Origin of the sequence: Pseudoalteromonas atlantica, assembly GCA_007988745.1 — a bacterium.
GTDB lineage: Bacteria > Pseudomonadota > Gammaproteobacteria > Enterobacterales > Alteromonadaceae > Pseudoalteromonas > Pseudoalteromonas atlantica.
Genome location: BJUT01000005.1, coordinates 1 through 115,343, shown reverse-complemented (window position 1 = coordinate 115,343; position 115,343 = coordinate 1). Strand labels below are relative to the sequence as shown.

At 41.1% G+C, this 115,343-nt stretch carries 97 protein-coding genes and 1 pseudogene (1 of these 98 running past the window's edge); 53 read left to right on the top strand and 45 right to left on the bottom strand.

From position 1 onward, the window contains the following. From PAT01_RS04520 to PAT01_RS20205, 3 genes are all read right to left on the bottom strand, one after another. Window positions 1-254, bottom strand: the start of a protein-coding gene (locus tag PAT01_RS04520; protein ID WP_154944940.1) for a methyl-accepting chemotaxis protein. The gene continues 1,213 nt to the left of window position 1, outside the view; only the first 254 of its 1,467 coding nucleotides appear in the window; its start codon is at window positions 252-254; its stop codon lies beyond the left edge, outside the window. Between the two features lie 105 nt (window positions 255-359). Further along, window positions 360-635, bottom strand: coding sequence for an isochorismatase family protein (locus PAT01_RS20210; protein WP_318299737.1), 276 nt, complete (start codon window positions 633-635; stop codon window positions 360-362). Between the two features lie 59 nt (window positions 636-694). Then, window positions 695-913, bottom strand: a complete 219-nt coding sequence (locus PAT01_RS20205; protein WP_318299736.1) for a cysteine hydrolase family protein — start codon at window positions 911-913, stop codon at window positions 695-697. A gap of 133 nt (window positions 914-1,046) precedes the next feature. On the opposite strand from PAT01_RS20205, the gene PAT01_RS04510 reads away from it, so the two are divergent. Continuing rightward, window positions 1,047-5,582, top strand: a complete 4,536-nt coding sequence (locus tag PAT01_RS04510) for an EAL domain-containing protein (protein WP_404821008.1) — start codon at window positions 1,047-1,049, stop codon at window positions 5,580-5,582. On the opposite strand, the gene PAT01_RS04505 is transcribed toward PAT01_RS04510, so the two are convergent. Beyond that, the gene (locus tag PAT01_RS04505; RefSeq protein ID WP_154944936.1) at window positions 5,579-6,475 is read right to left on the bottom strand and encodes a cation diffusion facilitator family transporter; all 897 of its coding nucleotides are present in this window, start codon (window positions 6,473-6,475) and stop codon (window positions 5,579-5,581) included. The two genes, PAT01_RS04510 and PAT01_RS04505, sit on opposite strands and share 4 nt — an antisense overlap. A gap of 198 nt (window positions 6,476-6,673) precedes the next feature. Between PAT01_RS04505 and PAT01_RS04500 the strand changes: the two genes are divergently transcribed. The 3 genes from PAT01_RS04500 to PAT01_RS04490 all read left to right on the top strand — a co-directional run bounded on the left by PAT01_RS04500 (window position 6,674) and on the right by PAT01_RS04490 (window position 9,672). Beyond that, window positions 6,674-8,125, top strand: a complete 1,452-nt coding sequence (locus PAT01_RS04500; RefSeq protein WP_154944934.1) for a diguanylate cyclase domain-containing protein — start codon at window positions 6,674-6,676, stop codon at window positions 8,123-8,125. A 106-nt stretch (window positions 8,126-8,231) separates the two neighbouring features. Next, entirely contained in the window at window positions 8,232-9,188 is a 957-nt protein-coding gene (locus tag PAT01_RS04495; RefSeq protein ID WP_154944932.1) for an SPFH domain-containing protein, read from the top strand. 28 nt (window positions 9,189-9,216) lie between these two features. Then, the gene (locus PAT01_RS04490; protein ID WP_029774440.1) at window positions 9,217-9,672 is read left to right on the top strand and encodes an NfeD family protein; all 456 of its coding nucleotides are present in this window, start codon (window positions 9,217-9,219) and stop codon (window positions 9,670-9,672) included. 4 nt (window positions 9,673-9,676) lie between these two features. On the opposite strand, the gene PAT01_RS04485 is transcribed toward PAT01_RS04490, so the two are convergent. Then, window positions 9,677-10,549 (bottom strand): SMP-30/gluconolactonase/LRE family protein, encoded by an 873-nt coding sequence (locus tag PAT01_RS04485; protein ID WP_121638658.1) that lies wholly within the window; start codon window positions 10,547-10,549, stop codon window positions 9,677-9,679. Window positions 10,550-10,903: 354 nt separating this feature from the next. On the opposite strand from PAT01_RS04485, the gene PAT01_RS04480 reads away from it, so the two are divergent. Further along, window positions 10,904-11,740 carry a patatin-like phospholipase family protein gene (locus PAT01_RS04480; protein ID WP_055253856.1) on the top strand — a complete coding sequence of 279 codons (837 nt, stop codon included), beginning with the start codon at window positions 10,904-10,906 and terminating at the stop codon, window positions 11,738-11,740. On the opposite strand, the gene PAT01_RS04475 is transcribed toward PAT01_RS04480, so the two are convergent. From PAT01_RS04475 to PAT01_RS04465, 3 genes are read right to left on the bottom strand one after another with little or no spacing between them, the layout of a single operon-like run. Continuing rightward, window positions 11,737-11,973, bottom strand: a complete 237-nt coding sequence (locus PAT01_RS04475) for a hypothetical protein (protein WP_154944931.1) — start codon at window positions 11,971-11,973, stop codon at window positions 11,737-11,739. The two genes, PAT01_RS04480 and PAT01_RS04475, sit on opposite strands and share 4 nt — an antisense overlap. Beyond that, window positions 11,970-13,565 (bottom strand): PepSY-associated TM helix domain-containing protein, encoded by a 1,596-nt coding sequence (locus tag PAT01_RS04470; protein ID WP_154944929.1) that lies wholly within the window; start codon window positions 13,563-13,565, stop codon window positions 11,970-11,972. The genes PAT01_RS04475 and PAT01_RS04470 overlap by 4 nt, the downstream gene beginning before the upstream one ends. After that, complete coding sequence (locus PAT01_RS04465) at window positions 13,562-13,849, bottom strand: hypothetical protein (RefSeq protein WP_154944927.1); 288 nt, start codon at window positions 13,847-13,849, stop codon at window positions 13,562-13,564. The genes PAT01_RS04470 and PAT01_RS04465 overlap by 4 nt, the downstream gene beginning before the upstream one ends. Window positions 13,850-14,297: 448 nt before the next feature. Between PAT01_RS04465 and PAT01_RS04460 the strand changes: the two genes are divergently transcribed. The 3 genes from PAT01_RS04460 to PAT01_RS04450 all read left to right on the top strand — a co-directional run bounded on the left by PAT01_RS04460 (window position 14,298) and on the right by PAT01_RS04450 (window position 16,996). Further along, window positions 14,298-14,519, top strand: a complete 222-nt coding sequence (locus PAT01_RS04460) for a hypothetical protein (protein ID WP_024032720.1) — start codon at window positions 14,298-14,300, stop codon at window positions 14,517-14,519. A 180-nt stretch (window positions 14,520-14,699) separates the two neighbouring features. Further along, window positions 14,700-16,727, top strand: coding sequence for a hybrid sensor histidine kinase/response regulator (locus PAT01_RS04455; RefSeq protein ID WP_154944925.1), 2,028 nt, complete (start codon window positions 14,700-14,702; stop codon window positions 16,725-16,727). Window positions 16,728-16,744: 17 nt separating this feature from the next. Further along, window positions 16,745-16,996, top strand: coding sequence for a hypothetical protein (locus tag PAT01_RS04450; RefSeq protein WP_154944923.1), 252 nt, complete (start codon window positions 16,745-16,747; stop codon window positions 16,994-16,996). A 111-nt stretch (window positions 16,997-17,107) separates the two neighbouring features. Here the strand turns inward: PAT01_RS04450 and ahpF are convergent, their stop codons facing one another. Next, window positions 17,108-18,691 carry an alkyl hydroperoxide reductase subunit F gene (gene ahpF, locus PAT01_RS04445; RefSeq protein ID WP_154944921.1) on the bottom strand — a complete coding sequence of 528 codons (1,584 nt, stop codon included), beginning with the start codon at window positions 18,689-18,691 and terminating at the stop codon, window positions 17,108-17,110. Between the two features lie 156 nt (window positions 18,692-18,847). After that, window positions 18,848-19,417, bottom strand: a complete 570-nt coding sequence (gene ahpC / locus PAT01_RS04440; protein ID WP_004587118.1) for an alkyl hydroperoxide reductase subunit C — start codon at window positions 19,415-19,417, stop codon at window positions 18,848-18,850. 254 nt (window positions 19,418-19,671) lie between these two features. Here ahpC and PAT01_RS04435 point away from each other — a divergent pair, with 254 nt between their 5' ends. The 3 genes from PAT01_RS04435 (at window position 19,672) to PAT01_RS04425 (ending at window position 21,385) form a co-directional block, all read left to right on the top strand. Continuing rightward, window positions 19,672-20,091: a DUF3429 domain-containing protein gene (locus PAT01_RS04435; protein WP_054981772.1), complete on the top strand. Its 420-nt coding sequence runs from the start codon at window positions 19,672-19,674 to the stop codon at window positions 20,089-20,091. Window positions 20,092-20,158: 67 nt separating this feature from the next. Then, window positions 20,159-20,557 (top strand): hypothetical protein, encoded by a 399-nt coding sequence (locus PAT01_RS04430; protein WP_029774450.1) that lies wholly within the window; start codon window positions 20,159-20,161, stop codon window positions 20,555-20,557. Between the two features lie 3 nt (window positions 20,558-20,560). Next, entirely contained in the window at window positions 20,561-21,385 is an 825-nt protein-coding gene (locus PAT01_RS04425) for a class I SAM-dependent methyltransferase (protein WP_154944919.1), read from the top strand. Here PAT01_RS04425 and PAT01_RS04420 read toward each other — a convergent pair. Next, a complete protein-coding gene (locus PAT01_RS04420) occupies window positions 21,380-22,990 on the bottom strand; it encodes a GMC family oxidoreductase (protein WP_154944917.1) in 1,611 nt (536 codons plus the stop codon). The genes PAT01_RS04425 and PAT01_RS04420 overlap by 6 nt on opposite strands. A 176-nt stretch (window positions 22,991-23,166) precedes the next feature. Between PAT01_RS04420 and PAT01_RS04415 the strand changes: the two genes are divergently transcribed. From PAT01_RS04415 to PAT01_RS04400, 4 genes are all read left to right on the top strand, one after another. Further along, window positions 23,167-24,174 (top strand): AraC family transcriptional regulator, encoded by a 1,008-nt coding sequence (locus PAT01_RS04415; RefSeq protein ID WP_154944915.1) that lies wholly within the window; start codon window positions 23,167-23,169, stop codon window positions 24,172-24,174. A 31-nt stretch (window positions 24,175-24,205) separates the two neighbouring features. After that, entirely contained in the window at window positions 24,206-25,207 is a 1,002-nt protein-coding gene (locus PAT01_RS04410) for a Gfo/Idh/MocA family protein (protein ID WP_055253839.1), read from the top strand. A gap of 512 nt (window positions 25,208-25,719) precedes the next feature. After that, entirely contained in the window at window positions 25,720-26,469 is a 750-nt protein-coding gene (locus PAT01_RS04405; RefSeq protein ID WP_004587131.1) for a FadR/GntR family transcriptional regulator, read from the top strand. A 219-nt stretch (window positions 26,470-26,688) separates the two neighbouring features. Then, on the top strand, window positions 26,689-27,546 hold the full coding sequence (locus PAT01_RS04400) for an EamA family transporter (RefSeq protein ID WP_064387042.1): 858 nt from the start codon (window positions 26,689-26,691) through the stop codon (window positions 27,544-27,546). Window positions 27,547-27,621: 75 nt separating this feature from the next. Here the strand turns inward: PAT01_RS04400 and PAT01_RS04395 are convergent, their stop codons facing one another. Together PAT01_RS04395 and PAT01_RS04390 are read right to left on the bottom strand one after the other, a co-directional pair. Continuing rightward, the gene (locus PAT01_RS04395; protein ID WP_064387172.1) at window positions 27,622-28,800 is read right to left on the bottom strand and encodes an MFS transporter; all 1,179 of its coding nucleotides are present in this window, start codon (window positions 28,798-28,800) and stop codon (window positions 27,622-27,624) included. Between the two features lie 71 nt (window positions 28,801-28,871). After that, a complete protein-coding gene (locus tag PAT01_RS04390; protein ID WP_154944913.1) occupies window positions 28,872-29,966 on the bottom strand; it encodes an NADH:flavin oxidoreductase/NADH oxidase in 1,095 nt (364 codons plus the stop codon). 415 nt (window positions 29,967-30,381) lie between these two features. Between PAT01_RS04390 and PAT01_RS04385 the strand changes: the two genes are divergently transcribed. The 4 genes and pseudogenes from PAT01_RS04385 to PAT01_RS04370 all read left to right on the top strand — a co-directional run. Continuing rightward, a complete protein-coding gene (locus PAT01_RS04385; RefSeq protein ID WP_154944911.1) occupies window positions 30,382-32,799 on the top strand; it encodes a TonB-dependent receptor in 2,418 nt (805 codons plus the stop codon). Window positions 32,800-32,891: 92 nt separating this feature from the next. Next, on the top strand, window positions 32,892-34,475 hold the full coding sequence (locus PAT01_RS04380) for a tetratricopeptide repeat-containing sulfotransferase family protein (RefSeq protein WP_154944909.1): 1,584 nt from the start codon (window positions 32,892-32,894) through the stop codon (window positions 34,473-34,475). Then, window positions 34,468-35,100, top strand: coding sequence for a hypothetical protein (locus PAT01_RS04375; RefSeq protein WP_154944908.1), 633 nt, complete (start codon window positions 34,468-34,470; stop codon window positions 35,098-35,100). The genes PAT01_RS04380 and PAT01_RS04375 overlap by 8 nt, the downstream gene beginning before the upstream one ends. A gap of 74 nt (window positions 35,101-35,174) precedes the next feature. Next, window positions 35,175-35,479 (top strand): annotated as a pseudogene (locus PAT01_RS04370) (sulfotransferase); the annotation flags it as partial. Between the two features lie 434 nt (window positions 35,480-35,913). Here the strand turns inward: PAT01_RS04370 and PAT01_RS04365 are convergent. Both PAT01_RS04365 and PAT01_RS04360 read right to left on the bottom strand, forming a co-directional pair. Beyond that, window positions 35,914-36,351 carry a GNAT family N-acetyltransferase gene (locus tag PAT01_RS04365; RefSeq protein WP_154944905.1) on the bottom strand — a complete coding sequence of 146 codons (438 nt, stop codon included), beginning with the start codon at window positions 36,349-36,351 and terminating at the stop codon, window positions 35,914-35,916. A 15-nt stretch (window positions 36,352-36,366) separates the two neighbouring features. Next, the gene (locus PAT01_RS04360) at window positions 36,367-36,861 is read right to left on the bottom strand and encodes a GNAT family N-acetyltransferase (RefSeq protein WP_063529968.1); all 495 of its coding nucleotides are present in this window, start codon (window positions 36,859-36,861) and stop codon (window positions 36,367-36,369) included. Window positions 36,862-37,264: 403 nt separating this feature from the next. Here PAT01_RS04360 and PAT01_RS04355 point away from each other — a divergent pair, with 403 nt between their 5' ends. From PAT01_RS04355 to PAT01_RS04345, 3 genes are read left to right on the top strand one after another with little or no spacing between them, the layout of a single operon-like run. Continuing rightward, window positions 37,265-39,118, top strand: coding sequence for a CIA30 family protein (locus PAT01_RS04355; protein ID WP_154944903.1), 1,854 nt, complete (start codon window positions 37,265-37,267; stop codon window positions 39,116-39,118). A 27-nt stretch (window positions 39,119-39,145) separates the two neighbouring features. After that, complete coding sequence (locus tag PAT01_RS04350) at window positions 39,146-40,186, top strand: sensor histidine kinase (RefSeq protein WP_154944901.1); 1,041 nt, start codon at window positions 39,146-39,148, stop codon at window positions 40,184-40,186. Beyond that, entirely contained in the window at window positions 40,183-40,971 is a 789-nt protein-coding gene (locus tag PAT01_RS04345; protein WP_154944899.1) for a LytR/AlgR family response regulator transcription factor, read from the top strand. The genes PAT01_RS04350 and PAT01_RS04345 overlap by 4 nt, the downstream gene beginning before the upstream one ends. 16 nt (window positions 40,972-40,987) lie before the next feature. Here the strand turns inward: PAT01_RS04345 and PAT01_RS04340 are convergent, their stop codons facing one another. Continuing rightward, complete coding sequence (locus PAT01_RS04340) at window positions 40,988-41,398, bottom strand: hypothetical protein (protein ID WP_154944953.1); 411 nt, start codon at window positions 41,396-41,398, stop codon at window positions 40,988-40,990. Between the two features lie 192 nt (window positions 41,399-41,590). Here PAT01_RS04340 and uvrA point away from each other — a divergent pair, with 192 nt between their 5' ends. Next, window positions 41,591-44,152, top strand: a complete 2,562-nt coding sequence (gene uvrA, locus PAT01_RS04335; protein ID WP_154944897.1) for an excinuclease ABC subunit UvrA — start codon at window positions 41,591-41,593, stop codon at window positions 44,150-44,152. On the opposite strand, the gene PAT01_RS04330 is transcribed toward uvrA, so the two are convergent. From PAT01_RS04330 to PAT01_RS04320, 3 genes are all read right to left on the bottom strand, one after another. Beyond that, a complete protein-coding gene (locus PAT01_RS04330) occupies window positions 44,149-44,640 on the bottom strand; it encodes a DUF2798 domain-containing protein (RefSeq protein WP_138579874.1) in 492 nt (163 codons plus the stop codon). The two genes, uvrA and PAT01_RS04330, sit on opposite strands and share 4 nt — an antisense overlap. A 76-nt stretch (window positions 44,641-44,716) precedes the next feature. Further along, the gene (locus PAT01_RS04325; protein ID WP_064387054.1) at window positions 44,717-45,334 is read right to left on the bottom strand and encodes a LysE family translocator; all 618 of its coding nucleotides are present in this window, start codon (window positions 45,332-45,334) and stop codon (window positions 44,717-44,719) included. 68 nt (window positions 45,335-45,402) lie between these two features. Then, window positions 45,403-47,865 carry a S9 family peptidase gene (locus tag PAT01_RS04320; RefSeq protein ID WP_138579873.1) on the bottom strand — a complete coding sequence of 821 codons (2,463 nt, stop codon included), beginning with the start codon at window positions 47,863-47,865 and terminating at the stop codon, window positions 45,403-45,405. Between the two features lie 165 nt (window positions 47,866-48,030). Between PAT01_RS04320 and PAT01_RS04315 the strand changes: the two genes are divergently transcribed. The 3 genes from PAT01_RS04315 to PAT01_RS04305 all read left to right on the top strand — a co-directional run bounded on the left by PAT01_RS04315 (window position 48,031) and on the right by PAT01_RS04305 (window position 51,571). Further along, complete coding sequence (locus PAT01_RS04315; RefSeq protein WP_154944895.1) at window positions 48,031-49,008, top strand: LacI family DNA-binding transcriptional regulator; 978 nt, start codon at window positions 48,031-48,033, stop codon at window positions 49,006-49,008. Continuing rightward, window positions 49,008-50,237: a glycosyltransferase gene (locus tag PAT01_RS04310; RefSeq protein ID WP_138579871.1), complete on the top strand. Its 1,230-nt coding sequence runs from the start codon at window positions 49,008-49,010 to the stop codon at window positions 50,235-50,237. Before PAT01_RS04315 ends, PAT01_RS04310 begins: the two co-directional genes overlap by 1 nt. Before the next feature lie 107 nt (window positions 50,238-50,344). Next, the gene (locus PAT01_RS04305) at window positions 50,345-51,571 is read left to right on the top strand and encodes a threonine/serine exporter family protein (RefSeq protein WP_029773039.1); all 1,227 of its coding nucleotides are present in this window, start codon (window positions 50,345-50,347) and stop codon (window positions 51,569-51,571) included. A 56-nt stretch (window positions 51,572-51,627) separates the two neighbouring features. Here the strand turns inward: PAT01_RS04305 and PAT01_RS04300 are convergent, their stop codons facing one another. The 3 genes from PAT01_RS04300 to PAT01_RS04290 form a co-directional block, all read right to left on the bottom strand. Further along, on the bottom strand, window positions 51,628-52,686 hold the full coding sequence (locus tag PAT01_RS04300) for an alcohol dehydrogenase family protein (RefSeq protein WP_138579870.1): 1,059 nt from the start codon (window positions 52,684-52,686) through the stop codon (window positions 51,628-51,630). Window positions 52,687-52,697: 11 nt separating this feature from the next. After that, window positions 52,698-53,204 carry a TetR/AcrR family transcriptional regulator gene (locus tag PAT01_RS04295; RefSeq protein WP_039972541.1) on the bottom strand — a complete coding sequence of 169 codons (507 nt, stop codon included), beginning with the start codon at window positions 53,202-53,204 and terminating at the stop codon, window positions 52,698-52,700. Between the two features lie 568 nt (window positions 53,205-53,772). Further along, window positions 53,773-54,768, bottom strand: a complete 996-nt coding sequence (locus tag PAT01_RS04290; protein ID WP_138576750.1) for a transposase — start codon at window positions 54,766-54,768, stop codon at window positions 53,773-53,775. Between the two features lie 282 nt (window positions 54,769-55,050). Between PAT01_RS04290 and PAT01_RS04285 the strand changes: the two genes are divergently transcribed. After that, window positions 55,051-56,958, top strand: a complete 1,908-nt coding sequence (locus PAT01_RS04285; protein WP_138576748.1) for a tetratricopeptide repeat-containing diguanylate cyclase — start codon at window positions 55,051-55,053, stop codon at window positions 56,956-56,958. A gap of 10 nt (window positions 56,959-56,968) precedes the next feature. On the opposite strand, the gene PAT01_RS04280 is transcribed toward PAT01_RS04285, so the two are convergent. The 3 genes from PAT01_RS04280 to PAT01_RS20060 form a co-directional block, all read right to left on the bottom strand. Continuing rightward, window positions 56,969-57,187, bottom strand: coding sequence for a DUF6500 family protein (locus PAT01_RS04280; RefSeq protein WP_138576746.1), 219 nt, complete (start codon window positions 57,185-57,187; stop codon window positions 56,969-56,971). Between the two features lie 26 nt (window positions 57,188-57,213). After that, on the bottom strand, window positions 57,214-57,471 hold the full coding sequence (locus PAT01_RS04275) for a hypothetical protein (protein WP_138576744.1): 258 nt from the start codon (window positions 57,469-57,471) through the stop codon (window positions 57,214-57,216). Between the two features lie 140 nt (window positions 57,472-57,611). Further along, a complete protein-coding gene (locus PAT01_RS20060) occupies window positions 57,612-57,779 on the bottom strand; it encodes a hypothetical protein (protein ID WP_186807269.1) in 168 nt (55 codons plus the stop codon). 316 nt (window positions 57,780-58,095) lie between these two features. Between PAT01_RS20060 and PAT01_RS04270 the strand changes: the two genes are divergently transcribed. Beyond that, window positions 58,096-58,521, top strand: a complete 426-nt coding sequence (locus PAT01_RS04270; RefSeq protein ID WP_138576740.1) for a hemerythrin domain-containing protein — start codon at window positions 58,096-58,098, stop codon at window positions 58,519-58,521. Window positions 58,522-58,606: 85 nt separating this feature from the next. On the opposite strand, the gene PAT01_RS04265 is transcribed toward PAT01_RS04270, so the two are convergent. Continuing rightward, the gene (locus tag PAT01_RS04265; protein WP_138576738.1) at window positions 58,607-59,020 is read right to left on the bottom strand and encodes a hypothetical protein; all 414 of its coding nucleotides are present in this window, start codon (window positions 59,018-59,020) and stop codon (window positions 58,607-58,609) included. A 347-nt stretch (window positions 59,021-59,367) separates the two neighbouring features. On the opposite strand from PAT01_RS04265, the gene PAT01_RS04260 reads away from it, so the two are divergent. From PAT01_RS04260 to PAT01_RS04215, 10 genes are all read left to right on the top strand, one after another. After that, the gene (locus PAT01_RS04260; protein ID WP_154944893.1) at window positions 59,368-61,722 is read left to right on the top strand and encodes a TonB-dependent receptor; all 2,355 of its coding nucleotides are present in this window, start codon (window positions 59,368-59,370) and stop codon (window positions 61,720-61,722) included. Between the two features lie 16 nt (window positions 61,723-61,738). Further along, window positions 61,739-63,892, top strand: coding sequence for an FAD-dependent oxidoreductase (locus PAT01_RS04255; protein ID WP_154944891.1), 2,154 nt, complete (start codon window positions 61,739-61,741; stop codon window positions 63,890-63,892). A gap of 1 nt (window position 63,893) precedes the next feature. After that, window positions 63,894-64,712, top strand: a complete 819-nt coding sequence (locus tag PAT01_RS04250; RefSeq protein ID WP_154944889.1) for a DUF547 domain-containing protein — start codon at window positions 63,894-63,896, stop codon at window positions 64,710-64,712. Beyond that, window positions 64,699-65,976, top strand: a complete 1,278-nt coding sequence (locus tag PAT01_RS04245; RefSeq protein ID WP_154944887.1) for an ABC transporter substrate-binding protein — start codon at window positions 64,699-64,701, stop codon at window positions 65,974-65,976. Before PAT01_RS04250 ends, PAT01_RS04245 begins: the two co-directional genes overlap by 14 nt. Continuing rightward, window positions 65,973-67,727, top strand: a complete 1,755-nt coding sequence (locus PAT01_RS04240; RefSeq protein WP_154944885.1) for an ABC transporter permease — start codon at window positions 65,973-65,975, stop codon at window positions 67,725-67,727. The genes PAT01_RS04245 and PAT01_RS04240 overlap by 4 nt, the downstream gene beginning before the upstream one ends. Before the next feature lie 22 nt (window positions 67,728-67,749). Next, the gene (locus PAT01_RS04235) at window positions 67,750-68,388 is read left to right on the top strand and encodes an ATP-binding cassette domain-containing protein (RefSeq protein WP_154944883.1); all 639 of its coding nucleotides are present in this window, start codon (window positions 67,750-67,752) and stop codon (window positions 68,386-68,388) included. A 27-nt stretch (window positions 68,389-68,415) separates the two neighbouring features. Beyond that, window positions 68,416-69,060 carry a CDP-alcohol phosphatidyltransferase family protein gene (locus PAT01_RS04230; RefSeq protein WP_154944881.1) on the top strand — a complete coding sequence of 215 codons (645 nt, stop codon included), beginning with the start codon at window positions 68,416-68,418 and terminating at the stop codon, window positions 69,058-69,060. Continuing rightward, a complete protein-coding gene (locus PAT01_RS04225; RefSeq protein ID WP_154944879.1) occupies window positions 69,053-69,844 on the top strand; it encodes a sterol desaturase family protein in 792 nt (263 codons plus the stop codon). The genes PAT01_RS04230 and PAT01_RS04225 overlap by 8 nt, the downstream gene beginning before the upstream one ends. 596 nt (window positions 69,845-70,440) lie before the next feature. Next, window positions 70,441-73,101 (top strand): glycoside hydrolase family 16 protein, encoded by a 2,661-nt coding sequence (locus PAT01_RS04220; protein WP_154944877.1) that lies wholly within the window; start codon window positions 70,441-70,443, stop codon window positions 73,099-73,101. A gap of 66 nt (window positions 73,102-73,167) precedes the next feature. Beyond that, on the top strand, window positions 73,168-76,101 hold the full coding sequence (locus PAT01_RS04215) for a TonB-dependent receptor (protein WP_138576722.1): 2,934 nt from the start codon (window positions 73,168-73,170) through the stop codon (window positions 76,099-76,101). A 313-nt stretch (window positions 76,102-76,414) separates the two neighbouring features. On the opposite strand, the gene PAT01_RS04210 is transcribed toward PAT01_RS04215, so the two are convergent. From PAT01_RS04210 to exaC, 4 genes are all read right to left on the bottom strand, one after another. Beyond that, window positions 76,415-76,714: a hypothetical protein gene (locus PAT01_RS04210; RefSeq protein ID WP_024596978.1), complete on the bottom strand. Its 300-nt coding sequence runs from the start codon at window positions 76,712-76,714 to the stop codon at window positions 76,415-76,417. A 479-nt stretch (window positions 76,715-77,193) separates the two neighbouring features. After that, window positions 77,194-77,559, bottom strand: coding sequence for a DUF7674 family protein (locus PAT01_RS04205; protein WP_154944950.1), 366 nt, complete (start codon window positions 77,557-77,559; stop codon window positions 77,194-77,196). A 111-nt stretch (window positions 77,560-77,670) separates the two neighbouring features. Next, window positions 77,671-78,327: a DUF2971 domain-containing protein gene (locus tag PAT01_RS04200; RefSeq protein ID WP_138576720.1), complete on the bottom strand. Its 657-nt coding sequence runs from the start codon at window positions 78,325-78,327 to the stop codon at window positions 77,671-77,673. Window positions 78,328-78,746: 419 nt separating this feature from the next. Continuing rightward, window positions 78,747-80,267 carry an acetaldehyde dehydrogenase ExaC gene (exaC, locus tag PAT01_RS04195; protein WP_024032776.1) on the bottom strand — a complete coding sequence of 507 codons (1,521 nt, stop codon included), beginning with the start codon at window positions 80,265-80,267 and terminating at the stop codon, window positions 78,747-78,749. A gap of 163 nt (window positions 80,268-80,430) precedes the next feature. On the opposite strand from exaC, the gene PAT01_RS04190 reads away from it, so the two are divergent. Both PAT01_RS04190 and PAT01_RS04185 read left to right on the top strand, forming a co-directional pair. Then, window positions 80,431-81,327 carry an AraC family transcriptional regulator gene (locus tag PAT01_RS04190; RefSeq protein ID WP_154944875.1) on the top strand — a complete coding sequence of 299 codons (897 nt, stop codon included), beginning with the start codon at window positions 80,431-80,433 and terminating at the stop codon, window positions 81,325-81,327. A gap of 79 nt (window positions 81,328-81,406) precedes the next feature. Beyond that, window positions 81,407-82,438 carry a LacI family DNA-binding transcriptional regulator gene (locus PAT01_RS04185; protein ID WP_121638349.1) on the top strand — a complete coding sequence of 344 codons (1,032 nt, stop codon included), beginning with the start codon at window positions 81,407-81,409 and terminating at the stop codon, window positions 82,436-82,438. A 73-nt stretch (window positions 82,439-82,511) separates the two neighbouring features. On the opposite strand, the gene gtfA is transcribed toward PAT01_RS04185, so the two are convergent. Next, window positions 82,512-83,984, bottom strand: a complete 1,473-nt coding sequence (gene gtfA, locus PAT01_RS04180) for a sucrose phosphorylase (RefSeq protein ID WP_154944873.1) — start codon at window positions 83,982-83,984, stop codon at window positions 82,512-82,514. A gap of 173 nt (window positions 83,985-84,157) precedes the next feature. On the opposite strand from gtfA, the gene PAT01_RS04175 reads away from it, so the two are divergent. The 3 genes from PAT01_RS04175 (at window position 84,158) to PAT01_RS04165 (ending at window position 88,988) form a co-directional block, all read left to right on the top strand. Then, window positions 84,158-85,375: an MFS transporter gene (locus tag PAT01_RS04175; RefSeq protein ID WP_154944871.1), complete on the top strand. Its 1,218-nt coding sequence runs from the start codon at window positions 84,158-84,160 to the stop codon at window positions 85,373-85,375. Window positions 85,376-85,538: 163 nt separating this feature from the next. Then, window positions 85,539-87,929 (top strand): TonB-dependent receptor, encoded by a 2,391-nt coding sequence (locus tag PAT01_RS04170; RefSeq protein WP_024032781.1) that lies wholly within the window; start codon window positions 85,539-85,541, stop codon window positions 87,927-87,929. A gap of 111 nt (window positions 87,930-88,040) precedes the next feature. Continuing rightward, window positions 88,041-88,988: a carbohydrate kinase family protein gene (locus PAT01_RS04165; protein ID WP_154944870.1), complete on the top strand. Its 948-nt coding sequence runs from the start codon at window positions 88,041-88,043 to the stop codon at window positions 88,986-88,988. Between the two features lie 68 nt (window positions 88,989-89,056). Here the strand turns inward: PAT01_RS04165 and PAT01_RS04160 are convergent, their stop codons facing one another. The 7 genes from PAT01_RS04160 to PAT01_RS04130 form a co-directional block, all read right to left on the bottom strand. Continuing rightward, entirely contained in the window at window positions 89,057-89,437 is a 381-nt protein-coding gene (locus tag PAT01_RS04160) for a SpoIIAA family protein (protein WP_004589535.1), read from the bottom strand. A gap of 215 nt (window positions 89,438-89,652) precedes the next feature. Further along, window positions 89,653-90,345: a cupin domain-containing protein gene (locus tag PAT01_RS04155; protein WP_154944868.1), complete on the bottom strand. Its 693-nt coding sequence runs from the start codon at window positions 90,343-90,345 to the stop codon at window positions 89,653-89,655. A 91-nt stretch (window positions 90,346-90,436) separates the two neighbouring features. Continuing rightward, window positions 90,437-91,903 (bottom strand): carbon starvation CstA family protein, encoded by a 1,467-nt coding sequence (locus PAT01_RS04150; protein ID WP_004589533.1) that lies wholly within the window; start codon window positions 91,901-91,903, stop codon window positions 90,437-90,439. Between the two features lie 637 nt (window positions 91,904-92,540). Beyond that, a complete protein-coding gene (locus tag PAT01_RS04145) occupies window positions 92,541-93,458 on the bottom strand; it encodes a carbohydrate kinase family protein (protein WP_154944866.1) in 918 nt (305 codons plus the stop codon). A 2-nt stretch (window positions 93,459-93,460) separates the two neighbouring features. Beyond that, window positions 93,461-94,984 (bottom strand): mannitol dehydrogenase family protein, encoded by a 1,524-nt coding sequence (locus tag PAT01_RS04140; protein WP_154944864.1) that lies wholly within the window; start codon window positions 94,982-94,984, stop codon window positions 93,461-93,463. 36 nt (window positions 94,985-95,020) lie between these two features. Further along, window positions 95,021-96,742, bottom strand: coding sequence for a purine-cytosine permease family protein (locus PAT01_RS04135; RefSeq protein ID WP_126009271.1), 1,722 nt, complete (start codon window positions 96,740-96,742; stop codon window positions 95,021-95,023). 382 nt (window positions 96,743-97,124) lie between these two features. Further along, on the bottom strand, window positions 97,125-97,796 hold the full coding sequence (locus tag PAT01_RS04130) for an HAD family hydrolase (RefSeq protein WP_055255470.1): 672 nt from the start codon (window positions 97,794-97,796) through the stop codon (window positions 97,125-97,127). 373 nt (window positions 97,797-98,169) lie between these two features. On the opposite strand from PAT01_RS04130, the gene PAT01_RS04125 reads away from it, so the two are divergent. The 3 genes from PAT01_RS04125 (at window position 98,170) to PAT01_RS04115 (ending at window position 101,529) form a co-directional block, all read left to right on the top strand. After that, window positions 98,170-99,708, top strand: a complete 1,539-nt coding sequence (locus PAT01_RS04125; protein WP_004587093.1) for a catalase — start codon at window positions 98,170-98,172, stop codon at window positions 99,706-99,708. Between the two features lie 67 nt (window positions 99,709-99,775). Then, window positions 99,776-100,270 carry an ankyrin repeat domain-containing protein gene (locus PAT01_RS04120; RefSeq protein ID WP_154944862.1) on the top strand — a complete coding sequence of 165 codons (495 nt, stop codon included), beginning with the start codon at window positions 99,776-99,778 and terminating at the stop codon, window positions 100,268-100,270. Between the two features lie 392 nt (window positions 100,271-100,662). Then, complete coding sequence (locus tag PAT01_RS04115; protein WP_154944860.1) at window positions 100,663-101,529, top strand: alpha/beta hydrolase family protein; 867 nt, start codon at window positions 100,663-100,665, stop codon at window positions 101,527-101,529. Window positions 101,530-101,562: 33 nt separating this feature from the next. Here the strand turns inward: PAT01_RS04115 and yddG are convergent, their stop codons facing one another. Continuing rightward, window positions 101,563-102,483: an aromatic amino acid DMT transporter YddG gene (yddG, locus tag PAT01_RS04110; RefSeq protein ID WP_024032801.1), complete on the bottom strand. Its 921-nt coding sequence runs from the start codon at window positions 102,481-102,483 to the stop codon at window positions 101,563-101,565. Window positions 102,484-102,658: 175 nt separating this feature from the next. Here yddG and PAT01_RS04105 point away from each other — a divergent pair, with 175 nt between their 5' ends. The 7 genes from PAT01_RS04105 to PAT01_RS04075 all read left to right on the top strand — a co-directional run bounded on the left by PAT01_RS04105 (window position 102,659) and on the right by PAT01_RS04075 (window position 110,278). After that, window positions 102,659-103,312 (top strand): TetR/AcrR family transcriptional regulator, encoded by a 654-nt coding sequence (locus PAT01_RS04105; protein ID WP_024032802.1) that lies wholly within the window; start codon window positions 102,659-102,661, stop codon window positions 103,310-103,312. 3 nt (window positions 103,313-103,315) lie between these two features. Then, the gene (locus PAT01_RS04100) at window positions 103,316-103,798 is read left to right on the top strand and encodes a putative 4-hydroxy-4-methyl-2-oxoglutarate aldolase (protein ID WP_154944858.1); all 483 of its coding nucleotides are present in this window, start codon (window positions 103,316-103,318) and stop codon (window positions 103,796-103,798) included. 345 nt (window positions 103,799-104,143) lie between these two features. Further along, the gene (locus PAT01_RS04095; RefSeq protein ID WP_154944856.1) at window positions 104,144-105,352 is read left to right on the top strand and encodes an amidase family protein; all 1,209 of its coding nucleotides are present in this window, start codon (window positions 104,144-104,146) and stop codon (window positions 105,350-105,352) included. Continuing rightward, window positions 105,349-106,923: a gamma-glutamyltransferase family protein gene (locus tag PAT01_RS04090; protein WP_154944854.1), complete on the top strand. Its 1,575-nt coding sequence runs from the start codon at window positions 105,349-105,351 to the stop codon at window positions 106,921-106,923. The genes PAT01_RS04095 and PAT01_RS04090 overlap by 4 nt, the downstream gene beginning before the upstream one ends. Then, window positions 106,920-107,744 (top strand): sulfite exporter TauE/SafE family protein, encoded by an 825-nt coding sequence (locus PAT01_RS04085; RefSeq protein WP_004587085.1) that lies wholly within the window; start codon window positions 106,920-106,922, stop codon window positions 107,742-107,744. Before PAT01_RS04090 ends, PAT01_RS04085 begins: the two co-directional genes overlap by 4 nt. Window positions 107,745-107,747: 3 nt before the next feature. Next, window positions 107,748-108,977, top strand: coding sequence for a pyridoxal-phosphate-dependent aminotransferase family protein (locus PAT01_RS04080; protein WP_154944852.1), 1,230 nt, complete (start codon window positions 107,748-107,750; stop codon window positions 108,975-108,977). 14 nt (window positions 108,978-108,991) lie between these two features. Beyond that, a complete protein-coding gene (locus PAT01_RS04075) occupies window positions 108,992-110,278 on the top strand; it encodes an allantoate amidohydrolase (protein WP_154944850.1) in 1,287 nt (428 codons plus the stop codon). Window positions 110,279-110,388: 110 nt separating this feature from the next. Here the strand turns inward: PAT01_RS04075 and PAT01_RS04070 are convergent, their stop codons facing one another. The 6 genes from PAT01_RS04070 to PAT01_RS04045 all read right to left on the bottom strand — a co-directional run bounded on the left by PAT01_RS04070 (window position 110,389) and on the right by PAT01_RS04045 (window position 115,299). Continuing rightward, window positions 110,389-110,949 carry a YrbL family protein gene (locus PAT01_RS04070; RefSeq protein ID WP_186807268.1) on the bottom strand — a complete coding sequence of 187 codons (561 nt, stop codon included), beginning with the start codon at window positions 110,947-110,949 and terminating at the stop codon, window positions 110,389-110,391. A 417-nt stretch (window positions 110,950-111,366) separates the two neighbouring features. Continuing rightward, complete coding sequence (locus PAT01_RS04065; protein ID WP_318299735.1) at window positions 111,367-111,735, bottom strand: hypothetical protein; 369 nt, start codon at window positions 111,733-111,735, stop codon at window positions 111,367-111,369. Window positions 111,736-111,945: 210 nt separating this feature from the next. Continuing rightward, window positions 111,946-113,484, bottom strand: a complete 1,539-nt coding sequence (locus PAT01_RS04060; RefSeq protein ID WP_154944846.1) for an OpgD/OpgG family glucan biosynthesis protein — start codon at window positions 113,482-113,484, stop codon at window positions 111,946-111,948. 331 nt (window positions 113,485-113,815) lie between these two features. Next, window positions 113,816-114,184, bottom strand: a complete 369-nt coding sequence (locus PAT01_RS04055; RefSeq protein WP_121638329.1) for a DUF7079 family protein — start codon at window positions 114,182-114,184, stop codon at window positions 113,816-113,818. Between the two features lie 105 nt (window positions 114,185-114,289). Continuing rightward, a complete protein-coding gene (locus PAT01_RS04050; RefSeq protein ID WP_318299734.1) occupies window positions 114,290-114,808 on the bottom strand; it encodes a hypothetical protein in 519 nt (172 codons plus the stop codon). Further along, window positions 114,805-115,299 carry a hypothetical protein gene (locus PAT01_RS04045; RefSeq protein WP_318299733.1) on the bottom strand — a complete coding sequence of 165 codons (495 nt, stop codon included), beginning with the start codon at window positions 115,297-115,299 and terminating at the stop codon, window positions 114,805-114,807. Before PAT01_RS04045 ends, PAT01_RS04050 begins: the two co-directional genes overlap by 4 nt. Window positions 115,300-115,343: the final 44 nt, after the last annotated feature.

Genomic DNA, 115,343 nt, shown 5'->3' with positions numbered 1-115,343 from the left:
ATTTCGAAGTGTATTTCTATTAACCCAAAGGCTTGTTGTATGTGCAAAAAAGAAAACATCATAATTGCCGCAGCAACAACATGACCTGTGATTGGGCTATTTTGCTGAGTTTTAAGTAACCATATAGGCATTAAACTTAAAGGTAGGCCGACTATGAATGCTTGTGTAAGAGTCCCAAAGTACAAGCCTAGGGCGATAGACTCTACAAACAAAAAAATGAATATTATGGTGAATAAACGACTTACACTATTCATAAATACCTTTAATTATTAAAATTTTTTAAACAAAATCAGGGGTTGTACGTATTAGCTAATAATTACGACCACATTTAATTATCAATATAGCCTAGCTTGCCAACTTTACTTAATAATTGATAAAACCGCTTTAAATTCAGGTAATGCTGCGTTTTTTGTCCACTGAAAAATGATACTTTCTACGCTTGTAATTATTGCACCTGCCTGTTGTAACTGCTCTAGCGCTAGCGATTTATGCATCGTATTTCGTGAGCCCACAGCATCTGCAGCTACATGCACCTCAAATCCTTGGGCTATTAAATCTAAGCAGGTTTGTAACACACATACATGCGCCTCTGTGCCTATTACTATAATTTGTGAACGCGTAAGCTTTGTAAACACAGCATTAAATGCAGGCTCATTACAGGCACTAAAATGTGTTTTTTCAACAGTCTGTGCGTTTATAAGGGTGTTTTTAAAAGGCTGTTTGTACCACCAAGCCCTTGAGGATATTGCTCAGTCACTATGCTAGGAATTTTAAAAAGGGCGCTTACTTTGGCAATTTTTATTGCCCACCCTAGTAAATCAGAAAATTCGCTAATAGCGGGAGATAGCTTATCTTGAATATCTATCACTAATAACACGCTGTTATCTGCAGATAAATTTTTGTGACTAACCATAACACCCCGTTTTTAAGTAATTATAATTAGTAAGCGTAGCTTAAATGATTATAAATAACTAAGTTAGTGCTCTAATTTAGTTGTTATAAGTTGTAATCCACATTTTAAAAAATGTGCTATATTTAACTTTTATATGTATATCCCCTGCCCTAGAGCGAGTTTTTTAGTGCGATTGAGTATTTTGTTTTTTCTCTTCACCACTGTATGTTTTCTTTGTATTACTAGCGTATCGGCCTCCACAAATTATGCTCAACAACTACAACGAATATCTACCGATGAAGGTTTATCCCAAAATTACGTAACTAAAATTTTGCAAGATGATTTAGGTTATATTTGGATAGCTACAGCGCAAGGGCTTAATCGATTTGACGGCTACACGGTAACCCCTTTTGATGGCGGATTTACCCTTAACGAAAACTTCATCACTACACTATTTAAAACGCATGCAGGCAATATAATTGTTTCTACTGAGCTTGCCGGTGCCTATTTAGTTAACCCTAAAACGTTAACTACTCGTAATATATTTTCGGGCAATCTTGCAGGTAATACAGCTAGTTTCGCTTCTATTGAAGCGATAGCCCAGCACCAAGATACCTTTTACCTTGCCATTTTAAACAACGTGTATTCACTTAACTCTAAAACAAATTCACTTACTTTAGAGTTTACTATAGGCAATGAAAACAGCGTGGTGCGCGCATTAAAATATTACAAAAACACGCTATTTATAGGCACTCAAACGGGTTTATTTAGTTACGACCTAAAAACAGAGTCATTAACCCCTCTTAATTTACATACTCCCGATAAACAAACAGTCGATAACAGTAATGTTAAGTTTTTATCTGTAGACCCCGCGCTAGGATTATTAGTTGGCACCGTTGAGGGCATGTACGCGTTAAGTTTAAATAGCTCAGCAGGAGCAACTACAACTCAAAGCACTAAAAGCGTGATTGCTGATTACAATATTTGGGATTACAGCAATACACCCTATGGCGAATTTATTGCCACAGAGCATGGCTTGTTCGAATTTAACCGAGAAAAGGGCACCACTGAGTTAATTCTTAGCTTTGATCAAAGTAAATTTAATATTACCGAAAATACTATTAACGATTTAATGGTCGACTCAAGTGGCGTGTTTTGGCTGGCGTCGCGCACTCAAGGCGTGCTTACTTGGTCAATAAACACACGGCGTTTTAATAAAACCACCCTACCCGAAAACAACTATATAAACAGTATTTACCAAGACGATGATTTAACTATGTGGTACGGCACCGACAATGGCCTTGCTCATGTAAATGCTAAAAACAAAACAACCTACTACCTAACCTCGCAAGACCCTAAAGCGGTTTATGGTGAATACGCTATTTTTGCAATTAATAAAGCGCATTTAGATTCCACTTCGCGGTATTTATGGCTAACGGGGTACTACAATTTAATTTTATTTGACAAAGAAACAGGCACAGCCGTTGCTAAAAAAGATTTAAATAACGCACTGTCTGAAGGTGCGGTTATTTATGGTTTGTCTGAGGTAGCCCCCGACAAATTCGCTTTTTATAATGATCACAGTTTTTATGTGTACAATGGCAAAACAGGCTTAACGCGCGAAATTAACGGGTTAAAACAACATGTAAACCCTTTAGAGGCCTATACTTTTCATCGACCTTTTGATGATTACCCAAATGAATTTGTATTAAGTACAACTACCCACTTTTACCGGTTTAACGAGCAAACAAACACCCTTACCACTATTTATAAAACCAGCAAAAAAGACAGCCAAAATTACCACACAGTAGAAAACTGGTTAACCGATAAAAATAACATTTTATGGTTAGCAACAACCAGCGAAGGCCTAGTGGGTATTGATGCGCAGAGCTTTGAAAAAAAGCACCACTTTAACGTAAGTAACGCCTTAAAAACGCAGTCTATTTATTCACTTATTAGCGATGAGTATGGTTATTTATGGTTTAGCAGTAAAAATGGTTTGTACCGCTTAAATACCGATACGTTAAGGCTGCGAGTTTTTACGGTTAAAGATGGTTTATCGGTTAATTTATTTAGCACTTTAGGGGCAATTACGCTTAAAAATAACAATGTAATGTTTGGCAGCAGTTATGGTGCAATTTCGTTTAACCCCGCTGAGTTTTTACAGCAAAGCACGCAAACAACAACCTCAATAACCGATATAACTTTAATGTCGCGCGATTTAGACTATCAGCCAAATCAGTTTGCCACCTCTGCATTGCAATTAACACATGAAGATATGGGTTTGGAGGTCAGCTTTTCTAATTTTGATTTTCAAAATAGCGCGGAAACACGTTACAAAATTACGCTTCAAGGACCTACTTCGCTAGAATATGATGATTTAAAAGCAAACAAAATATTTTTTACAAAGCTCCCACCAGGTAATTATCAATTAAAGGCCAGCGCGTATAACTTTAATAGTGCGACCGAATCAAAGCCGGCGCTGTTAAATTTTAATGTGGCATACGCGCCGTGGAAGTCTCCTTATGCGTATGCGGCTTATATTTTAATTATTATAACTGTGCTGTGTTTACTGTTTTGGCAATACAGAAGCAGACAACTAGCCATAGCTAATGCGCAAAAAGCGACAATACACTCGCAAAAACAAACCGAGCTTGCGCTCAGTAACAATAAAAGTGGCATTTGGGATTACCATTACAGCGACGATTCGGTAAATACAAACCGGGGGAGTGAGCTTGGGTATACTAATTTGCCAAACCGTATTCCATTAAAACATTATTTAGCTTTAATTCACCCTGAAGACAAACCTCGGGTTATTTCGCACTGGTTAAATTTTACCAAACAAAAAAAGCATGAGCATTGGCAAGCAACTTACCGGTTAAAGCATAAGCTTGGCCATTGGTTGTGGTATCAAGATTTAGGGCAAATTATTTATGACGAACAAACAAATAAACCGATATCTGTATCTGGCATATATACCAACATAACTGAGCAACGTGCCAATGAGCAGCAAGCCAACATTTTAGGTGAGGCGTTTGGGCAAATAAACGACTGGCTGCTTATTTTAGATAATAATTTGGTGCCGGTTTCTGCAAATAACAGTTTTATAAAAACCTTTTCGCAAACTCATAAACATCCGCTTAGCTTAAAAGTGTTTGTTAATGCGATAGGTAAAGCGCAATGTAAAAGCTATGCCAACACATTAAAAAGCTTAACAGCAAAACAAAATTGGCGAACTGATGCCGTTATTAAAACTGCAACTAACCCGCACCACCCCATACATATAAGTGCCACTGCAATCGCTAAAGATACACATAGCATAAGTTACTATGTGATTGTTATTTCGGATTTAACCGAACAAAAAAAGGCAGAAGACGAGCTACGTTATTTAGCCAATTTCGATCCCCTAACACAATTGCCTAACCGCAGTTTAATGCATCAAAAAATTGGTAAATCGATTAAAAAAGCTCACCAGCAGCTCACTCAAAGCGCTTTACTATTTATAGATTTAGACAAATTTAAACCGGTAAACGACACATTTGGCCACGCAGTGGGAGATCAACTACTGTGTAATATTACCCAAAGAGTGAGCGCTATGTTGCCAAGTAATGCCACGCTTGGCCGCCAAAGCGGTGACGAATTTTTAGTGCTTATTGATAACGTAGAAGACATAGCCGCACTAAATAACATAGTCAAAAGTATCAGCTCAGAACTTGCCAATAAGGTCATTATCGAAGATTTTTCTATTAATATATCAGCCAGTATTGGCGTGGCTTTATACCCATTTGATGCCAGCTCGACCGATTTACTGATCAGAAACGCCGATGTAGCCATGATGCATGCAAAGCAAGCAGGCAGAAACGGGTTTAAGTTTTTTAACGACTCGATGAACGAGCAAATAAAGCAAAAGCTCATCCTCGAAAACGATTTAAAAGACGCCGCGAAAGATAATCTATTATTTAATCACTACCAACCCATAATAGACACGCACGCACAAACAATAAATGGAGTTGAGTTACTTATGCGCTGGGAAAATAACGGCCAATTTGTCTCGCCGGCTTTATTTATCCCTATTGCTGAAGAAACAGGCCTGATAGAAGCATTAACTGAGCAAGCTTTAGAGCGCGCGCTAACTGAGCTAGCCCCTACACTGGCCAACAACCCATTGTTTTATATTTCACTTAACTTGTCGCCAAAGCACATTTTAAGGACGAATATAGCAACCAAGCTGACTAATATATTAAAACAGCATCAAATGAGTCCAGTACAACTGCGCCTAGAAATAACAGAAAACATACTGCTAGAAGACAAGCAAAAAGCCGCAAAGCAACTACAAAAGTTAAAATCGGCTGGTTTTAAGCTGTTACTCGATGATTTTGGCACCGGCTACTCATCACTTACTTATTTGAGCCAGTTCCCTATAGATGTCATTAAAATAGATCAAAGCTTTGTGAATAGTATTGGGATTGATAAAAGTGATGAGTCGATCATCAAAACCATTTACACTTTGGCTCAAAACTTAGAGCTTTATTGCATAGCCGAAGGCGTTGAAACTAAGCAACAAAAAGCCTTTTTAGAAGGGTTAGGTTGTCATGTTTTACAAGGTTATTATTTTGCAAAACCAATGCGGGCAGAGCAATTACAAAACCCCGAAACGCATGAGCATATTCACACTTTAATAAAAAGTTAGCTATGAATATGCTGGCATTCGTGGCTTTCTATTTGTAGTACGCTGCTTTTAACATTAAAACGCGCAGCGAGGAGTTTTTCTATTTTTAAGCGGCAGGCTTCATCGTGCTTTTCAATTGTACAATGCTCTTTTAACACCACGTGAGCGCCGACAATAATATCGCTGTCTTTGCGCGACACCGTCACATTATGTACGTTATGCACATGCTCTAAATCGGTAATTGAATGCTCAATATCCTTCACTTTAGGCAACTTAGCGTTATTAAAGAACAGCCCTTTAATACAGCTCGTGATCACTTTACCGCCAGTAAATAACACAAACGAGGCAATTAGCATGCTCGATAAAATATCAATAATGCTCCAGCCCGTAAAATAAATAAGTACGCCAGCTATAAACGTAGAAATGGTCGATATAATGTCAAAAAACGAATGCAAAAATACAGCGTACACATTAATGCTTGCTTTGCGCCCTTTATAAAGTACCCACGCTGCAGCACCATGAAATAAAAACCCTACAGAGGCAATACTCGACATTAAAAAGCTGTTTATTGCTAAATCATGGCCATCGTTATGATGGGAAATTCTCTCTACACCTTCATATAAAATTACGGAGCTTATTGCCAAATACAGTAAACCATTAATTAAACCACCAATGAGCTCAGCGCGTTGATAGCCATCGTTATAGGTTTTAGCAAAATGAATTGCTAAGCTTGAGGCAATAAGGGCAATAAATAGCGAGCTATTATGCACAAATAAATGCCCTGCATCGGCAAGTACAGCAAGCGAATTAGCGTAATAAGCGCCAATTACCTGAATTATCATAAATGAACATGTTATCGCTAAAGCGATAAGTAACCGACGACGAGACGCCTGGTGTGTAGTGATTTCTGTCATGAAATGCTTGAAAAACCTATACTTAAAATGCAAATAAGCCGTCAGGTGGCTTAGAGTAGAAAAGGGTAATGATATACAGTAGCAATTGTAATACGAAGCCCTCTTAAACGCACTAAAAACTTAGCAAAATAGCTAAAGTTGTACTAAATAACATAGTAGGAACAATTAAATTGTATGTAAAATCAACGGGAGCAATGAGTGGGCTTAAAACCAATCGAAGATATGTGGAGTACTATAAAGCTTATTCCGTTTGCCGTTGTACTTTATGATGCTAAAACACAAGCCTATAAAGCAAACACTCAAGCGCAGAGTATATTTGATTTACCCTCACAGCCAACATTAAAAGATGCAGACTTTAAGCACCTCACGTTAAGTAGTCCAGAAAGTAAAAAACAATTTACTGTTGCGCAATTGTTTGAAAAATACTTAGTTATAAATACTAACTGCCACGTATTTTTACAAAAACAAACGCACGGCCTATTACTAAACGCCAAACTTGCCTCGCTAAATAGTCACTTATACATTGCTACGTTTGAGATAATTGAACACAACGAAGATGCGCAATATAACTTTGATAAAATTATTTCAAAAATTTCTACCGACTTAATAGATATTCAAATTGACGATATTGATACTCATATAGAGTTTGCGCTTAAAGCCATTGGCACTGTATGCCATGCCGATAGGAGCTACTTATTTAAATTTTCTGACGATGGTAAGTCAATGCGTAACACCCATGAGTGGGTTAACCAAGGGATTCAGCCATTTAAAGATCAACTACAGCACATACCAAAAAACTCACTCCCCTACTTTGCTAATTTAATGGGCACCACACACTTATTTAAAGTAAATGATGTTGCCAGCCTCCCAGCAAAAGCGGCTAAAGAAAAACAAGAACTTGAGCGTGAAGGTATTCAATCGGTACTGTGTATTGGCCTTCGCTACGATAAGGAGCTAGTAGGCTTTATTGGTTGTGATTGTGTAAAGCAAAAACGTGAGTGGACAGACTTAGACTTAATTAGGTTAAAACTAGTAGGTGAAATAATCGCTAATGCGTTTAAAAACTTAAACTACAAGCAAGAGCTTCAGCATATTCAACAACAGCTAATTACCGCAAATCAAAAACTTAACCACCTTGTTAATACCGACAGCCTAACCACAATTGCAAACAGGCGTTGTTTTGACAAAGCACTAGAGAGCGAAATTAAACGCTGCGCACGTGCAAAGCAACCCGTTAGCTTAATTATGTGCGATATAGATTTTTTTAAAAATTACAATGATAGCTACGGCCATCAACAAGGCGATGAAGCCTTAGTCAAGGTGGCAACTGCGCTTAAGTCGCAATGCCGACGCGAAGGCGATTTAGCCGCGCGCTATGGCGGTGAAGAATTTGCCGTCATTTTACCGGCAACTAGTGAGCAAGACTGCCAACAATTTACCCGCTTAATTCAACAAGCAATTAACACGGCAGGCATAAAACACAATAATTCTACCGTAAGTGAGTACTTAACATTAAGTATCGGTTTTTATTCAGCCACGCCTGATAAAAATAGCACGCCACAGTGCTTTATAAGCAAAGCCGATCAAGCACTCTATACCGCAAAAGAAACAGGCCGTAATAAGGTATGCCAATTTAAACCCACTCACTAAAAGCTTGTTTTTGTGGTGCATAAATTCAAGTAGTGATAATCTATACACGCTGAAATTATAAACAATACAACAACTCAGCAACTCCACTCTCATAAGGAATTTTTAAATGGATCCAATCAATCAAATACTAAATATGGTATTTACTATTGAAGCATTTTTACTTGTTTTTGTAATTGTACTTCTAAAAAGTAGTGTTAAGTTTGTACCTCAAAACCGAGCATGGTTAATAGAGCGCTTTGGAAAATACCAATCAACTAAAGAAGCCGGCCTCAATTTTATTGTGCCATTTATAGACCGCATTGCTGCAGACCGTAGTTTGAAAGAACAAGCTCAAGATGTTCCCTCACAGTCAGCCATCACAAAAGATAATATCTCTCTAATTGTTGACGGTGTATTGTACTTTCGAGTACTTGACCCTTACAAAGCAACATACGGCGTGGATGACTATGTATTTGCTGTTACTCAATTATCGCAAACAACCATGCGTTCAGAGTTAGGTAAAATGGAACTAGATAAAACATTTGAAGAACGTGACTTATTAAATACCAACATTGTGGCAGCTATTAACCAAGCAGCTGAGCCATGGGGTATACAGGTTTTACGCTATGAAATAAAAGATATTGTGCCGCCTCAATCAGTTATGGAAGCAATGGAAGCACAAATGAAAGCTGAGCGTGTAAAACGCGCGCAAATATTAGAATCCGAAGGTGACAGACAAGCAAATATTAATGTTGCAGAGGGTAAAAAGCAGGCGCAGGTACTTGCCGCAGAAGCAGAAAAAGCAGAACAAATACTCAGAGCAGAAGGTGAAGCAAAAGCCATTATTGCGGTAGCTGAAGCACAAGCAGATGCTCTGCGTGAAGTAGGTGCAGCAGCAGATACAGAACAAGGACAAAAAGCTATCCAATTAGACCTTGCAACTAAGGCTATCGCTGCAAAAGAGGCCATAGCTAAAGAGTCATCGGTCGTTTTACTTCCCGATAACGCCACCGATGCTAGCTCGCTCGTAGCGCAAGGTATGTCTATTATCAATACATTAAATAAAACGCAAAAGCTGCAATAAAGCCTATTAGCTTAATTTAGGAGAATATATGGACCTAATTTCGCAAAACTTACCACAAGCTTTAATGGTTATAGGTATTATTGCATTAATAATAGAAGTCACCGTTTTAGGGCTATCTACTATTATTCTGCTTTTCTTGGGGTTGTCTTTGCTAACTTCTGGGCTGTTAATGGTTGCAGGAGTACTACCCGAAACTATTACAGCGGCGCTTTGGAGCAATACCATCATTACCGCTGTTTTGGCACTACTTTTATGGAAACCCATGAAACGTATGCAAGAAAATGTAGACTCTAAGCAAATAAATAGCGATTTCGCCGATCTTACTTTTGTATTAGCAAAAGATGTTTCAGATAAAGAAATAACAACACATCAATATTCAGGCATAAGCTGGCAACTCAAAAGTACACAACCCATTAGTGCTGGCACCAAAGTAATAGTGGTTAAAAAAGAGGTAGGTGTTATGTGGGTTGCCCCTGCACCGTAACGTTTTATATTATTACGGGCGGCTCTAGCTGCCCGTTTTTTATGCCTGATATTTTAAATACATTACCTTGTAATGACTGGTTAGTTTTTACATTACTGTCATCTGCAGAAGTTACAAATAGCCACTGTGCGTTATTGCCACCAAACGCAACGCTTGTAGGTTTTGTTGCAGCAAGCGACAGTGTGTTTAAAACCTCCCCATCTGGCGATAAACACATAACGCAGCCCATATCCCATACCGCAAGCCATAAGTTGCCAAGGGCATCAATCACACAGCCATCTGGGTCTACTTGGGTATTTTTAAATTGATAAAAAACTTGGGCGGGTAATATAGGCTCGCCGCTGTCTGGGTTTACATTTAAAGTAAAAATACAGCTGGCTTTTGAGTCGCAGTAATAAGCACGTGAGCGCGCTTTATCAAAACATAACCCGTTGGGAATGGTTAAACCTTGCACCACGCAATTAAGCGAATTTTGATAAAAACGGTAAATCTTACCTTCGCCTGAGCGGGCGTTTGTATCCATAGTGCTTAGCCAAAACCCACCCCAAGGGTCTGCCCGACCATCGTTAGAGCGCCGTGTGGACTGGGTATTTTCTAAAAATGTGAGCGTTTGGCGCACCCCAGAAGCTATATGGTATTTATATATACCCGTACTGGTGCCAATAATAAGATGTGCTTTATCAAGCCACGCTAAAGCCGAAACCGTATCTTGCATTTCAACTTGTGTTAGTGAGTCAGGCTTTGTTAAACACTTACTTAGCAGGAGATTTTTTTCTATATCTACCCAAAATAGCGTTTCAAGCAAAGGGTGCCAAAGCGGGCTTTCACCTAACTTATTTTGCAAGTTACTAAATACGGTCACACTTGAGTCAGTCATAAATAACGATTCTTTAATATTAACAAAGCCTTGTATTAATAAATACTTTATCAGAAATACCCAACACTTACGATTAAACAAAACATATTAGCAACTAAATGCTTTTGCTAAGCCAAACAGTGCACTAATACCAAATAGCTTAATTAAGTGATTTAGTTTTAAATACTAAACCATGTTGATTACAGGATAAAAGCTTCGTTATTGCTCTGTTTATATCAAAATTTTTAGCGCCGTTAGCGCCAAGTTTAATCCCTTAAGTGAATTAAGTAATGTGGCAAATGGGTATAATTATTTCAGCATTTTATCGCGCTTTACCTGGTTAGTTGGTAATATCATCAAAAGGGAGGTAATAGTATGATTAATAATAACAATAAACATTCTTTAGTGGTTGAGGGAGGTGCAATGCGCGGTATTTTTGCCGCCGGCGTGTTGGATGAGTTTTTAGCGCAGCGCTATCAACCTTTTACTAATTACTTTGGGGTTTCTGCTGGCGCTACCAATATAGCCGCTTATTTATGCCAACAACCTAAACGAAACTACCATGTTATTACCGATTTTTCGTGTCGGCCTGAATTTATTAACTTAGCGCGCTTTATCAAAGGCGGCCACTTATTTGATTTAGATTGGCTGTGGCAAGCAACCATTAAAGAGATCCCCCTCAATACAGAAGCCTTTGCAAAGGCGGCTCACGAATTTTATATCGTCTCTACAGCTATCACCACAGGGCAACCCCACTACCTTAAAGCAAGTAGTGATGCGATGGTAGAGCAACTTAAGGCATCGTGCGCGATTCCAATTGCGTATCGTAACTACCCTATAATTAATGATATTGCGATGACCGATGGCGGCGTAGCAGACTCTATTCCCGTAATAAAAGCATACGAAATGGGCGCTCAAGAAATAACCGTGGTGCTTTCTCAGCCACTAGGCTATAGAAAAAAGCCAAGTAAATCGCAGTGGTTAACCAAAAAACTTTATAAAAACTACCCTGCTTTAATAAATAGCTCGATTAACAGAGCGCATGTTTATAACAGCAGCATAGATTTTATTAATAACCCGCCTGAAGATTGCAAAATCAATATTATTGCTCCACCGCCTCAATTTAGAGTGGGCCGTACAACAAAAAATGTTAAACGCCTTAACGACGGGTACAAAATGGGAATTGATACAGCCAAAGCCTTTTTAAGCTAAGTGTGTTGTTTCCCTTTAGATAGCGCAACCAGTATGCCCATTACAGTAAACGCTGCAATGGTGCATATAATGCCCGCTAGCACAGCGTAAACATTTATAAAAAACGCTAAGGCAATAGCTATTAAAGCACAACAATACAGCCACTTATAGGCTACATTGTAGTGCTTACTTCTCATTAATAATAAAGCGGCCAGTAAACACGCTAGTGCAATAACTATCATAACGGTGCTCATGCTGCTTTTACCTCTGCAAGTGCTATGGCATCAGGTTTTGTTTTTAAGTATCCCCATAAAAACGCCAGTCCCACAATTAAAAAGCTAATATCTGTAAATGCCACTAGGGTACTGTTTGCGTTAATAACATTATTAACGCCCAATACACTATTAAGTGGTAAGACACTTATTAAGAATAAGGCGCAAAGCAACAAGGTTGCTCTGAAGTAGTTTTTATAGTTTTGCCAAAATGCTGCAATTACTAGCCATACTAACCACGTGTAAAAAAATACCGGCCCAAAGTAAGCATTGTGTTCAACACCAGCCACGGCATAGTTTAAAAGTACTTGCACAGGGAATAACACACAACAAGCAAGCACTAAACCACCACAACTGCCTATAATAAAGCGGTTCCACCTTGCATACGCGCCAGCGCTAAGTGTTGGTGTGCTGCCTCTGGTACGCTTTGCTAACCACATCATTATGCCAGAAAGTGGCATTAAGGCACATGCTAAGCCAAGCATTACCCAAAGTAACTTGACAAATAAACCTGCAAAATTACCAAAATGGAGTGGGAAGAGTATTTCAATAATTTTAATTGATACCCCTGCAATATCGCCAAAGCTACTCATTGAAGTGATGTACTCCCCTTGCCCATTGTAATGCAATAACTGAGAAGCCACGGCTTCGCCTCCTAAAAGGCGTAAATACACTTGTGCGTTAGCATCGTTATGCGCCATTACCGTGGCATCTAAAATAACTGCATGTGGGTAGCGTTGTTGCGCATCACTTAAAATAGCGGTTATGTTAGTCGGCTGATTTACATGACTAATTATTGGCTCAGGAATAGCTGTAAAAGTTTCTATCAACTTATCTTGGTCTCCTCCAAAGCTAACAAAAGCTGCTGCAGGTAGTAAAATTACAGTTGCGAGCCCTAAAAATGCGCCACTAAAGCCAATTACAATATTAAAAATACTGCCCCAAATGCCCATTACTTTGTGGCCGTCACTTATGGTTACATCAAAGCCTTTGTGCCACCTAAAGGTGAACAGCTCTTTAATTAATTTACGATGTATAAATAAGCCAGTTACCGTACTTACTAATAATGTTAAACCTAAAAACCCAGTTAAAATAAGCCCTATAGGTCGCCCTAAATGTAAGTCAGCGTGAAACTCACCAATGTAGCTGGCTGCATCTGTTTTTTTATTGGCATAATATTGCTTACTGGGGCCATAGTAGGTATTTACCAACGCTAAGCTTGCTGGGTCAAATTCAAATGCCCGAAGTACTTCTTGCTGGTAATTTTCATCACCATGGTGCGATTCAAATACTAAAGCCAGTAAGTGAAAATTATGCCCTGTTGGCATAAACACATGAATGTTTTCACCAAACTCTTTGGGCACTTGAGCGTGGTATGTATTAACTAATGTGCTTATTTCGCTATTAGGAATATGTTGAGTTTGCTGCAGTGATTGGTTGGCCCAAATTTTTAGCTCAGGCCTTGCAAGTACTGCTAACGCGCCGGTAAATGCCACAACAAACAATAAAACGGCGGTTACTACGCCCACCCAACTATGTAATAAAAATAGCTTTTTTAAAGTAATTGATTTCATCCTTGCCCCTGCATTAATGCAAAATAACTTAAAATTCCATGCACTAAACACAAAGTGAGCATGAGTAAAAATGGCTGCCATGCTTTTTCGCTAATGTAGGCATATATAAAAAGCCCAACCCAAATAATTGGAAACAGTAAAATAGGCAGTAAAATTTGTTCACTCATTTGTAAGGGCAAATAGGTAGTCATCCCGGTGATCATCACCGTAGCGGTTACCAATGCCAATACGCACGCCATTAAATGGCGACGCTTTGTAGCGCTAAAGGTTTTTTTATTATTCATTTTTAGCTCATTTAATAAATAGCAGGCGCGCACATCTGGACATGCAAATAACAACTATTTGCATTATATTGCTCATTTGTAAATTTATGCAACATATTATCGTTACTTATTAAGCGAACAAGCTCCTTTTTATTCGCATAATCAATGCCTGTTTATTTATAAAATTATATTTTTTGAGCATACTTGGTATTTAGGTAGGCAAATATGATGAGCTAAAACTGTTTTTAAATAATCCCAAAAACAACTGCGTTATCATGCTGATCAGTGATTAACTGCTTAACCCAATAAAATAACGACTAAACAGGCAAATTTTTAACTTTAACAGTCAACAAACTCTATAATTATTGTTATTTTGTTAGGGCGTATGCAAAAAGCTAATTGTCCCTAGCCAGGCTCTTTTAGCAGCTGTAAAACTAATCACTATACATTGATAAAATGAGAGAAATTTATGAGCGATAAAATCAATCCAGACGCGTTACACGCACTAAAAATTGCATTTACTTACATGCCGCAAGCAATTGAAGTAACAAAATACGAATATGGCGAGCGCTATCAAACAGTGCTTGATCATATTGAAGCCGTGCGCGAAGTGTTGCTTATAAACGATGTAGACCCAGAAGAAGTAGGCGGCGACATAAACCCAGAATACACGCCTAATTCTACCTATTAATCGGAAAAGTTTGCTAATTGAGCAAAACAATTAAGTTCGCGTGTTGATAGCCTAACACCCATTACTCAATATATTGCTCAACGGTTTACGCCTGTTGGTATAAACTGTTAAAAACATATAAATAAATGTGCCTATCTGCCGATACGCATAACGATATAAAATACAATTAAGGTAATTGCGGTGAACTTTTTAAGGCGTTTTCACGATATAGTCTCAGACCAAACTCTGGATTTTAATTCTAAAATTAAAAACCTACTCGCGTTTGGCCTAGAAGTGTTCAGCCTTGATGTAGCAATAATTAGTAAAATTGATGCTAATACGTACACAGTATTACATGCTATAACACCCGATAACGCCTTATTACCCGGTACACAATTTGAGCTAGATGGCACCTATTGCGTCCATACGTTATCTGCGGGCTCGGCGCTTTCGTTTCATAAAGCCTCACAAAGTACGATTGCAACTCACCCTTGTTACATAAATTTTCAACTTGAGTCCTACATTGGCGCACCTATAAAAGTAGCCGATAAAACCTTTGGCACTGTTAACTTTTCATCACCTAACGAGTCAACTGCATTTAGCGACGAAGCCTACGATTACATTGAGCTATTTGCTCAGTGGTTAGGATCTGAATTTGCAAAAATAGACACTAAAGAGCAACTTTTAAAAAATAGCTACACCCTTTCAAAGCTCGAAAACATCGCGAATATCGGCACTTGGGAGGTCGATTTAATCGAGAACAAAGTTTATTGGAGTAAGCAAACTAAACGCATTCATCAGGTAGCCGATGACTATCAGCCAATAGTTGATAACGCAATTGAGTTTTACAAAGAGGGTCCCAGCAGAGAAGCCATAAATAAAGCGGTAGAAAACGCCATAAACAAAGGTGAAAAATGGGATTTAGAGCTTGAGGTTATCACTGCACAAAACCAAGAAATTTGGATTTCGACTTTTGGAGAAGCCGAGTTTCACGAAGGTAATTGCATAAGGCTATTTGGTACATTTCAAGACATTACCGAATCTATATTACTTAGAGAAGCGCTAAAAAAGAAAAAAGCCGAAGCAGAGCATATGTTAGAAGATAGAAGTATGCTATTTGCTAAAATTAGCCACGAGTTACGCACCCCCCTAAATGGCATAACCGGCATGCTCACCACCTTAATAGATGAAAAAGACACTGAAAAACGAGACGAAAAAATAAAAATAGCGCTACGCAGCGCTGATATTTTACTTAATATTATCAACGAAGTACTCGATTTTTCTAAAATTAATCATGGTGAATTAAAACTAGAGCCAACCGATGTACTGCTTAAAACCATATTTAGTGATTTAGCCTCTTTATATACCCCGTTATTTAAAGAAACCCATGTTGGATTAATCATAGAAAATACAATTGATGATAGCTGCTGGGCCTTTTGCGACAGCACACGCCTGAGCCAAATTACCTCTAACTTATTAAGTAACGCATTAAAATTTACCGAGCAAGGCCATGTAAAACTTAAAACACAGCTCATAAATAATAACGATGCGCTATCTCTTGGTATTACAGTTTCTGACACTGGTCGCGGAATGACCCCTGCCTTTTTAGAGTCTTTATTTTCGCCGTTTACACAAGAGGTTGACGCTAAAAATAATAAAGGGGGCACAGGGCTTGGCCTAGCAATTATAAAAGAGCTTGTAGAATACATGGGCGGCACAATAAAGGTGACAAGTGAGCTACAAAAAGGCTCAACGTTTAGCATTAATATTCCGCTAGAGCTTGGTAAAGAGCAAATAATAGACGACATTCAATCAAAAATTGAGTTAAACAGCCACTCGCTCAGTGTACTTATTGTTGATGACAACGATATAAACCGCCGTGTGCTTGATGCCTCTCTTGATAAGTTAAACGTAAAAGCCGACTGTGCCATTGATGGCCAAGACGCTATTTTTAAGTGTAAGCAAAAGCATTACGACCTTATTTTCATGGATTGCATTATGCCAATCCTGGATGGTTTTGAAGCCACTAAAACGCTGAGAGCGCAACGTATTTGCCCTAGCGAAAGCACCTACATTGTAGCGCTAACTGCTAATACATCGTCGCAAGATAAACTAGCTTGCCAGCAAGCAGGCATGGATATGTTTGTCTCTAAGCCGTTTAAGCTTCCGCACATAGAAAAAGCGCTTTCTAATGCCTTAGAACATACAGCTAAAGTAAATTCGCTTTAATTTAGTAAGGACATACTATGAGAAATATAATAAGAACATTACTTTTTACTGTACTGCTGTTAGCCATATTTAAAGGCATTTCTACAGGGCAATGGGGTTCATCAATAACCGTTGTTATTGTATCAAGCGTATTGCTATTAGTTACGTTTATCAGTGGTAAGGCATCACAAGGCCGTTCAGCTTATACAAGCACTGACTCTTCAATTTATGCTAGTAATAACTCCCACTCTAATAATGATTGCGGTGGGGATTCTGGTGGCTGTGATTAATAGAGATATTGTTATAAACATTAAAAAAGCCGCCTTTGGAGAGGGCGGCTTGGGTTAACAAACAGCTTTTGGGTGTACCTATCGCTGTTACATCAAGAGATGATTTGCCTATTAAGCTGCATTTTGGTCTTGGTTGCTTTGCTCGCTATGGCGAATTAAGTAATCAAACGCCCCTAAGCTTGCTGTTGCACCACTACCCATTGCAATAATGATTTGCTTAAATGGCGTATTTGTTGCGTCACCCGCACCGTAAACGCCCGGTAATGAGGTTGCGCCTTTAGCGTCAATTTCTATCTCGCCAAACTTGCTTAGTGTAAGGTCGCTCTCTTTTAACCATTCGGTATTAGGGATCAAACCTATTTGTACAAAAATACCTGCAAGTGCTAATGATTTTTCCTCGCCTGTTACACGGTCAGTGTAATTAAGTCCGGTTACTTTTTTACCATCGCCTACTACTTCAGTGGTTTGCGCATTTTTAATAATAGTGATGTTGCTTAAGCTATTCGCTTTGCGAATAAGTACTTCGTCAGCGCGCAGCGTATCAGCAAACTCAAGTACCGTTACATGCTCTACAATGTTAGCTAAGTCGATAGCCGCCTCTATACCCGAGTTACCACCACCAATAACGGCAACAGGCTTACCCTTAAATAGCGGACCATCACAGTGTGGGCAGTAAGCTACGCCATGACCGCGATATTCTTGCTCACCAGGGACGTTCATTTCACGCCAGCGTGCACCGGTTGCTAAAACAAGCGATTTAGCTTTTAAAGTAGCCCCGTTTTCAAGGGTAATTTCATAACCATTACTACCGCGACCAAGCCCTGCTGCGCGTTGGTTATGCATTACATCTACATCGTATTCTTTAACATGCTCTTCAAGCTGAGCAACAAGCTTTGGACCTTCAGTGGCTTTAATCGAAATAAAGTTTTCGATAGCCAACGTATCGGCAACTTGGCCACCAAATCTATCGGCGACTATACCGGTGTTTAACCCTTTACGAGCAGAGTAAATAGCGGCTGAGGCACCCGCAGGTCCGCCACCTACTACTAATACATCAAACTCGTCTTTTTCGCTTAATGCTGCAGCTTGTTTAGCCGCGCCTTTAGTGTCTACTTTATTTAAAATGTCGGTAAGGCTTAATGCACCTTGGCTAAATGGTTCGCCATTTAAGTACACAGCTGGTACTGCTAAAATATTGCGCTCTTCTACTTCGTCTTGAAAGAGTGCGCCGTCAATCATTGTTGCTTTAATTTTGCTGTTTGTTGCTGCCATTGTATTTAGCGCCTGCACTACTTGCGGGCATGTTTGGCAACTTAAGCTTATGTATACTTCAAAATTAAGTTCTTGATTGAGTGATTCTATTTGTTCAATGTCTTCGCTTTTTGCTTTGCTTGCGTGTCCGCCAGTGTGTAAAAGCGCTAACACTAAACTTGTAAATTCGTGACCCATAGGTACGCCAGCAAACGTAATGTGGGTGTTTTTTTCAGGTGAATGCACAACCATAGATGGGCGACGTGCGCTCGAATCAGGGTTGCTCACTACCGTAAACTTGTCGCTTAATGATGTTAAGTCGTTTGCTAAGCTTTCTACTTCTGCTGATTTTTTGCTGTCATCCAAGGCAATAAGCAGCTCAACAGGTTGAGTAAGCGATTCAAAATGGCTTTTTAATTGATTTTTAATGTTGTTATCTAACATGGCTTAACCCTTTTTAGGAAAATTTAAACAGCAAGCCTCCCACGCCAACCAATGCATGTGCTAATGAGTCCGAGTTGATATAGGAGGCACCAATAAACGAATATTTATTGGTTTAAGGGCAGTTACCTGCCCTCATAAAAGTGGGTAAACCTATATTTAGATTTTACCAACTAGGTCTAGTGAAGGAGCAAGTGTGTCTTCACCTGGCTGCCAAGATGCAGGGCAAACTTCACCGTCGTGAGTTGCAATGTATTGAGCAGCTTGTACTTTACGTACTAACTCTTTAGCGCTACGGCCAATACCTAAATCGTGAGTTTCGATTACTTTAATTTCGCCCTCTGGGTTCATTACAAAAGTACCGCGAAGTGCAAGGCCGTCATCTTCAATCATAACGCCAAAGCTGCGAGTAATACGGCCAGTTGGGTCGCCAATCATTGGAAATTTAATTTTACCAATAGTGTCTGACGTGTCATGCCATGCTTTATGCGTGAAGTGAGTATCAGTTGATACTGAGTAAACTTCTACACCCATTTCTTGTAGCTGCTCGTAGTAATCAGCAACATCGCCAAGCTCAGTAGGACATACAAACGTGAAATCTGCAGGGTAAAAGAAGAAGATTGACCACTTACCTAGTACGTCTTTTTCAGACACTTCTACAAAGTCACCATTGTGGTATGCAGTTGCGTTAAAAGGTTGAATTTTTGTGTTGATCAATGAAGTGCTCATAGTATTCCTCATTTATATTTAAAGTGTTTTAAAGTTACTCAACGCAGCCAAAATGTGTGGCCTTTCGCGTTGGCTTGATTAATACAATAAGCCCATTGGTAAACTAAATAAAATTGATTGTTTAGATTAAAACAATCGATTTTTAAGATTGAACTATCCAGCTCTTCTATTCGTAAACGATTTATTACCTGTAAGTGCTAAGAATACTGCTACAATAGCCGCGCTAAAAAACACACAACATAAGGCATGCTGTAATGGAAAAATTTGTTAATCATATTCAACTTGGCTATTTGGGGTTACTACCCTTTTTGGGCTGTGTAGCGTGGCCGCTTATGTTTGGCAGTAATAGCGTTAACTTGGAGTTTTTTACTTTTTATAGCATTGCTATACTGGCATTTATGGCGGGCAATTTATGGCGCGCTGGGATGCAAAGCTACAGCGATGCAATTAAAGCGGTTGTGCCTGTTATACCCGTACCATTTTTATCGTTTATTCCGCTGGAGTGGGCGCTTGCCTGGTTAGGGGCTAGTTTTTGGTTAGTTCTTATCTTTGAAAAAGCCACACCACAATGGCAAACCTACCATCGCGATTATCAAAAGATGCGCTTTATTCTTACCTCAGTGGTATTTGTGTGTCACATACTCACCATTGGTATGAGCCTTTACCCAAAATAACCTTGCGCTGCTTAACCTACTAGGCGTAATAGTGTAACATCCGCGCACTGCTATTTAAGGACGCACCATGATTGATACATTACGCCAGCAGCTTAACGAGCTTGGCGAAAACTACGTAGAAAAAAACGCCGCTTTTAAAATTAAAGTTATTCCGTTTTTTTGCGCTATTAGTATTAAAAAAGATCACAAAAATGAAGGCCGGCTCAGCTTTTACTCAAACCAATTAATAGAAATACTGTTAGTGGTGTTATTTATGTTGTTTGGGCTTACGCTTTATAACCCAGAGGCGGGTTTTACACATGGCCCTATTCATATTGTGTTTGCTATTTTAATTACCTTTAATTTAATTTTAAAACAAATAGCCATTGAAGGGCTTAAAACACGCCTTGCGTTTCATCGTTTGCATGGTGCTAATACAGCGCAAAATACTCAAAGTGCAGATCAAAACACTCACAAATCTAATTAAGTTATGTATTTAAATCCTAATTGGCGAATTCTCACCGTAGGCGATGGCGATCTATCGTTCTCTAATGCGGTGGTTAATCATATAAAACCGGCAAAGTTAGTCGCATCTACTTATGATAGCGCCAAAACCATAGAGCAAAAATACCAGCACAATGCGCTAAGTAGTTTAAAAAAGTGTCATGTTGAGGTTATAAATTGCTTTGATGTAACGGACCCTTTATGTTGGCAAAAATTAGCTTCGCACCAGCACAGCTTTGATGTGGTTATTTTTCAGTTTCCGCTTATTCCAGCCTTTGTAGGGCGCGAAGCATTTGAAAGCAACACTCAAAAAACCAGCATGAACGTGCTTAATCGCGCGTTACTACATCAATTTATTAAATACGCTAACAAATACGCACTCGACAAAAGCGGCCCTATGCTTTGCTACATAACCTCAAAAGATGTAAAACCCTATCGCGAGTGGAATATTGAAGGCAGCTTAAGTAATGCCCTTGAGACTAAATACGCGGGCCAAATGCCTTTTGATATTAACCAGTTTGATGGTTACAAAATAAGAAACGTAGACCGTGACAAACACGTAAAAGACACCAGTGGCATCACTTATGTGTTTACGCCTAAAGCAATCTCGGCGCAATCTGACGAACTAAGCACGCACCTTACAAAGCCTGCGTATTTAGGTGAAAATCATTGCTCGCTTTGTCGGGTAGGCCCTTTTATTGCTACCGAAGATGAAAACAAACACCTTAACGCTAAAAAGCACCAACAAATGCTTAAACTAGAAGATGACTGGCAGGCGTGGCTTACTGACTTTTACAACCACTCTTTATAACCCTGTTTTATAGCTCAATTTAATTAAATCAGCGGCCTTTTCAGCAATAGCAATAACAGGTGCGTTTGTGTTACCTGTTACTATGGTTGGCATAATTGAGGCGTCAATAACCCTTAAGCTGCGTATCCCGTGTACTTGTAGTTTGCTATTAACCACCGCCATATTGTCGGTGCCCATTTTACAGGTGCCCACAGGGTGATATTCGGTATCGGCAGTTTGGCGAATAAATTCAATAAGCTGGGAATCGTTATTTACATCAAGCGGGTAAACAAAGTTACCACGAATTTTATCAAAGGCGGGGCTTTGCATAATACGCAGCGCTTTTTTAAGCCCTGCAAGCATAAGCGATAAATCATCAGGGTGGCTTAAATAATTAGGGTCGATAAGCGGCGCACTGCGTGGATTGCTATTGGCAAGCCTTATTGTCCCTCGACTTTTGGGGCGCATAATACTACTGTGAATACTATAGCCATGGCCAAGGTGAACTTTGCGACTATGATCGTCCACCAACCCAATTACAAACTCAAGTTGAATATCCGGCGCAGGCGAATTATCCAATACATTAATAAACGCATGTGACTCAGCAAAATTACTGGTTAATATTCCGCTGCGTTTACTAAACCACTGCGCACACCCTTTAATAATACTTGCAGCGCCTTTTACACTTACCCCAAAGGTGCCTTTTGCTGTATTTGCTTTACACAAAGGCACCACGGTTAAGTGATCTTGTAAATTACCCCCTACTCCTTCCAGTGCATGTTCCAGTGGTATGTTATGCGCTGCTAAATGCGCTTTAGGGCCAATTCCTGAAAGCATTAACACGTGCGGAGAGTTAATTGCACCGGCGCTTAAAAGCACCTCCTTTTTAGCCATTAATGTAATAATTTTACCGCCGCGCTCAAGCTCTACGCCGTAGGCAACCTTATTTTTGATTATAATCTTATTAACGTGGCTGTGGGTAAACACACTAAGGTTAGGCCTGTTTAAGTGCGGTGTTAAATACGCTTTTGCAGCACTACAGCGCTCACCATTATGTTGCGTAACCTGCGAAAGCCGTGCTCCTTGTTGCTCAGCGCCATTTATATCGTCATTTAACTGTATTCCTTGCTCAACACACGCTTTTAAAAAGCAAGAGTTTACCGCACTTGGCTTAGTCAGCTCTTGCACATGCAATGGCCCTTTTGTGCCATGTAACGCGTTGTTAAACGTTTTATTGTTTTCGGCTTTTATAAAATAGGGTAATAAACTGTTGTAGTCCCACCCAAGGTTGCCATTTTGTGCCCAGTTATCGTAATCGTATTTATTACCGCGTATATACACCATGGCATTAGTAGAGCTAGACCCACCTAGCACTTTGCCCCGCGGTACAAAGCCACATCGGTTATTAAGCGCCTTTTGCGGTACCGTGTTGTAATGCCAACTATTTATTCCGTATGGCACACTGGCCGCAATACCCGCAGGCATTTGTATTAAAGCGCTCTTATCGCTACCGCCCGACTCTATTAGGCACACACTTATATGCTGATCTTCTGATAAACGCGCTGCCAGCACACAACCTGCACTGCCTGCGCCAATAATAATATAATCAAACGTGTGGTTACTCATAGGTGCCTTTGCATAATCACTATTTAGGTGTTATTGGTAGCTGCTTCTGCTTTGTGCATCCATGCAGTTGTAAATAAGCAGTTTTATTGCAGCAAGCTATTCGCTCTATAGTGCATAGATTAAATCCTAAAAACTTGATATTTTTAGACACCTTCTTTAATTTACAGCGCCAGTGTATGAGCAGCCCAATACGTGCCACCTCTTTATATTCAATAGACTCGTTAATTAAAGAACTTGGCGCAGACCCAGCAAGCGTAATGAAAACCTGTAAGGTCAATGTCGACTTTAATAACCTTGAAAACCAATATTTACCCTATTTGAGCTATGCAAATTTATTAGAGTACTGCAGCCACACGCTTAACTGCCCAAGCTTTGGGCTTAAATTAGCAAATAAACAAAACTTTGATATTTTAGGCCACATAGCCATAGCCGCTAAAAGTGGGACTAATTTAGAAGAAGCGCTTAGCTGGGTGGTTAAATATTTACACTTACACAGCCCCGCATTGTGCTTAACAACGCACTCATTAGATAATGACGAGAGCTTATTTTTATCGTTTGAATTTAACCTAAAGCCCCTGCCACAAATAAACCAAGCCATAGAGCTCACGCTTGGCTTAGCCATGAGCATAATTAAAAAATTAAGTAATAATCAGTGCAAGCCTCGCACTGTGTTTTTACCGCAAAAACTGACAACTAATACACATGCATACAAAACCTATTTTGGCTGTAAAGTAATAGAGCACCGCAACAGTGCGGGCATTGTAATAAACAAAGCCGACTTATCGATAAAGCTTAACCACAATAACCTTAATAAAACCGACGCGGCCTTTAATTTTTTAGCTAAACGCAACGAACACAGTCAGTCATTACCTGCCCAAGTAAGCGCACTAATAAGGCCAATGCTGCCTATTTATCAGTGTTCAAACCAAACTATTGCCGAGGCACTTAATATGCACCCGCGTACCTTGCACCGTGAATTGGCTAAACATAACACCAGCTTTGTAAAACTTAAAGACACCACACGCCGGGCCCTGGCAGCGCATTACTTGCTTCAAAAACAATACTCTATCAGTACTATTTCAATGCTTTTAGGCTATCACGAACAAGCAACCTTATGCGCAAGTGTTAAACGCTGGTTTGGGTATTCTCCACGCGCATACAGGGCAAAAAAAATGTTAAAGTAACGGCTCTTATTATTTAAGCTAAGGAGCAGGCATGAACTTTGTCATTGTCGGTACAAATTTTATTAGTGATACCCTATTAAGCGCAGCAAATACGTTACCTGCATTTAATTTATACGGTGTGTGCTCACGCAAGCAATCAAGCGGCGAAGCCTTTTTATCTAATCACCCCAATACCGATGTAAAAATTTTCACCTCAATTGAGCAGGTATGCCAAGACCCCAATGTTGATGCGGTGTATATTGCAGCGCCAAATAGCCTACACAAGCAATATGCAGTAATGTGCCTTGAAGCAGGCAAACATGTACTAGGCGAAAAACCTTCAGCCGCTAATAGCCAAGAGCTAAACGCTATTTTAACTGCGGCTAACGCCAATAAACGCCTTTACATGGAAGCAATGATGACCACGCATTTGCCAAACTTTGCGCGACTTAAAAATGCGCTGAGTAAAATTGGTAAACCCCGTAAGTTTATTGGCCAATACAGTCAGTACTCATCACGCTACGATAAATACAAAAACGGCGAACGCCCAAATACCTTTTTACCCGAATTTGCCAATGGCGCTTTGCTTGATTTAGGTGTGTATCCGCTTTACCTACTTATAGCACTTTGGGGCGCTCCACAGCGCGTGAGTGCCAGTGGGGTACTATTAGATACAGGCGTAGATGGCGCAGGCGACGTATTATTAAATTACGATGATAAACAAGCCGTTATTAGCTACTCTAAAATTTCTCAAGGCGATAACATCACCGAAATACAAGGTGAGCGCGGACGCTTACGAATACATGCCGTGTCGCAGTTAAAACACATAGAGTTTGTTGCCAATAACGGGGAGGTTGAGGTTATTTCTGATAAATTTGATGAGCACTTTATGAAATACGAAGTTGCGCACTTTATGCAAACCATAAACGCGCAAAAGCGAGAGTCAGATGTTAATACACATCAGCTTGCTCGCGACGTAATGAACGTACTTGATACCGCAAGAAAACAGCTTGGGGTAGTTTACCCTAATGATAAAAACGCAGCAGCGGACTAAAGTTGACCCCCATCCGTGGGCAATCAAGGCAAGAGCCTAGTTGTAATTATGTGCTTACTTATTTTTTATTAGGTACAGCTAAATTACACAGGCTCTTTATTAAAGCGTGTAGATTTTTAATGGTTTAATTTGCATAAATCTATTCACCATTCAACCAAGGCTGCGCCAGTTATTAGGCGAACTAGGTTACTCACCTCGCACCACCATTAACCCGCGCCTAGATTGCACACATTTCAATCCATTAAAGTTAGCTTGCTCTAAGCACGCTTATATAAATGAGCAAAGTTAACTTAGCACACAAAAACATGACCAATCAAGCTAGCCAATTATTAAAATTTATACTAAATTGGTAACATAAATAGGTTAACACTCATTTATAATATTATATGACCGTTACATCACTTTAGAATTTTGACATAATAGTGAATTTTGGGGTAACCTCTGCTAATAACAGTAGGTTTAGGCTATTTGAGCCTATTAGCCGCTATTCCTTAAGGTAATAAAGGTAGAATATGGGAAACCGTCGCTTATTTTGGCGCATTGTTGATAAAGTTGAAGCTTTGATAAACCAAGGAGAGTTTTCTGCTGGGAGTCGTTTACCACCAGAGCGAGAACTTGCCGACATGTTTGACGTAAGCCGCCCAACAATTCGTGAAGCTATTATTGCATTAGAAGTACGAGGCCGCGTAGAGGTCAAAACCGGCTCAGGCGTTTATGTAATAGAACAACAAGAAACATCTGTAAAAACTAAAGAGATCAGCGCTTTTGAGCTAACACAAGCTCGCGCACTCATTGAAGGTGAAATAGCCGCACTTGCCGCTCAATCAATCACCGATGAAGAACTAGCTCAATTAAAGCAAACGCTAATAGCCATGGAAAAAGGCTTATATGTAGAACAAGCAGACCGCGAGTTTCATGAAATTATAGCGCGTGCTACACGTAACAAAGCCCTTGAGTATGCGGTGGCTAATTTATGGGATTTACGTTTAAACAATTCACAAATTGTGGCTGATTACGGCAGTGTGTGTAAAAACAATAACGATTGCGTAATGGATGAGCACACCGCTATTTATAATGCGCTGCAAACACACGATGCAAGCGCCGCACGTACCGCAATGCATAAACACTTTAACCGTTTAATTAATGCATTATTTGACGCGGTAGAAGCGCGTGCGCTTGAAGAAATCAAACGTAAAAATGATGAAAAACGTGGCCTTTATTCTTTAGATGGCCTAGTTAAAAGTGCTAGCAAAACACACTAAAACGACCTAAACGTTTATAAGCCAACGATCTATTCGCTGGCTTTTTTATTTTAAGGCTCTCTGCTTTTACCTTTAGTTATGCATAATCAGTTACGCTAATTCATCGTATATATTAGTTACTCCCTCCCAAATTTAATGTGTATGCACTACAAGCTATTACTTAGCCAATAAAAAACAGATACACTGCGCAAAACTAGACGATTGTTACCAAGGAAAACAATGCAATCATCCACTAAAGACTTTTTGCTCGCGCTTGTGTGCGTTATTTTAGCAATGATCACAATTCAATCTGGCGCCTCATTTGCTAAGCAGTTATTTCCTGTTGTTGGCCCCGAAGGCACTACTGCACTTAGGCTTGGCTTTTCTGCACTTATTTTGTGTTTAATATTTAAACCGTGGAAACACCTACCAGCTAAAGGTAATCGGTTATCAATTGTGGTATACGGTTTAAGCCTAGGCGGAATGAACATTTTATTTTATTACGCCATTGAACGTATCCCTTTAGGAATTGGTGTGGCGCTTGAATTTACCGGCCCATTAGCGGTGGCGTTATTTAGCTCACGCGCTAAGCGCGACTTATTTTGGGTGGCGTGTGCAATTGCGGGTATTTTACTGTTACTGCCCGATATGAGCAGCCAAGAAAGCCTAGACCCAATAGGCGTAATACTCGCGCTAGGTGCCGGTGCTTGCTGGGCAGCCTATATTTTATTTGGCAAAAAAACCGGCACACAAAGCTCAGGCGGCGCAACGGTCGCACTCGGCATGACCGTAGCAGCCATTGTACTTGTACCTTATGGCGGCATATTACAAAGCAGTGCGTTTACATGGAGTGTTATACCGCTGGGCATTGGCATTGCCATTTTATCAAGTGCACTGCCCTATACACTTGAAATGGTTGCACTGCGTAATATGCCCGCTCAAGGGTTTAGCATTATGCTAAGTTTAGAGCCTGCATTTGCCGCCCTTGCTGGGTTTATTATACTTGGCGAGTTATTAACCTTGTGGCAATGGTTGGCTATTTTATTGGTGATTATAGCCTCGGTAGGTAGCTCATTTTCGAGTGTTAAAAAACAATAATCGCCTCTATAAAAAGGCCAGCACATAACTGCGCTGGCCTTTTAAATAACAAAATTCGCTATAACTTGTATCGCGCTACTTTTTACTTGTCATTAAATAGCCAACTAGTGATATTACTGGCATACCCGCTGCCACTAACGCCACGCTTTCCCAGCCACCAGCTTCGTATAGTGGGCTTGCCATTAACGAGCCAAGCGCTCCGCCAACAAAAATACTGGTCATGTATATGGCGTTTAAGCGAGCTCGGCTTTGCGGCTCTAGTGAATATACCACCCGCTGACCCAGCACCATATTTGCCTGCACAGCAAAATCAATAAACATGCCCGTAAGCGCTAAAATAATAATACCGTGCGGAAGCTCAAATATACTGGGTAAAAAGCAGGCAGCAGCAATCACTTTTGCAAGTAAGGATAACTGATGCGTGTAACCTTTGTCGGCTAAACGCCCAACAATAGGGGCAGCAATAGCACCAGCTGCGCCTACTAAAGCAAATAAGGCAATTTGCGATTGCGATAAGCCATATTCTCTGGCTAATACAACCGGTACGCTGGTCCAAAATAAGCTAAAAGAGGCAAACATAAGCGCCTGATACAATGCCCGCTGACGCAGCACTGGCTGCTGTATTATTAGCTGCTTAAGCGATTTTAATAACTTAAAGTATGTTGTATTGTGTGTCGGTTGTCTGCTCGGTATTGCAAAATATATAACACTGGCTATAAATGCCATACAGCCTGCGGCAAAGTAAAATACGGCTCGCCAACCAAAGTGATCGGCTATTAAGCTTGCAACTGGCCTGGCTAATAAAATACCCAGTAACAACCCCGCCATTATATTGCCCAGTACTTGCCCGCGTTTTTCATCTGAGGATAAATGCGCAGCAAGCGGTATTAATACTTGCACCGATACAGAGCTCGCCCCCACCAATAAGCATAATAGCAACATTACACTTGGGCTTTGCGCTAAGCCTGCGCCTATTAAACTTAAAAATGTTATGGCTAAGGTAATGAGCATTAAGCGTTTGTTTTCGACTAAATCAGCCAATGGCACTAAAAAAAACAGTCCCATTGCATAGCCTATTTGTGTAAGCGACACAATAAAACTGGCGCTGTGCGCACTTAAACCCACATCGGGCGCTAATAGCTCAATAATAGGTTGGGCATAATAAATATTTGCCACAATAAGGCCACAGCACAGAGCAATAATGCTCACTAAGGTATTACTTATTTGCACTGGCTGTGCACGTGATTGGTTCATAAATAACTCTAATTTATAAATAATAAAACCCACTGCATATAAATGCAGTGGGTAGCCATGGTAAATGTAAGTTACTTAATAGGTGAAGGCTGCCCATGTGGGCTAGATCGCAAGTACTGCTTAGGCGCATTAACGGTTGCGCCAAGTTGCGCTGCAGCATGCCAAGGCCAATGCGGGTTATACAAAATACCTCGCGCTAGTGCTACGCCATCGGCTTGCTGCTCGCTAATAATATCTTCGGCTTGTTGTGGCTCAGTGATTAAACCTACGGCTATTACCGGCATACTTACTACCTCTTTAATAGCAGTTGCAAATGGTACCTGAAAGTTAGGTTTAACCGGTATTTGTTGCTCTGGGCTTAGCCCTGCTGTACTTACGTGAATAAAATCGCAGCCAAGCTTATCTAACGCTTTAGCAAGCTCAATAGATTGTGCTAAATCCCAGCCACCTTCTACCCAATCAGTAGCAGAGATTCGAATGCCTACCGGTTTATGGCTTGCAAATTCAGCTCTTAGTGCTTTAAAAACCTCAAGCACAAGGCGCATACGGTTTTGCAAACTGCCCCCGTATTCATCATCACGCTTGTTTGAAAGAGGCGATAAAAACTGGTGTAACAAATAACCATGCGCACCATGTAGCTCAATTAAATCAAGCCCTAGCTCATCAGCGCGTTTTGCTGCACTGACGAAATCGTTTATTAGCTGAGTTATATCCGCTTTTGTCATAGCCTTTGGCTGGTAGGCATTGTCATCGTAGGCTATGGCAGAAGGCGCAAGTGTTTGCCATCCGTTTTCATCGCTAGGTGCAATTGCACCACCGCCATCCCACGGTTTTTCAGTAGATGCTTTTCGCCCTGCATGCGCAAGCTGAACGCCAATAGGCATCGGACTGTATTGCCTAAGCGCTTTTAAGCTTTTGCCCAGTGCTTGCTGGGTTTCGTTATTCCAAAGCCCTAAATCGGCGTAACTAATGCGCCCCTCAGGGCTTACCGCGGTGGCCTCTAAAATTAATAGCCCTGCACCACTTAAGCTCAATTGCCCTAAATGAATAGCGTGCCAATCACTGGCAGACCCCTGATTTGCTGAGTACTGGCACATAGGCGCAATAATAATGCGGTTGTCTAAAGTGAGTTCACCGAGCTTTAAAGGTGAGAATAATTGGCTCATAAATATTCCTTAAATACGCGTACTTTAGTACGAAATGCTATAGCTTACGGTATGAAGGGTTAATGGGGATCAAACTTCACTTTTATAGTGTCAAAACGAGAATAAATACCGTTGAGAAAAACATTCAAAAGGGTCTTATAGGTTTTTTAACCGTATTAATACATTCAGGTAATTAACCAATATGAATGGCTATTTACATTTACTCAACGAGTAAAATATGCTTCCTTGTACCTTAATTAGCCAATTACTTGGATGTTATACATATTTATATAATTTTTTGTTGTGCAACTAGCTATATTTATTCCAAAAAAGTGAATTAAAATTCAATTTTAATATTCCCACCACTTTAACTCCCTGATAAACTGGTTAACTTATATTAACTGGTGTTAAATTTTGAATCTGGGGATCACTTTTTATGTTTAAACCAAGCTTGCTAACCTTGGCTATTTCGAGCGCTGTATCTAGCGCATTTTTATTTTCTAACTCAGCTGTGGCACAACAAGAAACCACCGCTAAAAACAAATCACTCGAAGTAATCGAAGTTACAGCAACAAGACGCAGCGGATCTGTACAAAATGCACCGCTAAACATTACCGCACTTGATGCCGATGTAATGAAAGATCAAAACATTGGCGAATTAGCCGATGTAGCGCGTTGGGTACCTGGTTTAACAATTACCGATCAAGGTGGTCGCTCAGGCTCACCAATTATAGTACGTGGTTTAAACACTAACTCGTCGGGTCCATCATCAGATGGCGGCACCGTAGCCACATACGTTAACGAAATTCCAGTGTCAGTTGATATGCGTTTAGTAGACATAGAGCGTGTTGAAGTACTTATTGGGCCACAAGGTACCCTTTATGGTGCGGGTACATTAGGCGGCGCAATTCGTTACATGCTTAAAGAGCCAGAGCTTGATTTTACAACGGTAGAAATATTTGGCGATATGTTTCAAACTCAAGAAAGTGACTCGTTAGGCGGCGAAGGCGGCTTTATAGTAAACTTGCCACTTATTGAAGATGAACTTGCAGTACGTGCAAGCTTAAACGTATACGAAGACCCAGGCTTTATTGATTATGCTTACACAGTGCGTGAGCCAGGTGTATCGCTACCGGACCCTGATTGGAGCAACGTCGACGAAGTAAACAACAATATTAAAAATGTTGAAGATGCTAACGGCGAAACAACTACCACAGGCCGTATTTCTGTACGTTGGAAACCAAGCGAAACATTTGAAGGGACACTTAATTACTTCTACCAAAACCAAGACAGCGAAGGCCGTTCAATTGTTCATTACAACAGCCTAAACGATGATAACGGTTTAAGCGATATTGTAGGTAAATACGAGTCGGCTTATCGTTATGAAGAGCCGCGCGAAAAAGAAGATCAACTACTAAGCCTTGAGCTAAAAGCCGACCTAGGTTTTGCAGAGCTTGTATCGGCAACCGGTATTTCAAGCTTTGATGCCGACGGCCAACGTGACCAAACCGATTTACTTATCCGCCTAGATTACGGTTATGAAGAGTTCCCTGCGTTTTCATCATACACACGTGAAATTGACGAAGAAGATACCTTCACTCAAGAAATTCGCTTAGTGTCTCAAAGCGACAGCGACTTTAACTGGATTGTGGGTGGCTTTTACAACAAAACAGAAACCGAAGCATCAAGTAGAGAGTTTACGCCTGGGTTTGACCAATTCGCTATCGATAACTTTGGTGGCGCTCAGCTAAGACCTGACTCATTAGAATACTTAGAGCTTACAAAAAGTAAGGTCACTGAGTCTGCGCTATTCGGCGAAGTTGGCTACCAAGTTACCGAAAAATTAGATATTACCATTGGCGCACGTTTTTACGAATACGATGTAGAGGCGCAAGCAGCATTTGACTTCCCGCTTGCAAATACACTTTATGGCGATGCAGACCCTGATGCAATCACCGTTGCTTACGAAAAAGACGAAGCAGGCGATAACGGTAACTTATTCAAATTTAATGCTAAATACCAGTTTACTAATTCAGTAATGGGTTATGTAACAGTAAGTGAAGGCTTTAGAATTGGCGGTTCCAACCTTCTAGCTGTTTGCCCTGATCCTATCCCTGAAAACCAGCAAACAGGGTGTGGTAACGCTGACGAAAGGCTTTTTGATGCAGATACCACAACAAACTACGAGCTAGGCCTTAAAAGCACCTGGTTTAGAAGCCAATTACACTTTAACGCCGCTTTATTTAATGTAGATTGGGAAGATGCGCAAATTGCAGGCGCAACAGATGTAGGCCAATTACCGTACTTATCTAACGCAGGCTCTGCCAACGCAAAAGGTATTGAGCTATCTACCCGTGCTATTTTATCTGACTCGTTTACCGTGTACGCAACATACGCATACACTAAAGCAGAGCTAACCTCAGACGCCCCATTTTTATTTAATGCTGATGGCACCGATGGCGCAGAAGACGGCGACCGTTTACCGGGCTCGCCAGAGCATCAGTTCTCAATGGGTGTAAACTATCAAACAGATGTGTTTAACGACAAAACCCTTGATATTAACTACGGTTTAACCGCACAAAGTGATGTAATTTCAAAAGTAGGTTTGCATGACAATGGCGAAACCCTGCCAGGTTACAGCTTAAGTAATATTTCTGCTAAGCTAACGGCTGATGAGTGGTCTACTACTTTATACATTGATAACGTATTTAATAAATACGCCGTTACATCAGTACGTCGCTCAGATGCAGACATAACATCAGCAAATGGCGCCGACATACAACGTAACTACGGCCACTATATTAATCGCCCACTTACGGTAGGCGTTAAATTTAACTACAAATTTGAAATATAATTTATAGTCACTTTTAAACAATGTTTTAAGGCTCAAATTTATTTGAGCCTTTTTTCTTTATTAACGCGCAACTAAACAATAAAAATTAAACAATGCAGCCAAATTTAAAACATCTTCATCAAAGTGCTATTAAACATTTAAACCAAGGCAATATTGAGCTTGCTCATAAAGCGTTAGTTGAATTAGTAACGCAAAAAAATGACTTTGCTGATGGCTACTTTTTACTGGCCATGGTTAATTTACGCGTAGGGCAAATACACAAAGCCATAAAGCTAATAGAAAAAGCCCTTAGCCTTGGTAAAAGCATTGAATACAGCGCGCAGCTTGCAAAGTGTTACGCATTAACCGGTGAGCTTACCAAAGCCAAAAATACCGCTTTAGCGATACCCGTTGAGCAAATAAAAAAGAGTCTTGATGCAGATACCCTAGGTGTAGCGCTTACACAAGCAGGCATGCACAAAGAGGCACTAAACTATTTTAACTGCGCAATTGAACTGGCTAACCATGCAAATAAACCGCAACCTCAGTTTTATTATAATTTAGGGGTAAGCGCTAAATTTTTAGGCCAATTTGAACAAGCCAAAAATGCCTTTGAAAGCGCCATTGCGCTAAATTCACTGCACCACGCAAGCCATTTCGCATTAAGCGACTTAACCAAAGCGACGCTGCAAACTAACCATATTGAACGCTTAAAAAACGTCTTTAAGCAAGTAACACACCCCGATGCAAAATTACACATTGGCCACGCACTTGCAAAAGAGTACCAAGACATAGGCAAGTTTGATGATGCGTTTAACAGCCTAGAGCAAGGAAAAGCCACTAAACGCGCTATGCAGCCTTTTGATCATAAAAGCTCAGCCGCATTATTTGAACACATTAAACATTTAAGTGAGCAGAATAAACACGCGCTAACACACGGCAGCCCAACGGAAGAACCTATTTTTGTATTAGGTATGCCCCGCTCTGGCACAACATTGGTGGAGCGTATTTTATCGAGCCACAGCGACGTACAATCAGCCGGTGAATTACAAGACTTTGGCCTAAGCGTTAAAAAATTAAGCCAAACTCAAACACCGCATGTACTCGATACTCAAACACTCACTAAAGCGTATGAGCTTGATTTTAATCAGCTTGGGACAACGTATTTAAACGCCACTCGCGTAACCACCGGCAGCCATAAGCACTTTATAGATAAACTCCCGTTTAACTTTTTTTATATCGACTTAATAACTAAAGCCCTACCAAACGCGAAAATTATTTGTATGTTGCGCGACCCAATGGACACCTGCATTGGTAACTATCGCCAGTTATTTACCATTAATAACCCCTACTACGCGTACTCGCTCGATTTACTCGACACAGCCAAATTTTATAGCCGCTTTTACAAACTCATGCAGCACTTTAGCGCCCTGCATAGCAATATAAAATTAGTAAAATACGAAGAGCTAGTCGCCCAGCCCGAGCAGCAAATAAAAGAGCTAGTTAGCTTTTGTAATTTAGAGTGGCAAGCACAATGTATAAACTTTCACTTAAACACCGCGCCGGTATCTACAGCCAGTAAAGTACAGGTACGCCAACCACTTAACAACAAAGCAATTGGCCGTTGGAAGGCGTTTAAGCCCCATACTAATGCAGCTGTAGAGTACCTTTTAAAACAGGGTATAAATATTGAGTAAATATTTTTTGAAAAATATAAATATGTTCATCATTTTAATCTTTTTGTTCTGTACCCATGGTAGTGCAGCGACGACCACTGCAGATATTAAGAATAATAACCCCTCAAAAACTCAGATATCAACTGGTCTAAAGTTGCCTCTAAATTTTGAACTATTAACTCAAAAAAAGCTTCTTAACTTACTAAATAAACACAACAACTGCTCTATCAAAGACGAACATCATAACAAACGATTTGTCTCAGTTTTTAAGCTAAGTTCGGGCGATAAACTGCTTGCATTAGCTTGCAACACTGGAGCATATCAAGACAGTTACTTGACCTATTATGTCAAGACGTTAACTAACATGGCTTACCCCATAACTTGGTCAGAACCTACTTTTATTGATAATAAGTGGGAGCTAAAGCAAACTAATTTAATTACCGGCAGTATTGAAGTTAGTGAAATAGAGAATGAATTAAAGTCTCTGCGCTTATACTCTGCTTTTGGCTCTTGCGGTTATAAAGTCAATTACACCATTTCGTTCCCACAACTGATTAATCTAAAACCTCGTTTATTACATGCAGACAACGATTGTGGTAATGGCATATTAGTTGATGAATGGCCAATAATTTCCAATTCAAAATAACATCGCTAGTAATTATATTAAGGTCATATACTAATTTGATAAATGCCCCCAGTATGGGGGATTTATCTTTTTTAAATAGCCGCTTTTACAAACTCATGCAGCACTTTAGCGCCCTGCACAGCAATATAAAATTAGTAAAATACGAAGAATTAGTCGCCCAGCCCGAGCAACAAATAAAAGAGTTAGTCAGCTTTTGTAATTTAGAATGGCAAGCACAGTGTATAGACTTTCACTTAAACACCGCACCGGTCTCTACGGCTAGTAAAGTACAAGTACGCCAGCCACTAGCAACAAGGCAATTGGCCGTTGGAAGGCATTTAAGCCCCATACTAATTCAGCAATGGAGTACCTATTAAAGCAAGGTATTAGTGTTGAGTAATGGTTTTATGGCTTGGGAGTTAAATAGATGGACTTAGGGATAGTCCGCTTTGTGCTAGCCTAGGTCGGATAAGCGAAGCGCCATCCGACACAGTAAAATACCTTGCCAATTATTATCAATTTTTTATGTTGTCGAGTGACTGGAGAGTGCCATGAGCAGTCATTCATGATTAACTCGTTTCTGCCGTAAATACTTTAAGGCCGGCTTTGAACGAGAAGGTGAAAGTCAAATACTGGTTTCTCCGTTGCCGTTTCAGACAAAGAGCCGACATTCGCATTTTGGGATACTTGAGTGCGGTATATAGCGAGATTTAAAACTCAACTACTGAAGGCTTAAGTGTTCACTTTGCTTTGTAAGCGGACAGTCAAGAACGCCCGTCACAAACGCAAGCAACATGTTTCGAGTCGAACCGCAAAGCGGCGTTTTGTTAAAGATCACAGTTTAATAACTGCCAATATGTCTTCACCATCTTTATCCAACCACACTTCCTGAAAGCCAAAACTTGAATAAAAACCTTTGGCTACGGGGTTTTCAGGATCATAGCAAATTTCGATTTCTTTTACTTTGTCACTGGATTTGATTTCATTCAGGGCCAAATTTAGCGCAGCCCTACCAATACCCGCTTTTTGAAAACCTTGATCCAACATAAAGCGCCAAACAGACACTTTTGCAGGCGTTTCAGATACCCACATCAAAAAACCGGCAGGTTTATCGTTTTGATAGATCGCTCTGCAAGTATGCCCGTGGCAGTAATGTGACTCAAGCAACGACCATATATTGCTCGCAACATAGTCCTGTTGCTCATCCGTGACGTCTAGGTCGCATACGGCTTCATAATTTGAACTTGTAACGTTTTCCAGTGTGATATTCATCGCATCCTGCATATTTTACTTATTTGTAATCACAAATTCATGAAAGCCTTCAGTCTCAGATGGCTCAACTTTTATTACATTCACGATTGGTAATATCGAAAAAAGTCTATCCCAAAACTTTAATGCTTCACGGTCTTTTTCATAAACGGCTACATGCCAATTTAATGAATTATCTAACATTAACTGGCGGACAACATACAAAGCGATACCTTTTCCTCGATACTTAGGTAAGATAAAAAGATCTGACAGCTCAGGCATTTCACGTTCTACTATCTCTGTTGGTTCCACAGTAATGAACCCTGCGATATTGCCTTCAACAAAGATTAAGTAAGCGTCACAATCTTCTTCATCAGCAGCGACATCACTAAGATATTCTTCATCAATATCAAATCTGCCAGAACTATTGATATCTTCGTTATCAAAAGCACTTTGGTGATATTGATAGAATTGCCAAAGCATTGAAAATACGGGTGAATCTACTTTGGTTAATTTTCGTAGTACTATGTTCATTTTTATCTCCAACAACTTTATCAGAGGACATTTTCCCTATTTTAGCTCGAAAACGTCCCTATTTTATTAACTTATATTATTAGCAAATAACGTAAGTGATTGCCAGATATGAATATTATGCTTTCTGTGGCATATATAAACATGTAAAAAAGAGGAAAGTTTTCTGTTATTCCTACTAAGTTGTGGACGACTCACCTGAATGACCGCTTATCGCTCATAGCGGTCCTTTAAAAACTTAATTTAGTTAGCCCGAGCACCCCACCACAACGCTTATTTACTTTTATGTCGGTTCAACCTCTAATAATGTCGATTCAGATAAACATTAATGAAGCAGGTTATAAAAGTCGCTAAATTTCTTATCAACAAAACGCCAAATACCTATTTATTGATAAGGAATATAGTCATGAACATTATTACAAAAACAGTTATAGCACTGAGTTTAGCAAGCCACTTTAGTGCGCACGCCATTGACCTGCGGGTCGACAACATTCGCTTATACCAAAATAGCTCGCAAAGCTTTTCTGCGCCGAGTTCGCTGTATATTGATGAGGGTAAAATAGTAAGCATTACTAAAGCGAGCGACCCACTTAAAAACGCAGATAAAACAATTAACGCCAACAACCAATATGCAATACCTGGTTTAATTGATTTACATGTACATTTGGGTTCATCGGGCAGTAACTTTACTGAGTTTCAGTATTTGCCGGTTCAATCGCACTTTAATTCTAATTTGTATTTAGGCGTAACAAACATTGTTGATTTGTTTTCGTTTGAGCAAACCCTAAGCGAAGCCGCTCAATTAAAAGCAGCCCAACTAACCCCTAACCTTTTTTATGCGGGTACTTTGTTTACCAACCCTGGCGGGCACGGCACGCAGTTTGGCGGCCACGCATACGAAATTGCAAAAGATGAAGACATAGCAGCACTATGGCAAAAACATATAAGCACTAAGCCACATGTAACTAAAGCGGTTATAGAAACCTTTGGCGGTGTTGGTAAATCGTTAACTGATAGCCAATTAAGCGAGCTAGGTAAACGCTCTAAAGCAGCTAATTTACCGTATTTTGTGCATGTTTCTACATTAAATGATGCTAAACGCGCTATTAAGGCCGGTGCAACGGCTTTAGCGCACGGTATTAATAGCGAAGCGATTGACGATGAATTTATTACGCTAATGAAACAGCATAATGTAACCTACATTCCTACCCTTGCGATGTATCATAACCATAGCGATGAAAAGCATAACCATGCTATTAGCTCACAAAGCGAGTTACTAAAAACCATTCCCGAAAAGCTACAAGGGTGTTTGTTTGATAACGTGCCTGCACCTTCAAAATGGAAAGAACACGCGTGGGAGGAGCGTAAAACCGCTTATGCAAATATACAAAAGCTACATAAAGCTAATATTACTATTGGCACAGGCTCTGATGCCGGAAACCCTTACACGCTGCACGGTACTGGGTTACATAACGAGTTAGATGCACTTAAAAAAGCGGGCCTAACAAATGGTGAAATAATTAATGCGGCCACTGCTAACGGCGCAAAAGCGATTAATAAAGCCAAGAGCATTGGCAAGCTGGCTAATGGCTTTGAGGCAAGCTTTGTACTGCTTAAGCAAAACCCACTTGATGATATAAACCACATTCATACTATCTCAGAGGTTTATAAAGCAGGAGTGCAAGTAGACCGCCCAGCCTTAATCGCGCAAAACAAGGCTATAACACCACAAGGCCCTACCTGTAATGAAGAAGTTAAAAGCAGCCAAGCGCAACATGTTATTGATGATTTTACCGGTGATACACCATGGCAAGCCTTGAGCGACTCGGTAATGGGTGGTCAGTCTGTGGCAACACTTACCACGCATAAAAACAGCTTAACTATTGATACAACCATTACCAAACCAACCAGCTTTGGCGCGTGGGCAGGCGCTGAAATAAAATTTACATCGCCGGCTGATGCCTCATCATTTAAAGGTGTTCGATTAACGTATAAAGGTTCAAGCACGCCTTTTGCTTTGTCTGTTTATCATAGTGATGTAAAAGATTGGGATCACTTTAGTGTACTTTTAAAACCGCGCGATGAGTGGACAACGCTTGATATTCCTTTCACTACATTTAAACAATTTGGCTTTGGTAGCCCCGTTATGTGGTCGGCCACTCAATTAACTGGAGTTAACCTAATGTGGCGTAAAATGCCAGGCGCAAGCAATGAGCCATTAAAAAATACACTACAAATCAAAGAGCTAACTTACTTTTAAAAGAGTAGCAGTCAAAACACAAACTCTTTGGGTTTTGACTGTTTTTTGTTATGGTTTAATCAATTACAAAAAGAAGCACCTATTATGCTCAAACATCCTTTTTATAAATACAGCTTTTTTATTTTACTTGTTGTAGATATTGCTTATGCCCTTGGGCTCATAATTGCTAACTCTGCGCCCTTTACTGCGGGTAGTGCACTCGCTGCTACCGTGTGGTTTGTTACTTTTTACTGGGCTCCTGTTTGGAGTGCGGCAGCGGTTATTTTTTACCTGCGCAATAAACACATTAACAAAATAGCGTTTGAATGGTTAATAGCTGTTGTATTCATGGCACTTGGTAATGTGCTTACCGATATAGTACTCACACAGCTTTTTGATGGGCACAAATCGATGGGGGTGTTTGTTGTTTTTAACGGCTTACTTTGGGGCTCGTGTATTTACTTTACCAGTATTTTTATTGAAAACAAAAAACGCGCAACAGCCGAAAAACACGCGCTTAAACAAGCCCAACTTGCTACATTGCGCTACCAACTAAACCCACATTTTATGTTTAATAGCTTAAATACAATTTCGGCTTATATTCATACAAACCCCGATTTAGCCGATGAAGTACTGCATGAACTGGCTGACATTTTAAGGTACTCCCTCGACACGGCAGAGCAACAACAAATACCTTTACAGCAAGAGCTTACAATAATAGAAAAGTACCTAAATATTGAAAAAGCCCGCTTTGGCGATAAACTCAAAGTTAATTACCACATTCCCAATACGCTTAAAAACATATCGCTGCCCCCGCTACTTATTCAACCAATTATTGAAAACGCCATTAAACATAACGCCAAACAAACGTCGTTAATACTTAATATAACGCTTAGTGAGCTACCTAACGGCGTTAAAATACAAATTAGCGATAACGGTAAGGGTTTTTCGAGCGAGGTAATAAAACACGGCCATGGCAGTGGTGTAGGAATGAAAAACATATTAAAACGCGTTAAACAACTTGGTAAAGGTAAGGTACTACTGAGCAATAATAATGGTGCAGTGGTTACGTTGGAGCTAACATTATGAGCAGCAAAAACCAGCCAAATACAGTAACTAAAATGCGCGTATTATTTGCCGATGACGAGCTTCCCGCTCGCGAAAAATTAAGTCATCAATTGAGTTTAATGGAGCATGTTGAAGTAGTGGGTATGGCCACAAATGGCAAAGAGGCCATATCATTAATTAATGAGCTGACTCCGGATGTGGTATTACTTGATATACAAATGCCTGAAATTAACGGCCTTGAACTTATTGATTTACTTAACTACCAGCCCATTATTATTTACACAACCGCGTATGACCAATTTGCGATTGAAGCTTTTGAGCACGCCTCAACTGACTACTTACTCAAACCTTTTCCTATTGCTCGATTAAAAAAAGCTCTCGCCAAAGCGCAGCAACAACTAGAGCAACAACGTGCACATACCCTAGTCAATCACGAACCCAACGAGCAAACGTTTACATTAACCAAAAACACTATAAATAAGCTCATTAGTAAAAACGGTGAACGTATATTTTTACTCTCCCCAAGTGACATTAAATTTATTAAATCGGAGCAAGGCAATAGTTTGGCGTGGAATGGCGATACATTTCATCATTTAAGCGATACGCTCGATCAGCTCGAACTTGCTTTAGCAGCACATAATTTTGTACGAATTCATCGAAGTTATTTGGTTAACGTTGACCACATTAAAGAAATACAGCGTTGGTTTAACGGCAAGCTAATGGTGATTGTAAATGATGATATTAAATCTGAACTAAGCACCAGCAGAGCCGGTGCCGATAAACTAAAGCAATTGCTACATATTTAACTTATTTTAAAACATGTTACTGATCATTACTGGTATACACACTTAAAATAGGAAACGAATGCTCAGCAAACGATACCGTTACCGACTGTGTTTGATTGCCTTTAAAGCCTAATTTAAATTCACTTGGTGTTAGCCTGCTGCCATCTGCAAACAGCGCTAACACGTGTTCTTGATTAAGCTCTCGCTTGCCAGAGGCTAAATTAGTAAGGGTTATAACCGCCCAACGCTCTCCTATTTCGTTGCTCATAAGTACATAGTTTGCAATAGAAAAGTCAGACTTTTTAGGCGTTATATTATTATCGTTTGGAAACGACAAGTGCATGCTATTTGGTATGGCTCGGTCAACGTTTAGTACATTATTTTGCGCTGCACACACATTGGCGCAAAGTACCAATAAAAATAAAAAGCTAACTACAATTTTTGCCACAATTAAACGTCCTTTTAAATTTAGATGCGTGAATACTTGATTAAAATTCATACTCGCAGTTTTTACCTATTATGTAAACACTCTATTAAAAGCTTAGCAAACTAACTAAGCGCTCATTCAGTGACACCCCATTAGTATTAATACTTTGCGGCACGTTAATAAACACACGGTTATTAAACAGGAGTAAATTACATGGCAACCGCACCTAAAAAGTTACATGAGGTTAGTAATGCGCAATCGGCTTTATTAAACCCTGATCACAGCATTCAAGTACGAGGCGCGCGTGTTCATAACTTAAAAAATGTGGATGTAAACTTGCCCCGTAATTCACTTGTTGTTTTTACTGGTATATCGGGCTCGGGTAAATCATCGCTCGCTTTTGGAACATTATTTGCCGAATCACAGCATCGTTATCTTGATTCGGTATCGCCTTATGCGCGCAGGTTAATAGACCAAGTAGATGAGCCCGATGTAGATTCGATTGAAGGGCTGCCACCCGCAGTAGCACTACAACAACAGCGTGGAGCACCCTCGGTACGTTCATCGGTGGGTAGCGTAACCACTATTTCTAACGCGCTGCGAATGCTTTACTCACGCGCGGGCGAATACCCCAAAGGGCAAGGTATACTGTATGCCGATGCGTTTTCGCCTAACACGCCACAAGGTGCCTGCCCAGAGTGCCACGGTATTGGCCGCGTATTTAACGTAACCGAAGAGCTGCTAGTGCCCGACCCGACTAAATCAATTAAAGAGCGCGCCATTGCGGCATGGCCACCAGCATGGCAAGGTAAAAACCTAAGCCGTATACTTACCTCGCTTGGTTATGACATAGACACGCCTTGGAACAAACTTTCTAAAAAAGCACGTGATTGGATTTTGTTTACCGAAGACACACCCACAGTACCCGTGTTTCCCGAGTACACGCTTGAGCAAACCCAAGCGGCTATTAAAAATGAAGAAAGCCCCAGCTACATGGGTACATTTATAAGTGCTAAACGCTTTGTTTTACAATCGTTTGCCAGTACCCAAAGCCCACGCACAAAAAAGCGCGTGTCGCAGTATATGCAAATATCACAATGCCCGCAGTGCGAAGGCAAAAAACTTAAAAAAGAGTCGTTATCGGTTAAAGTAGCAGGCCTTGATATAGGCGAAATTTCGCAGTTAACACTTGGCGAGCTGGCAGAAAAACTCAGCATTGCTGCCAATAACCCCGCTAAAAGTAACGCAGCCAACCCAGAAAAAGCCATTGTGGCAAAGCGCATCACAAGCGACATTATCAAACGCGTAGAAGCACTCACTAAGCTTGGTTTAGGGTATTTATCGCTTGAGCGTACTACGCCATCGTTATCAGCTGGGGAATTACAACGCTTGCGGCTTGCAACGCAAATTCGCTCAAAATTATTTGGTGTTGTGTATGTGCTAGATGAACCTTCGGCAGGTTTACACCCAGCCGATACGCAAGCACTTTTAAGCGCCCTAGATGAGCTAATAGCGGCTGGTAACTCAGTATTTGTGGTGGAGCACGATACAAGTGTAATTCGCCACGCCGATTGGGTGGTTGATGTAGGGCCAAATGCGGGTTCGCATGGCGGTAATATTGTTTACAGCGGCCCAGTTGAAGGCTTAGAGCAAGTGAGCAACTCACATACAAGTCAGTATCTTTTTAAGCATAACAATAACGCAAAGCCAAATCATCAAACACAACGTACGCCATCAGCCTGGCTTAAGCTAAGTGGTATTGAGCGTAACAATTTACACAACATCAGTGCCGAATTTCCGCTTGGGGTTATTACAAGTGTTACGGGGGTTTCTGGCTCAGGTAAATCAAGCTTAGTAAGCCAAGCCTTAGTCGAGCTTATTCAAGATGCTTTAGGTCAAAAAACGCCGCCGCCAATACCTACCGATGAAGCCGACTTGCTTGATCAAGAACTCCAAACACCAACCCATGGCAAAATTACCGAGGGCCTTGAGCATACAAAGCGCCTAATAACGGTTGATCAAAAAGCCATTGGCCGCACGCCTCGCTCAAACCTTGCTACTTACACTGGTTTGTTCGATCACGTACGTAAATTGTTTGCCAGTACCAAAGAGGCAAAAGCGCGCAAATACGATGCAGGTCGTTTTTCGTTTAATGTGAAAAAAGGCCGTTGCGACAACTGCGAAGGCGTAGGTTTTGTAAGCATTGAGCTGTTATTTTTACCAAGCGTGTATTCGCCTTGCCCTGTGTGTAACGCCAAGCGCTATAACCAAAAAACACTCGACATTACCTATAAAGATAAAACCATTGCCGATGTGCTTAATTTAACGGTGGAGTCAGCGCATACATTTTTTGCCGATGAACCCGCTATTTTACGTGCGCTAAATGCGCTCTTACAAGTAGGCCTTGGCTATTTACGTTTAGGGCAACCGGCTACTGAGCTTTCGGGTGGAGAGGCCCAGCGCATAAAGCTTGCCACAGAGCTGCAACGTGCGCAGCGCGGCGATACGCTGTATATTTTAGATGAACCAACCACCGGCCTACACCCAAAAGATGTAGCCATGTTGATGACGCAGTTAAATGGCTTAGTTGATGCGGGCAACACCGTAATTATGGTTGAGCACGATATGCAAGTAGCCAGTAACAGTGATTGGGTAATTGATATTGGCCCAGGAGCGGGGGACGAAGGCGGCTTAATTGTTGCTCAAGGTAAACCAGAAGATGTGGCTCAATCTGAGCATAGCCGCACGGCAACATTTTTAAAAAGCGCAATTTAGCTTTTTAAAAATCGCTCTAATTTAGGTTTTACGGTAACCGACATAACCAGCATTAATGTTAAACCAATGGGTAGCGCGGCTAATAACCCCTCTACCCACGCGGTATAAAATAAGCGCATATTGGCAAAACCTATATTGTTAGTGGCAGTTACAAACGCCATTAGCGACTCCATGGTAAGCGCCATAAAAACACTAATCACTAAATTGCGTTTTAGCTCACTTGCTTTTGGTAATAACTTAGCCACCAAGGTATTCATAAGGGCTGTCATTGCTAACCCCACAGGAGCCATAACCAACACCGCACTTAAAAACGAGGTAAACCAATCCATATAAAAATGCTCAGTTATACCTACATTTGTGTAAGTCATAATACCTGTTAAGCTGCCGCCTACAAAAACAATAATACTTACCATCGCCATTATTTTATAAATTACAGGTGTTTTTTTAGGCTCTACGAGCGCAGAATTTACTAAAGCAGGCGTATTCATTAAACAGGTATTTCTCTTAAAATAGATGACAAAGTCAACTATAGCAAATTAATTGATAATATCAACTGTTATTTAATTACCCTAATGCCAGCCATATGCCTACTAGCACCATAAGGCTGCCTGCAATTCGGTTCATCCATTTTATATTATCGCCACGGCTTAAAAATAAACGCAGGCTTTTACCGCCTGTGGCGTACGCTAACATGCAAATAAATTCGCTTATCATAATAACTAAAACAAGCACTAACAGTTGCGGGGCGAGTGCATGTTCAACGCTAATAAATGGCGGTAGTAAAGAGATCATAAACGCCCAGCCCTTTGGGTTAGCAATGGCAGTCACAAAGCCTTGCGTAAATAGCGACTGGCGGCTTACATCATGCGGTTTTTGTGTATCAATCGACATTTTACCTTTTGCGCGCCACATATTTATACCTATATAAATTAAGTATGCACCGCCTACCCATTTTAAAATATCGAACGCATTAGGGTAATTTAGCATTACGCTTGCAACACCTAATACCGCAGCAATAGCAACACTTGCGACCCCTAACAGCTCACCTATCATCATCCATAATGTGCGCCTTACACCTATGCTCATACCTAATGTCATGGCAAGGGTCATACACATACCCGGTGTGATAGATACAAAAAAGAAGGTAGGAATAAAAACGGCAAGCGCTGCAACATCAATCATTTTTTCTCTCTATATTAAAAGCAAAAAACGCGGCTAAAGTAGCCGCGCTATTGGTTACCTATTATCTACTATTGTTCAGTACTTGCCACTGGCTGAGTAATGACCTCTACTGGCTTTACGGTATCACTTAATAAATACTTATCTAGCCATTGCTCTTGCTCCCACAGTACATGTAATAAGCTTTTACGTGCGCGGTAGCCATGTGCCTCGTAAGGGAGCATTACTAAGCGAGCGTCTTTACCTAAGCCTTTAAGCGCTGCGTACATACGCTCACTTTGCATTGGGAAAGTTCCAGAGTTAGGATCTTCTTTGCCATGAATCATTAGCATTGGCTCGTTAATTTTTTCAGCATGGAAAAACGGCGACATGTTAGCGTACACACTTTGTGCTTGCCAAAAATCACGCTCTTCCCCCTGAAAACCAAACGGCGTTAAGGTACGGTTGTAAGCACCACTGCGAGCAATACCGGTTTTAAATAAATCGCTATGCGCTAATAGGTTTGCCACCATAAATGCACCGTACGAGTGCCCTGCTATAGCAATATTGTTTTTATCGGCAATGCCTTTTTTAACCAGCACATCAACCGCAGCTTTCGCACTTGAAACTAGCTGCTTTCTAAAGTTATCGTTTGGCTCGCTGCCATCAATACCTACAATAGGCATTTTAGGGTCGTCAAATACCGCAATACCTTTAGCAAGGTAAGGCATAGGGCCCCAATAACCAATGTAAGTAAATTCGTATGGCGATTCGCGCACTTGTGATGCTACGGCTTTATCTTTGTATTCAAGTGGGTACGCCCACATAAGTACGGGTAACGGGCCTTGAGTTACATCGTAACCTGGTGGTAAATAAAGCGTGCCCGAAAGCTCAACCCCGTCATCGCGTTTGTAACGTAACTGCTCTTTTGTAACCCCTTTAAATGCTGGGTACGGATGAGCAAAATTAGTAAGCTGCGTAAGAGTATCGTTATCTAAATCACGAATAAAAAAGTTAGGTTGCTCGGTTTTAGACTCTCGCACAGTTATAAAGCGCTCGCCTTCGTCGTCAAGCAGTGCACGAACACGCTCGTAGTATGGCGCTTGTGATTGCCATAAACGCTTGCTGCTATTCGTTTTTACATCGTACTGGTCTAAAAACGGAATATTACCTTGCTCAGACGCGCCGTTACCGCGCAGATACATATAACGCCCGCCAACAATTTTAATAACGTTGGCGCCTAAATCGTTACGCTCGTATATAAAGCTACCTGGGTTTTTATACGCATCGTTATAGCTTCGCTCAGAAAAAAGCACACGGTTTTTATCTGCATTGCGTGGCTGAATAACATACGTGCGCACTTGGCGGTCGCTAAAGCGCCAGTCGCTAAGCATGGCAATATTTTGATTACCCCAAACTATACCAGCATAGCGGCGCTCTACTTTAGCAAACAGTTTTGGCTCGCGTTTAAACGGCGCGCGTAGGCTGTAAATATAATCATGGTGCTTAACATCGGTTTTCATGTCGCCGCCATCTTGTGCTTCGGCCCAAATAACTTCTGCGCCTTGATCCGCGCGCCATTCAAAATCGCGGCGGCCGGTGCGAACACTGTCATAGCCTTGTGGAATGTTATCGGCAAGCGGTTGTTTTACAAGTTCGGCTAATGCGTAACCGCGCATTCCCCATATTTGCCAAGTGCTGGCAAAACGGCTGTACGGTACTTGATACGAAAACGGCTCGTTTATCGCAGCAACTAATATATTGGTTGAATCTGGCGATACCGAAAACGATTTAAATAATGCAGGGCTGCCAATGGCTTGTGTATTGCCATCAAGCGTTACGTAAGCTAATTGCCCTTGGCCGTAAAATTTAAACTGTGCTTCGTCAAACGGGCTGGTTAATAAATTTTGATAAGTACGCGCTGGGGCTTTTTCGCCTGTGCTTTGCTGTATAACAGGCACTACATTTTGACTGCTGTTTTTTAACGCGGGTTTACCTATATTAACCGCTAAATTTGCAACCAGTGCGCTGCTATCGGGTAACCATTGGTAAGGCGTAGCGGTAATAACTGAGTTAAGCGCTGCATTTGAGAGCATTTTTGCTTGCTTTGTCTCTACACTGTAAAGCCATAAATTTGCTTGGTTTTGTTGCTCTACAACAAATGCTAAATATTTACTGTTAGATGACCATTTAGGCGAGCGAATAATACCGTTTGGTAAATTATTAATATTAATAACGGTGCCGCTTTGCACATGCTTAAGCTCAAGCGCGCTGTATTTAGCGCTAACACGCGAACGCGAAAAGTTAGCAGGGTTAAGCTTTATACCCGCAAGTTTAAGCTCATCTTTAGCAAGCTCGTCAAGCGTCTCTACGCGCTTACGCTCAAATAAAGCAAGCCATTGGCCATCGCTCGATAAAAAACTAGTGGGTGCTAATTTGGCATCTACCACAGCGGCTAGCTCAGGCGAAGGTGTTTGATAACCTTGCTCAGCATAGCTGTTTGGCATTATTACAACACAACAAATAAAGGCAACTAACAGCCTAAATGCGTTCATGTTTTTATCCTTTTGTTATTTTTAAGATTATAAAAGGTATATAAACATGTTTTGCTCTGTTCATAAAGTATTAAGCTTTAAATTACAGGGCTAAAAGATGACTTAAACGCATTATATACGCTACACTACGCAGCTATTTACTCACTACTGCGCGCTTAAAATACCATGCCTAACAAAGCTAAATCGGTCACTATTTTTGATGTTGCTCACCGTGCGGGGGTGTCTAAATCGACCGTATCGCTGGTGCTTACGCACAGTAATAAAGTAGCCGATAAAAGCAAACAAAAAGTGTTACAAGCCATAGATGAGCTAGGTTATGTGTATAATCGCGATGCAGCGGCTATGCGCTCTGGGCGCTCTAATTTAGTAGTTGTAGTAATTGACGATTTAACAAACCCGCTTATGGCATTGCTTGCTAAAAATATTGAGCAGGCATTAAGCGAGGCTTTTTTTCAGGCCATTATTGTTAGTAGTAACAACAGCGTAGAGCGCCAAACACAGCTAATAAATAATTTAAAAGAATACAAAGTGGCTGCATTTATAATTTGCCCTGTGGCTAGTACCTGTGCGCAGTGGCTCGACAACCTTGCTGCTGCCTACCATGTTATTAGCCTAATGCACGAAGTACCTTACAGCTCAGCCCCGTGTGTTTTACCCGACTACACTAAAACAAGCCATGTAGTAACATTGCAGCTAATAAATAATTCGCCTAAAAACATACTCTTTATGGGTGATGAAAGCTTATCAGCACAGGGTTTATTAAATGGCTTTAATAGCGCGTGTAAAAAACACAATATAACCCCTGAGCCAGCTATTACGTGCACAAAAAACACCCCATTACATGCTAAGCAAATATTTAGTAGCACATTACTTAATAATCCGAGTATTGACGCGGTTGTATGCGCTAATAATATAATTGCGCATGGCGTTTTAGCCGGCGCCCCGCATTTGAAAAACAATATAGTAAGCTGCTTACATATTCCTGATATTACCGAAATGCAACCTCGCTTTACTTGCGCCAATATAAACACGCAAGAGCTTGCTAAGCGCAGTATTTTAGTGCTGCAAGAACAACTTCAAACAAACACTGCACCAGTAAAAACACTGGTAAATGTAAACCTACAAATTAGAGAAACACCGTAATGAAAAAAGTGCTGGTAATTGGTTACGTATGGCCAGAACCAAATTCGTCTGCTGCGGGTACGCACATGATGTCGTTATTAAACGCGTTTAAAGCGCAAAATTGGCAAGTAGAATTTGCCACCCCAGCACAACGCACCGAGCACATGGTAAACCTAGATCACTTTGGTATAACCAGCCAAAGCATTGCCCTAAACTGCGAAAGTTTTGATGAGTACGTTAAAGCGTACAACCCAGACATAGTGATGTTTGACCGCTTTATGATGGAAGAGCAATTTGGCTGGCGTGTAGATAAACATTGCCCCAATGCCATTAAAATACTCGATACCGAAGATTTACAATGCCTACGTAATGCGCGCCACGAAGCGCACAAAGGCGAGCGAGAATTTACCACCAGCGATTTACATTCAGACATAGCAAAACGCGAAATAGCCGCAATATTGCGCTGCGACCTAAGCTTAATTATTTCAAGCTTTGAAATGCAATTACTTAGTAGTGTATTTAACGTAGAAGCCAGTTTATTACATCATCTCCCTTTTATGGTCGATTTAACTGCTTTACCTGCGCAAACTAAATCGTTTGAACAACGTGAGCACTTTATGACCATAGGTAACTTTAGACACGCCCCCAACTGGGATGCCGTGCTGTACTTACAAAAAATATGGCCGCTTATTCGCAAGCAATTACCAAAAGCAGAACTGCATATTTATGGCTCTTACCCGCCACCAAAAGCAACAGCACTTAATAACCCTAAAACCGGTTTTTTAATAAAAGGCTGGGCCGACAACGCCTATGTGGTAATGCAAAGCGCACGCGTATGTTTAGCCCCACTTCGTTTTGGCGCAGGTATAAAAGGCAAGCTGCTAGAAGCAATGATAATGCAAACCCCTAGTGTAACTACCGACATAGGCTGTGAGGGCATGCACAACGAACTACCATGGCCTGGTAAAGTGGCTAATAATACCGACGATTTTGCAAATGCAGCCGTTGAGCTTTACACCAATCAAGCCGATTTTGAACACGCGCAACAAGCTGGCAATACGCTACTTAATACCTTGTACGACAAAGTAAAATTAAGCGCGGCGCTAATTAATAAAATTGACTCAATAAGCAACGATTTAAAAGCGCATAGGGAAAAAAACTTCACCGGACAAATGTTAAAACACCATACTATGCGCAGTACGCAATATATGGCGCAATGGATTGCTGAAAAAAATAAAAAATTAGATTAAAAATGACTAGACTCCTACAGATTTGTGTTTAAAATCGCGCCCATTACAAATGGGCGTTTTAGCCTATACTTTTAGCTAATTTATTTACACACTGGTCCATACAAGATTTGAAAACTGCAACCTTTACTGAAAAACGCAAATTTATCGTTAAATTAGGTAAAATGCTTCATAAGTACGGCACCCCTGCGTACCGCCTAGAAGCACACTTAATGGAAGTGGCCACTTACTTAGGACTTAAATCGTCTTTTGTTATGTCGCCAACTTCGGTAACGTTTGTAATTTGGACTGATGGCCACGAAGACGAATACACCCACGTGGCACGCGTAGACCCAGGCGATCACGACTTAGGCTCACTTGCCGACACCGACGACTTAGTTAATCAAATGCTCGACGACAAGCTCACCTTACAAGAGGTTGATGCTCAGCTTGATGCCATTTACGACATGCCAAACCCGTACAATAAATTTGTTACCGGTATTGCTTTTGCAACATCGGGGGGGGCATTTGCCATGCTAATGGGTACCAGCTGGACAGACGTTATTTGGTCTGCGTTACTTACTTTAGTGGTGTATGTGTTTGTGCTGTGGTCGGGGCGCTCAAAACGGGTTGCTCACATGCTAGAGCCCCTTGTTGCTATAGTATCGGCAGTGCTGGCTTGTGCAATAAGTGTGTATATTTCGCCCGATATAAATATACGGTTAGTGGTGCTTTCAGCCATTATTGTATTTATACCCGGTTTAGCGCTAGCGCTTGGTTTAGCAGAGCTTGCAGCTAGGCATTTGGTGTCGGGTACGGCGCGGGTTATGGACTCGTTTATGCTGTTATTTAAACTGTACTTTGGCGCCTTTATTGGCATAGGCATTGGCTTTGCCATATTTGGCCAAACTGACTTTGTACAGCCCGAGCCACTACCGCGCTGGACTGCGTGGCTGGCTATATTTTTACTTTGTAGCAGCTTAATAGTGATATTTAGAACCAAACTTAAACATGCTGGGTGGTCAATCGCATCTGGTTTTATAGCCTATGGCACGAGTATTGGTTCGGCTATGTACCTTGACTACACGTTAGGCACATTTGTTGGTGCGCTTTCGGTTGGAGTGTTTAGTAACTTATTTAACCGCGTTGCAAATGCCCCAGCTTCCATTGTTGCCATGCAAGGCTTAATTGTACTGGTACCCGGCAGTAAAACGTATATTGGCTTAAACTCGCTTATTGAAGGCCAAGACTTTGTTTACGCCGAGCATATAGGCCAGCAAACGTTTTTAATATTTATGTCGCTTGTAGCAGGGCTAATATTTGCAAACGTGGCTTTACCGCCTAAAAAAAGCTTATAAGCTTGTTACCATTAAAAAGCCCGCTTACTTTGTAACGGGCTTTGTTGTTTAACGCGTTATTCGCTATGGGGGATAGTGAGTACAATTTTTCCTACGTGTTGTTTTTGTGCAAACACTTTTTGCGCTGTAACAATTTCGCTCAGTGGGAATGTTTGCGCCACAATAGGCTTTATTTTTTCTTGTTCAATAAAGTTAACTAAGCTTTTAAATACCTCAGGCTCTATAACTGTACAGCCAAAAAAAGTTAAATCTTTTAAGTACAAAGTACGTATATCAAGCTCGACTAATGCCCCGCCAATAGCGCCCGACACCGCATAACGCCCCTTTGGTTTTAATACCTCCAGCAGTGCAGGCCATTGCTCGCCGGCAACAAGGTCAATGACTACATCAACACTGTTTTTACCTAAGGCTTGAATTAAATCATCTTCACGAAATATAACTTTATCAGCACCTAACTCTTTGAGCTGCTGCGCCTTACTTTTACTCGTAATGGCAATAACAAAAGCGCCACGTGCTTTAGCTAATTGCACCGCCGCTGAACCAACACCACCAGAAGCGCCTGTAATTAAAACGGTTTGCCCTTGCTGTGGGTTTGAGCGAAATAGCATGTTTTCGGCCGTAGAATATGAGCACGGAAAAGAGGCCAGCTCTTCATCACTATAGTTACTATTAATTTTATAAGCGTGAATAGAGTCAACGCGGGTAAACTGTGCAAAGCCACCATCGCACTCAGAGCCAAAATACCATGGCGATTTAAGCTTTTCGCCATTAGCTTTAATTAAACATGGCTCAACAATAACGCGCTCACCAATACGGCTTTGATCTACGTTTTTACCAACAGCCACAATTACGCCGCATACATCTGCCCCTTGAATACGAGGAAAAACAAACGCATCACCAGACCAACTTGCATCGTCTTTACTGCTTTGTTTTTTAGCGTACCACGCCGTGCGGGTATTAAGATCTGTGTTATTAACACCTGCCGCCATGACTTTTATAAGTACATCTGTTTGTGCAAGCGCTGGCAACGGTAAGTTAGTTGCATACTTTAATACATCAAAATCGCCATGCTCGGTAAGCTGTACAGCGTGCATTGTGCTAGGTAAATTTGCCATTGGTTGCTCCATTATATTAATTTAAGAATACTGTTTTTTGCTGATGTAACCGCCTCATCGCCCATAACTGGCCATGCACTCGACACTCCCTCGTGCAGCAAAAACAAGCTACTAGCCAACGATGAATTTAAACCTTGCTCACCTAGCAGTTTTTTTACGTCATTTTTATGTGTTTGCACCGCAAGGCTAATAGCTTCATCTTCAGGAAACGCCGACAACGCATTAATAGATAAACAGCCATTAGGCGCAAATTGCACCATCCACGCTTTTAGTTGATCAAACATGTGCAAAACCGCCTCAACTCCCGGAGCAGGTGCATCTTTAAGTAAAAAATTAATATAGCGATTATGGCGGTACTCAAGCGCAGCAATGATCATTGCCTGCTTTGACGGGTAATATTTATAAAGGGTGCGCAAACTAACGCCACTGAGTTTTTGCAGCTTAGCCACACTAGGCTCAGCAAAACCATGTTGACTAAAGGCCACCTCAAGCGCAGCAGCTATATCTTGTTTTAGCATAGTGTTTAACTCATGTAGAATGAATACTCTACCCAATATGGTAGAGCATTCATTCTACATGTCAACCAATACAGATTTATACAAAATAATAACTATGACACCCATTATTAATTAACAGGCTAGGAAACCCCTAGAGCCCAAAATATATGAGGATAGTGATAGATATGGCATCCCTTTAATCTTTCTTAGTCATAATAAAGCTATACTATGACACCCAATCTAATTATTTATAAATTAACAATGTAGTAAGAAATATATGGTTAGATTTATATGTTGATTTGAGATGTTGAGTGGTAATGGAGATGTTTGAGTTTATAAACTTAAGCTTTTTATCATAATCTTATCAAAATAATAATTTTGACACCCAATCTAATTATTTATAAATTAACAATGTGGTAAGAAATATTTGGTTGGATTTATATGTTGATTTGAGATGTTGAGTGGTAATGGAGATGTTTAAGTTTATATACTTAAGCTTTTTATCATAATCTTATGGCAGTTTAGAAACTTCAGGCACAATAAAAGCTCAGCAAAGCTAAGTGACATACTATTTATATAGTGGGTTTTATTAGGCTAATAATTTTTTACTGTTTGAATAGCTAGGCCTTCGCTTAATAGCTTGATGTTTACAATAGCTATCTAATGAGCTTACACGCCCCACCGCTCCATGAAAAACATTGCCAAATTCGGTTGTAAGTTTTAACCAGTTCTCTGGCGCTATATTCAAACGTATCAATAATTCAGGTGTTGAATGCGTAATAAAGCCTATTTTATCAGCGCGAATGCATCGACCTGTTAATTCAACTAACTCTAAATACGTTTTTAATTCGAATGGTAAACCTTTTGGCATGTATTTTTTAGGCTTTCCTGCAAAGCGTAATAACTGTTTTGGCTGCTTAACTTTTAACGCCTGGTTGCTTTTAAGTGCAATTGATTTTATGCGTTGTTTTACGCTCGTAAAGTGCGAACCCTCAGGTGTTTCAGCCGCTTTGGCGCGTATTGGATTTAAATCTACATATGCCATGCACGCCAACAAAGCAGCTTCATCTAGTAACGCTTGAGATTTAAATCGCCCTTCCCAAAATCGCCCTGTGCAGCCATCTTCTTTGTTAGCTCGCCTTGCAATATTTTCGTTCAATGCTCGCATAAACCAGCTAATACTACTTAACCGTTCTCGATACTGCTTTATGCTCTCATTTAAAAACCAATGTTCCGTAGCCGATAACTTCTCACCGCGTATAAATTTATGCGTGATAGCGGTGCCTTTAAAAAGCTTATGCCAACGAATTGCTATTGCTTTGTCGCTTAACCTATTAGCTTTTTTATCATCTACATACAACACAATATGTGTATGATTACTCATAACTGCGTATGCACAAACATCTATACAAAATACCTTTGCAAGGCTGATAAGCTTATCCTCTACCCACCCTCTTCTATGCGCGTAATTTTGCCCTGTAAAAGGGTCTTCACCACACAAATATGCCCGGCGAACACAGCGTGAAATACAGTGATAATATTTTGTATCTGCCAAACTTATTTGGCGCTTACGAGCAATAGCCATAACACAACCCTGTTTATTATTTAAGCTAAAGCGTAGTCCGAGCTTGTGTTTTATACAACTATTATAATGGGTGTCATTATTATTTGTGTTTTGATGGGTGTCATAATTAAGTTTTAGATGGGTGTCATCATTATTTTAATAATGCTTTTCGTACTTATTTACTAGAAATTGAACTTTCAAAAGGATGTGGTGGTGTATTCCCAATAAAGTATTAACTTGTTATTTACAAGCAATGCTATAGTTAGTTATATCGTTTTGGGTGTTGATTCAGTAAAAAAATAAATGACGAACAATATAATAATAAAAATCAATATAGTGTGGTTTCGCTTTTTTGTGCTCCTGTTATTTTTACTAACAAGTAGTGCTACATTTGCCAATAGCTCTTCACTAACTTCATCTGATATAAAATCAATCCAAAGCCTGCTTAGTGATATTAAAGCCAACAAGCTAGATTACCTTTTACACCAAGAACAACTAACCCACGCTTATAATGTCACTAAACATACAAAGCATAAACAGTTGCACCTTGAAGCGGCTGCCTTATATTCAGAACTACTTTTTCGACAAGAACAATACACCGCGCTAAGTACCCATTTGCTAATGTATTTAAAGAGTACTGAGCTTGTAACATATAAAAACAGTCACCTACTATTTTTAGAGGCTCAGCTTAAGCTTTTCGCAATTAACAAAGAGCTAAGTAATGCGCAATCGCTTGCTAATCAACTGCAAACGCAGCTAAAACAGCTCTCTCCTAACGAACAAATCATTGTTTTTCGGGCTATAGCCTATTACTACACCGAAACCGACGAACTTAAAAAAACGCTAAGTGCGGCGTTAACAGGCTTAGAACTTGCTATAAAAGAAGAAGACATAGCCTCGCAGGGCTACTTTTTTAGAAAAATTGCCGACGCTTACAACTACCTCTACAAAGATGATAAAGAAAAAGCCATTTATTATGCCCAAAAAGCGGTAGATGCTTACGAGCAAACAAGCGACGGCCTATTTACGGCAAAAGCTTATTGGAGTTTAGGAAACGTATTACTTGAGGTCGGTCAGCCTAAAAACGCGCTTGTATACTTAAATAAAGCGCTGGCTTATTTTAGCAAAGTCAAAATGAAAAAAGGTTTAGCCTTCGCTCAATATTCTATTGCAAATATTCAATACCTGCAGGGTAATTACGACACGGCTTTAATGCTTGTAAACAAAAACATTGCACTTGCAAGCTCAGCCGGCATTAATGACATGCATTTAGCATCAATGATTTTATTATCAGACATCTACACAAAGCAAAATTTATTAAATAAAGCCAACCAAGTAAACGACGAAGTATTTTTAAACCTAGATAAATTTAGCCGCAGCATTTATAAGGCTGATTTTTTAAGCAAACGCTATAAATTAAAGCGCCAGCTTAACTTCACCGAAGATGCATTTAAAGCAATTGAAGATGAGCTTGCTTATACAATAAAACACTACGAAGCCACCAGCGAAACCAATATAAAAACCTTGCAAGTTAAATTTGAAGTAAAAGAAAAAGAAGACAAAATTTTACAGCTAGAATACGAAAAAGACATAAACAAACTGCAGGCATCAGAAGAACACCAGCAAAAAATAATTTGGCGCTTAAGTGCATCAATTGCCTTTATTTTAGTCATCGTGTCGCTATTTTTATTTTACCGCCAAATGCGCCAACGTAAAAAATACCATGCTATAGCATTAACCGACTACCTAACTAACAGCTTAAATCGGCGTGGCATTTTGCAAAAAGCAAATGAGTGTTTATCCCAGCAGAGCCTAGCAATAGCCATCGTCGATTTAGATTACTTTAAAGCTATTAACGACAAATTTGGCCACGATATAGGAGATTTAGTACTTATAAAATTTGCTCAAGCAGCAAAAGACACACTAAGTACTAACGATAAGTTTGGGCGCTATGGCGGCGAAGAGTGGCTATTTGTTTTAAAAACGCAAAATCGCGATAAAATAAACAACTTTTTTGAAAGTCTTGAAAATAAGTTAGCGCAGTACTGTAGTCATATTGAGGCATTGCCAAGTAAAACACACGTTACCTTTAGTGCTGGCGTGGCAATAAGTGATGCTAAAAGCGACTCACTTAGCGAGCTAATTAAACGTGCAGACCAACAACTCTATAAAGCAAAAGAAAATGGCAGAAACCAAATAGCAATCGCGTAAATATACGTTATTAGTCACCTTCAATAATCATTTTTTTTATTTTTATCGCTTTTTCAAAGTGATCTAACTTATGGGTGTGTATCCACCACGTAGCGGCTTGCAACAGCAGCTCAGGATTGTCGTTTTTATTTGCAAAAAAAGCGTAAAAAGAAAGGCCTACGTTTTCGCCTTTGGCTGCTATTTTTTTATCGCATACAGCTATAATTTTTGCTTTTAGTTCTTCCTGCATACATACCTTATTTAATTGTATTTTAATTATCTAAATATACCGTTTAAAAAACTAACTATTAGCTGTAAAAGACTTCTATCAACAAAACTATGATCCTCAAACTCTTTATTAGGCGTATTTACTTTTGTAGCTTTACATTCTTTATCTAGCGGCTCATTTTTATGTATATTGGTTTCATAAGCTATATCAGCTTGCTCCATACATTGTGCAGAGCCCGCATAAGGCTTTGCCACACAGCCAGTTAAAAATATACACAATGAAAATACAATTAAAAACGCTTTCATATTCAATCCTATTTTACGCACCCTTGTGCTTTAAATTATAGCTGTAAGTTTGCTTACTTAGTCGGCTATTAAAACAAGTAGATCAATAAAAACACACCAACTTCATCAAAAAAAGTGTCGCCTTTAGCATCCTTTTTTATTTAAGCGCTTACACATTCATTGTAAACCTCTGAGCTTGTTTTAGCGCCATTTAGCTCAGTCATTTCTGCCTCTTGTATGCATACACGTCGTTCAGAATGCACGGCTGTACTACATGCACTTAATAACGCGCACAGTAATAATGCTGTAGTGGGGCTTTTTAAGTTCATCCTTAAACTATCCTAATATCTAAAGTTTTATAAAAATATAGGTAAGGCAAGTATGTACAACTTGTACCTAAATAATGCGCTACTTTACCATCTCAATAAAATACCCAACCAGTAAAAATATGTAAGCTTATGTAGCGTCAAAAGCAATCACCTCTTTTAATCTGAAAAAATTGCAGCTGTTTATGTGTAAAAGTTACAGAGCAACTCCATCCAAACCAGCCAAAAGTACATTAAAGTCAATTATATCAACATATTAAGATTTGGCACTGCGCTTGCTTTTAAAAGTTTATAAAGCAATTACAGCAAGGAAAGAGTTATGAATATTTTTGAAGCGCTACGTCACGACCACGATAAACAACGCGAGTTAGTAGATGCCCTTATTCAAACGCACGGCGATACGCAGCAGCGCCACAAGCTAATGGGCGAGCTAAAAACCGAATTAGAAGATCACGCAAAATTTGAAGAGCGTTATTTTTATAACCCACTTATGTTTGACGATCTAACGCACGAAAAAGCACGCCACAGCGTTGCTGAGCACCATGAAATTGACGAATTAATTGAACAACTTGAAGACACCGAAATGAGCTCATCGGCATGGTTAGTTGCTGCTAAAAAATTGCACCATTTAGTGCATCATCATTTAAGTGAAGAAGAACATGAAGTATTTCAATTAGCGGGTAAAGCCCTAACCGAAGGACAAAAAGAAAGCCTAGCTAAACAGTATAACGATGCCATGCATTAGTTATTAATTAAACCGACTTCCATACACTCCCTTGTGTACTTATTGGTTATAAGCCGTATGGCTTATAACCATTTTTTTTGCTGCGCTACTTAATGGTAAATTTAACGTCTTGCTCGCGTAACACATACAGTGCAAAACACGCTGCCCACATTGGCCACGCTGTAAAAAACAATAAGTTATTAAAGCCATCAATATACTGATTATAAGATGAAAGCGTAGAAAGGCCGTGCATTACAAATATAACGCCATAAGTAAGGCGCTTTTTAATACCCGCTAAAAAAGCCAACACTAAAATAAGCTGTAACGCCCCCAGTACATAAGCAACCACATCTGTAGAGCCGCCAATACCATAAAAATGCTCAAAAATTCGTGCGCTATGCCCAGGGTTAACAAACTTATCAAACGTCCACATAATCATTACAATAAACACGCCTAGGCGTAGCGAAAAAAGCGACCACTGCAAACGATTTTGAAAGTCAGTACCTGTTGTACCAGTCATAAAATTTCCTTAAAACTAAATAATTTAATGTTGAAACTAGCAAGACCGCTCAACACATATTTTATTTCATCTTAATGTATAATTTTTTAATAAATTCGGTGCCCTGCTTTTGGTTTGTTTGCGTATAAAACCGCTATTTATAAATTAAGACCTATTATGGCAATAACTAACTACAGTATTTGTAAAACAAAAACATAGTGGCTAAAACTGAATAACGCTTTTGAGCAATGTGCTAAACTTTTAACGTTTCATTCTAAAAAACAAAAAGAATTAATATTTACTGAAAGTTATTCACAAAGCTGCAGGTCTTTATTGCCACATTCACACTAACCAAAATGAGAACCCTTTTGAAACATTCATATTTGGCACTTTTTATAGCCGCTTCACTCACACCTAATTTTTATGCTCATGCGGCACAATCTACAGCTAATACCGACTCAATTGAACGTATTGAAGTAGCAGGCCAAACGATTAAATCTCAAGGGCTTTCTGTAAAAGATGCCACTATTAACGGCCCCTTCGGCGACAACCTTGCACTGCAAGACATAGCACGCTCAGTAACGCCTATTTCAAGCGAGTTGATAGAGCAACTAAATATTACTACCCTACAAGACGTACTAGCCGTAAGCCCAAACACATACTCTGCAAGTGGCTTTGGTGCACCCAGCTTACCTACTATTCGTGGCCAACTGGGTGAGCTTTTTCAAGATGGTACACGCCGCCAAGCAGGTAATAATGGCTTTGGCGTGCCGTTATCGTTCAACTCTATAGAACAAATAGACGTAGTAAAAGGCGCACCGCCGGTTTTATTTGGTTCAAGCCAACGTAACGGTGGTTTTGTAAATTTACACTCAAAGACTGCTTCTACAGATGAAAGTAAAGGTAAAGTTAAGATCTCAGCGGGGCGATGGGATCAATACAGTGCCCAAGTAGATTACACTGCCCCCATTATAAAAGATAAAGTGGGCCTTAGAGTAAGTTACGAGCACCTTGATGAAGGCAGCTACTACGATTACTCAGGCACTAAAAGCGACAGTTTATTTGCTGCGCTTAGAATTTTGCCGGATGATAAAAGCAGTTGGGATATTAACTTTGAGCTATACCAAGTTGAATTTACCGACAACGCAGGTATTAACCGCCCTACCCAAGCCTTAATTGATGATGGCCTTTATATTACTGGCCAAGGCGTGCAAGCCAATGGCAGTACCGTACCAGCAGCGGGTTCAATTGTTTCGCCTACTGGGCAAGTAAAAATAGATCGTAGCACCGTACTTACCGACCCTGATAACCAAAACGAAGCAACCACTTATTTAATTCACAGCATTTATAAGCGCGAGCTAAGTGCTAATGCCTCACTTAAAAACATTACATACTTTCAGCATTTACAGCGTGAAGAAATAGCCCAAAACAGTTTTGTAGAAATTATAGACGGCGCCGATACAGCACAAAACCGTACTGAGCTTACTTACCGTTGGAATAGCGACCAACAAACAATTTTTGCTTTTGACGTACGCTACAACAAAGTACTTGGCTACAGCCAATTTACTACCGAGGCCGATTTACCTATTGATTTAACTGGCCCACTTTCAAACCGCCGCATTCCCTTAACCGATGCACAAAAAGCACGTTTAGTAGAGCTAAGACCAGGTGTATTTGTATCGCCTGGTGGTCAATACGATTTAGATAACGATGGCAGCGGTGACTTTAACTTATCAGACACCACCGACTCACGCTCATGGCAAACCGGGCTTGCTATTCAGCAAGACTCTGATTGGGGCGATAAACTTCATACCAGTGTGGGTTACCGCGTTGACTTTTACGATGTAGAAGCAAACGACCCTATTGCACCACAAGGTCAAGTTGCCGCAAGCGACAGCATTAACGAAACCCTTCATTCAGGCCAAGTTAGCTTTAATTACAAATTAAATAGTGATTACACCACCTATGGTGCAGCAAGTTATAACGAAGCCACATCAAACAGTATGGCTGGCGGCACATCGCTTGGCGGCGATAACACAATTAGCGCACAAAATTTTGCTACCGAAAACACCTTAGTTGAGTTTGGCTTAAAGTACGCCCCAACCGACAGAGACTGGTACGCTGATGGCGCGGTATTTAGCCAGCGCCGTAGTTTACGTAATCGCGACGGCAGCAATACAGGTATTCGTACTACAGGTTTTGAAAGCCAAGTATTTTACGATGCCTACCCTTATTGGCTAAGTGCGGGTTACAGCTACATAGACGCTCGTTACGACAATTCTGCAAGCAGTCAAGATTCTGCTCAAGTAATCGATGCATTTGACAATTCACGCCCAGACATTATTGCCGGTACCGGCGTTGGCGCACCAAGTTTTACCGCGTTTGCACCTTCAAACCGCCAAGTTCAGGGCATTCCTGAGCAGTCGTTCAGTTTTAACGGAAATTATTCAATTAATTCGAAATGGCAAATGGGTTTTTCAGGTCTATATACAAAGAGTTACCCATTAGACTTTTTAGCAACAGTTAAAATTCGTGATCAATACACGCTAAACGTTAATACTAGCTACGCTTTTACGCCTAGGACTAAGTTGCGATTAGATGTAAACAATGTCACTAATCAAAAAAACTGGCGCCCTGTATTTGAAGGGGGTTACTTTGGTGCAACATTGGCATTTCCAGAACTGCCAATAAACGCAAAATTAACACTAACCCATAATTTTTAAGAGCGGTTGAGAGAACATGATTAAAAAACTATTTTTGGTATTGATTGCAGCAGCGGCTATAGGCTTGTTCTTTCACTTTAATTTACACCAGTTACTTACGCTTGAAGGCTTAAAAGGCTCGATGGACCAATTTAGCCAATATAAAGAGCAATCGCCATTATTGGTTTTTGGTGGCTTCTTTTTATTATACGTAGTGGTAACGGCTCTCTCTTTACCGGGTGCGGCAATATTAACACTGGCTGCAGGTGCATTATTTGGCTTAGTTGAGGGCTTATTGGTTGCCTCTTTTGCCTCTACGGTAGGTGCTACACTTGCCTTTTTAGTATCACGTTACTTACTGCGCGATACAATTAAACAACGTTTTCCTGAGCGCTTAGACGCTATTGACGCAGGCGTTGAAAAAGAAGGTGGCTTTTACTTATTTACGCTTAGATTAGTACCCGTATTTCCGTTCTTTTTAATTAACTTATTGATGGGTGTTACCGCCATTAAAGCATGGACCTTTTACTGGGTAAGCCAAATAGGCATGCTGGCGGGTACATTTGTATTTGTAAACGCCGGTACGCAACTTGCGCAAATTGAAAGCTTATCAGGCATTTTATCGCTCGATCTTATTTTATCATTCGCTTTATTGGGTGTGTTCCCTTTTATTGCTAAAGGAATCTTAAACGTGTTTAAAAAACGTCGCGTATACAAAAACTACACTAAACCTAAAAAGTTTGACCGTAACATGATTGTTATTGGCGCAGGTGCTGGCGGCTTAGTAACAAGCTACATTGCAGCAGCAGTTAAAGCCAAAGTAACCCTAATTGAAGCCGGCGAAATGGGTGGCGACTGTTTAAACTACGGGTGTGTGCCAAGTAAAGCCGTTATTAAAAGCGCTAAAATTGCCGAGCAAATTCGCCACGGTGAACACTACGGCTTAGAAAACATGGCACCGCAGTTTTCGTTTAAAAAAGTAATGGCACGTGTACACCAAGTAATTGCCGACATCGCCCCGCACGATAGCGTTGAGCGCTACACAAACCTTGGTGTAGATGTTGTAAAAGGCTACGGTAAATTATTAGACCCGTGGACTGTAGAAATTAAACTTAACGATGGCGGCACACAAACATTAACCGCCCGTACTATTGTTATTGCCACTGGCGCACGCCCATTTGTACCGCCACTTCCTGGTATTGAAGAAACAGGCTATGTAACAAGCGATACATTATGGACTAAATTTGCTGAGCTTGATGAAGCCCCTAAAAAACTTGTTGTACTTGGCGGCGGCCCAATTGGGTGTGAACTTGCACAAAGTTTTGCACGCTTAGGCTCAAATGTTACGCAAATTGAAATGGCTGAACGCATTATGATCAAAGAAGACTTAGAGGTGTCTACCTTTGCTCACGAAGCGCTTATTGAGAGCGGCGTAAACATTTTAACATCGCATCAGGCACTGCGCTGTGAAGCGCGCGACGGTAAAAAGTTCATTGTGGTAAAACATAATGATACCGAAATCGATATTGAATACGATGAGCTACTATGTGCTGTGGGCCGAAGCGCTCGCCTTAAAGGTTACGGCCTTGAAGAACTTGGCATAGAAACTAACCGCACTGTAGTCACTAACGAATACCTTGAAACGCTTTACCCTAACATTTTTGCCGCTGGCGATATTGTAGGTCCGTATCAGTTTACGCACGTAGCCGCTCATCAGGGCTGGTACGCTGCAGTAAATGGCTTATTTGGTAATCTTAAAAAGTTTAAAGTAGATTACCGTGTTATTCCGTGGACTACGTTTATTGACCCAGAAGTAGCACGTGTTGGCTTAAACGAGCAAGACGCTATTGATAAAGGCATTGACTATGAAATCACTCGCTTTGAATTTGAAGAGCTAGACCGCGCCATTACCGACAGCGCCACCAAAGGCTTTATTAAAGTAATTACACCAAAAGGCAAAGACAAAATACTCGGTGTTACTGTGGTATCTGAGCACGCTGGCGATTTAATTGCTGAGTTTGTACTGGCAATGAAACACGGGTTAGGCCTTAACAAAATACTGGGCACTATTCACAGCTACCCTACTTGGGCTGAAGGTAACAAGTACGCGGCGGGAGAGTGGAAACGCGCTCACGCACCTGAAAAAGTACTTAACATGCTTGAAAAATACCACGCATGGCGCAGAGGCTAATATGTTTAAAACACCTTTAAAAGCGCTATTGTTAGGGTCTGCTTTGCTTGCAACATCGTTTGCAACGTCATTTTCGGCCCAAGCTCAAAATATGCACGAGGGCTGGAACGCATTATTAAACAACCATGTTGTAGCTATTAATCATGGCTACAGCACAGAGGTTGATTACGCAGCAATAAAAGCTAAGCACAGCGAGCTTAAAAGCTATTTAGATTCGCTATCGGCTGTTACGCAAAACGAGTTTGATACATGGGAAAAACCAAAGCAGCTGGCGTTTTTAATCAACGCATATAACGCCTTTACTGTTGAGCTAATATTAACAAAATACCCAAACCTTAAATCAATTAAAGATTTAGGCAGCTTTTTTAGCTCACCATGGAGCAAAGAGTTTGTGCCATTACTTGGTAAAACGCGCAGCCTTGATGATATAGAGCATGGTTTAATACGTGGCAGTGGTAAATACAACGATCCACGTATTCACTTTGCTGTAAATTGCGCGAGTATTGGTTGCCCTGCACTTCGTGAAGAAGCGTATACTGCTGATACATTAGAAGCACAATTACAAGCGCAAACAGTCCGCTTTTTATCAGACATGACTCGTAATATAGTGCAAGGTAACACGCTAAGTGTATCTTCAATATTTAAGTGGTACGGTGATGACTTTGAACAAGGTTTTAAAGGCGCCAACACGCTGCAGCAGTTTTTTTTGCAATACCCTAAAGCACTAAAACTGGTACCCGCTCAGCAAAAAGCGCTTAAAAATAACAACATGAAAGTTAAGTTTTTAGACTACAACTGGGATTTAAATGCTCGCCAATAAATGTTGGCAAACATTATCGCGATACAGCTTTTGCTGTGTCGCGTTTTGCATTTGCCTTGTTATTAGCTTTAAAAGCCTAGCAAGTACACAACTACAAAGCCGTTGGCAACAAATAGAAAGCTTAGGTAGAGACCAAAGCGTATATTTTTATGCGTGGGGCGGCGATGCGCAAATAAATGCATATATTCAATGGGCTGCGCAGCAAGTAAAAGCCAAATACAACATTAACTTAGTACATGTAAAACTCAGTGATACCAGCGAAGCCGTTAGCCGCGTACTTGCCGAAAAATCAGCAAACAATAACGATAAAGGCAGCGTAGATTTAATTTGGATAAACGGTGCTAACTTTGCCACCATGAGCGAGCACTCATTATTACTTAAACAATGGGCTAATAAGCTGCCTAATTTTAGCTACACCGACCCTAGTAATAACCCTGCTGTTAATTTTGATTTTGGAATTCCCACCAACGGGATGGAAGCTCCTTGGGGCCAAGCATCGCTCACCTTTTACTACGACAGTTTAGCAATTGACGGCACTGTAAATAACACACTACCAACAACCCTAAACCAATTACTTAGCTGGAGCGCACAAAATCCAGGGCGCTTTAGCTACCCAAAGCCGCCTGACTTTTTAGGCATGAGTTTTTTAAAATACGCGCTTGTTATGCTACATCAACAAAGTGATGACACACTTAAAGCACAGTTAAATCAACCAGCTACTGCACAAAACACAGCCCAAGTATTAAACCCATTATGGGACTTTTTAAATAAACTGCACCCAACACTTTGGCGCGGCGGTAAACACTTTATGCAAAGTGGCGCACAAATGCGCCGTTTAGTAGGCGACACAGAGCTAAGCATAGCGTTTACGTTTTCAGCACCCGAAGTACCCGCCGCCGTTAAACGCTATGATTTACCAAAAAGCATTCGCAGTTATGCCATGCAAGATGGCAGTTTAAGTAACACCCACTTTGTAGCCATACCTTATAATGCAAGCCATGCACAAAGTGCGCAGTTAGTGGCTAATTTTTTATTAAGTCCAGAGGCGCAAGCTCAAAAACAAAAAGCGTCTATATGGGGCGATAAAAGCGTACTTATTCAATCAACGCTAGCTCCACAGCAACAAGCTTTATTTAAAACAACGCAACCGCATCCAAGTGCCCTGCCTTTAAATAGTATTAAACGCACGCTAAGTGAGCCACACCCAAGCTGGGTAAATGCTATTTTGCAAGGTTGGCAAACACGTTTTGGAGTAAGCCAATGAGTGTTGTTTCAAATAAGTTAGCAGCAAGCCCAACGCTTAAACCACATAAAAGCGCCGATATGTTTAGTAAATTAGTTACATTAAGCCCACGCTTTTTACTGGCATTGCTTATTTTACCTGTAATAGGCGGCTTAATTAGTGTGCTATTGCCCGCTTTTGGTTATGCGCCGGTACTTGAGCACACAACACTTGGCCTACATGGCTTTACTATGCTCATGCAAACACCCGGCCTAACACACATGGTTATGCTAAGTGTTGGCAGCGGATTAATAAGTACCTTACTAGCCTTTACCATTACATTAATGATTTTAGCGGCATTTTTTAATAGCCCGTGGCTTAACCGTATTCAGCGTTTATTGAGCCCGATACTGGTAATTCCCCACGCGGCAGCGGCTATTGCGGTTGGTTTTTTAATTGCTCCTTCGGGAATGATCTCGCGTTTAGTATCGCCTTGGTTTAGTGGATGGGAACTTGCGCCTAACGGCATGTTTCCGCATGACGCGTTTGGAATTAGTATAATTTTAGGCTTAACGCTTAAAGAGCTGCCTTTTTTACTGTTAATGGCGCTAGGTGTGCTTGCCCAACCTGAGCTTGGCAAAAAGCTGCGCCAGCAACATAAAGTAGCGCTTAACTTGGGCTACTGCCCTATGACGGCTTTTTTTAAAGTAATATTACCAAGCCTTTACCCATTATTGCGTCTACCTATTCTCGCAGTATTGGCTTATGCCAGTGCAAGTGTAGAAATGCCACTTATTTTGGGGCCAAATACACCACCCACCTTGGCTGTCGCTATAATGCACTGGTTTAACGATATAGATTTAAACCTGCGTATTAAAGCCTCTGCGGGGGCACTATTACAGCTTGTCCTTACTGGCGGTTTACTAGCTCTTTGGCTTGGCGGCGAAAAAGCGATAAAAGCATTATTTAGTGATTTACTCACCAATGGCGAGCGAGAATATGGCGGTGTTTATTGGCAAAAAATAACAACCGTATTAACAGTATTTGTAATTGGCTTTATTTTGCTTTCATTAATTGGCTTAATTATGTGGTCGGTTGCCGGATTTTGGCGTTTTCCGGCGGCACTGCCCGAGCAGCTCACGCTACTTCACTTTAAAAGTGCGCTAATGCAAATGCAAAACCCGCTTTTTAATACCCTTGCTATAGGGTTAGTTACTACGTTATTTGCCATTATTATTACGCTTTTGTGCTTAGAGTCAGAGCAATTAAGTGCCAAACCCATGTCGCGCTTTACCAGCTTAATTATTTATTTACCGCTGCTTGTACCAAGTATTGCGTTTTTATTTGGCCTAGTGTGGCTGCAACAACTAGTAAATAACCAGGCCGCGTTTTTTAATGTGGTATTTACCCATTTATTGTTTGTACTCCCGTATGTGTTTTTATCGCTTGCGAGCAGTTATAGGCGCTTAGACCCTCGCTTTGCTCATGTAGCAGCAAGCCTTGGCGCAACGCCCTGCAAAGTATTTTTACAAGTGAAATTACCCCAGTTATTTGCTCCTATTTTAATTGCGGCGGCACTTGGTTTAGCCATTAGCTTTGGCCAATATTTACCTACACTTTTAGCCGGTGGCGGGCGCATAGCAACCATAACAACCGAAGCGGTTACCCTTGCTAATGGCGCAAGTAGGCGCACCAGTGCGGTGTATGCCATTATGCAAATGGCATTGCCACTCATTGGCTTTATACTGGCGTGGGTGTTACCTAAGTACTTTTTTAAAAGCGCCCATCGCTAACCCATAAATTAAAAGGTTTTTAATGCAGTCATCTTTAGAGATTAAAAATTGTGAGCTTTATCGTCAAAACCAACAATTACTTAGCTTAAACGAGCAGGTAAAAGGCGGCGAAATACTCACTGTTATGGGGCCATCAGGCAGTGGTAAATCAAGTTTATTAAATTGGCTTACCGGCACATTACCCAGTGGTTTTAGCGCAAATGGCGAAGTGTGGCTTAACGGCGAAAATATTGATAACTTACCCGCATATTTACGCCACATAGGCGTGCTTTATCAAGATGCGTTATTATTTTCGCATTTATCGGTAAGCGGTAACATTGCCTTTGCTATGCCTAAAGGCAATAAAAAACAGCGCCTTGAAAAAATAGAGCACGCCCTTGAACAAATTGGATTAAAAGGCATGGCTAATCGCCACCCCGACAACCTCTCTGGTGGGCAACAAGCCCGCGTTGCTTTACTGCGTATGCTATTAAGCGAGCCAAAAGCCATTTTACTTGATGAGCCCTTTAGCAAGCTCGACACCCAATTAAGAGTAGATACGCGCGAGCTGGTATTTAGCCAAATACGCGAGCATAAATTGCCCGCTATTATGGTAACTCACGATCATAGCGATGCAGAGGCTGCAAACGGCAAACTGATCACCTTAAATTTAGCCAAGTAAACGCACAAAAAGCACAAGGCACCAAGCATGTTAGACAAATACATCACCCCAGTAATAAAGCCACTGTTAACCCCTGTTGTAGCGTTAATGCACAAACGCGTTATAACGCCCGACCAACTTACTGTGGCAGGCTTTTTAATAGGCCTATTAGCTGTGCCATTAATTGCGTATGAAATGTGGTACGCAGCGTTAACGGCTATTGCTTTAAATCGTATTTTAGATGGGCTAGATGGCGCATTAGCACGCCATGCAAATTTAAGTTCAAGCGCTGGCGGCTTTTTAGATATTACCCTCGACTTTTTATTTTATGCGGCAATTCCGCTTGGCTTTATTTTGGCAAACCCCGAGCAAAACGCCATTGCAGGTAGCATATTACTGGCCACCTTTATAGGCACTGGCTCAAGCTTTTTAGCCTTTGCCATAGCCGCCGAAAAATTTAAGCTCGAAAAACCCCAGTTTAAATACAAAAGTTTTTACTATTTAAATGGTTTAACCGAAGGCACAGAAACCATCGCGCTGTTTATTGCCTTTTGTATTTGGCCGCAGCACTTTGCCCTAATGGCGAGTATTTTTGCCACTGCGTGCGCTATTACTATTTTTACACGTATACATGGTGGTTATAACACGTTAAAACTCCAAGAAGCTGATGAGGTTAAACAAGCCAATGAGTAATGAAATTTGGTGGCGATTAGGGTTCTTTTTTAGCATTTTGGTTATTATGATGCTACTAGAATCGCGTATGCCCGCACGCAAATCGCCGATAAAAAGTACCACCCGGTGGTTGGCCAATTTTGGACTGGTGTTTGCGGCATCTGTAATTGCTCGCTTAAGTGTACCAATAGGCTTAACTGCCGTAGCGCTTTATAACCAAGAGCAGGGTATCGGTTTATTTAATCAAATAGCCACACCAAGTAGTGTTGCTATTATTTTAAGCATATTACTGCTAGATATAGTTATTTATTGGCAGCACCGGCTTTTTCATCAAGTGCCTATTTTGTGGCGTTTGCACCGTGTGCACCACGCCGATGCCCATGTAGATACCAGCACAGGTTTGCGTTTTCACCCTATCGAAATTGTGCTCAGTATTGTTATAAAATTGATTGCCGTTACCGCTTTAGGAGTACCTGCTATTGCAGTATTAATATTTGAAATAGCACTTAACGGATTAGCGCTGTTTAACCACGCCAATATACGTTTACCCAATGCCATAGAAAAACCACTTCGGCTCATATTAATGACCCAAATACTGCATCGTATTCATCATAGCCAACGCGTGAGCGAAACCAATTCAAACTATGGATTCAGCGTTATTTGGTGGGATAAACTGTTTGGTAGTTACAAAAATGAAGCGCAAAAAGCCGATAACGACATAGATATAGGCTTAAAAGAATACCCTAACCCGCAGCAAAACGCCTCGCTGTGGGGTTTGCTAATTATGCCGTTTAAACGTAAATAAGCTGCCGTTTCAAGTGGCTACAATACTATTTAAATAAACAATAAATTAAGGGGTAAATGCGTATTAAATTTACACATTTACCTTATTAAACCCCGCCAAAGCCTTCCCCCCCCTAAAATTTAATCTTAACAAGCTAAACACTTTAAAGGGTTTACTAACCTATTGAATGCTATACCACTTTCACTTTTTTTAACTTTCGTTTTTTGTAAAAAAGCAAAATTACACGCCATATAGTTAGCCTAATACGGGTAAATCATCGCAATTAGCGCTAAATGTAATTGCTGTAGGTCACTTTAATATTTACCGCTTAAGTAAAATATTAATAGATGTATTAAAAATGCAACATTTCAAATAATGTAAGCTGTTAAATTTATTAGCGATTTAGTTAATAACTCCAATTGGTAAACTGGTCTTACCGTAAACTAAATGTAAATAAAACACACAAATATGTTGACCATTTACGTAGTGCGCAATATTATTTGTAAGCGCTTACAAAAACACACGATAAATGTAAGCGCTTACAAAAATAAATATGGTTCTTTTTAATAAGTTTAAACACACATTCTGACAACAATCTGTGAAACCGGGGTTCAGCTATGAACATTGAAAAAACACACATTGCTCGCTTACTGGCTGCTATTTCGTTAGCGTCTTTAGCTGGCTGTGGTGGCGACTCAGCCACAACATCTAATTTTGAAAATATCGACGCTTCTGAGCCAGTTTCAGATTGGCAACTAGTATGGAGCGACGAGTTTGACGGCTCTGCCATTGATACTAATAAGTGGAACTTTGAATTAAACTGCGATGGCGGTGGTAACAACGAAAAACAATGTTACACCGATAACGAAGAAAACGCCTTTATACAAGACGGTGTGTTAAACATTGTTGCCCTACCCGCGACAGAAGGCGCTGAAAAGCCCTACACTTCTGCGCGTTTAAATACCCGTTACAATGCTGACTTTACTTATGGCCGCTTTGAAGTACGTGCAAAGCTCCCTTCGGGGCAAGGCAGCTGGCCTGCGTTTTGGATGCTACCAACCGATGAAGAATACGGTACATGGCCACGCTCAGGCGAAATTGATGTTTTAGAATCAGTAAACCTAAAAACCGCTGACGAAGATGGCGGTATTGAATCAAGCATTCATGGCACATTGCATTACGGCCGTGCATGGCCAGATAACAGCTACACAGGCCAAGAGTACAAATTTCCTGAAGATAGCAACCCAGCAGATGACTTTCATACTTACGCAGTAGAGTGGCAAGAAGGTGAAATACGCTGGTACGTTGATGGCTACCTATATGCCACACAGCGCCAATCAGAAGTATTATATAACTCCAAAGGCGAAGCAGCAGGTTTGAAACATCGCGGTTGGTTTGCAGAGTATTTTGAACAAGGTTCTGGCGAGCTAGAAACTCATTGGGATAGCGCTCCTTACGATAAAGACTTTCACTTACTGTTAAATTTAGCAGTAGGCGGCGACTGGCCTGAAAACGTAAATGAGTTAGGCGTAGATGCCAGCGCATTTGAAAACGGCCAAACATTTGCAATTGACTACGTACGTGTTTATCAATGTGCATCAAACCCAGATACCGGCAAAGGGTGTGAAACTATTCGCCCAGGTTACGATAGCCTAGACGATGCCCTGCTAGAGGGCGAAGCGCCTATTCCTAGCCCGCCATCTACAGGTATTGCTACACCGTTAACTATTTTTGGCGACAGCTTTAACCCTAACTGGCCAGCATGGGATTGTTGTGGTGGCTCTACACCTGCAATTGTAAGTGATGAAGAGCAAGGCGACGTTGTTGAATTTACAATAGGTAGCGAGCCTACAGTGGTTGGTTTTATTAGCCGCGATGCGTTTATTACTGATGAAAACGGCGCTGCAACGCCTTTTGATGCTTCACCTATGCTAGAAGAAGGCTACGTACGCTTTAAAATGAAAGTAACCAGCGCACCAAGCGTGCCAGACACACCTTGGTTTGTAAAACTTGAAAGCACAGAAGCCTCAACCGATGCTGATATGCCGCTTACAAGTAGCGTTGAAGGCCAAGCACCTGTAGTAGGTCAGTGGCAAACCTATACGTTTTTACTTTCTGACCTTGCTGACTTAGATTTAGATATCAGCGCAATTGACGTACTTATGGTATTTCCTGAGTGGGGCACGGGCGAAGGCGCAACCTTTTTAATTGACGACGTTGAAATTACACAAGACAACCTAGGCGCATCACCAGAGCTAACTATTTTTGAAGATGAGCAAAACCTAGCATGGCCAATGTGGGATTGTTGTGGTGGCTCAACACCTATCGAAGTGGTAGATGATGAAGCGCACGGTGTAACCGCTGAATTTAGTATTGGTGCAGAGCCTACAGTAATGGGCTTTAACAGCCGTACTGAAGTAGGTGGTGCAGGTGAGTCATTTGATGCAAGCAGCATTTTAGATGAAGGCGTTATACAGTTTGACTTAAAAGTAACGTCAACCCCAAGCGACCCGTCAACTGCGTGGTTATTTAAAGTAGAGGCAAATGGTGCAACTTCATTTGCAGAACTTGAACTAACGCAAAGTGTTGAAGGTGTAGCGCCAGTGACTGGCGAGTGGCAAACTTATACATTTAAGTTATCAGATCTCGCAGGTGCAGGCCTTGATGTAAGTGCAATTGATGTACTTATGATTTTTCCGGCATGGGGCGCAGGTGAAGGCGCGGTTTACCGTGTAGATAACGTTAAAATTTACAACCCTAATGCAGCGCCCGTTGCCTCTGGTGAGCTAAACGTATTTACAGATACAGTCGCCGATCAGTGGAGCATATGGGATTGCTGTGGTGGTTCAACACCTACTACAGAAACCGACGATGATCAGCACGGCGCAGTGGCTCAGTTTAGCATTGGTGCAACACCTACTGTAATAGGCTTCTTAGCCGATGAAGACGTATCGTTTGATGCATCAGCCCTGTTAGAAAATGGCGTTGTACAGTTTGATTTAAAAGTAATAACAGCACCTTCAAACGTGGATGCACAATGGTTATTTAAAATTGAATCAATTGGCGCTTCAAGCGCAGTAGAGCTGGCATTAACGCAAAGCAATGAAGGGCAAACACCTGTTACAGGCGAATGGCAAACATACACCTTCCCTATTCAGGAACTATTTGATGCGGGCTTAGATATTAGCGCTATAAACGTGCTCATGGTATTTCCTACGTGGGATATGGGCAACGGCGCATTATACCGCATAGATAACGTGATTATCGCGAATCCATAAAAACACACTACAATAGGCGCATGGCGCCTATTGCTACACAACAACATTTTATAAAGCAGAGCTATTATGAACACATTCAATTTTAAAAAGAGCCAACTTGCGGCTTCTGTGTCTCTTATCATTGCTGCAAGCACGTTAAATACGGCCATTGCTGCCGAAGCAGACACTGCAGCATCTCCTGATGTAGAAGTTATTGAAGTAAAAGGTATTCGTGGTTCACTTATTCGTTCTATGGATATGAAACGTGATTCATCGGGCGTGGTAGATGCCATTTCAGCAGAAGAAATGGGTAAATTTCCAGATACCAATTTAGCAGAATCATTACAACGCATTACCGGTGTATCGGTGAGCCGTGCAAACGGTGAAGGTAGCCAAATTACCGTACGTGGTTTTGGCCCAGAGTTTAACTTAATTACGTTAAACGGCCGCCAAATGCCAGGCACAGGTTATACGCGTTCGTACAACCTTGAAAACATTGCCTCAGAGGGCGTAAGTGCGCTAGAAGTATTTAAAACAGCGCGCGCCGATGTACCAAGCGGTGGTTTAGGTGCTACAGTTAATATTTCTACTGCGCGCCCTTTTCAAAAGCCAGGCCAAAATTTTTCAGCCACGGTTAAAGCAAATCACGACTCATCAAACGAAGCCGGTGATGATGTAACCCCGGAGCTTTCGGCTGTTTATAGCAACACATTTGCAGATGACAGATTTGGTTTTGGTTTTTCGTTTTCGCATCAAGAACGCGACTTTCAAAAACAACGCGCCAATATTCAAGGTTGGCAAGCCAATGTTGATTTACCTGAATTAGATAGCAGTAACGTTGTTGATAACCGTACTGACCCATCAGGTAACTACTACTTCCCTAAAGACATGAACTACTCTATTGAAGATGTAGAGCGTGAACGTACTAACGGCCAAGTTACTTTTCAATTTGAACCGGTTGATGGCTTTGTAGCCACCTTAGATTACACAGCAAGTAAAGCGGTTACGGGCTCTGAAAGTATTGGTTGGGGTATTTGGAACGACTTTGGTAGCAATATTAATGGCTACGAGCTTGATGAAAACGGCACCGCTGTTTATGCCGATATTAGCGGTAACGATGCCTCGTTTACAGCTAACAAAGGCACCACAGAAGTAAAAGCACGCTCTATTGGTTTAAACCTAGAGTGGGAAATTAACGACACGTGGCACGTTGAACTTGATTACCATGACTCTAAAAATGAAACCGATAACGGCGCCGATGACGGGCTAGGCAGTACCGGCCAAGTGATTTTAGGCTCTGATCAGCTAGCAAATAAAATTTACGATTACCGCACAGGCGAAATTCCAAGTGCTCAAGTTAACTGGTTAAACGGCACAAGCGAATTAACGCCAGGCGAAATTGACTCTAACTTTAGCCAATTTACGCACTCGCCAGGTGAATCAAACATTGAGCAATTACAATTACATACCACTTGGTACAATGAAAACTTTGATATTGGCCTAGTTAAAGTAAAATTTGGTGCATCGCGAACTGAGCAAAACACCGGTGGTTACACTGCATGGAGTGGTTTAGTGGGTGGCCCTGGTTTTAACCCATCGTACACAGAAATATTCCCAGATAGCATGTTTACTCGCCACGATACGTCGGGCCTTTTAGATCAATTTGATGGTGGCGGCAGCAACTTACAACCAGGTTACTACTACACCTACGATTTTGACGAAGCAGTGGCTCGCCAAATGGCTTACCTAACTTCTGATGTAACCGGTGGCGATGCATACGCAGCCAATGCTTACATGGATGGTATTGATAGCGAAAGCTACGTAGAAGAAATTACAAACAGCTTTTATATTCAATCAAGCTGGGAGTTTGATGTAAGCGATTACTACGTAAAAGTAAACGCAGGCCTGCGCTACGAGCAAACAGATGTAACCAGCACAGTACGCCAGCGTGTTGAAGAACAAGTAAACTGGATCAGCGCCTCAGAGTGGATAATGCAATATGCAGCCGGCGGCGATGATAACTTCTTAGAGCAGCAAGGCGATTACGACATATTATTACCGTCAATCGATGTAAGTGTTGATTTAACCGAAGACGTTGTAGCCCGCGTATCATGGGGTAAAACTATGTCGCGTGCACCACTGGGTGATTTAGCCGGTGGCCGTAGCTTAACAGGCAGCCCAAAACCTGGCTCGCGCACGGGTAGCCAAGGTAATACAAATTTATTGCCGTTTGAATCAACCAATCTCGACTTATCCTTAGAGTATTACTACGCAGAAGGCAGCTACGCCTCTATTGGTTACTTTAAAAAAGACGTAGATAACTTTATTCAAACCACCATTACGCAAACCACGATTGAAGGCCTATACGACATTTTAAACGGCCCACGTTACTTACAAGCAGTTAGCGATATTGAATCGCGCGGCGAGCAAGCAACCACCGATGCTATTTTTGCGCAAATGATTAGCAATGGTTATGGCAATGCGAATGGCGTCATTGAGCCAAATAGCGATGACCCACTTATGGTATGGAACATAAGCCAACCACAAAACACCGACAGCAAATCGGTAGATGGTTTTGAAGTGGCTGTTCAGCACTTAATTGGCGAAACTGGTTTTGGTGTAGGTGTTAACGCCACGTTTGTAGATGGCGATGTAGAATTTGATAGCGAAAGCCTAGACCAACAAGCTCCGCTTACAGGTTTAAGTGACTCTGCTAACTTTCAAGGCTTTTACGAAAAAGACGGCCTATCAATCAAAATTACTTACGCATGGCGCGACTCGTACTTAATTGGTGTAGGCCAAGCACAAGGCTCAGCCGATGCACCACCGCAATATGCTAAAGCCTACGGCCAATGGGATATGAGCGTTAACTACGATGTAAACGAAAACGTAACGGTATTTTTTGATGGCATAAACTTAAACAATGCCACCGAAGAAGGCTACGGCCGTTACGAAGAGCAATTTTTATTTGCTAATCAGTACGGCCCTCGTTACTCAGTGGGTGCTCGTTACACGTTTTGAACTATTCCCTAGTTAGAATAGTTAAGCCGCTTGTTTCAACAAGCGGCTTTTTTTATAACGTTTTTATTTGCTCAAGCAATACATCAGTTGTCCAATCAATGCCGTTATATGCCACATCGGGTTGGTAAAAGTCTCCTGCCCCATGTAGCGCATAATACAGTGATTGTATTTTGTTTTAACCAAGCCTAATTGCAATTACCACAAAACAACTAGTCTATTTTTTAGGCAAAAATCTAATGCATATTTTACTAAACTGCAAAGTTAAGATGGGTGCTTCGTTTATTTTTACCTAAATGCCAGCTCTAGAGATTGCTTAATGCTTGAGTAGACGAATCCATTCATCGGGGTTTGCTAAAATAAAGTCATAAGTATCTTCATTATCTAAAGTGATTGTTATGGCATCGCTTGTTAGTGGTAAAATGCCTGCGCCTGTCCCTGCTGACTTTTCAATTTTTACGATTGCGCTTCGTGTAAAAGTATAAGGCCCTAAACCAGCACTTTCATTGTATGGCTCAAAACGTACTTCACCTTGCGTTACATAAAATTTACCATCGGCTTTTGCAACACCACTTTGATACGTAGCGGTAGATGATTTGAGTATTTTATTGTTCATTCGGCTTTCCTGCTAATTAATTTACGTCAATAAAATGTATACACTTAGTAAGTTATATAGCTTTATACTTTAAGGGAATTAATTTGTACCCAAAAAGCAAATTATGATAACACCCATTTTATTTAGCCTATTAGGATCTAGGCTTCGAAAAATACAAAGTTTGGATGGGTATCTTGTTAATTCTTTCTCTGAATTTTTTTAACTAAAGGTACTATCGCTAAAGCTAGCAATACGGCAAGAAACAAGCTCACAAGCGTATTACCAAACACCCATCTAAAAAAGATCCCTGAGAGAGACAAAACAAAAGCTGACCAAAGCCATGGATTTATATTCTGCATACTATCTAGAGCACCTAATAACACCCTACTTAGGGGCGGAAACACATGGGCTATAATTTGGATCGAAGCGACGCAGCCCATGTGTATGCATCCCAGCGAACGAAGTGAGTGTGTTGATTAGGTTGTTAGGTGCGTGCATATTTAAACCACTACTCTAGGGGCTTTACCATGAAAGCCCAAGTATAGTTTTTTGAGATTATCTGGCACGAGAGGCCAGCCACGCTCAATACCTTCTTTTGTACCTTTCCAGAATAAGTGCTCTGCATAATATACATCTATGTATTCGGATTCTGCTTTGGTTGCAGTATCTAGTTTTTCGCTCATGTACTGCAACTGTTCTAATGCCTCTTCTAAATTACCTTGGTTAAACAAAATGGTTGTCAAATTTGCGAACTCTTCCATTAGGAATGTGAGTGCCCATTTTTCATATTTTTCCATAAGAGGCACAACGTCAGGAAATTTAGTGCGGATTTCTTTTAAGAACTGTCTTATCTTTGAACTGGCCATTGATTTCTCAGAAGCACCTAACGCCGTTTTAAGCGGCATATTACAGTTGGCTAAAATAAGTGAGGAACGAACAAAAAGCCAACTGTAATTTGTCCGACTTGAAAACCCATGTTAGGTGCGGACACTTTTCTTACTTTTATCCCAAACGATACGAAAATCTCGAAATGATGGTCTAGTTACCTTTACAATCACGCTTTTATTTTTGCTAGCGTAAGCGCCAACTATATCGGCAAAAACTAAATCTGATTTGCAACCTATATAAACTTCTTTAAGCAACATATCACTATCAAATTCTTTAAAGCGCAAACCTTGACTAGCTATTGAATCATTAGTGTTTTGGATTATTAAACGCCTTTCCTGCTCGTAACTCCAATGGCTAAACTTGGTAGTTAACAATTTCTCATTACAATCGGCTTGATTTAAGGTTTCTTTTACAAGGCGCTCTGAAACATATTTAACTTTCCGAAGCTTTTTTTCATCAATTTCGAATCCTAGACAAACACCTTTATGATTGTCAGCATAGTGAGCCCATTGAACAGGATTGTACTTATCTTCACTAAAACAGAGCAAACCATATTTTTCCGAAATTTTAGACTTTTCAAAATTCACGGCCTTGCGAACAACTTCATCTCGTAATTCAATGCCTAAAAGCTCAAATGGATCATTTACGTTTGAAAAATCGGATATTTTCAAACGCTCGTTTTTGAGGTTCTCAATTCCGTATTTTGCAGATGTGAAGTAATAAAATAGCATAGCTAATATCGGCACCTAACAACTTTGTCTACGACATTTGTCGTTTTATAAACCGACAAATGTCCCTATATTACGATGCTTTTATCTTAGCCAGCAAATAACCACCTGTAAACAATTAGTTAACTACAAAGAAATCTCCATTAATGCAGTAACACACTAAATTGGGGGAGATCAGTAATATCCGACAATGCATAAATCACTGCTCATTTTTAGAGCAACTTTTATAAAAAGTTAATATCGTAAAATCGTTTTTAACGCAGGTAATGGCCTATTTAACGCGCTTAGGTTTTAACGCTTTAAACGCGGCTGGTATTGTACTTATATATTACAACACGCTTAAAATAGTGTTGTGAGTACAGTGAATAAAAAAGCGCTGCAAATATGCAGCGCCCTCATCACTTAATGGTTGTTGTGTTTAAGTTTGAACTGTTTTATTAAAAAAAGCCGAGCGGATCTTCGCTATAGCTCACTAATAAATTTTTAGTTTGTTGGTAGTGATCGAGTGCTAGTTTGTGTGTTTCGCGCCCTATCCCTGACTTTTTATACCCACCAAATGCAGCATGTGCTGGGTACATGTGGTAACAGTTGGTCCACACTCGGCCAGCTTCAATTTTGCGCCCCATGGTATAAGCACGGTTCATGTTTCGGCTCCACACCCCTGCGCCTAAGCCAAATTCTGAGCTGTTGGCAAGTTCGAGTGCTTCGGCTTCATCTTTAAAGGTCGACATAGAAATAACAGGGCCAAAAATCTCTTCTTGGAATACACGCATGTCGTTGGTACCTTTAAGCAGTGTAGGTTGTATGTAATAACCACCATTTAAATCGTCATTTAGCTGCTCTACGTTTCCGCCGGTGAGTACTTCGGCGCCTTCTTTTTTACCTATGTCTATGTAACTAAGTATTTTATCAAACTGTGCTTTTGAAGCTTGAGCGCCCACCATGGTTTCGCTGTCGAGTGGATTGCCACGTTTAATTTGTTGGGTACGTTCGAGTATGCGCTCAATAAATTGCTCGTATATATCTTCTTGAATAAACAATCTTGATGGACAGGTACATACTTCGCCCTGGTTAAAGTAAGCAAGTACGGCGCCTTCTATGGCTTTTGATAAAAACGCGTCGTCTTTTTCCATTACATCATTAAAAAATATATTGGGCGATTTACCGCCAAGCTCTACCGTTGAGGGAATAATGTTTTCAGCAGCACATTTTAAAATATGTGAGCCGACAGGTGTAGAGCCTGTAAATGCAATTTTAGCAATGCGTTTGCTTGTGGCCAGTGCTTCGCCTGCTTCTTTACCAAACCCATTTACAATATTGAGCACGCCTGCAGGCAGTAAGTCACCAATAATGTCCATTAAAACTAAAATAGAGGCCGGTGTTTGCTCAGCTGGTTTTAGTACCACACAGTTACCTGCAGCAAGAGCTGGGGCAAGTTTCCATGCTGCCATTAAAATAGGGAAGTTCCACGGAATAATTTGCCCAACCACACCTAACGGTTCGTGAAAATGATACGCCACCGTGGTTTCGTCAATTTCGCCAATACTGCCATCTTGCGAGCGTAGGCACCCTGCAAAGTAGCGAAAATGATCGGCCGCGAGCGGAATATCAGCCGCGAGTGTTTCGCGAATGGCTTTACCGTTATCCCATGTTTCGGCAACGGCTAGTAGCTCTAGGTTTTGCTCAATTCGGTCGGCTATTTTTAGCAGTATATTACTGCGCTCGGTCACCGAGGTTGTGCCCCACTGCTCTCGCACTGCATGCGCTTTGTCGAGTGCTAGGTTTATATCGTCTTTGTCGGAGCGAGGTATTTGGCAAAATACCTTACCGTTTACTGGGCTTATATTATCAAAATATTGGCCATTTACAGGCTTTACCCACTCTCCACCAATGTAATTTCCGTATTGTTGTTTAAAGTTTACGAGTGCGCCGTCGCTACCTGGATTCGCATATATCATGTGTGTGCTCTCTTTATTGTTGTTAGCTAAAGGTCGAACATTTATATAAAACAAAATGCTTTATATTTAGTTTGACATTAGCCTAACGAGCACCTAAAAACTTGATTAGCTGTCCACAAAAGTTGTCTGTGAGTCCACACTAATAAAAATTTAAAGGATTGATATGCACACATCTCAGTTAAACAAAAAACGCCAACAACTTGATGTTTTAATAGAAAATAAAGTGACATTTGCAGCAGATAACAGCGAGTTGAGCATTTACGACACGTACCAACGCGCACAAAAGGTGGCACTGCATTCAAAGGAGTTACTGTTTTGTGCCATGCTCAGCGGTAAAAAAGTAATGCACGTAGAAAGTAGCCAATACCATAAAGCATTTTTACCCCACGAGTCGTTTGTATTAGCGCCAGAGCAAGGTGTATTAATTGATTTTCCACAGGCATCAATGCACGCCCCAACCACATGTTTAGCAATTGAAATAAGCAAAGATAAAATAAACGCTGTGGCGAATGCGCTTAACATGCAGCAAAGCTTTGCACACGATGGCGGCTTATTCGAGTATGTGCCGCAATTGGTGCATAGCCAACATAATAGCCAAACACAGCAATTATTAGAGCGCATGGTGCATTTATTTAGCGAACAAGGCGCACAGCGACATTACTTAATTGACTTATCGTTAAACGAATTGATCACCCGGTTGTTACAACAACAAAGTCGCGATTTATTACTCGCTAATAGCGATAAACCACGCCTTAAAACAAAAATAAGCGATGCACTGCTTTATATTGAAGAGCACTTAAACGAAACGCTCGACATAAATACCTTGTGCAAAATAGCCTGCATGAGCCGCAGTAAGTTTTATCAGCAGTTTAAACTGGCATTTGGGACTACCCCAGCCCTTTGGCAGCAACAATTAAGACTTAAAAAAGCCCGCAATCAATTACTGCAAGGCCATGCAATTAGCCAAGTGTGCTTTGATGTTGGGTTTAATAGCGCGAGCCACTTTAGTCGTGTATTTAAACAAACCTTTGGCATTGCGCCTAAAGAGTGCCGGCATTAAGGCTAAAACCTTATTTTTTACTTTGCTAACGCCCTGAATATGTTAGTTTATTAACATGAGTATTGAGTAAAGAATTGGTATGAGTAAGCAAACCCGCTGGACCCTAAAAAGTATTGCTAAAGAGTTAGGTGTATCTAACGCAACAGTCTCTAATGCGTTTAATCGCCCTGATCAGCTATCGGCTAAACGCCGAGACGATATTCTTGCAGCGTGCAAAACCTTGGGCTATTACGGGCCCAATAAAGCCGCGCAATCGCTTCGCAGTGGTACGTTTAATATTGTGGCGTTAGTGCTGCCCGATAGCGTGGAATATATGGTGTCGGACCCTGTGGCCAGCAGCTTTATGCGGGGTGTAACCTCGGTGCTTGAAAAAAACGGCATTAATGTTTTATTGTTTTCTGGTAATAGCGATAACCTTAACAGTGTGGTCGACTTTGTTGATGGCTTTATTTGTTATGGCCGCCCTCGAAATCACGCATTAGTAGAGCAGTTAAAAACGGTCTCTAAACATGTGGTAACTATTGATTTTGATATAGCCCGCAATGCCTCAGTAAATATTAATAACGAGCAAGCAAGTTACGAAATAGCCAAGCATGTTTTAAAAAATCAAAGCGATAAAGTCGCTATTTTAGGCTTAAGATTACTTGATGAAAACGTATTGTGCCGCGTATATGAGCACCACGAATTTGAAACAGGGCAATCTATTTCGCACCAACGTTTACGGGGTTATCAACGTGCTTTAAGTGAGGCAAATATAACCGTAGCTGATGACCGCATTTGGAATATACCTGAGAGCAGCGAGCGTTTTGCTAACATTGCCGCTAAAGAGGTGTTGAGTGCCTCCCCTCGCCCTAACGTTATAATTTGTATGAGTGATTTAATTGCCCTTGCCACCATGCGAGAAGCGATAAAACAAGGCATAAAAATAGGTGAAGAACTGCGTATTGTCGGCTTTGATGGAATAGACGAAGCCGCTCGTTTTGTGCCTCGCCTAACCACTATTCATCAAAACAGCCAAGAAAAAGGCGTAATGGCCGCCGAACTATTTATATCTAAAGAAGAAAAAATATGTGATGTAAGTTACGAGCTAGATATTGGCGCAAGTGGTTAATAGGTTATGTTAAAAAGGACTGGGTAAACAAAAGCCAAGCTCAAGAGCTTGGCTTTTATGTTTTAATAGCCTGTTAGGCTAACAATGCGTTTAAACTTATCGTTGTTTCTTCATCACCATTTACTTGGGTAATAAGTGCATCTCGCGTTTTAAAATTAACACTTAATGCAATAGACTTATCTTCAAGTTGCCACGTTAAACAACATATTCCCTGGGTGCCGTGAGCACTAAACTCTCCTGCAAAAGCGGGGTGTTCATTACGTAATTTAATGAGCTCTATTAAACCTTTTACTACAGGTTTATTGAGTGCGTGCTCAATTGTTTCAGTATTTAAATACGGACGGTTAATATCACGGCCCACATTGGTACGCGCAAGTAAATCCATATCGTTTTCGCAGGCAAATAAACCACCGTAGTACACTTGCGGGACACCGGGGGCAAAAAACTGTATGGCACGCGAAATCAAATAATCTAAATCGTTAGCGCCTAATGCATTGTAATACGTGCAATTTACTTGGTATAAATCAACGTTACTGGCAGCAGCACCTGTAGCTTGGCGGCTTTGGTTGTTACTGTTGGCATGCATGGTTTCTACAAGGGTATCTATTTGCTGTGCATTTAATAGCCCTGGCTTGTCGCCCATTGGGCCAGCATCAATAATGCCTATGCCGTCGTGTGTATCAAGTACCGTTAAACAGTTGCGTGGTGAAATTTGTAACCATTTAAGTAATGCATCTACATCGTTATTAAATAAGCTATGTAAAATAAGCGGCGGTAATGCAAAGTCGTAAACCATGTTTACACGCTTTGCTACTTCTACTTGTGTTTGGTAGTGGCTATGAATTTCAGCAATGGTTTCCATGCCAAGCTCGTTTGCTTGCTTTGATAAGTTATCTAGGTAGCCAAAGGTTTCGTCTAGCATAAAACAGTTAGTACCGGCTTGTTTAATTGCGTAACCCGCTGCATCTAAACGAATAATATTTACGTTATTTTCAGAAAACTTAGTTAATACGTTATTTAAATACGCAATACCCGCTTCAACTTTTACGTTTATATCAATTTGGTTATCGGTAAACGTGGTCCAAAAGTCATACGTTTGACCATCGCCACACTGCATTGGCGTAAAACAGCTACCGGGGCGCGGGCGATAAATTGCTTGTTGCTCAGCTTCGCTCATACCATTTGGAAAAACGTCTTCTTTTGTTAAAAACAAATCCCAAAATTTTGATTGTTTACCTTTAGCTAGCACATCTTGAAACTGATAAGACTGCGCTGAAACATGGTTAACGATTAAATCGGCCATTAGGTCATGGTTTTCACCCAATGCTTGAATATCGCCCCATGTACCAATGCGAGAATCTACTTCGCTGTGATCAATCGGGTCAAAGCCTGCATCGCTGCCATCAATCGGATTATAAAACGGCAAAAGGTGTACACCACCAAAAACGCCCTTAAGTTGGCCATTTAAAAGCGTAGTAAGTGCGTTTATATCTTGACCTGTGATTCGATCAGCATATGTGATCAATTGAACTTTATTCTTCATCATGTGTGATTACCAAGTTGAAACTTAATCGATTAAGATATATCTTTAACTAGCACGTACAATTTTACAAGTAATTTTTAAATATTTTACATACAAAAGTTGTGGCAAAGGTAATACTAACTAGAGTAAGTGATTGAGTTATTACTATAACTTGAGCCACAACGAGGAAAAATCACATGACGAATTTACACACACACTCGCAAAGCGACCCAATGCAGCGCATACGAATACTCACTTACATGATGTTTTTTATGTTTGCGATGACCTCAGATGCAGTAGGTATGATCATCCCTGAACTAATCACAGAGTTTGGTTTAAGCATGACCCAAGCCAGTGCTTTTCATTATGCACCTATGGCACTTATTGCCTTTAGTGGCTTGTTTTTAGGCTTTTTAGCCGACAGTCTAGGCCGTAAACAAACCATAATGCTGGGCTTACTTATTTTTTCGCTCAGCTGCTTTTTGTTTGCCTTTAGCAATAGCTTTTCGGTGTTTTTAATTTTGCTGTGCTGTATAGGGTTTGCCATTGGTTTATTTAAAACCGGTGCACTAGCGCTACTTGGCGATATATCTGCAAGTAACGCAGAGCACACTAAAACCATGAACAAAGTAGAAGGTTTTTTTGGTATTGGTGCCATAGTTGGCCCTGCGCTGGTAGGCGTACTGCTTACTCAAAACGTGAGCTGGACTTACCTGTACATTATTGCCGGCGTTATGTGTTTAATTTTAGCGTTAATGGCATGGCGCGCCGACTACCCAAGTGTTGTTAAAAGCACAGAAAAACCCGCTTCACTTGCCACCACCATGAAAATGATTAAAAACCCGTACGCACTTGGTTTTTCGTTGGCTATTGCATTATATGTGGCTACCGAGGTTGCTATTTACGTGTGGATGCCAACACTTTTAAAAGATTACACAGGCTCGTGGCCTTTACTTGCAACCTACGCACTTACTATATTTTTTGTATTACGTGCTGCTGGGCGCTTTATTGCTGTATGGCTTTTAAATCACTTTAGCTGGCAAGGGGTTATGGCTTATTTAAGTTTAGGCATCGCGCTGTGTTATGTAGGCACTTTGGTAGGCGGTGTTGATTGGGCGGTAGGCTTGCTTCCGCTTTCGGGTTTATTTATGTCGATGGTTTACCCTACTTTAAACTCTAAAGGTATATCGTGCTTTCCTGTTGCACAACATGGTGCAGTAGCGGGTGTTATTTTATTTTTTACCGCGCTTTCGGCCGCACTTGCGCCTTTATTTATGGGCATGATAAGTGATTACTTTGGCCACGTACGCTACGGTTTTTACTTAGCTACCGGCTTTGCTGTGATCTTATTTTTAGCCATGCTTTATAACTTTTACCGCGACCCTGCGGCAAAAGCATTAACTAAAAATGCATAAATGGCTGCTCAAGCCAGAATAAAAATACCTTTAAAATCAATATAAAAACAAAAAAAGTGCAAATTACACACAAAAACAATTTGCATATTGTAAAAACTTTGTTATTTTTACTTAATCGATTAAGTAAAAATAACAAACTCACACAACACAATGAGGCGTTAACATGACAACACACCACACACCTTTATATTTAATCAGTGCCTTAGCACTTGCAGTAAGTCAAGGCGTTCATGCACAAGACGAGCAAGAAACCAAAGTGCAAGCTAAGCAAGGGCTTGAAACAATTGTTGTTACCGGTGTACCTCGCCGCACAACTATTATGGCATCGAGCTCATCAGTAAGCAGTTTATCGCTTGAGCAAGTTGAGGTATCAACGCCACGCTCAACGGCTGAAGCATTTAGAATTATTCCGGGTGTTCGCGCTGAATCAACAGGCGGTGAAGGTAATGCAAATATTGCAGTGCGTGGCTTACCTGTAGCATCGGGTGGCGCTAAGTTTTTACAACTGCAAGAAGATGGTCTGCCTGTAATGCAGTTTGGTGATGTTGCCTTTGGTAACGCCGATATTTTTATGCGCCTTGATAACACAGTGCAAACAATCGAATCAATTCGCGGTGGCTCAGCCTCTACATCAGCCAGTAATGCACCTGGCGGCATAATTAACTTTATTTCTAAAAACGGCGAAAACGAATCGGGTAGCGTATCTACAACTGTTGGCCTAGATTACGACAGTGTACGCACCGATTTTGAATACGGCACCTATTTAACCGACAGCGTGCGTTTTCATGTAGGTGGTTTTGTACGCCAAGGCGAAGGCCCGCGCGAAACAGGCTACACATCAAATAAAGGTGGCCAAATTAAAGCAAACCTTACTAAAGATTTTGAGAACGGCTACGTACGCCTTTATTACAAACACCTAGACGATAAGAGTGTTGGCTACCTTCCTATGCCAATGTACTCAAATGGTGATTCTATTGCCGGGTTTGATGCGCAATCAGATACACCGCATTCAGCATTATTTACCAAAACAGTGCGCCTAAATGGCGAAAACCAAATTAGCAGTGGCGATTTACGCGACGGCATGAACCCTAAAGTGGATGCAGTAGGTTTTGAAGCTGTATTTGATTTAGATAACGATTGGCGTATCGAAAACCGTTTTCGTAAATCGTCAATTAGCGGCAACTTTAACTCGCTTATTCCTGCTGAGGTTGGCAGCGCATCGTCTATTGCACAAAGTATTGGCGGTGTAGGCGCAACACTGAGTAACGCAAACACAGGCGAAGCATTTAATGATGAACTTGCCATGCGTATTCACACTTTTGATGTAACGCTTAATGACTTTGGCTCTATTGTTAACGATTTTAAACTGACTAAATCGTTTAGCGATGACACTAGCCTAACCTTTGGTTACTTTGCCTCAACGCAAAACATTGCTATGTCGTGGTTATGGAACTCGTACTTAATGGAGCTTAAAGGCGACAATGCGGCACTTTTAAATGTAACCGCAGCCGATGGCACTGAGTATTCAGAAAACGGTTTATACGCATACGGCACACCTTATTGGGGTAACTGTTGTCAGCGCGATTACGACACCGAGTACGACACTCGCGCACCGTATGTTGCGTTTTCAACAAAACTTGGTGATGTAAGCATTGATGCAAGTGCCCGCTACGACAGCGGTGAAGCACGCGGTAACTACGCAGGTGCCGTAACCTCAACAGTAGATATGAACCGCGACGGTACTATTTCTATTCCTGAGCAAAACGTTGCAGGTATTGATATAGCTAATGCAAGCCCAGTAAATTACGACTGGAGCTACTCGTCTTACTCTGTAGGTGCTAACTACCAAATTGACCCAAGCCTAGCGACGTTTGCACGTATTAGTAAAGGTGGGCGCGCAAATGCAGACCGTTTATTATTTGGTAAAGTACGCAGTGACGGAAGCGTAGCCGATGAAGATGCAGTAGATGAAGTAAACCAATTTGAAATTGGTGTGAAAAAACGTTTTGATTCGTTCTCGGTATTTGCAACAGCCTTTTACGCAGAAACAGAAGAGCAAAACTTTGAAGCAACATCGCAAACCTTTTTCGACCGTGAATACGAAGCAAAAGGGATTGAGGTTGAATCAACTTACTTTATGGATGCATGGGACTTTAGAGGTAACTTTACTTGGACCGATGCTGAAATTGCAAAAGATGCGCTAACTCCTGAAGTTGTAGGTAACACACCACGTCGCCAAGCGGATTTAATTTACTCATTAATGGCGCGTTACAGCTACGATAAAGGCGCGGCAGGTGTAAGCTTTATTGGTACAACCGATGCTTACGCACAAGATAACAACGACCTTAAGTTTGACGGCTACACGCAAGTAAATGCGTTTGTAAGCTACGACTTATCAGAAAACTTAAACCTTGCGCTTAATGTAAACAACCTATTCGATACAGTAGGTATTACAGAAGCCGAAGAAGGCTCAGTACCAGAAAACGACATTATTCGTGCCCGTACTATTAACGGCCGCACTACGTCGGTTACTTTAAAATACGCTTTTAACTAAATGTGTGTATTGCGCTGCAGTGAGTCATCGCTGTAGCGCCTTTTAAAGTATGAATAAATAACACCCTTCATGTTTTAGCCCAGCTTTGCTGGGTTTTTTAGGATATTCCAAATGACCAAACTCCTGTGCTTAGGCGAGCTTTTAATTGATATGCTGCCACAAGATGCTCATAACTCAGCGTACTTACCCATCCCTGGTGGTGCGCCTGCTAATGTTGCTGTTGGCTATGCAAAACTTGGCGGTGAGGCTGCATTTTGTGGTGGTAAAGGTGACGATCATTTTGCCAATCAATTAAGTAATGCATTGGCTCAATACAATGTAAATACAGACTATTTATTTACCATTGCTGGCTCACAAACCGCCATGGTAATAGTAAGCCTTGATGAAACAGGCGAGCGCAGTTTTGGCTTTTATCGCCATAACACAGCCGATGTACTTTTAACCCAAGCGCATTTAGCGCAAATAAATTGGCAAAGCATAAGCACCCTGCACTTTTGCTCAAACACCCTAACCGATCCAGCCATAGCTAGCACAACGGTTAAAGCGCTAGAACTTGCTAAAACACATAATAAGCTCGTTAGTTTTGACGTAAATTTACGCTACAGCTTGTGGGAAAATACCCATGATATAGCCAGCAATGTAAAAGCCTGCTTCGCTTATTGCGACATAGTTAAGCTTTCGCGCGATGAACTTAATTTTTTAGCAAAGCATAGCGAAACAACGGGCGAAGATTACATTCAAATGCTATTAAATACCGGAGTAAAACTGGTGTTTTTAACCGACGGGCCAGAGCCTGCTACGGTTTACCACAGCGCATTTATACTTAACGAATCGGCACCAAAAATAAACGCAGTAGATACAACAAGCGCGGGCGATGCTTTTATAGCGGGAGTTTTATACTATTTAAATAACTTAGGGAGTGATTTATCACTAGCAGATAAGTTAAATGATGAAACTAGCATAAAAAACGCCCTGCACTTTGCCCTTCAATGTGGCTCTAAAGCGTGTTTAGCTAAAGGCGCTTTTCCGGCATTACCTGTGCTGGCTGATGTAATGTAACTCTTAAGTAGAGTGCAAGGTGCTTTAAATAATAAAAAACGCTCTTGAGAGCGTTTTTTATTATTTAATTATTCATCTAGCCAATCGATGGCGGCGGTGGCGTTTTCGTAGTATTGCACCTCGCCTGAAATAAACCAGTTGCCTATTTTAGCCATGCGGGCTTGCCATTCTTGATTGCCATAAATAGCAATTTTATTAAATTCTTTTGAGTGTCTTACGCCAAGCTTTAAATCATCCCACGCGGCGCGAAGCTCCCAACCTTCTAGCTCGCTGGCATCAATAAGCACGTTTGCTATAGGGTGTTTAACCTCGCCAAGGGCTGAGTCGATCATGGGGGTAATGACTTTATAGTCGTCGTGGGTTAGCGTTCCTACAGCTTTTAGTTTTAAAAAAAATTCTCGGCCTGCGCGTTCAATACCAATAGATAAACCATGTGTTGTGTGTACCATGCTGCTCTCCTTAATCGGGTGCGCTTATGTTATTTACAGCCTGTGTGAATGGGCTTAATAACGAAAGCTGGAGTTAATTAAAGCCTATAAAGTGAAATTATTCCCTTTAAAAAATAAAAACCCCAAAAATACCCATCACTTACTGAGTTAAACCATAAAACTACACCGTATTAAGTTAATTAGTACTGAACTAAATCAAACAATAATGCTATTTGCTAAGCGTTTTGTACGCGCTCTATTTGTTTATCTACATCTGTTAAGTGCCCTAATTTAAGCCACACTTTTGCACCTCGCTTACCTGCGGTTATATTAAGCTCACTATTAATAGGCAGCCTTAACCAGCTGTGTTTTACTAATACGTCTGATTGCTCACTTATTTCGCCTTCAAGCACGAGTAACTCAGCACCCCCGTTTGCACTAATTTGCATGTTGGCGTCTGCCTCAAAATGCAATAAGCTCACATCTTCAAAGTCATCTTTATAAAGTGGGGTTATGGCAAGGCCTTTAAATGTGTCGTGTTGCACGCTGCCCATATGCTGTGTTTGTAAGCGTACGTGGGTTCTATCTTGTGGTTGAAATTGCCAAAGCTTTACAAATATTATGCAGCCTTCATCTGAGCCTGGTTTGTGCTTTGATTGCGGTGGGTTACGAATATAAGAGCCTTGTGGAAAATCGCCATGCTCATCTTTAAATACCCCTTCTAGTACAAAAAACTCTTCGCCGCCTGTATGCACATGAGGCGAAAACTCGCTCCCTGGTGCATAACGTACAATGCTTGTAGCACGGGCTACTTCTGCGCCTACTCTATCAAGTGGGCGCCTATCAACGCCCGCCATTGGCGAAGGGTTCCAATTAAGTTGCTCACTATGAACAACGACTCTCTGGGTAAAATCGGCGGCTATTTTCATTTTATTACCTTTAATATTGCATAGTGTGAGGGTAAATTTTATGCATAAAAAAAGCGAGCTTAATAAGCTCGCTTATTTAATTTTTAACGCTTTACGCTACATCTAGCTTTTTATGCTTAGAATGTACAAACACTAAACCTACTAAGCCAATAACAACCACAGCGGCACCAATTGGTTTACCTAAGTCGGCCGATAAATTAAAGCCAATAGCAGCAGTCATAATGTACGAAAGTGTTACGCCAGTAGCGATAACGGCAGGTATACTGGTGATCCAGTGGAATGCACGTCTATCAAATAAGTACTTAGTTGCAAGCCATAGCACACTGGTTGAAAGCAGCATGTTTGAAAATGCAAAGTAGCGCCAAATAACCGAGAAATCTAATTTAGTCATGAAAAAGGCAATCGTTAAAATTGGCACAGCCAGTAATAAGCGATTACGTAAGCTTTGCGGAATATTAAACGCATCAACCACGGTTAAACGCAGTGAACGGAACGCCGTATCGCCAGAGGTAATAGGGAACACCGCAACAGCAATAATGGCCATAATACCGCCCATTACGCCTAAGTAACTATTTGCTACATGGTTAACCACTAAACCTGGGCCACCTTGATCAAGCAATGCTTTTAAGCCTGCGTAACCTTCTGGGAATGCAGCAATACCCGCAAGTGCCCATACACAACCTACAATGCCTTCACACATCATTGCGCCGTAATATACTGGGCGTACGTATTTTTCGTTTGTTAAACAGCGGGCAATAATAGGCGCTTGGGTAGAGTGAAAGCCACTAATAGCACCACAGGTAATAGTAATAAACAGTAACGGCCAGGTTGGCAGGCCATCAGGGTTTGGCTCTAAAAAGTCATGCGCGTGGTCTGCTTCAAAGTAGGCTAAAAAGTCGCCTGCAACTGGTAAATGTGGCGCATCTAGTAATAACGCACCGGCTATTAATGTAGTCATTACAATCATTAATAAGCCAAATAGCGGGTAAAACTTAGTAATAATTTTATCAATAGGTAGCAGGGTTGCTAAAAAGTAGTACGCTAAAATAGCCAAAACCCAAAAGGTATTATTAGCAAAAAAAGTGCCTTCAAATACATCTAAGTTACTTAATAAGCCTGCTGGGCTCATAATAAATACAACGCCCACAAAAAATAGCAGCATGGCTGTAAATATTAGCATAAAGCCTTTAAACACAACGTTGTAATAGTGCCCTGCTATTTCTGGTAAGCTTTTGCCATCTTCTTTAATGCTCATCACACCCGAGAAGAAGTCGTGTACTGCACCGCCTAATACGTTACCAAGCACAATCCAAACAAGTGCTACTGGTCCGTAAAGTGCACCTAAAATTGGGCCAAATATAGGGCCTACGCCCGCAATATTTAAAAACTGAATTAAAAATGCACGCACAGGGTGAATGGCTACATAGTCAACACCTTCGCTAAAGCGTTTTTGTGGTGTATCAACTGTTGTATCCATACCTGCTTGTTTTTCAACAAACGGGCTATAAAACTTATATCCCAGTATTAAGATTGTTATGCAGATAAAAAAGATGATCATAAAGCACGTTTCTCTTTTTGTATTTGGAGTATAGAGCGCCTAATTGCCGCCCCGCCTTTCAATCCATGAATAATCGACGAACATTAACAAAGTATTAATCCCCCCGCTATAAGACGAATAGCTAATACACAAGGGTCTGTAGACCTTTCAAGGTTAAATTTGCAGCAGCCTGTTTGGTATTTAGGCAAGGCAGAGCCTATGTGGTGTGGTTATTCCCCATAAGTAGGCGATAACGCAGCATTAATTCCAAACAGGCGCTGCCCTTCGGGTTCTGTCTAGGGGCGATTTACTCTTTGTTGCCTACATGGATGTAGGTAAGGGGCGTGAGCAGGACGCGGAAGATTTGCTCGGTTTTGACTTATTCTTACATGGATGTAAGCCATTAGGATAACGCAGGAGCAGTTATCGAGCCCACTAGGTTACAAACCTCGCGCCGCGATTAAACCGCCCCTAGTTTGAACAAATTTCAAACTGCAAAGGTCAACAGACCCTATTTGAGTTACTTTTTATGCACCTTGCTCAACACTTAATCTAAACGGCTTTATTAATAAAAATTAAAGCAAAAAAAAAGCGGCTTTACTATAAAAGTAAAGCCGCTTACACACACAATGATTGGGTGTAACTGTGATTTTTTACGTTACGCTGGGCTCATAAACTCGTTAATTTGTTCATGAGTAAGTGTAGGTGTAGCACCGGCACTTTCGGCCACCATAGCACCTACTGCACACGCAAAATCAACAGCATGTTGTGCACAATCGCTACTACAAAGCTGATAAATTAACGACCCTAAAAACGAATCCCCCGCGCCTACTGTATCCACAACGCTAATTAAATAACCTGAGTTATAGTAATTTTCGCCTTTTATGGTTAGTAGTGCACCGTGGCTGCCTTTAGTTACACATAAGTATTCGGTGTTAGTTTGCTGTGCAATAAACGCTAAGTTTTGCTCAAGTGAATGGAACTTACAGCCCATTGCTTTGGCAATTTCATAAAGCTCTTCATCGTTTAATTTGATGAAGTCGGCTTTATTCATTAAATCTACTAATGTGTCTAACGTGTAGTGTGGCGCACGTAAATTTACGTCAAACACTTTAAAGTTAGCTACATCAACTAATTGGTTTAATGTGGCAAGTGAGGCTTCGCTTCGGCCAATAAGGCTGCCAAATACAAATACATCACTGGCTTTTACTTTTTCAATAAGTGAGTCTGTAAGCTCAATGTTATCCCACGCTGTATCGGCAACTATTTCGTAGCTGGCTGAGCCGCTTTTATCTAGGGTAACTTGTACTGTGCTGGTTTTTTTGTCGTTATTAACGCCAATGTATTCGCAGCTTACGCCTTTGCTTTTAATTTCGCCTAGTAGCTCAGTACCCAGTTCATCGTTACCTACAGCGCTTATCATGTCGGCTTTAATGCCCAGTGAGTTAATACGCACACACATGTTAAGCGGCGCGCCGCCTAAGCGTTTATCGTTTGCAAAACAATCCCATAGTACTTCGCCAAAGCAACTTACGCTTACGTCTTCACCTTGTTTAGAATCAATTAAAATGCTCATTATTAGTTACCTTTAGGCTCAAGCACGTTATTCATAATTGCTTTAATTTTGCTAGCCGGTGCGTATAACGCTTCTACATTGTTTTTGTAGTGAGACGTAAAGGCACTTTGCGTATTTAAATCGCCAAATAAGCTTGTTAGCGATAAAAATGCAAGGTCATCAGTCGCCGTTTTAGCCGCGGCTTCATGTAACTCGCTTTGCATTGCATCAATTATTTCAAGCTTATTGCCTTGCTCATCTTCGCCTTTATCGCTGTAAAAACACCATGCAGCAATAACCAGGGTCGCAAGTGATACATCACGGCCATGGGCTAGATTTTCGTTAATGGTGGCAATTAAAAACTTAGGTAGCTTTGCTGCGCTTTCTGAACAAATGCGCGATAAGCTGTCTTTAATGTTTGGATTAGCAAAGCGCTCAATTAGCGTGTCTTTGTAGATTTCAAGATCAATGCCTTCTAATTTTTCTAGGTTAGGCGTTACTTCTCTATCCATAAACGCACGTAAGTACTTAGCAAATAAAGGATCTGATACTGTTTCGTCAATTGTGCCGTAGCCATGTACAGAGCCTAATAAACCCAGTACCGAATGGCCTGCATTTAATAAGCGTATTTTCATGGTCTCAAAAGGTGTTACGTCACTTACAAATTGTGCGCCAACGCTATCCCAATTTGGGCGTCCGCAGCAAAATGAGTCTTCAATGACCCATTGTGTAAACGACTCACAGGTAATTGGCCATTCATCGCTAACCCCGTACGCATCAACAACGTAGTCAATATCGCTCTTTTTAGATACTGGCGTAATACGGTCAACCATTGCATTTGGGAAAGTTACGTTAGTAGCAATCCACTCGCTTAGTTCTTTGTCTTGCTCGGCCGCAAAGGCAAATAGCATTTTACGCGTTACATTACCGTTGTGCTGAATGTTATCGCACGACTGTACTGTAAACGCATCAAGGCCTTGTTCTTTACGTAGCTTTAATGCAGCAGTAATGTAGCCAAACGCCGTAATTGGGTCGTTCGGGTTATTAATGTCGTTAATAATGTCTGGGTTTGAGTAGTCAAACTCACCCGTAACTGGGTTAAAGTTATAGCCGCCTTCGGTAATGGTTAACGACACAATATGCGTATCGCTGTGCGCAAGCTTATTAATAACCGCTTGTTTGTCCTCTGGAGCAAACAAAAAGTCAATCATAGAGCCAATAACTTTGTTATCTATTTGCCCATTTGGGTGTCTTACCGTTAGCGTGTAAAGGTAGTCTTGCTGCTTTAAAATATCGCGCAGACCACGGTTACCTTCTAATAAGCCAACACCACAAATACCCCACTGTTCAGCACCTGGCGTTTTTAATAGCTCGTTAATGTACACCGCTTGGTGAGCTCGGTGAAAGCCGCCCACACCAATATGAACTATACCCGCTTTAAGCTTACTACGGTCGTAGTTTGGTGTATCTACATGGCTTGGCATATCTGCCAAGCTTTGTTGGTTTAGCCCTTTAACAAGAGCGTCAGTGTGCTGGTGTTGCGTCATGGTGCGGCCTTACTAAAACAATATTAAAAATTTAAATTAAGATGCAGTATTGAGTGCTTTATGGCGCAATAGCGACCAGTAAGCGGTTGCAAAATAAATAATGGTGCAAATAAAACATGCAATTTCAAACTGAGATTTATTTCCTGCGTAAATGCTCATGCTGTCACTAAAAAACATTACTTGGCTGGCAAAGCCAAAAATAATAAGTAACGAAACAGTCGACACGCCATTTAACACTTTGGTTAGCATTGAGTTATCAGCAACTGGAGCTTGAACGTTTTCTGCCAGTCCTGCTTGGTACTCTTTAATGTCTTGCTGCTCTTGCTCTTCTGCTGCAATTTCTTTGCTGTAGTCTTCACCTGCGCCGTATTTTTTAGCCAGTAGCGTGTAAATAACAATGGTGAAAATCCAAGTAGGAATAAATAAGTAGTAAAACGACATTACATCAATCGCATTTAAACCAAAGCCAAACACAAGTGCTAATGCCCAAGAGGCAATGGCTGGTACGCTACGTGTAATGTTTTTGTATTTAGCCCAGTAACGGGTTAAACCAATTTTAGGAAATAAAACATGCTCGGCAAATACAATGCCGCCTACAGGTACTACTAATAAGCCTGCGTAAGTTAAAAGCGGTAACATTTGCGAAAATACAAACGGGAAACACGCAATTATAACGGTTACAACACCGACAATTGCGGTAGTGCGCTCGCGCGATTGGTCAACAAAAATAGATTGTGCTGCAAGGCCTGCACGGTAAAGGTTAGCGTTAGCTGTAGTCCAGCCCGCAATAATTACAATAACAAAGCCTGTCCAGCCTAATGCGTGGTAAGCAACGTCACCTGGGTCAAGTGATGAAATAGTTGTTTTAAGTAATACCGCAACACCTGCGCCCATAATACCAGCCGAGATCCATGCTAAGTAATGGCCAAAAAACATACCTACGCCTGAAAACAAACCGTAGCTTTTGCGTTTAGCAAATCTAAAAATTGCCATATCAATTAAGCCAAAGTGGGTAATAGAGTTTGCAGCCCATGCAAAACCAATTACCTCTAATAAGCCAATACCTTTTTCGCCATCAGCGGTGGTACCGGTCCAAATAGAAGAATCCCCTATCGCCATAAAGTCATCAAACCCTGTTAGCGTGGTTACTCCTAATACATGATTAGAAAGCTCAGGGAACAAGGCAAACGAACCCGCTATAAAAATAACAAATAACCATGGCGCACAAATTTTAGAAAAATCAGCAACGGTTGAAAAACCATACATAGCCACAAATACAACAATAGAGCCAACCGATAATACAATGGCCACAAATGCTAAGCTGTTAGGGTACCAATCGAGTTGCGCGGGTATATCAAACAAAAACCGCACTGCGGTTGCCGATACCGTGATCATGGCGGCGGATATCACACTAAATATGACCACGTTTGCCCAGTTATAGAGCTTGGTCATTGAGTTACCCGCAATTTTATTTAGGTAGTTGTATAAACTTAAGCGTGTTTCTACCGCAATTGGAGAGGTAATTAACCACCACGAACACATAGCTAATAGGTTACCAATTAATAAACCTAATAGAATGTCGATGGTCGATGCGCCTAATGCAACAAAGGTTGCACCAATAACAAACTCGGTTGCAGCAACGTGTTCACCAGCGTATAAACCGGCAAAGTGCTTCCAACCATGAAGCTTATGATTAGCAACGGGCAATTGCTCTTCGTTAACATCGTTAAATGTTTGTGTGTGTGGACTTGATGCCATGGTATTTTCCTATTGTTTTAAGCACAGCCCTAACTAACCTGAACTCTGGATAATAAATCTATCTCAAGCAGCTATTTCCAGCGCTAACTACGTTAAATTTACTTGCAATAGGCTAGCTATTGACGCGTAATTTCGCCTTGTTTTCACTGTAAATCTCTGGCTAGAGAAAATAAACATAGATATCACTTTTGATTTAATATGTTAGTAAATCTCTTAACCAAAGTTCAGGTTAACTATTAATTTAAATAAGTGTTTTTTATTTAAATTAATTGTTAGTAAATCACCGTGCCTTTTTATAATGCTACTACTATAACTACTTAATAATTAATGCATTTTTACGTTAAGCTTTGTCAGTGTCATAAAGCTCAACGTTGATATTCTATTACTGTGTTTGTAATGCTGGGTACTGCTTATAAAAATCATCCCAATGCGTTAAATGCGCTACCTCTGGGTAAGCTTGGTGAACAAAATTCACTGCATCTTGCATATGCCCACCCCCGCTGTAATGCAAAACCTGCATATTGGCGGCAAGTGCGGCGCACACGCCGGCTTTTGAATCTTCAATCACTAAACAATTTTGTGGCTTCACACCCATTTGCTCAGCGGCATGTAAAAATAAATCGGGCGCTGGTTTACCATTTTTTACCTCACTTGAGGTAAATACCTTATTAAAGTGTTGCGATAAATTAACCACATTAAGCGCTTTAGCGGTGCGTTTAGGGCTACTGCTTGTTGCAATACAGCAAGGTACAGATAATTGCTCTAGCACGTGTTTAATGCCGTTAGTTGGCATTAATGCAGTTTCGAACTCGTTTAATAATGCTTCTCGATAATCGGCTTCAAAGCTCTCAGCTAAGGTCACGTTAAAGGTATCGAATAAGTTTTGGGTAACTGTTTTAAAATTACAGCCCAAAAAATATTGTTGTACATAGGCTCGGTCAATATTAACGCCAATCTCTGCAAGCATGTTTATTAACACTTGCGCGCTTAATATTTCGCTATCTATAACAACGCCATCACAATCAAAAATAACTAATTCTATTTTAGTATTCATACTGCCCCTTTTTATGCACCTAGTTTGGTGCAACCTTGACTTGAGCATAAGCCCAGCAAGTGAGCATATTCTCTTTATTGTTATAATAAGTCAACATCTTGTTAGTGAAAAACGCACCACAGTGGTGAATATTTATTCATTAAATATGAAATTGTCTGTATTTTCATTGATTTCAAAATTGCAATTACGACTAAGGTCGAACATTACAAAACGGCTATTTAGAAAATAGAAGGCAGCACGCAAACAACAATCTAAATTTGTGATTACCCCAATCTAAACAATCAATTTTACCGAACTCACTTTTGTTAATACACTCGTTAACAGTTAAACAGCCAGCAACACTGCCGGCACTTTTATACAGATGAGGTCGACAATGAATACTCAAAAAAACACGATTAATAATAAATCTACGTTAACGCTAAGCGCATTAGCTTTAGCAATGGCATTACCTGCAAGTGCCGCAACTACCCTTACTAAAGACAACGGCGCAGCTGTTGGCGACAACCAAAACTCTATTACCGCAGGTGAGCGCGGAAGTGTATTACTTGAAGACGTACACCTAATTCAAAAGCTACAACGTTTTGCACGTGAGCGTATTCCTGAGCGTGTAGTGCATGCGCGTGGTACAGGTGCACACGGTGTGTTTGTAGCGTCTAAAGAATTAGATGACTTAACAATTGCTGCACCGTTTGCAGAAGCGGGCAAAGAAACTGATGTATTTGTACGTTTTTCATCAGTAATTCACTCAAAAGGTAGCCCAGAAACACTACGCGACCCACGTGGTTTTGCTACTAAGTTTTACACCGACCAAGGTAACTGGGATTTAGTAGGTAACAACTTACCGGTATTCTTTATTCGCGATGCGATTAAATTTCCAGACATGGTTCACTCGTTAAAACCATCACCGGTAGATAACATTCAAGATCCTAACCGCTTTTTTGACTTTTTCTCATACGAGCCAGGTTCTACTCACATGTTAACGTGGGTATACAGCGACTACGGCACACCAGCAAGCCTACGTAAAATGGACGGCTGGGGCGTACATGCTTACAAAATGATTAATAAGTCAGGCGATGTTAAATACGTTAAGTTTCACTGGGTAAGCCAACAAGGTATAGACAACCTTGATGCTAAAGAAGTAAACGAAGTGCAAGGTAAAGACTTCCAACACTTAACACGCGACCTATACAGCGAGATTGGTAAAGGCAACTTCCCTAAGTGGGATCTATACATTAAAACCCTTGATCCGTCGCAGTTAGATGACTTTGACTACAACCCATTAGATGCAACAAAAATGTGGTTAGACGTTAAAGAAACTAAAGTAGGCACCATGACCCTAAACCGTATGCCAACTAACTTCTTCCAATCTACAGAACAAGTTGCAATGGCACCGGCAAATGTAATTCCGGGTATTGAGCCATCTGAAGACAGACTTTTACAAGGGCGTGTTTTCTCTTACGCCGATACGCAAATGTACCGCTTAGGTGCTAACCACCAACAATTGCCAATTAACCGTGCAAAAGTTGAAGTGGTTAACTACAACCAAGACGGCGCAATGAACTACGGTAATACAACTAGTAACGTGAACTACCAACCAAGTCACGAAAACGTTGCAGAAAACCCAATTGCACGCAGAAGTAACACAGAGCTTAAAGGCTACGTACAACAAGCAGCAATTAAAAAGCAGCAAAACTTTGCTCAAGCGGGTGTACTTTACCGCAGCTTTAGCAAGCAAGAGCGCACTAACTTAGTTAACAACTTAGCCGGCGATTTAGGCAAAGTGAAAGACAGCAAAGTTATGCACAAAATGCTTAGCCACTTCTACAAAGCAGATAGCGAATACGGTACACGCTTAACTAACGCTGTAAACGGCGACATGAAACAAGTTAAGCAACTAGCCGCTAAGCTTTAATATTTTACCCAACCTGTAAGTTATTGAGGAAAGCCTAGCTTTCCTCTTTTTTAAAAAGGTAAACAGTATGCGTAAATTACTTATTATATTTACTTTAGTGATGAGCTTTTCAAGCTTTGCCAATGAGCCACAAAGCCCTGTAACAGAACAAAGCACCGCCCAGTCGCAATACGACAGCTTACTTGCTTATTACTTTGCAGCCGCACGTACCGACGACACCACCGTTATAACGCAATTTGTTGATGCTGGCATTCCTATTAATAGTTACAACAACAAAGGTTACACCGCGCTAATGATTGCCACCTACCACGGCAATAAAAATACGGTAAACACCTTATTGCAACTAGGCGCTAATGCATGCCTTGAAGACAACCGCGGTAACACAGCCCTAATGGCCGCCATATTTAGAGGCGAATTTAGCATAGCTAAAACACTTGTAGGCCTTGATTGCGATAACGCACATCAAAACAAAGCCGGTCAAACAGCCGAGCAATTTGCACAAAAATTTGGCCAACAAAAAGTGCTCGACTTATTAGCACAGGTAAACAGTAAATCTAATTAACCAACTTTTAATATACCCATTAGCCCGTTATTGTTAGTGACAATAAGGCTAAATTAGCAGCCAATAACAAGGCTCTAGCAAAATAAGTAGTACCCTTTAGTTATTTAAACCTTCCTCTCGCCCCATTTTATCTGGGGCGTGGTTTAATACCAACGCCAATAAATAGCTGATCTATTTTACTTGCTAAACAACTCATTTCTTTGTTGTAATTTTCGTCGAGGGAACAACCACTTACATCAATTTACGCCTAGGACTGAATTGTTTATTCGGCGTAAAATTTAGAACACATACTTAATGGGGTTGGTATAAACAACGCACACCCCTCTTGCTGAGACTGGTCTAACCAGCTATTGTTTTTACCTGTGTACTTTATATGGTAAATAATAATTCTAATGACCGCACCACACTTTGAGCACACCACTATTACCTGTAATAACAGGCAAACCCTAAGCGCCCGTGTATTTACACCCACCAGCCCTATTAAAGGTGCGGTGATGATTGCCCCTGCAACCGGTATAAAACAACAGTTTTATGCAAACTTTGCTACTTACTTACAGCAACATGGCTTTGGCGTTATTACGTTTGATAACAGTGGCATTGGCCAATCGCTTAACCGCAGCATTAAAAAAAGCAAAGCCAGTTTACAAAGTTGGGGTGAGCAAGACATGCCTGCGGTGCTTGAGCATTTGCAAAGGGTATTTCCTAATACTCAGTATCATTTAGTGGGTCATAGCGCCGGCGGGCAATTAGTGGGGCTAATGCATAACGCTAACGAGCTAAGCTCCGCGTTTAATTTTGCTTGCTCGTCGGGTAAATTAACTAATATGAGCTTAGCGTATCAGGTTAAAGCGCACTTTTTTATGAATGGGGTTATTCCTCTTAGTAATGCCTTGTTTGGTCATACTAAATCGCAGTGGTTTGGCATGGGCGAGCCACTACCTAAAGGCGTAGCTAAACAATGGCGCAAATGGTGTAACGCCCAAGGGTATGTGCAATCAGCATTTGGTGATACCGTATTCCAACACTGTTACAACACGCTTTCTATGCCCTCAATATGGGTTAATGCTACCGATGACGATATTGCTAACAATGCAAATGTTGCCGATATGCTCTCGGTTTTTCCTAAATTAAAAGCACAAACCCTAACCTTAAACCCACACGACTATGGTTTGAAGGAAATTGGCCATATGAAATTTTTTAGCAAAAAATCTGACGGATTATGGCCACTTGCGCTTAACTGGCTAAACAAACACAGTTAAAAAAGGATGCGTTTACTCCGTAAATTTGCACCGTTAATTTACGGCGTTAATTTGCTTTTTAACTGGTTTTTCACGCGTTACGAAATAGCATACGAGTGAGCCGCCAGTTACCATTATTACTCCTTGCCAAAACGAGGCACTAAGGGTAATTGATAAATAAAGCGCCGAAATAATCGCTGAAAAAACCGGCGTAAAATACGAAAGCGTACCAAGCAACATTAAGTTACCGCCAATAATAGCTTGGTTCCAAAGAGCATACCCGCTGCCAACAACCACACCAGCTAGCACAAGCGTTACGGTCGCGTGCAGTGTAAAGGTCATTTTTGGCTCGTCACTTAATCCATACAACACCCATAAGCTTAGTGCCGTGGCGATAAAAAACAGCACAATGGCATTTTGCCCATTGCTATTTTTTTGAGTAATTACACAGTAAACAGACCAAATAAAAGGCGCTACAAACGCCAACAAGTAGGCCGTTGGGTTACTGGCAAAATTGCCCATAATACTATTAAGTGATAACCCACTATCGCCACCAACGCACCAAGCCACACCAAAAAAAGCAAGCAGCATACCTGGGTAAATCCAAACACTTACTTTACTACGGTTAACTATAATACTGAGCAAAATGGTAAGTGTGGGCCATAAATAATTTATAACTGCCATTTCTACCGCTTGGTGGCGATTATTAGCAAGCCCTACAAACAGCGCTAAACACACCTCGTAAAGTGCAAATAAAGCAGTACCCCAAATAATATAGCGCTTATTAAACCCAGCAAACTTAGGCCGCCCCATTACCAAAATTAAAAACAGCGCGCTTACACTGTACATGAGTGCCGCCCCTCCTATGGGGCCAAATAACTCCGAAACATCCCTGAGCAGAGCCACTAAACAACTCCATAATAAAATAGCGGCAATGCCATAAAGCGTGTATTTATGATTAGAAAAAAAGTCCATTAACTACCTAAAAGTACTACTTACGTTTGACGTTACGCTAACAGTAATTAGTGGGTTAAACAATTGTTGCTCATCATTTATTGTTATAAAGATGTTTTTGGCCTGCACTTAAGTGTTTGACCTTTTGGTCAGTAAAGTTACAATCATTCAACACGTTAAAAACAGCATCGCCATAATGAGCACACAAACAAAGCCAAATAAAAAAGAACTCACCCGAGTAAAAAACCAAACATTAATACTCGATGCCGCCGAGCAATTGTTTTCTCAGCTTGGTTACGATGGCACCAGTATGAGTATGGTTGCTAAAGAAGCAGGCGTTCCTAAGGCCAATATTTTATATTATTTTAAAAGCAAAGACGGCCTATACGAAAACGTAATAGACCGCATTATTGCACACTGGAACTTAGGCTTAGATAACGTAACCCCTGAGGACGACCCTGCACATGTGCTGTATCACTATATTAAAAGCAAAGTCATACTTGCCGTAAACCAGCCGCTGCAATCACGTTTATTTGCCAGTGAAATACTGCGCGGCGCTCCTTATTTGCAAAACTACTTTAGAACCAACACACGCCCGTGGGTAAAACAAAAGGTAGACGTGTTTCAGGCCTGGATAGATGCAAACAAAATGGATAATGTTGACCCTTACCATTTATTATTTACCATTTGGTCAACTACGCAGTACTACGCCGATTTTCAGGCCGAAGTGCTACTGGTTATGAACAAATTAGAATACGACGAAACCGATGTGGCACAAATAACGCAATCAACTGCCCACATAATTTTAAAAGGTATTGGTTTAAAAATACCTGAGCACAGTGAGGCTTAACCCATGGATAATTTTACCACCCCAGACTTATTTGACGATCACCGCAATAGCGTACAAGTCGCCGACAGCGGCCTGCACCACTTTGGTAAAAAAACCACATTTAGTGGCCAAGCAGTTACCGTTACCTCCCCAGACGATAACTCGTTTGCCGCCGACATACTGCATGAAAACGGCAAGGGTAAAGTACTGGTTATTGACGGCTTTGCTAGCAAACGCTTTGCTTTTATAGGCGATATTATGGCGGAGCGCGCGTTAAAAAACGGCTGGGAAGGCGTGATTATTAACGGCTGTTGCCGTGACATTGAAATACTTGCCACTATGGATTTGCCGGTTATGGCACTTGGCTCAACCCCGCGCAGTACATTAAAGCGTGGCTTTGGAGATAAAAATCAAACAGTGACCATGCTTAGTACCACAATTAACCCTAACGATTGGCTATACGCCGATGTAAATGGCTTAATTATTAGCCCTAACGCATTACTATAAACGCCACACTTGCAACCAAGTTGGTGCAATCACGCACCAACTTGGTGTGTTTTCACCTCTAAATTACGCCTTCTTTAATACTTATATTTTTATAAATATCTGCTAAACCCCATGTAAACCAAACAAACCTGACCGAGCGGACAACTTTATTGCATTTGGCATTGCTTTTGCTTAGCTTTTAGGCAATATAATAGCTAACCGATTAAAAAGCGGATCAGCCTCTGTAAAATAAAAATAAGATGTTACGCAGTGGGCTGAAAAATAATAATAACTAATTCGTCTTTTTAATCACTCTAAATCTGATTATAACCAGTTGGTCAGATTTACTTTATAACGAGTGGTGATATGAGTACCAAAACACATAATAATTTTACCGGTATTTTTTGTGACCATGGCCCTAACGCATGGCAAACACAAACCCACGGCAAACTTGTAAATAAGCGCCTTGCGGTAAAAGATGTATTTGCTGTTAAAGGCGAGCGCAACAGCGCGGGTAACCCAAGCTGGTTTAAAGCAGCAAAACCTGCACAGCAAACAGCAAGTGCCGTAAACAAACTAATGAATGAGGGTTGTCGCTTTACAGGCTTTACCCATACCGATGAGCTGGCCTACAGCTTAGAGGGCAATAACATTCACTATGGTGCAGCACAAAACCCAAAACTTAAAGGCCATGCAAGTGGCGGCTCAAGTATGGGCTCGGCTGCGGCTGTAGCGGCTAACTTAGCCGATATTGGCTTAGGTACTGATACTGGTGGCTCTATTAGAATACCGGCAAGTTATTGTGGCTTATTTGGCATAAGGCCAAGCCATAACGTAATTGAAAAAGATGGCCTAATACCGCTAGCGCCCCCATTTGATACCATTGGCTGGCTTACGCAAAATGCAGAGCTGCTAAGCGATGTAGGCAATGTACTGTTACCAAATCAAGCTATTAATAACGTTGATACTTTAGTTATTTGCGAGCCATTATTTGAGCTGGTTGACCCTGCATTACAAGCCCCACTTAAACAACTGCTTGAAAAAACCAAACCTTATTTTAAACACCATAAAGAATTTGAACTGCCTAACAGCAGCTTATTAAGCGAACTGGCTGACAGCTTTAGAATACTGCAAGGGCGAGCAATCGCAAAAACGCATAAAGATTGGCTTCAATTGCCAGGGCAACTTCCCCAGTTTGCTCCGGCAATTGCGGCACGTTTTAACATGGCGCTTGCCCTAACCGCCCAAGAAGAGCAAGAAGCACTAAATGTACAAACCCAGTGGCAAACACTAATCGCTAAAAACCTAAACACAAACAGCTGTTTATTTTTGCCAACCACACCCACAACTGCACCTAAATTGGGCGCCGACACAAGCGCCTTACGCATGCAAATAATCACCTTATCGGCCATTGCGGGCTTGAGCCGCTCGGCGCAAGTACACTTACCATTGGCTAATTTAGAAAATGGCCACCCGTATGGGTTTTCATTAATGATGAGCCACGGCAACGATAAAAGCCTACTTGCCTGCGTACAACAATTAGCTGCCCACTTTAAACAGGACACACTTGCATGAGCACACACAACATTGCCTTTACTGCCCCGCATTTTGCAGCAACCGAGGCAGGCACCTTAATACTAAAACAAGGCGGTACAGCCACCGAAGCCATGGTAGCGGCAGCGGCTGCGATTAGCGTGGTATATCCGCATATGAACTCAATTGGCGGCGACAGTTTTTGGCTTATTGATAACCCAAACCAAAGTATACCCACTGCCATTGATGCCTGCGGGCGCGCACCAAACGATATAAGCGCCTATAGCAATGAGCCACACATACCAGAGCGCGGCGGTTTAAGCGCGCTTACTCAGGCTGCAACACTTCGCGGCTGGCAAAAAGCCCTTGCGGTAGATGAGCACGCAGCTCTTTCGCTAAGTACTATTTTAGCCCCAGCCATAAAGCTCGCGCGCGAAGGCTTTACAGTGTCTAAAAGCTTGCAAGCAGGCTGCGAAAAGCTTGCCACTGCTTCAAACACTAATGCTGCATTCAAAGAACTTTACATACCTAATGGTAAACCGTTGCAAGCGGGCCAACATTTTAAAAACCCAAAACTTGCCAGTACCTTTGAGCACTTAGCCGAGCATGGCTTAAACGCCTTTTACCAAGGCCCTTTAGCAGAGTCGTTTGCAAACGATTTAGCTGCCGCAGGCAGTGCAATTACACGCGCTGATATTGCCAATACGCAGGCCGATTTAGTAACGCCGCTCAGTGCTAATTTATCGGGCATACAGTGTTATAACTTACCCGCCCCCACACAAGGCGTACATTCTCTGCAAATAATTGGCGCTGTTAATAAACTAAAACATTTAGCAAAAACAGAGGCTGATTGGATGCACTTAATTGTTGAGGCAACCAAACAAAGCTTTACTCACCGCCCTACACTTTGGGCAGACCCAGACGCGCTTGGCGATGATTATAAAAACGCATTAACTGATGAGCGCTTAAATGCGCTTGCCAGCAATATAGATATGAGCCAAGCCAAGCAATGGCCATTTAATGCAGAGCCAGGCGATACCGTTTGGATGGCCGCACGGGATAAAAACGGCCAACTAGTAAGCTTTATTCAAAGTGTTTACTGGGAATTTGGCAGCGGCATTTTGATGAGCGAAGGCGGCTTTGTGTGGAATAACCGCGGTTTAAGTTTTAGTTTAAATAGCAACGATGCCAATGCCTTAAAAGCGCATAAAAAACCGGCTCATACACTCAACCCTGCTTTAGCAAAATTTGACGATGGTCGGCGCCTTGCCTACGGCACCATGGGCGGCGAAGGCCAACCACAAACACAAGCTGCTGTATTTAGTGGTTACGCATGGCGTAATAAATCAATTACCCAAGCAGTAAGCGATCCGCGTTGGTTATTAGGGCGCACCTGGGGCGATACAAGCACAAATTTAAAGGTAGAGCAAAGCTTAGTAATTCAAGTTAAACATGAATTAAATCAACGTGACCACGACTGGGTAAGCGTTGATAATAACAATGAAATGATGGGTCATGCAGGTGCCATTTTAGATACGCCTACCAGCCTTGAAGCAGCCACCGATCCTCGTTCAGATGGTCGCGCAACAGTAACTACAGCAGGAACACAATGACAGAAATAATAAATCAATGGCCGATTATAGCGGCCTTAATAGCAACCGGTATTTTTGCAGGTATTTTAGCAGGCCTATTTGGTGTAGGCGGCGGCATAGTAATTGTGCCTGTGCTGTACTTTTTACTGCAAGGCTTTGGCGTAAGCCCTGAGTCGGCCATGATGATAGCCACAGCGACATCGCTTGCCACCATAGTGCCTACTTCTATTTCGTCTATTCGCTCGCACCATGCAAAAGGCAATATCGACCTTGCTTTAATTAAATACTGGGCCCCGTTTATTTTGGTAATGGCCGTTATATGTAGCTACTTAGCTCATTCTATACGCGGTAATGCGTTGGTACTTATGTTTGCCTGTATTGCCATTTTAGTAAGTTTAAACATGTTATTTAGAGCCGGCGCGCCTGCCCTTGTTAGTAAATTACCAGGTAAATTTGGCCAAGGCATTATGGCAAGTATTGTCGGTGGTTTATCGGTAATGATTGGCATAGGTGGCGGCACTATTGGCGTACCCATGCTAAACGCGTTTAACGTACGTGCTCATGTTGCCGTTGGCACCGCTGCTGTATTTGGCTTATTAATTGCGCTACCGGGCGTTATTACTTTATTAAGTATTGGTACTACACCCACCGATGCGCCGCTTGGCACGTGGGGTCTTGTAAACCTACCTGCTTTTATACTTATTATTCCGCTTACTATTTTGTTTGCCCCTATTGGCGTAAAAATTGGTAGCAAGCTAGATCAAAAACAATTAAAACGCGCCTTTGCCGTTGTATTAATGATAACGGGCATTCGTATGCTTATTCAGACTCTGGGAGCCTAAAACATGTTTAGCGACACGCAAATTCAAACTTTAAATCCGCCACAGCGATTACTCATGGGCCCAGGCCCAATAAACGCAGATCCACGCGTGCTACGTGCTATGTCGGCGCAGCTAATTGGCCAATACGACCCAGTAATGACCGGTTTTATGAACGAAACCATGGCCCGCTATCGCGAAATTTTTAAAACCAAAAACGAATGGACCATGTTAGTTGATGGCACATCGCGCGCAGGCATAGAAGCCGTTTTATGCTCTATTTTACGCCCAGGCGATAAAGTACTGGTGCCCATTATGGGCCGCTTTGGCCACTTGCTTGCTGAAATAGCCGAGCGCGTAGGCGCAAAAGTACACACCATAGAAGTCCCGTGGGGCGAGGTATTTACCCCCGAACAAATAGAAAAAGCCATTGTTGATGTAAAACCCCATGTACTTGCTATGGTACAGGGCGATACCTCTACAACCATGAACCAACCACTTGAAAACATTGGCGATATTTGCCAAAAGCACGACGTATTATTTTACTGCGATGCCACCGCTTCGATTGTAGGTAACGATTTACCCGCCGATGAGTGGAAACTCGATGCGCTTTCGGTTGGTTTGCAAAAATGTTTAGGTGGCCCGTCTGGCTCTGCCCCTTTAACACTGAGCGATAAATGCGCCGATTGGATCCAAAAACGCAAAAAAGTAGAAGCGGGTATTCGTACCGCGCAGCATACCGACGGCACCGAGCCATTTGTACGCTCAAACTACTTTGATTTAGGCATGATCATGAATTACTGGGGCGAAGAGCGCCTTAACCACCACACAGAAGCCACCAGTATGCTGTATTGCGCATCAGAATGTGCTCGCATTGTTATTGAAGAAGGCGTAGATAACTGCGTTGCCCGCCACAAGTTACACGGCGATGCCATGCTAACGGGTATTCAAGCGCTGGGCTTAAACGTATTTGGCGACTTAAACCATAAAATGAACAACGTAGTGGGTGTTTATATACCCGAGGGCATTAATGCTGACCACGTACGCGGACAAATGCTAACCGACTTTGGTATTGAAATTGGCACCTCGTTTGGCCCGCTGCATGGCAAAATTTGGCGTATTGGCACCATGGGTTACAACGCCCGTAAAGATGCCGTATTACAAACATTGGCAAGCCTAGATGCCTGCTTACACGCCAATGGTTACAAAGGCCCTAAAGGCGAAGCCGCTATTGCCGCCCTAGCCCATTATAAATAAAAAAAGGATTTAGCATGACGATTGCAAGCCCCCTCCATGAGCCATTATTAAACAGTGAGCTGGCTAATAAATTTGCCGCGCGCGCGTTATTGCGCTGTAAAACGCTCAGTGGCCTATCGCAAATGCAAGGTGGCATTCACCGTGTGTATTTATCTAAAGAGCACAAAGAGTGTAACCGTGTCACTGCTGAATGGATGGCTGAGGCGGGCATGCAATCGTGGCAAGACGAAGTCGGCAATTTATGGGGGCGCTTAGCATCATCTAACCCAAACGCTAAACGATTAATTATTGGCTCACACCTAGACACCGTACCAAACGCCGGTGCATTTGATGGTATTTTAGGTGTGCTACTCGGTATTGAAATAGCCGCCCTTGCACACACGCTTAAGCTTGATTTACCATTTCATTTAGATGTAGTGGGCTTTTGTGATGAAGAAGGCACCCGCTTTGCCACCACGTTAATTGGCTCAAAAGCACTGGCGAACGAGTTTGACCCCCAGTGGTTAAATATACAAGATACAAACGGCATTAGTATGCGCCAAGCCATGCTTGATTTTGGCCTAAACCCTGATGATTACGCTAAAGCCGCCCTTAACAAAAACGAATTACTCGGTTATTGGGAAACCCACATAGAGCAAGGCCCAGTGCTTGAATCGGTAAACCAGGCGCTAGGCGTAGTAACCGCTATTGCTGGCGCCAAACGCGCTATGATCACCCTAACAGGCCAAAGCGGCCATGCAGGCACTACGCCAATGAACTTACGCCAAGATTCGTTAGTTGGGTGCGCCGAGCTTACCCTTGCCATAGAGCAACTAGCAAAAAACGCGAGTAATGGTGAAGTAGCCACCGTAGGGCAAATTCATGCTCGCCCAGGCGCTACAAATGTTATTGCCGGTAAAACGACCATAAGCCTAGATGCACGCGCACAAAATGATACCGACCTAGCAGTATTACTTAATGCAATACATACCCGCGCCGATCAAATTGCTACATCGCGTAATTTAACGCTTGATTGGCAATGGACACATGCGGCCGACGCCGTAGCGTGCGACACTCAAATTCAACAATTGTTTAGCAGTGCCTGTAAATTGAATAACCAAGCCTCGCCTTCACTTGCCTCTGGCGCTGGGCACGATGCCATGGCTATTGCTCCTATTTGCCCTGTGGGCATGCTATTTATACGCAGCCCTGGCGGGATAAGCCATCACCCCGCAGAAGCTGTTATTGATGAGGATGTAACAAAAGCCCTTAGCGTAATGTACAGCGCACTCATGCTGTATGTAAAAGAGTTAGAAGAGTAACTAACGGTTATTAAACGCAGGGTAGGCTATGTGCTGTTAGCTTAGCCCTGCGTATTAAACGGGGCTGTGGTTATTAAGTAAAGCCAGTATTTAAAATCGGTGTTTAAAACTTAATTAAGGCTTAAGCCAAGCTCATTTAAACTCGCTTCAAAGCGCTGCCATTTTCTATTTATTTTACGCTTAGCCGATGAGCTCACGTAATTACTAATAGGAAAAAACTCAGTATTACCAATATCATCAACAACAACACACCGCTCAATGGTGCCGTTATTATTAACACACGCTATATTGCGTGGTTTTATTTCTTTAGTGATCACTAAATTGTGTAATAAATAATCTTTTAAATTTAATAGTGGCTCGGCTAAGGCTTCACTATTTGGCTGATTTAAATAATATTCTAGCGTTTTAGCCGGCTGATTATTTGCATCAATCACTAAGTCAAACACGTACCCTGTGCCAATATTGGTGTGTACCGTACCATGGTATCGCGCTAACAACTGCCACTGAATGTTCCGGTTACTAAGTCGCTTATAATAAGCCAGCTCTTGATCTTGCTCCTGCGAAAACCCTTCATGGCTTACTTTTATACATAAATTATGTGCCTCAGGGTGCCTGCAACACGTTCTATGCGCCCCTTTACCTACAATTAAATCGTCGTTCAATGAGATCAAACCAATTTTCGTCCTAACGTAAATTTACAAATACCAATTCGCTTAATTAAGTAACCTATTTGGAGGATTGGTATAAAACGAGGTAAATAACACACCATAAAATTGCACGCTTAGTATTTACATCTATTAATGCAGCTTTTATTACTATGTCAGTAATAAAGTAGGTACATTCGTTAAATAAGCCGGCCATTTTAACTATAAATTAGGGTTTATCAAGGTAAATTAGCTACAGTTTGGATGTATTAAAGACTAAGGTAGATTTGCTTTTGTATTATTATTAAAACGAATATCAGGCTATTGAGATAAGGAAGAAGAACAAAAAATTTAGATTTGTTCGCGGTAGTTAACCAAGTCTTACAAATAAATATTTAGATAGTAGAAGCCCCGTTTTTACTATCTAAATACGCCGGTATATAGCTAAACCGACTTTGTATATTTGTATTCGCATGATACAACAGCTGCACATAAGCCACTAAAAGCTAAAATACAAACTGCAGAAACTGCACCCCAAATTGACATTATCATCACAGGTAAACCGGCATTTGGTGCAGACATAACTATTCCATTCCCTAAATCTTTAGGTGCGCCAAGGTTAGAAAAAACACCAAATAAACCAATGCAAATAGCTATAAAAAACAGTATATAACTCAAAAACCCAAGCACTCTAGAAGCGATAAGCAGGCCCTTAAGGTTTTCTGTTTTAATTGTTGAGTACGGGTAAAGTTTCATATTCATCCTTAATTTAATTACTTTTATTATTGTTCTGAGCGAATGTTCATTATTCACACAAGCAAACTTAAAAACAAGTAGGAGCAACTTAAAATAGCCAAATTCACCAAGTAGTTAGCCAAGCATGTTAAATTTATAACTAAGCATTAGATGTATATTGAAATAACAGAATTGCTTTAGCTAACCTTCACTAAAAACATTTATTTTGCAGTTATTCGGGTGGCTACATAAAACTAATTATAGGGCCACCCGCTTTAATTTTTATAGTTACTCAATCGTTACTTTTGCATCACTTACCCATGTTTCGGTTATCGCCTCTTCGCTTTTATCAACCAAATATGCGCGTATGCTTACGGGGTCGTTATTGCTCTGTTTGTAGTCAAATGCTAATCGCCATTGGTTGCTACCCACTATTGGGTAAGCACCAATTGGCTCAAGTATTTCGCCGTTACTGGCTTCAACAATAGGCTTTATGCCGCTTTCTCTATCTAGGCCTTTAAATACTGGGCCTTCAAAATCAATCACCATTTTGTTTACGCCCTCAGGAATAGGCTGGCCAGGAATTCCGCCCTGTCCTTGGCGAGTATTAACAACACTTGCTAGGTTTTTTGATTTTGGATCGAGTGGACGCCACTCAATATCATAAGAAAAGGTAAACTCATCGCCTTTACGTACCTCTTTTTCAGGCACCCAATAGGCAACAATGTTATCAAACGTTTCATCTTTAGTTGGGATTTCAATTAGCTGCACAGCGCCTCTCCCCCAATCACCCGTAGGCTTGATCCACGCTGATGAACGCTTATTGTAAAACACGCCGTCGTCTTGGTAGTTATTAAAGTCACGGTCTCTTTGGATTAAACCAAAGCCTTTAGGGTTCTCATCAATAAAGCTATTGGTCGACACCGACTGCGGATTATTTAACGGTCGCCAAATATACTGGCCCGACCCAGTATGAATCGCTAAGCCATCGCTGTCGTGAATTTCTGGACGCCAGTCTTTCGCTACCGTTTTATCTTTTTCTGAGTACCAGTACATGCTGGTTAGCGGCGCTATACCTAAGCGCTCAACATCGGCGCGCATATACAAATTAGCACTTACAGAGGTAACATGCCCTTTGGCCTCTTTGTTGTCTTTACTCAAACCAAACCGATAAGCACCTGTAACAGAGGGCCCCTCAAGCAATGCCCACACAGACATGCTCTCACCTTTATTTTCTGCAGGGCCTAACCAAAATGCCGAAAAGCGTGGAAATTCTTCTGGCTCACTCATACCGGTATTTATTGCAATACCGCGAGCCGACAACCCATATTGCCCCTGAGGGCCATCAGTTCTAAAATAAGACGCCCCCAAAAACGATATCCAATCTGGTTTTATATCAGGGCGCATAATTCTAAAGCCTGCGAACCCAAACCCTTCTGGCAGGTCGTCGGCAGGGCTATCTTCAGGCATATCAAAAAGTGCATTACTAAAAGGCAGTTCTTTAACGTTGTTTTTATCATCTCTGATGAAAATACTTACCGGCTTAGGAAAATATCGCCCAGGGTAAAATAATTGCACCGGTGCCTTTTTGCCATTTGGGTAGAGGGTTTCATCTTCTTTAAAGCGTATTTTCCAATGTTCGTCATAGGTAATTTTATCGATAAGCTCAGGTGCTGGCACTTCCACAGGCGTATAAGGCTTTTTGGCAGAGGCTTTTGCCAACGCTTTTAAGTCTTCAAAAGTAAACTTAGCACTTGCTTGTGCTTGCGCCGCGTGTAACGACACAGAGGAGGCAATAATAGCGGCAATAAATAACTTTAACTTCATAAAAAGTATCTCTAATAAAGGGAGTCTAAAAATAAGCGCCCAGTACGAACGCCTAACTTAAAATGCGTGTAAAGATATTACACACCGCAATATGAACTCGCGTTTACTAAAATAACGTTATTTGGCGAAGCTTCTATGCTTAGCTGTGTTTGGGGGATTGTGTTTGAATAGCTGTATTTAATAAATGCGGCTGATATAGCTTTTACTTAGTTTAAGCCAGTTAGTGCTTTAAAATCGAAATACTGATCTGTGCGTCGCTGCTACGCTCAGTATAAATACCTGACTAGTAAAAGCCTCATAAAATTAGCTAATTAGTATGGTGTTCAGCCAGTTATTTACTAATGTCTTTTCGATATTTTGTTATACCGCTGGCTATTTCTTTCCACCAGTTGTTAGCCCCAAAATGCAATAACTTGTACTTAGTTGGTTTAACTCTGCCTGCGTTTGCAATTATTAACTTTGATAACTGCTCAATATCATAGCCAGTCCACTCAGGTATTGGCTGTGCAAAATTCTGATTAACAGCAGGGTAAACCTCATTCCAGTAGATATACTCTAATTCTAAAATTGAATACTTAGATTTAGCACACGTAGCTATAGCGTTTTCTAGCTCATCAGATGGCTCAATATCCATCCAAAACATTTGCAACGCATCCCAAATAGGTTTTCTATCTTCTGAATCTAATCGTGGATTATCCATAAGCCACTAACGCCTTGTAAAGTTTAAAAATAAAACCTGCCATTAATAACAAAGTGAACTATTTTCTGTGTTCAGCTATTTAAGTATGCTTGTTATTGCTACAGGTTAAATAGCTTTTCGCATTTTATTTAATAACTCGTAGCATGCTTTATACAACAGTATTTCCATGTCTTCGTTATGATACAAAGGGCCCCAACGAAAAAAACTTCTTAAGCTAAATTTTTTAGCTATGAATTCGCGCCATGTAATAGACTTGGAAACACTAAACGTTTTAATCGTCTTATTGTGCTCAATGTTATACAAGCGCGACACTAATTTAACTTTTGGACGCCAAAAAAGCGGAATAATAGCAGTATCAAAATCCACAGTGAATGCATCGCCACCATGCAAAGTAACTATAACCACATCTAAACCAATATCTGACTTTTTGGGCTCTTTAATAGACGAAATACTATGAAGGCAAAAAACCTCTTCAAGTTTTTGGTGCATATGATCTTCAAGTGAATCGCCCGTTATATAAAAAAACGACTCTACCTTAGAAAAGTGGCTATTATTAACTACAGCTAACGATCCCAAATAAACATTAGGCTTTTCAGCGCTAAACCAATCGAATAGCAAATTCAAATTCCTTTCTTACTTATGCCAAATAAATAGGCTGCAAGATTGTTGGTTAAGGTTAGAGTGAGATAGCAAAACCAGCAGCTTAGGTTCTGATTAACAATTTTTATTACGCTAAATTTTTTACTACGTAATTGAATACCAAGTAGCGTCCCTAATAAAACAGCGATTACATGCAGCAAAACTGGAATCAAATATATTAAAGGCTCCATTGTTATTTCCAACAGTATAGATAGTAAGGCACCGACACTTAAGTTAATAAACCAATAAACAGCCGCAACTAAAAAGGGGTATATATACGGACTCACTGTTTGCCTATACCCTAGATATAAATAAACGATTAAAGAGGCTACAAAACCGAGGACGTATTGAGTATAAATGTATGATGTGCTTTGAATCATCTCATCAAAGCCAACAATCTTTGTTGCTATTGTTGATAAGGCAACTAGCAATAAATACAAGCCTACTGAAAAGACTAAAACCCTAGAGTATTTCACAATAATCCTTTAGTAATATAATTAGGCCGTAGATTTGAATGCTA

Excerpts from the sequence above, each read along its gene's own strand:
- PAT01_RS04420 (WP_154944917.1), bottom strand. The coding sequence starts at position 22,990 with ATGAGTAACCACACGTTTGATTATATTATTATTGGCGCAGGCAGTGCA.
- PAT01_RS04425 (WP_154944919.1), top strand. The coding sequence starts at position 20,561 with ATGTATTTAAATCCTAATTGGCGAATTCTCACCGTAGGCGATGGCGAT.
- PAT01_RS04060 (WP_154944846.1), bottom strand. The coding sequence starts at position 113,484 with ATGAAGTTAAAGTTATTTATTGCCGCTATTATTGCCTCCTCTGTGTCG.
- PAT01_RS04055 (WP_121638329.1), bottom strand. The coding sequence starts at position 114,184 with ATGGATAATCCACGATTAGATTCAGAAGATAGAAAACCTATTTGGGAT.
- PAT01_RS04300 (WP_138579870.1), bottom strand. The coding sequence starts at position 52,686 with ATGGCAAATTTACCTAGCACAATGCACGCTGTACAGCTTACCGAGCAT.
- PAT01_RS04175 (WP_154944871.1), top strand. The coding sequence starts at position 84,158 with ATGACGAATTTACACACACACTCGCAAAGCGACCCAATGCAGCGCATA.
- PAT01_RS04220 (WP_154944877.1), top strand. The coding sequence starts at position 70,441 with ATGAACATTGAAAAAACACACATTGCTCGCTTACTGGCTGCTATTTCG.
- yddG (WP_024032801.1), bottom strand. The coding sequence starts at position 102,483 with ATGGACTTTTTTTCTAATCATAAATACACGCTTTATGGCATTGCCGCT.
- PAT01_RS04090 (WP_154944854.1), top strand. The coding sequence starts at position 105,349 with ATGAGCACACACAACATTGCCTTTACTGCCCCGCATTTTGCAGCAACC.
- PAT01_RS04250 (WP_154944889.1), top strand. The coding sequence starts at position 63,894 with ATGTTTAAAACACCTTTAAAAGCGCTATTGTTAGGGTCTGCTTTGCTT.
- PAT01_RS04130 (WP_055255470.1), bottom strand. The coding sequence starts at position 97,796 with ATGAATACTAAAATAGAATTAGTTATTTTTGATTGTGATGGCGTTGTT.
- PAT01_RS04275 (WP_138576744.1), bottom strand. The coding sequence starts at position 57,471 with ATGAAAGCGTTTTTAATTGTATTTTCATTGTGTATATTTTTAACTGGC.
- PAT01_RS04145 (WP_154944866.1), bottom strand. The coding sequence starts at position 93,458 with ATGAGCATTTTAATTGATTCTAAACAAGGTGAAGACGTAAGCGTAAGT.
- PAT01_RS04320 (WP_138579873.1), bottom strand. The coding sequence starts at position 47,865 with ATGAACGCATTTAGGCTGTTAGTTGCCTTTATTTGTTGTGTTGTAATA.
- PAT01_RS04295 (WP_039972541.1), bottom strand. The coding sequence starts at position 53,204 with ATGCTAAAACAAGATATAGCTGCTGCGCTTGAGGTGGCCTTTAGTCAA.
- PAT01_RS04470 (WP_154944929.1), bottom strand. The coding sequence starts at position 13,565 with ATGAAATCAATTACTTTAAAAAAGCTATTTTTATTACATAGTTGGGTG.
- PAT01_RS04140 (WP_154944864.1), bottom strand. The coding sequence starts at position 94,984 with ATGACGCAACACCAGCACACTGACGCTCTTGTTAAAGGGCTAAACCAA.
- PAT01_RS04325 (WP_064387054.1), bottom strand. The coding sequence starts at position 45,334 with ATGATTGATGTTGCAGCGCTTGCCGTTTTTATTCCTACCTTCTTTTTT.
- PAT01_RS04405 (WP_004587131.1), top strand. The coding sequence starts at position 25,720 with ATGGGAAACCGTCGCTTATTTTGGCGCATTGTTGATAAAGTTGAAGCT.
- PAT01_RS04240 (WP_154944885.1), top strand. The coding sequence starts at position 65,973 with ATGAGTGTTGTTTCAAATAAGTTAGCAGCAAGCCCAACGCTTAAACCA.
- PAT01_RS04105 (WP_024032802.1), top strand. The coding sequence starts at position 102,659 with ATGAGCACACAAACAAAGCCAAATAAAAAAGAACTCACCCGAGTAAAA.
- PAT01_RS04135 (WP_126009271.1), bottom strand. The coding sequence starts at position 96,742 with ATGGCATCAAGTCCACACACACAAACATTTAACGATGTTAACGAAGAG.
- PAT01_RS04225 (WP_154944879.1), top strand. The coding sequence starts at position 69,053 with ATGAGTAATGAAATTTGGTGGCGATTAGGGTTCTTTTTTAGCATTTTG.
- PAT01_RS04245 (WP_154944887.1), top strand. The coding sequence starts at position 64,699 with ATGCTCGCCAATAAATGTTGGCAAACATTATCGCGATACAGCTTTTGC.
- PAT01_RS04125 (WP_004587093.1), top strand. The coding sequence starts at position 98,170 with ATGAATACTCAAAAAAACACGATTAATAATAAATCTACGTTAACGCTA.
- PAT01_RS04290 (WP_138576750.1), bottom strand. The coding sequence starts at position 54,768 with ATGGCTATTGCTCGTAAGCGCCAAATAAGTTTGGCAGATACAAAATAT.
- gtfA (WP_154944873.1), bottom strand. The coding sequence starts at position 83,984 with ATGATGAAGAATAAAGTTCAATTGATCACATATGCTGATCGAATCACA.
- PAT01_RS04485 (WP_121638658.1), bottom strand. The coding sequence starts at position 10,549 with ATGACTGACTCAAGTGTGACCGTATTTAGTAACTTGCAAAATAAGTTA.
- PAT01_RS04255 (WP_154944891.1), top strand. The coding sequence starts at position 61,739 with ATGATTAAAAAACTATTTTTGGTATTGATTGCAGCAGCGGCTATAGGC.
- PAT01_RS20205 (WP_318299736.1), bottom strand. The coding sequence starts at position 913 with ATGGTTAGTCACAAAAATTTATCTGCAGATAACAGCGTGTTATTAGTG.
- PAT01_RS04355 (WP_154944903.1), top strand. The coding sequence starts at position 37,265 with ATGAACATTATTACAAAAACAGTTATAGCACTGAGTTTAGCAAGCCAC.
- PAT01_RS04385 (WP_154944911.1), top strand. The coding sequence starts at position 30,382 with ATGTTTAAACCAAGCTTGCTAACCTTGGCTATTTCGAGCGCTGTATCT.
- PAT01_RS04410 (WP_055253839.1), top strand. The coding sequence starts at position 24,206 with ATGAACTTTGTCATTGTCGGTACAAATTTTATTAGTGATACCCTATTA.
- PAT01_RS04155 (WP_154944868.1), bottom strand. The coding sequence starts at position 90,345 with ATGAAAATAGCCGCCGATTTTACCCAGAGAGTCGTTGTTCATAGTGAG.
- PAT01_RS20060 (WP_186807269.1), bottom strand. The coding sequence starts at position 57,779 with ATGAACTTAAAAAGCCCCACTACAGCATTATTACTGTGCGCGTTATTA.
- PAT01_RS04310 (WP_138579871.1), top strand. The coding sequence starts at position 49,008 with ATGAAAAAAGTGCTGGTAATTGGTTACGTATGGCCAGAACCAAATTCG.
- PAT01_RS04330 (WP_138579874.1), bottom strand. The coding sequence starts at position 44,640 with ATGAATACGCCTGCTTTAGTAAATTCTGCGCTCGTAGAGCCTAAAAAA.
- PAT01_RS04395 (WP_064387172.1), bottom strand. The coding sequence starts at position 28,800 with ATGAACCAATCACGTGCACAGCCAGTGCAAATAAGTAATACCTTAGTG.
- PAT01_RS04345 (WP_154944899.1), top strand. The coding sequence starts at position 40,183 with ATGAGCAGCAAAAACCAGCCAAATACAGTAACTAAAATGCGCGTATTA.
- PAT01_RS04190 (WP_154944875.1), top strand. The coding sequence starts at position 80,431 with ATGCACACATCTCAGTTAAACAAAAAACGCCAACAACTTGATGTTTTA.
- PAT01_RS04435 (WP_054981772.1), top strand. The coding sequence starts at position 19,672 with ATGGAAAAATTTGTTAATCATATTCAACTTGGCTATTTGGGGTTACTA.
- PAT01_RS04280 (WP_138576746.1), bottom strand. The coding sequence starts at position 57,187 with ATGCAGGAAGAACTAAAAGCAAAAATTATAGCTGTATGCGATAAAAAA.
- PAT01_RS04390 (WP_154944913.1), bottom strand. The coding sequence starts at position 29,966 with ATGAGCCAATTATTCTCACCTTTAAAGCTCGGTGAACTCACTTTAGAC.
- PAT01_RS04100 (WP_154944858.1), top strand. The coding sequence starts at position 103,316 with ATGGATAATTTTACCACCCCAGACTTATTTGACGATCACCGCAATAGC.
- PAT01_RS04075 (WP_154944850.1), top strand. The coding sequence starts at position 108,992 with ATGACGATTGCAAGCCCCCTCCATGAGCCATTATTAAACAGTGAGCTG.
- ahpF (WP_154944921.1), bottom strand. The coding sequence starts at position 18,691 with ATGTTAGATAACAACATTAAAAATCAATTAAAAAGCCATTTTGAATCG.
- PAT01_RS04315 (WP_154944895.1), top strand. The coding sequence starts at position 48,031 with ATGCCTAACAAAGCTAAATCGGTCACTATTTTTGATGTTGCTCACCGT.
- PAT01_RS04365 (WP_154944905.1), bottom strand. The coding sequence starts at position 36,351 with ATGAATATCACACTGGAAAACGTTACAAGTTCAAATTATGAAGCCGTA.
- PAT01_RS04085 (WP_004587085.1), top strand. The coding sequence starts at position 106,920 with ATGACAGAAATAATAAATCAATGGCCGATTATAGCGGCCTTAATAGCA.
- PAT01_RS04215 (WP_138576722.1), top strand. The coding sequence starts at position 73,168 with ATGAACACATTCAATTTTAAAAAGAGCCAACTTGCGGCTTCTGTGTCT.
- PAT01_RS04400 (WP_064387042.1), top strand. The coding sequence starts at position 26,689 with ATGCAATCATCCACTAAAGACTTTTTGCTCGCGCTTGTGTGCGTTATT.
- ahpC (WP_004587118.1), bottom strand. The coding sequence starts at position 19,417 with ATGAGCACTTCATTGATCAACACAAAAATTCAACCTTTTAACGCAACT.
- PAT01_RS04170 (WP_024032781.1), top strand. The coding sequence starts at position 85,539 with ATGACAACACACCACACACCTTTATATTTAATCAGTGCCTTAGCACTT.
- PAT01_RS04095 (WP_154944856.1), top strand. The coding sequence starts at position 104,144 with ATGAGTACCAAAACACATAATAATTTTACCGGTATTTTTTGTGACCAT.
- PAT01_RS04165 (WP_154944870.1), top strand. The coding sequence starts at position 88,041 with ATGACCAAACTCCTGTGCTTAGGCGAGCTTTTAATTGATATGCTGCCA.
- PAT01_RS04380 (WP_154944909.1), top strand. The coding sequence starts at position 32,892 with ATGCAGCCAAATTTAAAACATCTTCATCAAAGTGCTATTAAACATTTA.
- PAT01_RS04115 (WP_154944860.1), top strand. The coding sequence starts at position 100,663 with ATGACCGCACCACACTTTGAGCACACCACTATTACCTGTAATAACAGG.
- PAT01_RS04490 (WP_029774440.1), top strand. The coding sequence starts at position 9,217 with ATGGACCTAATTTCGCAAAACTTACCACAAGCTTTAATGGTTATAGGT.
- PAT01_RS04360 (WP_063529968.1), bottom strand. The coding sequence starts at position 36,861 with ATGAACATAGTACTACGAAAATTAACCAAAGTAGATTCACCCGTATTT.
- PAT01_RS04285 (WP_138576748.1), top strand. The coding sequence starts at position 55,051 with ATGACGAACAATATAATAATAAAAATCAATATAGTGTGGTTTCGCTTT.
- PAT01_RS04505 (WP_154944936.1), bottom strand. The coding sequence starts at position 6,475 with ATGACAGAAATCACTACACACCAGGCGTCTCGTCGTCGGTTACTTATC.
- exaC (WP_024032776.1), bottom strand. The coding sequence starts at position 80,267 with ATGATATATGCGAATCCAGGTAGCGACGGCGCACTCGTAAACTTTAAA.
- PAT01_RS04205 (WP_154944950.1), bottom strand. The coding sequence starts at position 77,559 with ATGGCCAGTTCAAAGATAAGACAGTTCTTAAAAGAAATCCGCACTAAA.
- PAT01_RS04270 (WP_138576740.1), top strand. The coding sequence starts at position 58,096 with ATGAATATTTTTGAAGCGCTACGTCACGACCACGATAAACAACGCGAG.
- uvrA (WP_154944897.1), top strand. The coding sequence starts at position 41,591 with ATGGCAACCGCACCTAAAAAGTTACATGAGGTTAGTAATGCGCAATCG.
- PAT01_RS04235 (WP_154944883.1), top strand. The coding sequence starts at position 67,750 with ATGCAGTCATCTTTAGAGATTAAAAATTGTGAGCTTTATCGTCAAAAC.
- PAT01_RS04430 (WP_029774450.1), top strand. The coding sequence starts at position 20,159 with ATGATTGATACATTACGCCAGCAGCTTAACGAGCTTGGCGAAAACTAC.
- PAT01_RS04160 (WP_004589535.1), bottom strand. The coding sequence starts at position 89,437 with ATGGTACACACAACACATGGTTTATCTATTGGTATTGAACGCGCAGGC.
- PAT01_RS04510 (WP_404821008.1), top strand. The coding sequence starts at position 1,047 with ATGTATATCCCCTGCCCTAGAGCGAGTTTTTTAGTGCGATTGAGTATT.
- PAT01_RS04210 (WP_024596978.1), bottom strand. The coding sequence starts at position 76,714 with ATGAACAATAAAATACTCAAATCATCTACCGCTACGTATCAAAGTGGT.
- PAT01_RS04460 (WP_024032720.1), top strand. The coding sequence starts at position 14,298 with ATGAGCGATAAAATCAATCCAGACGCGTTACACGCACTAAAAATTGCA.
- PAT01_RS04480 (WP_055253856.1), top strand. The coding sequence starts at position 10,904 with ATGATTAATAATAACAATAAACATTCTTTAGTGGTTGAGGGAGGTGCA.
- PAT01_RS04230 (WP_154944881.1), top strand. The coding sequence starts at position 68,416 with ATGTTAGACAAATACATCACCCCAGTAATAAAGCCACTGTTAACCCCT.
- PAT01_RS04475 (WP_154944931.1), bottom strand. The coding sequence starts at position 11,973 with ATGAGCACCGTTATGATAGTTATTGCACTAGCGTGTTTACTGGCCGCT.
- PAT01_RS04265 (WP_138576738.1), bottom strand. The coding sequence starts at position 59,020 with ATGACTGGTACAACAGGTACTGACTTTCAAAATCGTTTGCAGTGGTCG.
- PAT01_RS04415 (WP_154944915.1), top strand. The coding sequence starts at position 23,167 with ATGAGCAGCCCAATACGTGCCACCTCTTTATATTCAATAGACTCGTTA.
- PAT01_RS04450 (WP_154944923.1), top strand. The coding sequence starts at position 16,745 with ATGAGAAATATAATAAGAACATTACTTTTTACTGTACTGCTGTTAGCC.
- PAT01_RS04120 (WP_154944862.1), top strand. The coding sequence starts at position 99,776 with ATGCGTAAATTACTTATTATATTTACTTTAGTGATGAGCTTTTCAAGC.
- PAT01_RS04150 (WP_004589533.1), bottom strand. The coding sequence starts at position 91,903 with ATGATCATCTTTTTTATCTGCATAACAATCTTAATACTGGGATATAAG.
- PAT01_RS04465 (WP_154944927.1), bottom strand. The coding sequence starts at position 13,849 with ATGAATAATAAAAAAACCTTTAGCGCTACAAAGCGTCGCCATTTAATG.
- PAT01_RS04185 (WP_121638349.1), top strand. The coding sequence starts at position 81,407 with ATGAGTAAGCAAACCCGCTGGACCCTAAAAAGTATTGCTAAAGAGTTA.
- PAT01_RS04495 (WP_154944932.1), top strand. The coding sequence starts at position 8,232 with ATGGATCCAATCAATCAAATACTAAATATGGTATTTACTATTGAAGCA.
- PAT01_RS04080 (WP_154944852.1), top strand. The coding sequence starts at position 107,748 with ATGTTTAGCGACACGCAAATTCAAACTTTAAATCCGCCACAGCGATTA.